Below are 115,343 nucleotides of genomic sequence, written 5' to 3'. Positions count from 1 at the left end.
ACTTAATAGAGAGTGAGTTGTTTGGTCACGTAAAAGGGGCATTTACAGGCGCTTCTGTCGATAGAAAAGGGGCAGCCGAACAAGCGGATGGTGGGACTCTATTCCTAGATGAATTGTGTGAAATGGACTTGGATTTACAAACTAAGCTATTACGTTTTATCCAAACAGGGACTTTTCAAAAAGTCGGTTCTTCCAAAATGAGCCGAGTTGATGTTAGGTTTGTTTGTGCGACAAATAGAGACCCTTGGCTTGAAGTTCAAGCCGGTCGCTTCCGTGAAGATTTATATTATCGATTGCATGTTATTCCACTTGTTCTTCCGCCATTGCGTGAGCGTGGTAATGATGTTATTGAAATTGCTCACTCAATATTAGGTCACTTTTCTCATGAAGAAGGTCGTGAGTTTATAACATTTAGCCCTGATGTAACCGAAAGATTTGCACATTATGATTGGCCTGGTAACGTTCGGCAATTACAAAATGTAATCAGAAATGTGGTGGTTTTAAACAGAGGGAAAGAAGTCACTCTTTCTATGCTACCACCGCCATTATCATTAGAATTAAATTCTGGTTCAGATATTGCATCTAAAAATGAAGTAAGTAGTTCTCTTATATCGAAAAATAATATAGTGAATGAAGTCGTTAATTTACCCAAAGAGACGATTATTCCACTCTGGAAGTCAGAAAAGAAGATTATTGAAACTGCAATTGCTCTATGTGATGGGAATATTCCACAGGCCGCTAAACGATTAGAGGTGAGCCCATCTACACTATATAGAAAATTACAATCATGGGATGATAAATAGCAGAGGGTATTACTGTGAGTCAGTATATAAACCAGAAAGCAGTGAATCAATTAGTTCAGGAAGTTGGAGATGAAAACGTCCCTTTTCTTTTTGGTATTTTTTGTGATGAGTTAGATGACTTTATTTGTACGCTCAGTACTCAGCCTGAAATTGAGAAGGTCAGAGAGATTAGTCATTGTCTTAAAAGCAGTGCCGGCAGTTTTGGTGCTGATAAATTGGCAAGCATGGCAATTAATATTGAAGAAAAAGCAAAGCAGCATCAACAAGAATGGGTTGAGCGCAATATCTCCGAATTTGTAAATATTGCGCGTGGTACTGAGCTTGCTTATCGTCAGCTTTTAGTTAAGTAAGCTAATTATCGCTTGTTTCAATTTATCTCTATCATGGCGCCAATCGTGATTCAATGAAGCAAGATCAGTGGTTTTACAATTATATTCTGATTGTAATTCCACTAACTCTTTATCTGTTAAAATAACGTCCACTTTTCTTCCTGAACATGCTCGTTCGCACCAATCCAGCATCATTTTATGGTCCATTTTTCCCGCGGGACCAAACTCTTTTGATAAGTTATCAATAAAAACTACTTTGGCCTTTTTGTTGGCTCCAATTGCTTTACCTAAACCAGGGAGAAGTAATGGGGGCATAATACTTGTTAAGAAACTTCCCGGACCAAGTAAAATTAAATCTGCATGTCTAACAGCTTGAATCGCTTCTAGAGTCGCTGGTACTTCTGGATCTAAAAATAAACGTAAAGGCAGCTCATCCATATCATCAACGTTAGTTTCCCCTGAAATTTTGCGTAAGTCTTTTGTTAAGGCTCCTAAATCAGAAGGATGTTCAGACATCGGAATGATCTGAGTTTCAACTTTTAGCATATTACGAATTAAATTGATGGCGTCTAATGGACGAACGCTGAGATTGTCTAATGCAGTGAGCATTAAGTTTCCAAGGTTATGTCCATGAAGTTCGCCTTGGCCTTTAAAGCGATACTCAAACATCATTGAACTGATTGATGGGTCAGTAATTAACTGATTTATGCAGTTACGAGTGTCACCCCAAGCAATGCCGCCTTGGCATTCTCTAATTCGGCCTGTAGAGCCTCCATTATCCGTGGTAGCGACTATCCCTGTAGCATTACTGCCAAAATCACTTAATGCAGCAAGAACGCGTCCTAAGCCGTGTCCGCCACCAATAGCGACAATTTGATGCTTATTCATAATTTTTATACTTACTTATCACACTATAATTAGTAGCAGTGTGGTTGATCTGGAAAGTGACGACAAGCAGTGATTAGCGAAATGTTGAATTAATCACAGTTTGTAGGCTGAATAACAGCATAAAAATAACATCTATCAAACAAAATGGAGAAATTTGGCTGAAATGGCAAAAAAATTGGAAAACCTTAGAAATATTGAGTATTTTAATAAGAGCGCCAATTAAACTAATAATGGTTTAGTGTGGTTGCCATAACTCCGAGCTCAAGCTGCTAAGTTGTTTTTAAGAAGCACTCAATATGTTGCGTGAGCCAGTGACAATTCGGTCACAAGGGTTTGTTTGGAAATGAACAAGCCTCCCGTGTTTGGAAAGGTGTTCCGTGGCGAAACAATTCGAAGATAATTTTAATCGTAAGTTTTATTACTTACGGTTGTCGATTACAGACGTCTGTAATTTTAAATGTACTTATTGCTTACCTGATGGTTATCGACCTGAAAATGGCAAGCGAGAGTCCTTCCTTGAGCTTGATGAAATCAAACGTACTGTGAGTGCGTTTGCCCGTTGTGGTACGTCAAAAGTGCGTATTACAGGCGGAGAACCAAGTCTGCGTAAAGATTTTACTGAGATCATTCGTACCGTAGCCTCTCAACCTGGTATTACTAAAGTAGCCACTACTACTAATGGTTATCGTATGGAGAAGCATGTTGCTGAATGGCGAGAAGCGGGCCTTACTGATATCAATGTGAGTGTTGATAGCTTAAATCCAAATATGTTTTATCAGATCACAGGTGAAAATAAATTCGCCGATGTTATGGCTGGTATTGATAAAGCGCTTGAAGTCGGATTTAAACAGGTAAAAGTAAATACCGTTTTACTTAAAGATCTCAATAGCACCGAATTACCTCTATTTTTAAAATGGATTCAAACTCGTCCTATTCAACTGCGTTTTATTGAATTGATGCAAACGGGTGAAATGAACGATCTGTTTAAAAATCATCATCAGTCTGGTGTGTCGATCCGTAATCATTTAATTGCTAATAATTGGATATTGAAACAACGCGGTGAAAGCGATGGTCCGGCTCAAGTCTTTACACATCCAGATTATATGGGTGAAATAGGGTTAATTATGCCTTATGAAAAAGACTTTTGTCAGAGTTGCAATCGACTTCGTGTATCAGCAAAAGGCAAATTACATATGTGCCTATTTGGTGATTATGGTGTTGATTTACGAGATTTGCTGCAAGAAGATGATCAACAAGATGAGCTGATTCAATGCATTCAAACTCAGTTAGATAATAAAGCAGAAGGTCATTTTTTACATGATGGCCACGCTGGAATGACCCCTCATTTAGCCTCAATTGGCGGATAATAAAGAAGAATTATGTCAAATTTTACTCATATTAATGCCTCTGGTGAGGCAAACATGGTTGATGTATCAGCTAAACAAGAAACGGTACGTGAAGCGCGTGCAGAAGCGTTTGTACATATGGCTCCAGAAACGTTAAAACTGATTGTCTCTGGTTCTCACCATAAAGGTGATGTATTTGCGACTGCTCGTATTGCTGGTATTCAGGCTGCGAAAAAAACATGGGATCTTATTCCATTATGTCATCCATTACTGCTAACTAAAGTTGAAGTTCAACTTGAAGCTATTGAAGCTGAAAATATGGTTCGTATTGAATCTGTATGTAAATTGGCAGGTAAAACTGGCGTTGAAATGGAAGCATTAACAGCGGCATCTGTTGCAGCATTGACCATCTATGATATGTGTAAAGCAGTTCAAAAAGACATGGTTATTGGTCAAGTTCGTTTGTTAGAAAAAACGGGCGGTAAATCTGGACACTTTAAGGCAGACGCATGATCACAGTATTATTTTTTGCTCAGACTAAAGAACTCGTTGGTATTGACAAGTTAGAGCTTACGGGCGATTACGCAACAGCAGAAGCGATTCGTGAAGAATTAAGTAAAAAAGAAGGTAAGTGGGATTTAGCTTTAGAGAAAGGAAAATTACTGGTTGCGATTAACCAAACTATCTCAAGTTTAGATTCAGCCGTTTCCGATGGTGATGAAGTCGCATTTTTCCCACCAGTAACAGGTGGTTGATATGATTTCTGTTCAAGAACATGATTTCAATGTCGGGGATGAGTATCAATTACTAGCAGAAGGCACTTCCGCTGGAGCTGTGGTTACTTTTATTGGTAAAGTTCGAGATATGAATCTTGGTGATGATGTAACTGGACTTTCTCTAGAGCATTATCCAGGAATGACTGAAAAGTCTCTGAATGACATTGTTGCACAAGCAAAAGCGCGCTGGCCACTGCTTAAAGTGAAAGTAATCCACAGAGTTGGTGACTTAGAGCTTGGCGACCAAATTGTATTTGTTGGTGTATCAAGTGCTCACCGTGGTGCAGCGTTTGATTCTTGTGAATTCATAATGGATTACTTAAAAACTAGTGCACCATTTTGGAAAAAAGAACGTACAACAAAAGAAGTGCGCTGGGTAGAATCAAGGGATACAGATAAATCAGCGGCACAGCGTTGGGAAAAGTAATTACCTAAATAGTGGCTATTAGAATCGGTATTCGATTCGGAAAGTAGCAATAGAAGATAAATAAAAAGGGAAGAGAGCATAGGCTTTCTTCCCTTTTTTTATTTGGATTGTGCTAGAGATAGTTTGTTATTTATTATAAATACCAAACTGTTCCATAGCATAAGCAACACGCGCTTCAGGAGTGGGGTACGGAACCGTCTCTTCCAAGCTTTCAATGTGCTTTAACCGAGGCAACAAACCCGTGCCGTTAGCAATTTGGATAGCTAAGCCGGGACGAGCATTAAGCTCAAGCACCATAGGTCCGTATTTTTTATCTAGAACCATATCTGTACCCATATAGCCTAGACCTGTCATCTCCCATGCACTTGATGCAAGCGTTAACAGTTTATGCCAATGAGGTACTTCTAAAGTACTTAATAATTTTCCTGTATCAGGGTGTTTTTCAACAGGTAAGTCAAACTGTACTGCACGTACTGCTTTGCCCGTACCAATATCAATACCTACTCCGACAGCACCTTGGTGTAAGTTCGCTTTGCCATCTGAATCTGTGGTTGATAAGCGCATCATTGCCATTACAGGGTAGCCCTTAAATACAATAATACGAACATCAGGCACACCCTCATAACTGAAGCCGTCAAACACATCGTCAAACTCGATCAAATTCTCAATCATTGCAACGTCGTTTTTTCCACCAAGGGAGAAAAGGCCTGCTAATGTATTGGTAATATGTCGTTCAACATCTTGTTTATTCGCTTCTGCACCAGACGGTTTGTAGTAAACTCCATCTTTATGAGATGTGACAACCAAAATCCCTTTACCGCCACTACCTTGAGCTGGTTTGATTACAAAACCAGGCCAATCTTTAACGATATCGTGAATGTTTTTTACTTCAGCCTGGCTATCTATCACACCGATAAGTTTAGGAACGGTAGCTCCGGCTTTTTCGGCGATGATTTTTGTTTTTAATTTGTCATCAACCAGTGGGTATTTGCTTCGGTCATTGTAACGGCCAATATAGCCACCGTTACGCTGATTCATGCCCATGATCCCTTTTGCTTTTAGTTTTGAAGGAGACGTAAATCTACTAAACATAGGCTAGTCCTCCGCTAAAGGCTTAAAGCGACGAAGCTCACTTAAACGGTAACCTGTGTAATTACCAAGCATTAGAATTACGGCTAAGATAATTAGCTGAACCCCAATAAAGTTAAAGGTTAAGTGCTGTACAAACGGGTTTGTCATTGCGATGTAAATAAGAACAGCGGTTAATAATGAACCACCACCTTGAGTCGCAACTTCTTTCCAACCTTCTTCTTCCCATAAGATAGACATACGTTCTACTGTCCAAGAAAGGATAATCATTGGGAAGAAAGTAATACTTAATCCGGCGGTTAGACCAATCTTAAAGGCAACAATCGTAAATATTGAAATAATCATGATAACGGTGATGATCACCGCGGAGATCCTGGCTACCAGAAGTAGGTTGAGTTTGGATAAATAACTACGGATAACTAGACCGGTACCTACAATAAGTAAGAAACCAACAATCCCCGTAACTAGCTGAGTCTGAACAAAGGCAACAGCAATAAGCACTGGCATGAAAGTACCAGAGGTTTTTAAACCGACGATGACTCGTAAAAACACAACCATCAGCGCACCAATAGGAATAAGCATGATGGTTTTAAACATCGATTGCTCTTCAAGCGGTAGGCTATGAATAGAGAAGTTTAACAGGTTATCTGCTTCTACTTTCTTTTCTGTTGCGGCTGTTGGCGAAATCTCTTGTGCAATCATTGAGAAGTTAATTTGGCTGTTCTTACCACCAACAACATCTAATAAAGAAACATTAGTTTCATCCCAAAGCAGCAAGTTAGCTGGCTGACCTTGCTCTCCAGTTTCTGGATTGAATAACTGCCACTTTTCACCGCTCCATACTTCAACCATGTGCTGAACAGATTGACGACGACGACCATCTTCTAACCAAAGTGTACCAACAACTTTGTTATGAATTGCTTCATAGCTTAGTAATTTAGAAACGGCTTGAACTTTAGTTAAGTCGTTTAAAAGTAAAGAGGCATTTTGATTATCAGGATCGTTGAATTGTTTAATTAATTCACGGGTTAAGGTGATGTCATCAGAAGAACGTGCTCTTGCTTGCTCTAATAATGAAATCGCTGCAGCTTCATGCGGACCTTCAAAGGTAACTACTTCTGGTTTATCAGATTTTGGTGGCTCCACTGTAGCATGAGCTTGTGGATCAACTAAGATCTGAGTTTTATAATATAAAGTTTGCGGACCATCTGCTTGGCGGATTGTCCATTCAGCGCGACGTCCATGCTCTGTCGCTAAATAAGCGATACCATAGCCAGGAGAAGACGCGCTCTCATCGACAATAGTAAAACCTGCTTGAGTTTGTGGTGCAGCCATAGATACCTTTACAGGTTTATTTACTGCATCAAATTGAATTCGGGCTTCTACATCCCAGACTTGGCTTCTTTCTCCTGGTGTCCAAGGAACTCCGTATGAGTCATGGCGTAACCAGCTCAATGTAAGTCCTGCGACAATTAATAGTGAGATAAGAAAATAAAAAGGCACTCTTGATGGCATAACGTCCTCATTGTAATGGCATAAGTGGAAGATAATTATAATTCAAGCGGTAATTTTTGCTACTAACATATTGAATAAATTACCGCTTATTTGAGGTAGGAGTTATTTTTTGCTTTGAACAAACTCTTTACTGACATCGATAACAGCAATATCTTGTATAAACTCTCTGCCTAATAAAACAGAATGGGTCATGTGAGAGCGATCTGCAAGGGTAAACTGTACTTTTTCATGGATTGCTCCAAGTTTGATCCACAGTTCAACCACTGGACGACGTTCTGCTTCTTCTGTCGTTGATTGACGAATTTTAACATTGCGGATTACAGGGGCGGTGATCCACTCCAGTTTACCATCTTTTGTTTTTGCGTCTTGATTAACTAGATGGAATCGAACCCACTGAGTTCCATTGCGCTCAAATTCTTGAAGATCGACAGCATTAAGAGAAGAGGTGGTTGCACCCGTATCGATACGAGCTGTGAATTGTTGTTGTATATCAGCAATTTCTACGTTTTCAATCGCACCTAAAATTAGCGTGTCTTTTAATGATTGGCTCTGCATAGAAATAGGAATTGGTGCTAGACGGGCTTTTTTAGATGTAGCTTGCTTTATACTTGTTTGAATTTTGGTTTGTTCAGTTCGAACCATTGATAGCTCTTCTGATACATTCGACAGCTCTTTTTCTAATGTCGAAATATAGTCGTTTTGCGTCTCAATTTTTGTTTCCATACCATCTAAACGAGTATTTAGGTTGGTTTCCATAGACTTAATGGCTGCAACTGTTTCTGTATTATCCGAAGCGACTGGTGTTGCTTGTTGAGTCAGTGCGCATCCAGAAAGGCTTAAAATAGCAACCAGTGGTAGAATTCGTTGGATCATTTTATGTTCCGTTGAGTTAAATTAACATGTGCATAATAACGATAATAAATAGGGGCGGATAGCCCCACAATGTTAGCGTTTAGTCAGGTTTTTTAGCAATTAAGATCGCACGCTTAGGAGCTGGGTGGCCTTCAATTGTTTTTGTTGGATCATTTGGGTCTAAATACTCAGGTAGAGAATTGTGTTTCATCCATTCCGTTGAACGCTGTTCTCCTGTCGTGGTAATGCATTCATCAACAATTTTCACATCTACGAAGCCAACACTTTCTAACCATACTTTTAATGCTCGCGCAGATGGGAAGAAGAAAACATTACGCATTTGAGCATAACGGTCAACAGGCATTAATACGGCGTTTTCATCACCATCAATGACGAGTGTTTCTAGCACTAATTCACCGCCAGCGACTAATTGGTTTTTCAATTGAATCAAATGGTCAAGTGGAGAGCGACGGTGATAAAGTACGCCCATGCTGAATACGGTATCAAACGCATTTAATTCTGGAAGCTGTTCAATACCTAACGGTAATAAATGAGCGCGTTGATCGTTGCCCATTAGTTTACGAATGGCTTCGAATTGAATTAAAAATAAATGTGATGGATCAATACCGACACATAAACGAGCCTCTTGGCCTAGCATACGCCACATGTGGTAACCATTACCGCAACCTACATCTAAAATTGAGCGGTTTTTAAGTGGAGTAATGTGAGGTAGTAAGCGGTCCCACTTCCAATCCGAGCGCCACTCTGTGTCAATGTGAATATCATGAACAGTAAATGGGCCTTTACGCCAAGGGTGAAAGGTTTGTAATAAGTTTTCTAACTTCTTACGTTCACCACCAATTAAAGGTGTGTCGTTTGATAGAGTTACTGATGATTTTAAATCAATATTATCAGCACAGCCTTCAGGGATTTTTTTAAGCGCTTTAGTCCAACGCTCAATGTCGCCATGTTCTGCATTTTGCCAATCAGTTAATTGTTGAGGTAAAGTATTTAACCAAGGCTGAAGAATGGTATCTTGAGAAACGAGCGTATAAAAATTAGCAAAATTTAACATGAGATATCTTTAGTTAATAAATTAGGTAAAAAATAGAAAGAAACAAGATTCATTATTTTATTGCAAACATAGATCCAAAGTTGAAGCATTGGAACCATACCTCTGCACTTTTAAAACCGATGTCTTTAAAACGTTCTTTATGGGTATCGATTGGATCTGGCAGCATTACGTGTTCAATCGCACTGCGCTTTTGGCTTATTTCTAACTCACTGTAGCCATTAGCACGTTTGAAGTCATGATGTAAATCGATAAGCAGTTCGTTCGTAGTGTCATCTTCAAAAATGTATTTTTCAGATAAAATAAGAATCCCACCCGGGCGTAGGCCCGCATAGATTTTTTCTAACAACGCTCGACGATCGATTGGAGCTAAAAATTGTAGTGTGAAATTTAATACTACAACAGAGGCATCCTTTATATCTACATCACGAATATCTGCTTCTATAATTGATACTGGTGTATCTGAACGATAAGCATTAATAAGAAGGCGACAGCGTTCAACCATTGCTGATGAATTATCGACTCCAATGATTTGACACTCTTCTTGATTAATATGGCGACGCATAGATAAAGTCGCAGCACCTAGAGAGCAACCTAAATCATAGACTGTTGAATGAGGCTTAGCATAACGCTCGGCTAGCATTCCGATTGCTGAGATTATATTGCTGTAACCTGGAATGGAGCGCTGGATCATATCTGGGAAAACTTCCGCGACTCGTTCATCAAAGGTAAAGTCGCCGATTTTATCAATAGGTGTCGAAAAAATAGTATCAGGGTTAACCATGGTATTCTCACAAAGGCACGTTGTTTATCCGTACTTATTTATATCCATTCTAGGTAAATATTGGTTTGTTCTACTTACCTAGAATTGCATACATCCGTGCTCTCCTGCACATGATGACACTATTGTAGTTAATTCTTATCTTAAAGTCTTTAGGCCAATGAGAATTGAAAGTGAACTTTTTTTGCTCCTTGCTATGTCGTTAGAATATTTTTCCTTTATAATGGCGCTATATTTTTGCGTTTTGTATATTAATACAGCAAAGTAGCTGTTTTATTAGTCATTTTAGCAAGCGTAAATCGGTTTATGAGAAATGCAATAGGCTTTTTATTGCATTTACTATTGATATGTATATTAGATTGGGAAAATCATCATGCGCACCCATTACTGTGGTAACCTGAACAAGTCCCTTGCAGGGCAAACTGTAGAACTTTGCGGCTGGGTAAACCGTCGCCGTGACTTAGGCGGTCTTATCTTTATTGATATGCGAGATCGTGAAGGTGTCGTTCAGGTAGTTGTTGATCCAGATATGAAAGATATCTTTTCAATCGCTAACCAACTGCGTAATGAGTTCTGTATTAAATTTACTGGTGAAGTACGTGTTCGTCCTGACAGCCAAGTAAATAAAGATATGTCTACAGGTGAAGTTGAACTTTACGCGACAGGCCTTGAGATCATCAACCGTTCAGAAGCGCTTCCACTGGATTTCAATCAAACGAACTCTGAAGAACAACGCCTGAAGTACCGTTACATTGATTTACGTCGTCCAGAAATGAGTGACCGTATCAAGTTACGTGCTCGTGCATCTAGCTTCGTTCGCCGTTTCTTAGATGAGAACCTATTCTTAGATATCGAAACACCAGTATTAACAAAAGCAACGCCAGAAGGCGCTCGTGACTACCTAGTACCAAGCCGTGTTCATAAAGGCAGTTTCTACGCACTTCCACAATCACCACAGCTGTTTAAGCAACTTCTGATGATGTCTGGTTTTGACCGTTACTACCAAATCGTTAAATGTTTCCGTGATGAAGATTTACGTGCTGACCGTCAACCTGAATTTACTCAAATCGATATTGAAACTTCTTTCCTTTCTTCTAACCAAGTTCGTGATATCACTGAACGTTTGGTTCATGATATGTGGAAAGAACTTCTTGATGTTGAACTTGGTCAATTCCCAGTAATGCCATTCTCTGAAGCGATCCGTCGTTTTGGTTCTGATAAGCCAGATCTACGTAACCCACTAGAATTAGTTGACGTTGCTGATCTTCTTAAAGATGTTGAATTCCAAGTATTCGCTGATCCTGCTAACGATGAAAAAGGCCGTGTAGCGGTTATTCGTGTTCCTGGTGGAGCATCACTTTCTCGTAAGCAAATTGATGAATATGGTAAGTTTGTAGGCATCTACGGCGCGAAAGGTCTAGCTTGGATGAAAGTGAACGATCGTGCCGCAGGTTTTGAAGGTGTTCAATCTCCAGTTGCTAAGTTCTTAAGTGAAGATATCGTAAATAGCATTTTAGAGCGCACAGAAGCTGAAACTGGCGATATCATTCTATTTGGTGCGGATAAAGCAGGCATCGTTGCAGAAGCAATGGGCGCTTTACGTATTAAGTTAGGTGATGATCTTGAGCTTACAGATAAGAAAGCTTGGGCTCCTCTTTGGGTTATCGATTTCCCAATGTTTGAAGAAGATGGCGAAGGTAACTTGCATGCAATGCACCACCCATTTACTTCTCCATTAGGCGTTAGTGCTGAAGAGCTTAAAGCAAATCCTGCTGTTGCTAATTCTGATGCATACGACATGGTTATCAATGGCTATGAAGTGGGTGGTGGTTCTGTTCGTATTCATAATGCTGAAATGCAAACAGCAGTATTTGGTATTTTAGGAATCGAAGAAAAAGAACAACAAGAGAAATTTGGTTTCTTACTTGAAGCACTTAAGTACGGAACGCCACCACACGCAGGTCTTGCATTCGGTCTTGACCGTTTAGCTATGCTTCTTTGTGGTACAGAGAACATCCGTGATGTTATCGCATTCCCGAAAACAACAGCAGCAGCGTGTCTACTAACAAACGCACCAAGTCTTGCTAATCCTGAGTCTCTTGCTGAGCTATCGATTGCAGTAAAACTTGCTGAGAAAAAAGACGCTTAATCTAAGTTATCTTTGTTCTTAAAAATGCCCGCATAATGCGGGCATTTTTGTATCTGCTATATCTAAGATGAGAAAGTAGCACATGACTAATACCTTGAGTTTAGAAGGATATCTAGCTAATATACATGTATAAACAATCAGTGGTTTTACTATGTCTATCATTTTAGGAATTGATCCCGGCTCTCGCATTACCGGTTACGGCGTTATTCGTCAAAATGGCCGACACCTGCAATATTTAGGTAGTGGTTGTATCCGTATGTCAGAAAAAGAACTTCCTGGTCGTTTAAAACAAATTTATGAAGGCGTATCTGAAATTATTACCCAGTTTCAACCAGATGTATTCGCTATCGAACAAGTTTTTATGTCTAAAAATGCAGATTCAGCGTTAAAGTTAGGACAAGCACGAGGCAGTGCAATAGTGGCTGCAGTCAATGCGGATCTCCCTGTTTATGAATATGCTGCACGTTTAATTAAGCAAGCAGTAACTGGAACGGGGGGGGCAGATAAAGCACAAGTTCAGCATATGGTGATGACGATGCTAAAACTTCCAGCAAAACCACAAGCCGATGCCGCCGATGGACTCGGGGTTGCCATTTGTCATGCGAATACCAATAAAACCTTAATCGCATTAGCAGGTAAAGCAACTAGTGCCCGACGTGGACGCTATCGTTAAGACACCACCAAATTCTCATTTCTTTTACTGGATATCTATCCAGTTCTTTATTACTATTCGATGTAGTTAATTTATTTTAAAGAGTATCTATTGTGATCGGACGCCTTCGTGGAAATCTATTAGAAAAACAACCACCAGAATTGTTGATTGAAGTTAGTGGTATTGGCTATGAAGTCCAAATGCCGATGAGTTGTTTTTATGAGTTACCAGAAATTGGCACTGAAGCGATCATTTATATTCATTATGTTGTACGTGAAGATGCTCAATTATTATATGGCTTCAATACTAAAAAAGAACGAGCTTTATTTAGAGAAGTCATTAAAGCAAATGGTGTGGGCCCTAAACTTGGTCTGGCTATTCTATCTGGAATGACGGCCTCTCAGTTTGTACAAAGTGTTGAGCGTGAAGATATTTCAACATTAGTAAAACTGCCTGGTGTAGGCAAGAAAACAGCAGAGCGTTTAGTGGTAGAAATGAAAGACCGTCTTAAAGGATGGGGAGCTGGTGATTTATTTACTCCTGCGACTGATGCTGCGCCAATGGACGATGGTTCTGATTTAATAACTTCACCTCAAAGTGCTCAAGATGAAGCGGTGAGTGCATTGATATCTTTGGGTTATAAACCAGTGCAAGCATCAAAAGTTGTTTCTCAAGTAGCAAAACCTGATATGACAAGCGAAGCATTAATTCGTGAGTCATTGAAATCGATGATCTAACTATTTTCATTATTCTTTATTACTATTTATTTATTGAATCGCTGAGTGCCTTTTTATGATTGAAGCTGATCGCCTTATTGCTGCTGATAACCCTGTTTTTCGTGAAGAAGAAGTGATTGATCGGGCAATACGTCCGAAAAAATTAGAAGACTATAGAGGCCAAGATCATGTTCGCAGCCAGATGGAAATTTTCATTAAAGCTGCCCAAATGCGTAATGAACCCCTCGATCATTTATTGATTTTTGGTCCTCCAGGCTTGGGTAAAACGACATTAGCGAATATCGTTGCCAACGAGATGGAAGTAAATATTCGTACGACTTCTGGCCCTGTTCTTGAAAAAGCAGGAGACTTGGCTGCGCTTCTGACTAACTTAGAAGAAAACGACATTTTATTTATTGATGAGATTCATCGATTAAGCCCTGTTGTTGAAGAAATACTGTATCCAGCAATGGAAGATTATCAATTAGATATTATGATTGGTGAAGGTCCAGCAGCACGTTCAATCAAAATTGATTTACCCCCTTTTACTTTAATTGGTGCAACCACTAGAGCGGGATCATTAACGTCTCCATTGCGTGATCGTTTTGGTATCGTACAGCGCTTAGAATATTATAATGTTGATGACCTTAAATATATTGTTCAACGTAGTGCTGATTGCTTGGACCTTTCCATGGAATCTGAGGGTGCACTTGAAGTTGCTCGTCGTGCTCGTGGAACACCACGAATTGCGAACAGATTATTACGTCGAGTACGAGATTATGCGGATGTAATGAGTGATAGCCATATTTCTTCAGATATTGCAGATAAAGCGTTGAATATGCTTGATGTTGATGTTCGAGGCTTTGATTATATGGATAGAAAATTATTATTAGCTATTATGGAAAAGTTTGATGGCGGTCCAGTAGGGCTTGATAACATTGCCGCCGCTATTGGTGAAGAAAGAGATACCATTGAGGATGTAATCGAACCTTATTTAATTCAACAAGGTTACTTGCAGAGAACACCAAGAGGGCGAATAGTTTCTGATCGAGCTTATTTGCATTTTGGTATTGATAGACCAGATAAATAGACAAAGACCATCTATTCATAATTTGTCATAGTGTATTAATAAAACAATAAGTTTAGTGAAAGCGGGTGATCAAAATCATCCGCTTTTTCGTATGAGAAATGTGTAAAGTGTGAAAAACATGTGTTTATGTAAAAAAAACTGTAATTAACTTTCAAAAAAGGGACAAATCTTTTGAAAGATATCGTATTTCCTATTAATATTAGCGAGTTCTATATTAGGTTATGCTTAACATTAAGCTAACGTTTTTTACACAATCATGTAACACTTTATGGCTACCAATACGGTTATAACGATTAGAGCCATAAAATAGTGTCACATTCACCCAAATAGAGTGAAAGCACTGTGTCATTCAGCCTGACACAAAGGAGTTCTCATGATCACTGATGTAGTGGAGTTATCGCGATTGCAGTTTGCAATGACAGCGATGTATCACTTCCTATTCGTTCCTCTGACTTTAGGTATGGCCTTTCTATTGGCTATCATGGAGTCGTTATATGTAATGACCGACAAACAAATCTACAAGGACATGACAAAGTTCTGGGGTAAATTGTTTGGTATTAACTTCGCATTAGGTGTTGCTACGGGCCTAACGATGGAGTTCCAGTTTGGTACTAACTGGGCTTATTATTCTCACTATGTTGGTGATATCTTCGGGGCACCTCTTGCCATCGAAGCACTAATGGCTTTCTTCCTAGAATCTACTTTTGTAGGTTTATTCTTCTTTGGTTGGGATCGTTTATCAAAACGTCAGCACCTTACAGTAACGTGGTTGGTTGCTTTAGGTTCTAACTTCTCAGCACTTTGGATTCTAGTTGCTAATGGTTGGATGCAGAACCCTGTGGGTGCTGAATTTAACTTTGAAACAATGCGTATGGAAATGGTTAGCTTTGCAGAGGTGGTATTAAACCCTGTTGCTCAAGTTAAGTTCGTTCATACCGTTGCTTCTGGTTATACTTGTGGTGCAATGTTTGTTCTTGGTGTGAGCTCTTACTATCTTCTGAAAGGTCGTGATATTGCGTTTGCTCGTCGTTCATTTGCAATTGCAGCCTCTTTTGGTATGGCATCAATTTTATCTGTAATGGTATTGGGTGATGAATCTGGCTATGAGCTAGGTGAAGTTCAACAAGTTAAGCTAGCAGCAATTGAAGCTGAATGGCATACAGAAGAAGCACCAGCAGCCTTTACTGTATTTGGTTTACCAAACCAAGAGTCAATGGAAACGGATTACGCAATTAAGATCCCATATGTAATGGGTATTATTGCAACGCGTTCATTTGATAAACAAGTAACAGGCTTACGTGATTTAAAAGAACAGCATGAAGTACGTATCCGTAACGGTATGGTTGCTTATGAATTGCTAGAAAAATTGCGTAATGGTGATAAAACACCTGAAAACATTGCAGCATTTGATGATGTTAAACATGACTTAGGTTATGGCTTATTACTTAAGCGTTATACTGACAAAGTTGTTGATGCAACAGAAGAGCAAATCAAAGCGGCAGCAGATGACTCAATCCCTACGGTATGGCCACTGTTTTTCTCGTTCCGTATCATGGTTGCTTGTGGTGTAGCAATGCTACTTATCTTTGGTTTTGCTTTTGTTCAGACATGTCGTCAGAAAATTGGTCAAAAATCATGGTTACTTAAAGCTGCCTTATTTGGTATGCCTCTACCATGGATTGCGATTGAAGCAGGTTGGTTTGTTGCCGAGTATGGTCGTCAACCATGGGCTGTTGGTGAAATTCTACCAGTTAACGTCGCAGCATCAGCATTGACAGCAACAGAGATTCTAATCTCAATGGCTGCAATCATTGGCTTATACACGATATTCTTGATTGCTGAAGTTTACCTAATGGTGAAGTTTGCGCGCAAAGGTCCAAGTAGTCTGAAAACAGGTCGCTACCACTTTGAGCAAGATGGTCAGGATTCAGAAGCGAAATTAACTCGTCAAGTAGAAGCATAAAAACGGAGATTTGAGCAATGTTTGATTATGAAGTATTGCGATTTGTTTGGTGGGCATTGATCGGTGTATTACTGATTGGGTTCGCTGTAACAGATGGTTTCGATATGGGTGTTGGTGCTCTAGTACCCGTTATCGGTAAAACAGATTCAGAACGTCGAGTTATGATTAACTCAATTGCACCTCACTGGGATGGTAACCAAGTATGGTTAATCACCGCAGGTGGTGCTCTATTTGCAGCATGGCCATTAGTTTACGCCGCATCATTCTCAGGTTTTTACCTAGCAATGATCGTAACATTAGCGTCATTGTGGTTCCGCCCTGTAGGGTTTGACTACCGCTCTAAAATTGAAGACAAACGCTGGCGTTCAGCGTGGGATGCAGCGATCTTTATCGGTAGCTTTGTTCCACCAGTAATTTTTGGTGTTGCATTTGGTAATCTACTTCAAGGTGTACCATTTGAGCTTAATAACTTAATGATGCTTAGCTATCATGGTGGTTTCTTTGAACTGCTTAACCCATTCGCATTATTGTGTGGTTTAGTTAGCTCAGCAATGTTCATCACACAAGGTGCAACATGGCTACAAATGAAAACGACGGATGAACTTCATTCACGTTCTCGTAATGTAGCAATGATCTGTAGCTTAGCGGTAATCGTGCTATTTGTTATTGCAGGCTTCTGGGCTCAAAGTATCGAAGGTTATGTAATTACAAGTGTACTTGATCATAACGCACCGTCAGATCCTCTAAATAAAGACGTGATTCGTGAAGTAGGTGCATTGTTTAATAATTACAATGAATACCCATTACTTTGGATTGCTCCAATCCTAGCGGTAGTGATGCCAATCGTTACGATTATTGCTTCTCGTGCCAACATCGGTGGTTTAGCATTCTTAAGCTCAAGTTTAACGAATGCTGGTGTTATTTTAACGTCTGGTTTTGCTTTATTCCCATTCGTAATGCCATCAAGCTTTAATCCTGATCATGGTTTAACTATGTGGGATGCAACTTCAAGTGAGTTAACATTGAAAATCATGACAGGCGTTGCTGTTGTAATGGTTCCAATTATTCTTACTTATACTATTTGGACGTACTACAAAATGTTTGGTCGTCTTGATGCTAAATTCATCGAAGAGAACAAAACGTCTCTATACTAAGGAATATTTATTATGTGGTATTTCGCATGGATTCTAGGCGTGCTATTAGCATGTTCGTTTGCAATCATTAATGCACTTTGGTTAGAGCATTCAGAAATGATGGACAAAGACAGTGAGTAATTTCGCTGACAAAATAGATAATGTTCAACGCCCAATTAATAATATTATCGTACGATTGTTATTAGTTGGAGCGGCTATCTTTCACATGGCAATGCTTATGTGGGAGCCAACGGTATATTCTGAACAAATTGGTGGCTTTGGTGGGTTATTAGCTCCTGGCTTAATTTATTCGGTATGTACGGCATTCATTTTTGCTGTTGGATTTGTTCCACAGAAATGGATTTGGAAATTATTATTTAGTCCGTATTTTTCAATATTAATTTTGGGATACTTTAGCTACCTTTATTTCATGTAGTTTTAGCATCCAATAAAATTTGTATATTGGAACATCATACTAAGCGGTTTGTTACTTTTTAAAGTAATGACCCGCTTTTTTTTTTGACGATTTAACTCCAAAATCCAGATTTGATATAGTGAAAATAGTCAATTATCAGTTATAGTTAGCATCTAATTTTTCAATAAAAAGAGAAATGTACAGTGGATAAAAGTGCATTTAAATGGCCTATTACCATTTATTATGAAGATACCGACGCCGGTGGTGTTGTTTACCATTCAAATTATCTTAAATTTTTTGAACGAGCACGAACGGAATTATTACGCCAACATGGTGTCTCCCAACAAGTGCTTTTAGAAAAATCAGTTGGATTTGTCGTTAAAAATGTAACGATGGACTTTATTCAAGGTGCTCGATTAGATGAGCATCTTATTGTTGAAACATTCATAACAGAAATTAAAAGGGTATCACTGACCTTTTGTCAGTTATTGGTTAATTTTGAAGGGAAAGTATTGTGCAAAGCTACAGTTAAGGTAGCCTGTATTGATAACGCTAAAATGAAACCAACAGCGATACCATTATTTATATTATCGGAGATATCTTGTGACAGGTGAATTATCAATTCTCGATCTATTTTTACAAGCTAGTTTATTAGTTAAGATCGTGATGCTTATTTTATTGAGCTTATCTGTAATGTCATGGGCGATGATTTTTAAGCGCTCGAAAGTGTTAGCTGTTGCTCGTACTGATGCCGAACGTTTTGAAGATAAATTTTGGTCAGGCATGGATCTCGCGCAATTATTTAATGAAGTTAAAGTTCGTAAAGAAAGAATTAGTGGCACAGAAAAAATCTTCTATTCTGGTTTTAATGAATTTGCACGTTTATCTAGAGTTAATGGTTCTTCATCGGATGCAGTAATGGATGGAACAATTCGAGCTATGCGCGTAACGGTATCTCGTGAAGTAGATGCTCTTGAGACTAACCTTCCATTTCTAGCAACTGTTGGTTCTATTACACCATACATTGGCTTATTTGGTACAGTATGGGGCATCATGCATGCATTCATCGCGTTAGGTGCGGTAAAGCAAGCGACGCTAGCGATGGTAGCCCCAGGTATTGCCGAAGCACTTGTAGCAACGGCTATGGGTCTATTCGCGGCAATTCCAGCAGTAATCGCATATAACCGTTTAAGTGTAAAAGTAGGCAAGTTAGAGCATAACTACGCGGCATTTATGGATGAATTCTCAAGCATCTTGCACCGTCAAGCAATGACAAGTCAGGAGAAGTAATGTCTGGCTATCAACCAAAGAAAAGAAAATTAACAGCAGAAATCAATGTTGTTCCATACATTGATGTCATGTTAGTACTATTAATTATCTTTATGGTAACCGCTCCATTTGTTACTCAGGGTGTTGATGTTGAACTTCCAGAGATGACGAATACTAAATCAGCACAAGCAATGGCAGGGGAAGACCCAAATGCCACGTTTATCATAGTTGAAGTTGATAAAGACGGTAATCTTGGTTTAAGTGTGGATAACCAAGAAGTTCGCCGACCAATGTCAATGCAAGAGATGATCACTAACGTTAAAGCTGAGCTGAGTATTAAACCTAATTCACCCGTTGCGGTTGGTGGTGATGCTAGCACGCCATATTCAGAGATAGTTTTAGTTCTTGATGAATTAAGCCGTGCAGGGGTAAGTAAAGTTGGATTACTTACCGATCTCAAGGAATAGAGTGAATAATCATTGATGAAATCGGATAATAATTACACCTTCGCCATCATTGTTTCTGTCGTGTTGCATTTGCTACTCGTTGCAGCGCTGCTTTTTGGAAGTGATTTTTCTTTGGATGAAAAGGCGAAGCCTAATACTATTCAAGCTGTTGTGATTGATCCTAACACTATTGCAAAACAAGCATCTCAAATTCGTCAAGAAAGAGAAAGAGCTGAACGTGCAGAAAAAGAGCGTTTAAAACGATTAAAACAACAAGCGGCCCAATTAGAAAAAAACCGTAAAGTAGAAGAAGACCGAATTCGTAAACTTAAAGAACAGCAAGTCAAAGAAAAAAAAGCAGCTCGTAAAGCAGAAGATGATAGAAAGAAAGCCATCGCTGCTGAAAATGATCGAAAGCGTAAAGCTGAAACAGCAGCAAAGACTGAAGCGGCCAGAGTTGCTAAAATAAAAGCAGATAAAGAGAAAGCGGCTAAAGCGTCAGCAGAGAAAGCTAGAGTAGATAAAGAACGAGCGGCTAAAGCAGAAAAAGAACGTTTAGCTAAAGAAAAAATAGCCAAAGAAAAAGCGGCTAAAGCAGAAGCTGATAAGAAAGCGAAGGCTGAAGCTGAACGAGTGGAAAAAGCGAAAGCTGCGGCAGAAAAAGCACGACAAGATAAAGCTCGAGCAGTAAAAGCAGAAGCAGAGCGTAAACAGAAAGAAGCCGCTTTAAATGATATTTTTGCTGGTTTAGAAGATGAGACCGTTCAAAATAGCTCTGCGAAACAACAGCATATTGATGATGAAGTTAATCGATACGGTGCTATTTATACTCAGATGATTCAACAGAATTTATTAACAGATGAAGCCTACAGAGGTAAAAGCTGTCGTGTGAAAATTAAATTAGCATCATCAGGGTTGTTGCTATCTGTGACAACATTAAGTGGTGACGCACAAGTATGCCGTGCAGCGAAAACGGCAGTAACAAAAGTAAATGTATTCCCAATGCCAACTGACGGTGATGTTGTTACTAAACTAACAAACATAAACCTTACGGTAGAGCCAGAATAAGGAAGAACAAGTGTTTAAACGATGGATATTAACTCTTTTTGTCATCTGTTTAAGTTTTAGTCAGATCGCAAGAGCAGAATTAGAACTGGTTATTACTGAAGGCGTAGATTCAGCAAGACCAATAGGCATTGTGCCTTTTAAATGGCATGGTGAAGGCAAGTTACCACAAGATATCTCTGCTATTATTTCATCTGATTTGCAGCGTAGTGGTAAATTTAGTCCGGTAGCGACGAATAAGATGCCTCAAACTCCTTATAAAGATTCGGATATTAATTACGAAGCTTGGACTAAAATGGGGGTTGATGCGATTGTTACGGGTGAAGTTAAGCTTAATGCTCAAGGTAAGTATGAAGTTACTTATAAACTCATTGACGTCGTTCGTGGTCAATTAACAAAAGGTAACTCAAAAGCACTTAACAACAGTGGTGAATTAGTTGCAACACAAGACCATATTCTAGTAAATAAAGTCGCGACATTATCGACAAAGCAGCTTCGTAAGTATGCGCATCGTATTTCGGATGTTGTTTATGAAAAGTTGACGGGTGAAAGAGGGGCTTTTCTTACTCGAGTTGTTTATGTTGTTGTGAATGAGAAAGTACAATACCCATATCAACTGCGTATTGCTGACTATGATGGCTACAATGAACGTTTAGTTTTAAAATCAAAACAACCAATTATGTCACCAGCATGGTCACCTGATGGTAAAAAGTTAGCGTATGTAAGTTTTGAAAATAGAAAATCACAAGTTTTTATTATGAATATTTATACGGGTAAGCGAGAATTAATCGCCTCTTACCCTCGTCATAATGGAGCGCCACGTTTTTCTCATGATGGTAAAGAACTTGCTATCGTATTGTCAAAAACAGGAAGCTTGCAGGTTTATATTGTAAACTTACAAACGAAAAAAATGCGCCAAATTACGCGCGGAAGATCGAATAATACGGAACCTTTTTGGGCTCCTGATAACAAGTCTTTAATATTTACTTCAGATCGGGGTGGTAAACCTCAGATTTATAGAGTAAATTTACAAGACGGTTCAACAAAACGTTTAACCTGGCAAGGCAGTCAAAATCTTGGTGGGCAGATTACTCCAGATGGTAAATTTATCGTTATGGTTAATCGCTCAGAGACTGGATTTAATCTAGCGAAACAAGATTTAGAAACCGGTGCCGTCCAGGTCTTAACCAAGACACTACTGGATGAGTCACCAAGTATTGCGCCAAATGGCGGCATGGTGATCTACAGTTCCATGTATAGAAAACAGAATGTACTTTCAATGGTTTCTATAGATGGCCGTTTTAAAGCTCGCTTACCAGCGACAAACGGACGTGTAAGGGCACCAGCGTGGTCGCCATTTTTATAGCTACTAAATATTTAGGAAATAAGGAAAATATAATGCAACTAAATAAACTTCTTAAGAGTCTTTTAATCGCGCTGCCTGTGGTTGCTCTTTCTGCTTGTAGTTCTAGCGACAGCGCAACTGACAGTACTGCTGGCCAAGAATCAACAAATGCTGCAGAAACTCAAACAACTGGCGCTGAAGGCCAAACTGATACAACAGTTGTTTCAGCTATCGATGCTGATGCTCAAATGACTGAAGAAGAAGTTCGTGCTCAAGCAGAGCAAGAGCTTCGTAAAGTTCAAACTGTTTACTTCGCATTTGATAACTCAACAATTTCTTCTGAATACGAAGATATGCTTGCAGCTCACGCGGCTTTCTTAAGCGCTAATGCAGACGTTAAAGTAACAGTAGAAGGTCATGCTGATGAGCGTGGTACTCCTGAGTACAACATCGCACTAGGCGAGCGTCGTGCTAAAGCTGTTTCTAAATACCTACAAGCTCTAGGTGTTTCAGCTGACCAAATCTCTATCGTAAGCTACGGTGAAGAGAAGCCACTAGTACTAGGTCAATCTGCTGAAGATTACGCTAAAAACCGTCGCGCAGTATTAGTATACTAATCGACAGTTTATAAGGCTGACTTATATGAAATACAGTAACCTTAAGCGAATTATTCCGCTTACGTTGCTGGCGAGTGCGGCGACCCTTGTGGTCGCCGCTCCTGCTCCAGTCACTGATTTAAATGCAACATCAACGTCTTCTGCTCCAGCATCCTTTTCAAGCATTGAGCGTTTAGAACGCTTAATTCAAAGCCGTAATCAAATTCAGCTTCAACTACAGCAGCAACTTGATGGTTTATCTGAAGAGTTATCAGAGATGCGTGGAACGGTTGAACGTAATAGCTATGAGCTTGAGCAAATGCTAGAGCGCCAACGTCAGCTATACATTGAAATCGATACACTGAGAACAGCGAAGCCAGTTCCTGTAACAACACCAACTGATACTGCCGATACTTCATCTTCAGGTGCTTATGCTACTGATACTAATGAAAATGAAGCATATCAAAATGCGGTTGATTTAATTTTAAAGAAAAAAGATTATGCAGGAGCAACTAAAGCATTCCAAGATTTTGTTGCTGCCTATCCTGATTCGGTTTACAACTCAAATGCACATTATTGGCTAGGTCAGCTTTATTTTGCGCAAAAGAATGACATTGAAGCCGCTAAGAGTTTTACAAAAGTAGTAAGTTATTCTGACTCCAATAAACGCGCAGATGCGTTATTGAAATTAGGTGAGCTTGCTAAACGAAATAATAACAAAGCAGCTGCAACTAAATATTATCAAAAAGTACTTAAAGAGTACCCAGATAGCACTACCGCAAAAACAGCGGATAAGCAGTTGAAGTCGTTATAAATCGAACGTAAAAAGGAGCTCATGAGCTCCTTTTTTTATTGTCACTGCCTTGCTGCCTATGCCATAAGGGGTATAATGCTCAGATTATTTTTAAAAATTAATGAGCTGAGCAATGGGCCATATTTTAGATCACGTCGACACAGTATATCCTTTTCCACCAAAACCTACGAAGCTAAGTGCTGATGAAAAAGCACAATACATAGCTAAAATTAAGCAGTTACTGAACGATAAAAATGCGGTACTAATTGCTCACTACTATACCGATCCTGAAATTCAAGCATTGGCTGAAGAAACGGGTGGTTTTGTTGGTGATTCATTAGAAATGGCTAAGTTTGGTAATCGTCATGAGGCACAAACATTAGTCATTGCTGGTGTTCGATTTATGGGTGAATCTGCGAAGATTTTAACGCCTGAAAAAACCATCTTAATGCCAACATTAGAAGCTGAATGCTCTTTGGATTTAGGCTGTCCTGCAGACAAATTTACAGATTTTTGTGATGCCCATCCTGATCATACTGTTGTTGTATATGCGAATACATCAGCAGCGGTTAAAGCTCGTGCTGATTGGGTTGTAACATCAAGTATTGCATTAGAGATAGTTGAACACTTGGATGATGAAGACAAAAAAATCATCTGGGGGCCAGACCGTCATTTAGGTTCATATATTGCGAACAAAACAGGCGCTGATATGCTGTTATGGCAGGGCGAATGTATTGTTCATGATGAGTTCTCAGCAAAAGCATTAAAAGATGCAAAAGCACTTAATCCTGATGCAGCTGTTCTTGTTCACCCAGAGTCACCGGCCAGTGTGGTTGAGTTGGCAGATGCGGTTGGTTCTACTAGTCAATTAATTAAAGCTGCCAAAGAATTACCGCAACAAAAAATGATAGTGGCAACTGACAAAGGTATCTTCTTCAAGATGCAACAAATGGTTCCAGAAAAAGAATTATTAGAAGCTCCAACTGCTGGAGCTGGTGCAACTTGCCGTAGCTGTGCGCATTGCCCTTGGATGGCGATGAATGGTCTTGTTGCGATTGAGAAAGCCTTAAACGAAGGTGGCGCAGAGCATGAGATTTTCGTTGATGAAGAGATCCGTGTGAAATCACTTATTCCATTAAATCGTATGTTAGATTTTGCTGAGCAATTAAACGCACGTAAATGATCTATAAAGTTAATTATTCTCTAATTACTTTCAATAAAAATGGCGACCGTATTGGTCGCCATTTTTTATAAATTAATTTATGTACAGTGGCAATTATACCAATTCCATTAATTATCTGATCATTATTACTGGTTAAATAACTCAATAGCTACGTTAAGAATTATTATTGTAGAATAACTACTTATAAGAATTGTTGCCTTACTCTTAAGTGATTTTCCTGCGTAATAAATAGATCATCTAATTAGTTACATTGGTATTACTTTTCTTTATCACTTAAAGCAAAGTAAATTTTAGATACTGTTATCTCTGCAATTAGGATGGTAAATACCACAGCAAAGAAAGCGACAACACCATTTAATGGTCCATTAAACGATACCTTATCACCAAATAGAATGTTGATCGCTTCTAACATAACAAACTTACTACCAACTAAAATCACATAGCTGCTTAATCCTCGGTATATCTTCGGGGCTGTTCCTGGTTTGTTTTTAAAGTAATCAGCAATTCTATGTTCTGCATTAATTGAGAGTTTTAACAATAGTTGCAGTAGGATTGCAGCAGCAAAGGAAATTGTGAATGATTCGATATTAACAAAATCCCAATATTCATCAAAAAAATTTAGAACCGTTAGATCGACTAGTACTGCCAGTGTGTAACCTACAAACAAACGTTGTGGAGTGTTAAAACCATATTCTTTTTCTACTGAGCTCATAATAATTCCTGACCGTTAATTAAATTGATGTAATGTTTTTATGTTTATTATATTGCCTAAGCATTATTCGTATTAAAAGTGAAAGAAAATTGATTGGCGTATAATGGTAAATTTATTCGGCAAGTCCCAAAATCGACTTTTTATATATTTTTGGTGTTAGCCCACTAATGCGTTTAAATGCTCGTGAAAAATGAGAAATATTATTATAACCAAGCTGACTTGATATATGGGTCAATGAGTGACCTTCTTCCATTAATTCACATGATATTGATAAGATAAGACTTTCTTTTAGCTGCCTAAATGACGTTCGTTCTTCTTTTAGTCGACGTTGGAAAGTCCTTGGTGTCATTTGCAATAACTTAGCGGCTTGCTTGATGTTTAAAGAGTGCTCTCGAACATAAGGGAGCAATGAGGTAAAAACACTATCACTGAAGCTAGAATGCCACTCAACCAATGGTTCTTTATGCTTTGTATCTGATGGAATAAATTTAACGGTAGAGTTAAGTGTTTTTTCATCAATCAATAATGCGCTTTTACTTTGTGATATAAAAAATTGTGTTTTTTGATTTAGTGCTGAACGAATTACTTCATCATCAACGTGTTGTATCTTTACTTGTTCGGGAAACCAATCTGATTTTGTTAATGCTTGAATGAGTTCAATAATATATAAGACTGCAAAAACTTCGCCCCAAATAAAATAAATCGTATCTTCATAAGAGGCAGAACGGCAGAGCCAGTATTTCTCATATTCATTTTCAAAAGTAATCTCGCTGCCTGGTGAATCATGGTTGAATATGATGTTCACTTTTTCAAGTGCTTCCTTTACGGTTACGGTGCTATCAAATTGTTTAAGTATCTGAGGTATTATTCTTTGACGAAATGCAGTGCGTAATAATTCACTAAAACTATTTACACCAACCTGTGAAGACAGTAGATATACAAGGCGTTTAACCGGTTCTACTGGTAAATAATCTTTATCTGTTTCAAATAAGTCTGGTGGTAAGCCTGAATCATTTAATAGTTCTTGTACGTTGATACCATGCTTTGAAAACACGTCTAAAAGAATCTTTGTATATCCAGTGCGGATCATTGGTAATGGTTTTGAGGCTATTTTCTGCATAGATAGCGATCCTTTTTATTGCACATTTACTTGTAAGATTAATTATTGGCGCAAAATGGTAAGTTTTCATCCTATCTAACCTGATATATTTGTTTTTATATTCTCTTTGCGACACAACCCCCAAATTTAATGCGTAAGGGTATTCCCGTCGTTATAAAGTTTTATATAAATAAACTATTAAATAATAAGTGAATTTTGACAAGCATCACTCGATTTATCTCAAAAAACAACTATACATATATATGAATGGAATCAATTAGTAGTAGGTTAAATTATGACGGAAAAAATAGACGTGACGAAAAAAGAAAATGAAGTAGAACAAGCAGTTGAAGCGCCTAAAAAAGTAAATAAAGTTCGAAAAATTACGAATTACTTATTAATTACGGTCTCTGTTTTATTATTGTTTAGCATTATTTCAGATCGAGTTATTCCATTAACAGATAATGCCAGAGTAAAAGGTTATGTTGTCCCAATTAAACCCCAAGTATCTGGACAGGTTCTTGATATTTTAGTTCAGCCTAATCAGTTAGTTAAGCAAGGGGATGTGCTTGCTAAATTAAATCCAGTTGATTATCAAATTGCGGTAAAACAAGCAGAACAAAGTTTAGAAATTGCAGGGCAAAATGTAGGGGCTCAAACTGCAGCTATTGCGTCTTCACAAGCAAGATTAACAAGTGCAAACGTTGAATTAGAAAATGTGAAGTTGCAATCTGCACGGATTCTTGAAATGGCTGAACGAGGTGTCGTTTCTCAATCAGATGCCGATCAGGCTCGTGCAACGATAGCAACAGCAAGAGCTAATGTGACTAACGCTCGAGCAGATCTTGAAAAATCGAAAAGCCAACTGGGTGCGGATGGTGAAGATAACAGTCAAATTAAAGCGGCATTGTTAGCTTTAGAACAAGCTCAAATTAATCTAGAGCGAACAGAAGTAAAAGCACCAACTGCAGGGGGAGTCTCTAATTTTAGTCTTTCTGAAGGTTTCTATGCCTCTGCTGGTCAACCGATCATGACCTTTGTATCAACAGAAAGTATATGGATTGAAGCTTATTTTCGTGAGAACAGTTTAGGCAATATTAAAGTTGGCGATGAAGTTGATATTGCACTTGATTTTGCACCAGGAAAGGTGATTAAAGGAACAGTTTCTAGCGTTGATTGGGGAGTTGATTGGGGACAAAATAATCAAGCTGGGAAATTAGCACAAGCCAATAATCAAACTGGCTGGTTGCGCCAAACTCAAATGCTACCGATAGCGATTGAATTTGAACATTCACAAACCACAGGATTATTACGTATTGGCGGGCAAGCTGATGTGATTGTTTATAGTGGTGATAATATTGTTTTCAATACGATTGGTAAGTTGTGGATCCGTTTCGTGAGCTTGATGTCTTATGTCCGATAGTCTTATTGAGAATACTCGAATTCAAACGAAGATAATTCGATATACCGTTGGCGTTGGCTTAGCTGTATTTTTAGCCGCTTGGATTGATTGGCCACTTGCTTTTGTTGCGCCTGTATTTGTCGCTAAATTTTTAGTAGATAAACCAGAATTAAACAAAGAAACCATTTATGAACTAATGGTCGCAATGGTAATGACTATCGCGCTCGGATTATTTTTAGCAAACGGTATTACTCAATATCCAATCCCAATGTTAATTATTATCGGGTTAATGATGTTATGGGGCTATTATTTATTTACCGATCCTAAGTGGAATTTGTTTGCAACAATATTGATTATTGCTGTATTAATGTTGCCTTTTATGGCGATATCGAATCCTGGAGTTTCTGTCTTTTTAGCTACAGGATTAAGCAGTTCTGGGGTTGTTGCAGTACTTATTTTTGCTTTTGTTCATATTTACTTCCCTGAGCCAGAATCAACGTTCTCAGGTTATCAACCTTCTCCATTATCAAAACAACAACGATGGCATGCGGCTTTTAGGGCCATGATTATTTCTTTTCCTGTTGTTTGTTTTTTCTTTATTTTTCAAATATCTGAAGCATTATTAACTATGATGTTTATTGCTTTATTGTCACTAATGATCACTGGTGAAAAGTCCGTTAAGTTAAGTGCATTTTTAATTATTAGTAATAGTATTGGTGGATTATTAGCGATAGGCGTTTTTTCTATTTTAAGTCTTGCGCCAAACATTGCGTTTTACACTTTGTTTATTTCATTTGTGGCTATCATTATGGCAACGCAAATTTACACTAAACCAGATAAAGCACCAATATATGCAACCGCATTTAGCACGGTACTTGTCTTGTTAGGCAGTACTTTAATGAGCTCTGGCGATATTGATAACAATATGTTGATACGCATATTTCAATTATTTTTAATTGGAATTTATATGATAGTTGTTTCTTTTTTCTTAGAAACTCGTCATTGGAAATTTTTAAATATGCAGACTTAAGTGTGCATGTAAATAACAAGGAATGCTTATGAGATTTGAAACTGACTTTTCGAAACAGGCAATCGATGCATTTATTAAAATTGCAGCAATTGCAGTTTTAGTTTATTGGTGTTTTTCCATATTACGACCTTTTATCTTGCTTGTTGTGTGGGGTGGGATTATTGCTACGGCTTTATATCCAGTCGTAGTGTGGGGAAATAATAAATTTGGGTTCAGTAAAGGTAAAATGAGTGGAGGATTGGCATTTGTTGGTGTTTTACTTTTACTTATCCCTCTGATTGCTATTTCTACAGGGTTGTATACTAGTGGATCGGAGTTAGTTACGGGTTATCAAGATGGAACCATTTCTATTCCTAAACCTGATGCAAGTATGGCTGATTGGCCTGTTATTGGTGAAAAAGCCTATGCATTTGGTATTCAAGCATCATCTAATTTAGAAAGTGTACTTTTAAAATATGGAGAAGAGGTTAAAGCCATTGTCGGTAAGTTAGCTTCACTCGTCGGGTCACTTGGCGGTGGGTTCATTCAATTTATTATCTCAACTATTATCGCCGGTGCTTTCATGGCCAATGCAGATAAATGCGAACGTGCATTTATCTTAATTGCTGATCGATTAACGGGTGAGCATGGAGAGGCATTAACGACATTATCGAAAACAACAGTAAGAAGTGTTGTGCAAGGTGTCATTGGTGTTGCTGTTATACAATCGGTTATGGCCGGTATAGGAATGGCTTTTGTTGGCGTTCCTGCGCTTGGTTTATGGATGCTGCTTGTTATGCTTGTGGCTATAATTCAACTTCCTCCTATCTTAGCTTTACTTCCGGTAATTTTTTACGTGTTCAGCGTAAATACAACGACAACTGCGGTTATTTTTCTTATTTGGTGCATTATTGTCAGTGGTAGTGATGCCGTATTAAAACCAATGTTATTAAGCCGTGGTTCTGATATTCCAATGTTGGTTATTTTGTTAGGAGCATTAGGAGGAATGGCAATGTCAGGCATTGTAGGTTTATTTGTTGGCGCAGTCGTTCTGAGTTTAACGTATCAACTATTTACGGTTTGGCTAGACAGTGAAGCAGAAGAGGATTAAAGATGAAGAAAGTGTCAAAAGATGACAATTTTTACTTCTTATTTTTTGCTTTATTAGGCTTGTTATTTACTAGCGCAATGATGCAACAATTATTTGAAGGGGGGCAAAAGATGATTTTGGCTCTGATCATTGTCTGCTTAGCACTTTCAATTGTCGGTGTAAATCATAAACAAACCTTTTATCGTAGCTGGTATGGGTTTCTATTAACTCTTGCTGGTATTTCAGGAGCCTTTTCATTTTTTGAAGGTTATGATTTGTCATTAGTGACGTTAATAGCACTGTTATTTTTTCTACTCTCTCATACTTACGCAGCATTAAAACAAGTTATGTTAACTGATTATGTTAGCCGGAATCAGATTGTAGGTTCGGTTTGTGTTTATCTTTTACTTGGGATGTCGTGGGCAATTATTTATCTTATTCAAATAGAACTTTTTCCGAAGTCATTCAATGGAATTGAAGATAAAGCTTGGATTGATAATCTATTTGAAGTTATTTATTTTAGTTTTATAACATTAACAACGGTGGGGTATGGTGATATTTCACCTGTGCTACCTATACCTAAGTTTTTTGTTTTTCTAGAGTCACTTACTGGAAGTTTTTATCTTGCAATAATGGTAGCAAGCCTAGTGAGTAGTAGATTAAATCAATCAGATAATCATCGTTAATTCAATTCTTATCTTATAAAATGCACCGCGTTATTTTTTATAAGATAACGTGATGCATACAATCTTTATATTACTAATTCATCACATAGCTATACGTTTTCTTACTTGCCCAAACTACTCCTTTAAAGATATTTAGGCATGATCTTATTACGAACTGTGAGATAGAAATACTTAGCTCTTTAGCCACTTTTAATATGTGATAGAAATCAGAGTGTTTGAAATCATTAATTGTCATTTTAGTATCCAACGTAAGTGGCATCCGAACCAAGGTAGAAGTCATTTAATGAAAGGAATAATACGTTGAAAATGGAAATAATAATTACCATTTAGCGCCAATGACGAAAGATCTAGTTAGTTGATATGAAAATACACGTAATAAAAATGGCGACCAAATAGGCCGCCATTTTTATTGTTATTCGTATTTCGATCTAAGTTTAAATATTACGCTTCTCTGTTTGCTTCCGCTTCTGCAAGCTCATAACCACGCATAGTTAAACCACAAAGCATCATAGGAACTGCATTGTAGATCTCTACAAATTCATCTAAGCCTTCAATGCCTTGTTCTTTTAGTGTATTTAATGCCGTTTCTGGGTCAAAAAGCATGCTGATTGATAATAATACGCCACCAAGCAGAGCATTATTTTCACTCTCTTCAGGCATTAATGTTTCCCAATCATCACGAGTTAATTGCCAACCCTGCAATAAACCTTCAGAGAACTGACGAGTTTGTGCAGTTACAATTTCTTCATCATCAAGTTGGCATGTGTCAGGCCATTGCCACTGACCAGCAAGGAAGCCTTCACGGTACTCATTCCATAAATTAACAATCGCATTTGCATACGCTTCTAATTCTTCAGCTGTGGTGAAAGGAGAGACTTCTTCACCACCCCATAAAAAAGCTAACCACTCATTAGGACTAATAAGGTTTGGAGCGGCGGCCATAGCAGCAACAAAACCTTGTGTTTGCGCTTCTGTAAGCAGTTTATTTTCCAATTCAGGGTTTGAAAGAATTACCGTAAGTGATAAAGACATAATGTTCTCATTCCATTCAAGTTTTTATCATTGTATCAAGAACTTTCAATATTGTCTGAATAGAAATTTACGCTTCAGGCGTTACATTTCGTAAGTTTTTTTTTGTGAAAATAACTTACGAAATGTAACGAATAGCGAATTAAACTGATTTTAAATCAAAAAGTAGTTGTAAACTTACTACATTGTTTTAACTTCGATATCTAATTCTAATAAAGTTATGGTTTAATAGCGATAATTACTGCTCTACCAACACGTTCCAGTTTGTATGACTGTAAGTAGTGCTTTAACTAGTGTTATTGACCTTATATTTGTTTGGAGATAGAAAGAAATGTCTAGAAAAGGACCATTTAGTATTCGCAATGCTGCGGCTGATACATTTGCAATGGTGATTTTTTGTTTTATTACGGGCATGTTTATTGAAATTTTAGTTTCAGGAATGACATTTGAGCAGTCATTGGCTTCTCGAACGTTATCTATTCCGGTTAATATTGCCATTGCATGGCCTTACGGGATTTTTCGTGATTTTATGTTGCGTCAAGGTTCGCGCTTGTCGTCAGCATCATTTACGAAAAACATCGCAGACTTAACCGCTTATGTATTATTTCAATCACCAGTCTATGCTGCAATTTTATTCGCAGTAGGGGCTAGTACAGAGCAAATCATTACCGCTGTTTCAAGTAATGCTGCAGTTTCATGTGTGATGGGTGTTTTTTATGGTTACTTTTTAGATGCGTGTCGTAAAGCATTTAAAGTTCCAGGATATACTCGACGAGCGCATTAATTAGCTATCAGTCGAATTTTTTAAGGCTGGTCATTCTGTACTGGCTTTTTTAATATTGAAGCTTTCAATTTTTGGATGAGAAAATGCTACCTTTGGCGTTATGAACTTATTAAGATTAATGGACTAATGAAAAAACATTTTTTAGCAATGCTGATACTCAGTTTAATTGGTTTGATCGGGATATCGACGGTGTCTGCGAATACAGTTAAATCTAACCAAGCATATAGTTCAATGAAAGTGACGAAGCTATAATGGTAAGTCTTAATGGTTTTGTTATTCCATAAAAGTAATCATTGCACTAGGTAAGGCCTATTTAAGGTTAGCCATTTTAATAATCGTGCTTATATCCTCACCAAGGCGCGTAAAAATAAAGCAAATAGTAAAGATTATGAAGAAAGACCTTGACCATACCCTGCTAAATCATTAAATTAGCGCTCGTTGTCTCGAAAAGAGCAATGATTTGGTGAGTTGTCCGAGTGGCTGAAGGAGCACGCCTGGAAAGTGTGTGTATGGCAACGTACCGAGAGTTCGAATCTCTCACTCACCACCACATTTTAAAGCCCTGATTATTCGGGGCTTTTTCGTATCTATAGCTTGTTCAGTGCCCACTGAGAGTACAAAAAGAAGTACAATAGCTATGATATGTTCCTCTAGAGAATCTAACTATCTCCTTAAATCAAGTACAGGAATTTATACCTTTCGTTGGAATGTAAGGGTTAATAATAAGTACTTACAGCCTAAACTTAGCCTCCGAACTAGAAATTATCTTCAAGCCTTACAAAATGCCTCCACACTTGCCTTACGTATATCTGCAATTTCAAACCCTTCAATTGATGAAGTTAAAGCTGTCTACTATGAGTTTTCAGGTAAACAGAAAAGAGAAACTAAAATTCTTATATCCATTGATATGGAAAACCTTCTATCTGAGTTATCAATTAAGAGTCGTAAAGAATACTTAAGTTGTTGGAACTCCTTTCTTGATTCCTTATCTACCAAAACTCTTTCAGTTACATCGCTTAATCAGGCGCATATTGATAAATGGAAAGAGACTCAAACTTGTAGTGATACAACGCTAAAGAAAAAGTTAAAATTACTATCCAGTTGTTTTAAAAAGGCTTCTGTAGACGTTGATAGTGAGTGGCTTAAGATGAAGGCTAATAAACAGCCTGTAAGACCTCGTAGAGCCTTTACTGATATAGAAGTTACATTGATTCTTAATAAAACGAAGCACTACTGTGATGGAGTTACAGAGTTACAGGATGAACAATGGAAGTATTATCTACCTAGAATAGCGTTGCTAACTGGATGTAGATTGAATGAACTTGCTCAGTTAAGGGTTGGGGATATTCATTTTACTAGTGAACCTTACTTATCTATCAATACTGATTCAGAAGATAAGAAGTTGAAGAACGCAGCAAGCCATAGAGAAATCCCGATAACCCACCACTTAAAAGAACTCTTATTTCCTTTACTTAAAAATAAAACAGTTAGTGAAAGGCTTTTTCTTGATTTACCATTCAACGAAAGTAACGGCTACACGAATACACCTAGTAAGTGGTTTAGTCAATTGTGTAGTCAAGAATTGAAGTTGAAAGATGTAAGCTTTCATTCATTTAGACACTATGTGATTACTAAGTTATTTAACCATGGGATTAAAGAGGAACTTATAGGATCGCTGATGGGGCATAGTGTTGGTAAGTTAACTACTGGTAAGGTTTATCTTGGTGGTTTTTCTTATATAAATAAGTTAAATGTTTTGAAAAAATTGGAATATAGAAAGTGTGATTAGGAAAAAGTAATAATCATATTTACTTGGTCACTAGTGTTTTTAGGCTTTTTTGTTGTGTTCTTTTACGAATGCGTCTACTTTTCTATAGTTATTTCCTACAAGTTTGCCATATGGTTTCAGTGCTTCTTCAGTTGATGAAAAAATGTGTTTGTATGAATTTGTTGCAATTTTAGTATTCAATTCATGAACAATTTCACTGTTTAAAATAGATGTACCATTTGGGAATCTATGGGAGCTAGAAGCCATGAAAGCAATGTTAGGAGTTATAGGGTAATACAAATCAAATTGGTCGTGTTGGGGTGGTCTTTTTATATCGTGAGTTAACTCTTGATGAACATTAATCACAGGGTTGTCTGAAGTGATAAACGGTTGATTAGTATTATTAATTAATAGGCAGTGATTTTGTTCTTTTCTAGATTCATATAGAGCGTATCCGATATTTGAACCCAACATGTGACTAATGAACCACCAACACTCACTAGTTGTTTCAGATATCCATCTTTCTTGTTCGCTATTACCTTTGCCTTTAGACATAATTAGCAATGTAGTATCTTTAAATGACTTCGTTCTGGTAAATTGTTGTCCTAGATAATGGAAGAAGCTTATCGATTCCTTTGTATCCTGTAAAAAAGACAAGTCTCTGTTTGTTAAGCTTTTAATTGAGAATTTGGCATTGTTCTCATAGCTAGTATGTAGATTTTCAAGGGTATTATGACGGTGAGCTTCCATTGCAATATCAAATTCTTGATTTTTGCCCCCATTGGTTTTAAAAATCCCCTCGAATTTTTGATAGTCTAGAAAATGCTTTAAGAACTGAAGATGATTTTCTCGTATTTCACTTTTCCTAGACATTAAATCTATGAGTAATTCATGCTCATTATTTAGATGGGATATTTGGTAAAAATATCTTTCTTTTGCAATCATTCGAACACTATCGTTAATCAATTTTCCTTTAGTGCTTTTAAACCATACATTTTTTCTATCGTTAGACCAATTAAGTAGGTAGTTAGCCCAGACATAATGATGTTCTTTTTTTAGTTGATATTCTTTCTTCATAATTTATAAACAATTAAACTTTACCTATTTGGTGTTAGTTTACCATAAGGCGAGATTATAATGAAAAATGCAAGATATTGTTTTTCCTTAATTAAGGGAAAAGTCTGTAAATATTAATGTTTAATGCTTTTGAGATAAGTACGATCTCAATATCTATAACCTGTCTAACTCCTGATTCAATCTTGGCCAATGTTCCTCTACTTATATCAAATCCTTCAAGATTGCATCTGGTAGTTAACTGCTCTTGAGTTAATTTTTTTTCTTTTCTTATTGCTCTAATTTGTTTTCCAACAACATTTGCCTTTGTCATTTTTATGTCAACTTTTCTTGCTCCGCTTGTGGAACAAAGACTAGTTGTTAAAATGCAAATAATTGCTCCGCATGCGGAACACTTTTGGTGTTTTAGTTATTCGTCGTAAGAATGCTAATCACTTTTTGCTTTTTAATTATTATTAGTTTTCTTTTTTGGAGTAAATTTTGAAAAATCAATTGAAGTTAGTTGCAGTGTTGTCAGCTTGTTTAGTGCCAACTATTTTTTCTTGTGCGGCTTATGCTAAGTCTAATGAAGACTTTTCTGGTCATAGAGTAGGGATAGGTTCATCGGCGACGATACTGTCTGATAGCAGTGTTGATTATGGTTCAGGTATCAAATTTGAATATGGTTATGACATTAACCGTATTGTCGGTATCAATGTTTCGTATGAAAAAAATAGTGATACTGTTAGTGGGTACTCTTACAGCGTAGATCTTGATGGCTCAATGTTTAAAGTGACAAGTGATATTGGTTATGCTTTTAATTTTAACAAATGGAGTTTGAAGCCATATGGTGTAGTAGGGATAGCTAAGTATAGTGAAGATGGTGTTATTCAATCAGGAGCAAATAGCGTGAATACAACTTTTGATGAAACTAACCCAGTCATAGGTGTTGGGGTTCGAGCTACATTTGATTTTGGTTTGTATGTAGATTTAAGAAGTGAGTATATCCCTGTAACAGACATGGAACTAAGCCAAGGTGCAGTAACGATAGGCTATAAATTTTAGGATATAAAATGAATAAAGTATTAGTAGCAATTGTCTTTGTTGTTTTGTTTCTTAGTGGCTGTAGTTCTCGGCCCTTAGTTTTAACTAATGAGCAAGATTTGACGTCTATCCAGTATCAAGAGCTACCTAGAGTGAAGGTGTCGGCAAGTTCATTTATTATTTTAGGTGTCATTCCTGTTAGGTTTAGTAGCCGCGAGGTTAGAGCTAGAAACAGGTTACTAGAAATCTCAGGGGGAACTGACTTAATTAATCCTTCAGTTTCTTCTCGGTACTTCTGGACGCCAATTGGACCTATTGTTAAGTTCACTTTAGAAGCTACGCCGATTAGGGAAAAGAATAGTCGTAGTTAGTTATGTGATGATTTAAAGGTGTTTTTTAAGGTTGCTAGTATGCAGCCTTTTTTATGCTTGATAGATGTATAGTTGTACATTTAAACCATTAAATTTTGATATATATATGGTGGTTTAGATGTAGTAGATACATTGTAGGTGTGGTGGTTTACTTTCATTTAGTAAAAAGAGGGAATGCTGTTTAAATCATGTTTAGTTTATCTATGATTAATGAGGTGTGCTACATGTATTAATTAGTATGACCTTATTGGAAGAAGAGTCGATAACTAATATGTAGCTAGATCGTAACAATAACCGACACACGCTTTCGATTTTTACAGTTTTAAACTAATGATTTGTAATATAAAGAACGTAATAAGATGTATCCTTCAGGGCCGAGGTTGCTAGCACTTATTATTAGTATTAATTATGATAGGTTATTCTCTGATGGCCCTACCCAAATGTAGCTTTAACACTGTCTATAGAGCTCTTTTTTAAGAGAAGGAAGATAAGAATAGTTACTAAGGGATAGCTGTGAAATAAAATTTTTTATCTATTATTTCAATTTTTAGGATAAATTAGAAAGATCTAAGGTTTAGTACTGCGGAGCAGAGGTACTTATCTATTGGTTTTATTTCTTATAATCAACTAAAGAGATAAGTATAGAAGGAGGCGTTGTTCCTCATGTTCATGAGAAGATACCTTAAAGAAAGATGTTACTTCTCAATGTAATGCATTTTTTGATAAATAGAGTTAAGTTTTTTTCAGTGTCAAAGTTCTTGAAAAAGAAAGACAATAAAGAGTACACTGAAGATTGAATGACTGAAGAAGCTATTTATAAGTGGTTGATTTTGTACGGCACGTTACCGTTAGGTAATGATAGAGCGAAGCTCTCACGTACCGAGAGTTCGAATCTCTCACTCACCACCACATTCGAAACCCTAGCAGAAATGCTGGGGTTTTTTCGTTTCTGCGTGTGTGGAAATTTAAACTATCATTCCATTATCCTATTAATTCAATATCTTCCCTCTGTAACTAATATCAAAGATAAGCACACTCGTTTTGAGTTTTGATCTAAAAAATAACCAGTAACGTATAACCTATGATAGTTAAAAGTAGAGGATTATATGCATAAGTTAACAATTTTTTATGATGGAACTTGCCCATTGTGCGCAAAAGAGATGAATGCACTTAGTAATCAAGACAAAAACAAAGCGATAAAAACCATTGATATTTATAGTGAGGAATTTTCTGAATATCCTCATATTGATGCTAAAGCGGCAAATACAGTTTTACATGCATTAAATCAAAATGGTGATCTTATTCTTGGATTAGATGTGACTTATCTGGCATGGAAATTAGTTGGTAAAGGTTGGCTTTACGCTCCGTTGCGTTGGCCGGGAGTTAAAGTACTTGCTGATTGGTGTTATCTCCGCTTTGCGAATAATCGTTACCGCGTTTCCTATTGGTTAACGGGTACCTCACGTTGTGATGAAAATAGTTGCTCAAAGTGATTTTTTAAGATGACTTAACTCATATTAAGGAGGTGTGATGAAGATACTTATTGTTGGAGGTAATGGGGGAATAGGCTTTGCGATGTTAAAAGAGAGTCTTACTCGATACCCAGATGCTCAACTTCATGCGACTTATCGGCGAGTAAAACCACACTGGTATCATGAGAGGGTTGCTTGGCATCAAGCTGACGCGAGCAATAATGAAGATGTAAAATCATTAAGTGAATTGTTTGATGACATTGATTGGGTCATTAATTGTATTGGCCTATTACATACTTCAAATAAAGGACCAGAGAAAAATTTAGCGGCATTAGATAGTGTGTTTTTTCAACAAATGATAACTACTAATACATTACCAACATTACTACTCGCTAAATATTTTACACCAAAACTCAAAAAGACAGATAAGCCTAAGTTTGCTGTCATTTCTGCCAAAGTTGGCAGTATTTCAGATAATCAATTGGGTGGGTGGTATAGCTATAGAGCATCAAAAGCCGCCTTAAACATGTTCATAAAAACGATGTCAATTGAATGGCAAAGAATGTTAAAAAATGGTGTAGTATTAGCTCTTCATCCGGGGACAACTGACACTCCTTTATCTGAACCATTTCAAGGTAATGTCCCTCAAGGTAAATTATTTACACCAGAAAAAGTTGCTTATGATCTTATTGGGTTGATAGCTTCAAGCACACCACAAGAAAGCGGTTCATTTTTGACTTATAGTGGAGAACGCCTACCTTGGTAGAGTAACTTATGCATAAGGATGCTGAACATAAGAATTATGTTAATAGGTGGTAATTACCATTGAAATATCGATGATTTATCACTAATTAAAATAATATATGTATTTAGTTTTCTATTTTCCTATAAAGCTAGCCTATAACAGCGTAGGATCAGGTTAACTTTAGATAAAAATTAGGTTTGGGTTTCGACTCACTAAGATAAAATCATGAAATTAACAGAGAAACCATCACTTAACCACGCGTTACTTATTTCTATTTGTACACCACAGTTTAAAGGTGACGAAGCCAAAGCATCTCTTGCAGAGCTTGGCCGCTTAGTGACAACTCTAGGTTTTAAAGTTGTTGGTACGCAATCTCAAAAGCAAACATCAACTCAAAAAGTGAATGTATTGGGAGTTGGTAAGCTAGCCGAAATCGCACATATCACGGGTAATCAAGGAGAGGTTGATGATGCAGATACTGAAGATTTCTTTGATGAGATGGATTTCGACGATATCCCTTCAGAAAATCTACCTTTTGGTTGTGCTGATGTGGTGGTTTTCGATTGTGATTTAAGCCCATCACAACTGCGTAATGTTGAGAACCAGCTTGGTGTTCAGGTGTATGATCGCACTGGTATTATCATTGAAATATTCAGCCGTCATGCACGTACCAGAACTGCGCGATTACAAGTTGAAATGGCTCGCCTTAATTATGTTGCCCCACGCCTTAGAGAGTCTATCGTTGGTGATAATGAACGCCAAATGGGTAAAGGTGCAGGTGAAACAAACCTAGAGTTAGATCGTCGTAAAGTTCGAGATCAACTGGCAGAATTAAGACGTGAGTTAGAAAGTGTTCAAGCTGAGTTGAAAGGTCGTCGTAAACAACGATCTGAATTATTCTGTGTGGCTTTAGTTGGTTATACCAATGCGGGTAAATCATCGATGATGCGTGCGCTTACAGGAAGTGAAGTATTAGTTGAAGATAAGCTGTTTGCTACATTGGATACTACCGTTCGTGCTTTATATCCCATAACTCAACCTCGTATCCTTGTGTCTGATACCGTTGGGTTTATTAAAAAATTACCACATGATTTAGTTGCTTCATTCCATTCAACTTTAGCTGAGGCTCATGATGCATCACTATTGTTGTATGTGGTTGATGCTTCAGACCCTACATTTAGAACACAACTTAAAGTGGTACATGAGGTTCTTGGCGAAGTCGGCGTTGACGGGATTGATAAGCTACTCGTTTTAAATAAATCAGATCAACTGACTCCTGAGCAACAAGATGCATTGATGGATGAATTCCCAGATGCTATGATGACTTCAACTCGAAATCCTCTTGATGTAGCAAAATTACATAAATATATTGTGAATGCATCAGAGCAAGGGATGATTGAAGAAGAGATCATCGTACCTTATACTGCCAAAGGTATTGTGGGAGAAATTCGTTCAAGCATGAGTGTGGTTAAAGAAGAGTATGAATATGATCATATTAAGCTAACTGTACGTTCAAGTGCGATTGATTTAGCAAGATTAAAAAAATTGATGTCGAACATATAGAAGAACCACTTAACTTTATATATGAGTGACGAACTAATAGGCCAAGATACACTAAGTTGTCTTGGCTTTTTTATTGCCTGAATATCGTTACCTTATCCGATAGACGGATAGGTTATTCATATAGTTCTTACCCAAAATATATTGAGCCCATGCCATTAAGTTCGCATCTAAAGTATATTGAGATCTTAACTTCATAGAAGAAGATAGCCCTGCAGATATTAGTATATTGATCGTATCGTTAAGTGTATTTGATGGATGTGTTTTTCTTATTTTAATTGGTTGAACTTTATCAAATTCGGCTTGAGTGTGGCTAGTGTCAATGGTGACGATCTGAATATTTGAATCTTCTATTTTTTGGATTGATTTTGTGATTTTGTTAGCGACAGAGGTGGTAAAAATAAGGCGTCCAAATTGTTGGTGTCGCATATGAGGCATTACTGAGCGAGCTAACTCTTCTGCACGATAAACATTAGTGTAAATTATATCAATGTGGCCGAGATTCATAATCATAGATTCAATGATATTTGTAATCTCTTGCTCTGAAAATACATCCACTTTATGAACATATGCTCCCATTTTTCTTAGTTTTTTAGGCTTTTCTGTTCGGTGAACACCACAATAAACATTATGTTTTTTTCTGAGTAGCAGGATCGCTAAGTCGTAACCGATATTAGAATAAATACCAATGATAAGTATATTTTTTTTCATTATTAGTGATGAACTTTAGTGACAAAGGAAGACAACTAAAGAGAATAATGAGAGAAGAGGTGACAAGATAGAGTAATTTTACTGATTTTATAAAATATTTAATTCACTTTAGTTCGTTATCCGATGACTAGCATTAAGATTGAATACCTAGGCCATTTCGAAGTGCAAATTGAACTAACTCAGTATGGTTATCTAAATCTAATAAATCAAGCATTCTGTATTTATGGGACTCAATGGTTCTAGAACTTAAAAATAATTTCTCTGCACATTGTTTCGCTGTATATCCTTGGGCTAGAAGGGTTAATACTGAACACTGCTTTTTAGTCAGTAGTAATAGCTTTTCTCCTTCGTCTTCCTTTAAATCAATACCTTGGCGTAAATTCCGAGTGATAGTTGAATGTTGCCAATAACATAACCACAGATCACTAAGTAATTTTATTCGGTTAATGTCGTCTTCCGTTAATTCGGGTAAATTGGAGTTAAAGCGGACAAAGGCTAATGCTCCCCATGTTTGACCAAAAAGCTCTAGTTTGATAATTCCATGCCACTTAACCCCTTCTTCATAAAGTACGTTGAGAGGGGTAATTCGATTGTTCTCTAATTCACCAGGGCCAAAGCTTTGCGATGAATGTGTTGAGCGCAATAATTTTAAATATTCTTTATAATTCCCTTTAACAAATCGAAGTTTATCAAGTTCAGGAATACCTTGAAGAGAAACCGAAATAGTTTTTCCATCATTGAGAAGTAGCATTGAATTGGGAAACATAGTCAGTCTGTCTAGCTGAAACCATTTAAGCGTTTCTGTGGCAAGTATTACAAATGTCTGGTCAAAGTTTTTAGGTTCACACTTAGTTAATCTCTCAACTTGACTCATCAGGAAATGTTCAAAATTATCTTTCGGTTGTAATTCCATAAATAAGCCTAATTAAAAAATGTTATATCATTTAATTTATAGCCCTCTGTTATGTATTGTCAATATACATCCCACACTTAACCTCAAATACGCATCTAACATGATAGTTTGGTAAATAATTTATTCTAATACTTAACGTATTATTTAAGTGATTAATCACTCTCTCAGTAAAATTACTGTATTTATCCTATTTTTATTGGTGAATAATGGAGATTACTTATGCAATTTTTGTTGATGATAATACGACCAAAAACAGCGGTATGCTTATCGATGTCGCTGATGTTTATCATCGCTTTTAAGATTTGAATGTGAGTGAAAAACCTAGTCATATGATAATCCACGGCATATTGGGTTCATGCCACACTTACTATTGAGTGTGGCATTTTTTTTGAATGTTACTTAATGCTTGTTTTGGTCTAAATCTTAGGTAAGGTAATACGCATTATTAAAATATACATAACGTGAGCAATAACATGTTTGAAGTGAAAAATGTGGAATACTCTGGTGAGAGTAAAGATTTTATTCGTGAGATCCGTGATACGGTTTTTATTAAGGAACAGCAGATTGACCCTGAGATAGAATTTGATGGCCTAGATGGCGTTGCTGTTCATGCTCTGGTTACTTTTGAAGGTAAAGCTGTAGGTACTGGGCGAATTTTAGATGATGGGCATATTGGTCGTATTGCGATTGTTAAGGAGTTTCGCTCAAAGGGTTTAGGCTCTAAAATTGTACTATCTCTGATTGATGAAGCGATAGATAAGGGGTATGAACGAGTTTATTTAGGCTCTCAAAAACACGCAATTGATTTTTATACTAAACTGGGTTTTCAGCCATACGGTGAAGAGTTTATTGAGGCGGATATTCCACATTTATCGATGGAAAAGCGATTAAATAATTAAAACGACGAGTAGATACAACGTGAAAGTTGCAGAGTATCTACTCTTAATATCAAAAAGTGAGTAAGATTTTCCCTTTCTTTATATCTTCATTAGTTTGAACATAATTGAGTGCGTTGTGGATGTCGTTTAAAGAAAAGCGAGCACTAATTTTTGTATCAGCAATTCCTTCATAAACCAACTGCATTACTTCATTGAGCTTGTTTTGAATATCTACTTTTTTAGCAGAGTGGATCCACTGTCTTAAATGGAAGTAAGAGAAATCGATGTCTGGACGTTCAAGCCAAAATTGAGATGGAATAGGTTGTGCGGATAATAAGCCATAATTAATAAACTGCCCATTTTCTTTAAGTAACGACGACAGCATTAAAGACTCTAACCCTCCAACAGAATCTAGAATTGCATTTATTTTAGTGTGATTTTTCATTTCAATTAGTGATCGATAATCATCATTATTATTTATATTGATTATACGTTGAAGTTTACAGCCTTCGAACTCCTGTAAGGTGTCATCTCGACGAACAACGGCGATAGGGAGTATTCCAAGATGGTTCAACATACGTATGAGCATTAGTCCTATTGCAGAATTTGCCGCGTTAATAAGTATTGTCATATTTTGATGTATCTGTAAACGTTCAGATAACATTAGCCAAGCAGTCATAGGGTTAATGTAGGATGTGGCTGCTTGCTCATCGCTGAGTTGATTAGGAACAGTAAAACACCATTGCTCATCGATGTTTCGATAGGTTTGCCAAGCCCCTGCGCTTCCAATAGGTAAAACCCTATCCCCAATTGAGAAAGCCGGATCTTGTTCATTGCATTGATGGACAATTCCAACCCCTTCAAATCCTGGAATAAAAGGCAAAGAAATTCGAGAGCGATAAGCACCAGAAATAGTAATGAGATCGGATGGATTGATGGTGCTGTAACGCATTCTTAATTGAATCTGTGAAGGGGGAGGAGACGGTGAACTATAAGATTCTATTGTTATTGATTCTAATGCTGGACCAAATTGTTGAATGATGGCTCTCATCGACTACTGCCATATAGTATAAAAACAGAGGCCTTATGTAACATATCAATATGAATAATTAAAGGTTACAAACAAAAGTTATTATGAAGAGGAAAGTTATCGTGATAAAAAAAGCGCATTATGTTGAATGCGCTTTTTATTAAATAGATGCTAACTTAGTAATCACTGTCGCTTGGCTCGATAAAGAATTCACCATCAACGGTTTCTGCAATTTCTAAGATCTTAACAATTTCACCATTAATCGTGATGTTTGCTAGGCGGACAGGATCTTCATCATAAGGATGGAAAGGCGCCATTTGTAATTCGATACGGTATTCTTCGTCATCAGGGCCTTGGAACCAGCCTTCGCCAAATTCAAGGTCAGTTTCATCACCTTCTTCTGGACAAGTATGGTAAGCCGAAACCAGTTGGGCACCTTCAAAATTAAGGGTGATTGTTTCGCCCCATTCAACAACGTATTGTGCATCTTCCATTGTAACTACTCATAAAGAATTCTTAGGGCGTATTGTATCGCCATGCACCCTAAGAACCTAGCGTTAATCAAAGAGAGATAAAATTACTCTCCAGCAACCATTGGACGATGTTGACGCAAACTTGCTAGTAGCATGTAAATTGCCGTTGCTAGTAAGATAGCAAATAAGTAACTCATTAAGCCTTCAGCAGTATGCATTAACGTATTTGCGAGTACTGGACCACATACAGAGCCAATACTGTAACTAAATAGCATCACTTGGGTAGCAGAAACAATGTACGACTCATCTAACGTATCGCAACCTAAAGAGATTGCAATAGGGTAAAGTGCAAATGCAGCCATACCAAGAAGTACTAATGACGTAGCAAGAATGGCAGTGCTGTCACTTAGTGTTGTTAAACCAATAGCAAAGACACCTAATACACAAAATAATGCCATTAATAATGTTTTGCCTAAGTGCTTAGATAAATAAGACACAATAGGTTGAACTGCCATACCACCAAGAACGATCAGGGCCATTAAGCTGCCAATTTGAGTAATGTTGATGTTTCTGTGTTTTAACTCTAGAGGCATTAATCCATAAACTGCGCCAAGTAATAGGCCAGAAACAACACAACCCATGATAGAGGCTTTGTTTAATTTTAAAATTTGCTTTAGGTTTAGCACATTATGATGCTGAACTTGTGGCTGTGCACCTTTCCCAAATATTAGACAAGCAATTGCCATCATGATCAAGCCAATGATCATATAGTAAGGAAGTAACCCTTCAATACCGATAAAGCCGATACCTAGTTGTCCTAGAGATGAGCCACCATAGAGTGCGCCCATGTATAAACCAAGACGTTTCGGACGGCTTTCTGCATCACCAATTAATAACCAAGATTCAACAACAACAAAAACACCAGCTACAGCAATACCTGCAATAAAACGTGCTGTCATCCATATCCACTCAATAGGAGCTGCAGGAAGTATTACAATCGTTGCTGCAAGTAAGCCTAGAAAAAGCACAAATGCATTTTTATGGCCAAGACGTGCTACGAAAGGTTCAATCAGTCCTGCGCCAACAAGTAGACCTGCATAGAAAGCACTGGCTAACCAACTGGCGTATTTCGCCTCCATCCCATATTGACTCAACATCAACGGGATAAGACTCATTAAGTATCCTGATGCTATAGCAAATAAAGAAAGAGCAACCACAGGGATCAGTAGACCAGCTTGTGATTGAGTTGATGTAGATGTGTTCACCGCAGTGCCTCAAAATAATGAATAGGAAGTAGATTTTCCGCGACTATGAGGCTAAAAAGAGAGCAAGTAAAACGAGCAATTTTTCTTGTAAGGATAAAATTTACTAATCAAGAATGTAATTTATTGAGTACAGGTTGCCCTGTCATTTTTAACAAAGAATTGTGTCATTCAAAACAGAAAATAAGTCATTTTATAGATAATTATATTGATATTATGAAGGTGTTTTTTACATTGTGTTCTTGCTAAACGTAAATATGAATTAAGAATCAGATTAATTAATATCATTACTTTTTATGCTGTCTTATAGATGAGTCGCTTTTTCGTTGCTATTCTCTTTATGGAAGTGGAAAATTGCACCCTTGTGAAGTTGGTCACGTTTATAGGTGTTATTTTGATTCAAATTATTCGACAAATATTTCAACCGCGAAAAATGGTAATTTACCTTTCGATTGTTTTTGTTCCTGCTATCGCATTTTATGCGCTTTCTTTAATAGGACTGAATAAAGCATTAGGTTTCACACCAATGGAAGTATTGAGAGATCTTGCACAACAAACGGAAGTACATAGCTTTCGTGGATTTTTATCGAATATAGGTGTTTGGTTTTGGGTATCGTCATTGGCAGTTGCCTACTTTAGTGCGATTTTCTTGCACCGTGGTAAGAAGCAACGATTACTTATTTTAATGGGTATATTAGCTTCAATTTTAGCAACAGATGATTTCTTTTTAATTCATGATCGTTATGTGAACCAATATATTTGCTATTTCTTTTATGTAGTGGTGGCTTTAGCTATATTAGTACTCCACTTTAAAGACATCATCGAAATTGATGGGTTTGCATTTTTATTAGCGGGTGGGCTACTTGCAGGTTCTATTGCAACGGATGTGATTCAAGGTTATTTACCGTTTGGTTATGAAGTAACTCAAATTTTTGAAGAGGGATGTAAGTTTGTTGGTGCAGCTTCTTGGTTGTACTTTACTTGTAATGTCGCTTCGTTCGGGTGTAAGCCAATTAAAAGTTAATTATAAAAAATAAATTAGAATGGGCCTTATTGATTTGTTAATAAGGCCCATTTTTTTAAGATGCGTTATTTATATGACGACGTTTTTCTAATTGTTGGTTTACGATTAAAGCAATTAGAATTAATCCGCCACCAAGACTTAAGCGCAAGACATCGGCATCTCGATTCCAAATTAGTAAATTAACTAAAATGCCAGCAGGAATAAGTAGGTTATTCATCACGGCTAATACGCCAACATTGACTTGTGTCGCCCCTTTATTCCACATGAAATATCCAATGCCGGAAGCGATAGTTCCTAAATAAACCAATACACCCCATTGTGTCATTGTTGTTGGTAATTTTTCACTGTTACCAAAGAGTGCATAGCAAACTGACGCGATGATAAGGGCACCAATAAAAAAGAAGCCAAAGACTGTTTTTTGTTCAATGTCCTGATCTTTCATTAAGCGTTTGTAACAGACTTGACCTGTAGCAAAGCAAAGATTTGCCCCTTGAACCGTCGCAAAGCCTAATAAGAATCCTGAATCAATCCCATTATAGCGAATAGCGATCGCTCCAAGTGTTGCGATAACAGCACTGATCATGAAATTAGGGTGAAACCTACCTTCAAAAGCATCATTTAATAGAGTGATATAAATAGGTGTCATCACGGTAAATAATAAAACCTCAGGTACAGTCAGATAAAGAAAAGATTGGTAGTAAAATACATACATTAAGCCAAGCTGTATTGCGCCAATTAGCATGAGTTTAAATGCAATAGGTAATGGTACTTTTTTGGGACGTAAAAAAGGAAGAAAAACAAGAGTAGCCAAACTAATACGCATTAAAACAGAGAACCAAGCATCTACTTGGCCAGCTAAATACACGCCGATCAAGCTAAAAGAAAAGGCCCAGAGTAAGGTAATAGAAAGTAAATATGACATGATTCATCCATATAATATAAGCAATGGATGCATTCTAAATGAGATTAGGTATCAGTAAAAGAAAAGGTATAAAAAAGGCTGAAAAAACAGCCTTAATATATATCGATAAAAATTATAGGGGATAAATCGATATTACTTTTGGTTGCTACGGTAAAAATCCCACGCATTAACCACTTCACCCGTTTTTAATGTACAGTCGCTGTTATCTAAATTGTAAGCGCCTTCTTGCTCAATACAATAAGCAGCTGCTGGGTTCGGCTTACCGACAGGTTTTGTCATGGTGTGCTTCTGGCTACGGTAATATTCCCAAGCGTTAATTACATCACCATTGTTTAATGTGCAATTACCTGAATCTAAATCATATGTTCCGCGCTCAGCACAAAATTCAGCGGCAGGGTTGGCCATATTCGCCTTTTCTGGTTCTTTAGGTACGGTAGAACTACAAGCAGCAAGAGAGATAAGTAAGCCAAATGTAATTGCTGTTTTCTTAAACATAAAAAATCCTCTTAAATATAAAATATAAAATATAAAATATTAATTACTGACAATCTTGAGTGAAACTGCCTTGTTGGGCTGGTTGAGTCATTTTGAATTTGCCATTTAAACTTCTGAACACTTTAGTATTCCAGACTTGTCCATCGTCTAATTCAAAATCGATTGCGTAATTAATGCCGCTAACGACTTGAGTTTTCACATCTAGAATTTGTTTTAATTTGGCTGATGTATTCATCATTCCTAATACATGATCCAGTGCGGCTTCCACTTCAGGTGTCACTGTTGATGTCACCCAACCTCCAGCCATTCCGTTATCGACGTTACATAGCGGATTGGTGTTATCAGAAGAGAGTGGTGGAGTTTGTTCTGTTTGCTGAGAGCATCCTGCTGTGAACAGTACAATTGAAGAAAGTGCTAATAATGTAGATCGTTTCATTTAATACCTCAGAATAATCACAATTAAACAGTGATAGTTTAAGTAACTAATTTAGTACGAAGAAAGGAAGGATACCAAATCAAAATCCTTTTTTTTATTTTTCTTCTCAGATTCAAAGCAGGTATCTCATACTAATTGTCTACTTTTCCTTCTTATTTTCAGTAATTAGACCATATACCTTTGGCATGGCTCACGCCTATTGTCGTTATTTACAATATTAATAGTAATAAAGATGTTATTTCACTGTGAATTTATTATTATTGGACGTTTATTTTATATTTATGAATGAGAGAGTATGCAACGCCGATCTGATAAAAAGCTATTAACGTTGATCTCACTTATGCCTGTCGTATTGATTGGTATTTTCACTTTTGTGTTGAATGCGATCATTATTCATGAGAATAGATCGAAAGTTGAAACATTAATCGCTTCTTTACACAGTGAGTCTGTAGAAAAAGAGAAGAACCGTATTAAGCATCAGGTTGATACTATTTATCAGCAGATTAGCTATCAACGTAACTTAACTGAAGCAACATTAAAGCGTTCAATTAAATTACGAGTGGATGATGCATTTAAAACAGTAAGTTTTATTTACCAGAAAAATAAAGATAAGCCAAAAAGTGAAATAATGGAGCTTATTACTAATGCATTAAGACAGTCTCGCTTTAATGATGGACGCGGTTATTTCTTTATTTATGGGATGGATGGACATAATTTAATGCATCCTATTTTTCCTGACTTAGAAGGAAAGAATTTATTACATGTCCAAGATGTACGTGGGTCTTATCCAGTAAAGAATTACATCGATCTAATGAAAGAAAAAGGAGAAGGTTTTAGCCGTTGGTGGTATCCCAAACCTGACATTAAAGATCAAGAATTTGAAAAGATTGGTTATGCAAAGTGGTTTGAGCCATTAAATTTTTATATCGGTACCGGTGAGTACATTGTCAATGTAGAAGAAGATATAAAAGAAAAATTACTTAGGTGGATCTCTGAAGTTCGATTTGGTGAAAGTGGGTATATCTTTTTGCTCGATCAATATGGGAATACGCTCGCTCATTATAATAAATCCAAGATTGATCCAAACAAATACAGTAAAGACTCACCAAATAAAGGCCCAATAACTCAAAAAATGCTTACCTTAGCGCATAATGGTGGAGGGTATATGCAATACATTAGTGCATTTAAACCCAGAACGGCAGAACAAGCAGAAAAATTGAGTTTTATTAAAGAATACAATGAATGGGGTTGGGTCATTGGTGCTGGGGTTTATACGGATGAAAATAAACGACTTTTAGAAGAGAAAGAGACACTATTACTGCAACAAAATAAAATAGCTTTAACTAAAATTTTGTTACTTACCTTAATTTTAGCGTTGGTATTAACTATCTTATCTTTAAGTGTTAGTAAGTATATTGGTATGCGCTTTAATCGATTTAAAAAACGTATTCATAGTGATTTTACGTTATTAGAAAAAACAAAAAATAAAATGCAGCATATGGCTTTGCATGATGCTTTAACACAGCTGCCCAATCGAGTGTTGTTAGAATCTAAAATAGAGAAGGGAATTCAACGGGCTAAGGAATTAGATCAATACTTGGCGGTAATGTTTGTCGACTTAGATGATTTTAAGAAGATAAATGACCATTTTGGCCATGAAGTGGGTGATATCTTATTAAAACAAATCAGTCAGAAATTCGATACCTTACTTAAGCATGATGACATGGTATCTCGCTTTGGTGGTGATGAATTTGTATTTTGCTTTCCGTTATTGAGTTCAAAAGAAGAGGCTGAAAAGAGAGTAGAGGCGATTCAATCTGTATTCAAAAACAGCTTTTCTATTAATGGTAAGGCGATCATTACAAGTTGTAGTATTGGTGTAACGATGTACCCAAGTGACGCGGATAACTCACTTGATTTGATTTCTAAAGCAGACATTGTTTTATATAAATCAAAAGCAAAGCAAAAGGGCTCTGCTTTATTTTTTGATCATACGATTGATGCTCAAGTGAATTATGAATTTAGTTTAGAAGAAGAACTTCGAACGGCACTGATTAATAATGAAATATCAGTAGTTTATCAACCGCAAATTGATATTAAAACGGGTCAACTGTATGGCGTAGAAGCATTGTCTCGTTGGTATAATAAAACGTTAGGTTTTGTTTCTCCTGTAGATTTTATTGCGGTTGCTGAAGAGATTGGGATTATTGATGAGATAGGCGATTTTGTATTACAACAAGCTTGTGAAGATATGCTGAAATTTATGCCTAATGGCATCGATGCAACGACAATCTCGGTCAACCTATCTCCTAGGCAGCTGATTAAAAGTGATTTTATGCAAAGGATAAAATCCATTGTTAGTGCTACAGGCATTGATATACCTAGAATTACATTGGAAATTACTGAAAATATCCTCATTAGTGATTTAGAGGATGTTTCACCTATTCTCAAGCAACTACAAGAATTAGGTTTTGGTATTTCTTTGGATGATTTTGGTACTGGCTATTCATCATTAAGCTACTTAAATATTTTACCGATCACAGAGATTAAGATAGATCGCAGCTTCATTAATAGTTTGTTTATAAATCAGCAAAGTGAAACTTTAGTTAAAGCGATTATTGCGATAGGTGCTTCATGTCAAATGAAAGTCGTTGCTGAGGGGATTGAAACAAAAGATCAGTTAGATAAATTAGTAGAATATAAATGTGATTTAGCACAAGGGTATTTCTTTGATAAGCCGCTGTCTATTGATGATCTTTGTGTTAAATATTTAAAAAACTAATGCTTAGTTGATTTATTCGTGAGCATAAAAAGAGCAGCGATTATGCTGCTCTTTTGATTTTAATGGTTAAATAGGATTAAATATTACACATTTTTGTCCAGCTTCCATCACTTCCTGGCGCAGCAGCTGTCCACCAATTTGCTTGGTAAATGACATTGTTGCTGATGATTTTGTCACCAGTATTTGCATGGCTTGGATTACCAGCCCAATCTTTTTGTGGAAGATCAGGGTAAGTAACTAGACCGGTAGCATCACAACCTGCATCAGGTGTTCCGCCATTATCACCACCGCCTGTATTTCCACCTGAAGATAAGTCAGCTAATGGTAGGTCTGGTTGCTCAAATTTAAAGGCATAATCAATGTTATTGATTGTAACGGTGTAGTTTGCAGGGCCCGAAATAGGTAGATAATAAACCATATCTAATTCATATACACCACCAGCAGGAAGTGCTTTCCATGCAGGAAGAGTAAAGGCTACTCGGTGCATTGCTCCATCTAAGCCGCCGATGTTATTAGCACGAGTATGACCAGAAGCAATTACTTGTAAACCACCACCTGATTGATCTTTTGCATTATCAGGTGCAGATACTGGGATATCGAATTGGAACTCTGTTCCTCCTGGAATATCTTGACCTGTGTTATTGGTAAAGTTGATTTTTGGATTAATTGGGTAGTTTTGATCACCCACTTTAAATCCACCTACACTTACCGCAATATCAACCGTTTCAGATGGAATTGCTCCTGTAGCGACTGTATTACCATATGGTGTTGCCGATTTAAATTTCTCGTAAATCGCTTTAGTCATGGTGTTACCCATGTGGTACTCACCATTACCAGTTTGACAAGCCGCTTCAGTAGCATCTACAGACGTTCGGTTACCATTAGCATCTAGAACATAACAGTTGTAATCGCCTGCAAGTTCCCAGAACATGATGCCACCGATTTCTTGGTCAATAACATAGTCAGCTTTTACGTTAATAGAGTCTTTATCTTCAGTAGATAGGAAAACTTTCTTCTCTGCATTCCATAACCATGGTGCTACAGCGACGCTATCGTAATGGCGAGTGTAAGTACCGACTAACTGATCGGCTGGATCATTAGCTGGGTCTAAACCATAGATATTTGAGTAAGAACCAAAGATCCCTTCTTGAAGGTTTTTAGCATGCCACATAGGGTTAGAGCCTGCGCCCATTTCTTGGCCGTATGAATTCTTATCATGCCACATGTTATCGATACCTAATGCACCGTAACCACAGTTGTTTTTCTCACCCTCACCAGTACCTGCATCACATTGAGCTTGATCTGGTAATGGAGCACGACCCCATAAACCATTCTCACCACCAGTAACACCTTGCCAACCACGAGTATAATAAGGAACCCCAATATTGATACGACCAGCAGGCATTGAACCACGGAAGTAATGATAAGCCCAGTCAGTATTTAGATAACCGATACCACCATAAGCTTCAGTACCATAAACGTTCCACTGAGCTAATTCTGAATCTTTACCTGTATCATACAATGCCGCATTATGGCCAACATGGTCATTCCAAGCACCGTGTAAGTCATAAGACATGATATTTACGTAATCTAAGTATTGAGTTACATCAAAGGTTTCCATTCCACGTAATAAATAACCAGAAGATGGCGCTGCGATAGTTAGCATATAATGCTGGCCATCTTGTGCAGATATAGCATCCAGTTTTTCACGAAGTGTTTTCATTAATACTTGGTATGATGCCCATAAATATTGACGACGTGGCTCCATGAAGCCTTTATCATCAGGGTTACCTGCGCCAGCCATTGACGTTGGGTATTCGTAATCAATATCCAAACCATCAAACTTGTATTTACGCATCATTTCAACAGCAGATGCAGCAAATTTCTCAATACCTGCATGGTTGATGCTGCCATCGGCGTTAGTTGTCATGGTATAGAACCCACCATCAGCAACACGATTACCATCAGACCCAAAGTGACCGCCAGTTTCAGCCCAGCCCCCAATAGAGATCAAGGTTTTAACGCCATGCTTTTCTTTTGCAGTTGCGAGTGCACCAAAATGACCTTTAAAGCCTAGTGTTGGGTCAATTTCAACTCCTGCCCATTCTTTACCCGTTGCCGCATTATTTGGATCGGTAACATCACCAACATTAACCTTGCCATCAGAACCAATACTCACAAATGCATAGTTTATGTGTGTTAATTGCTCCCAAGGAATATCTTTTACTAAATAGCTATTTTGTTCATCACCGCCATCTCGCCAGCTTGTGAAGTAACCAATAACACGACGAGGGTGGTCAGCTCCCATTAACTCACGACCTTCTTTGTCATAAGTCGTACAGTAAGGAACGGTAACACCTTCTGTTTGGTATAAACCATCAGGGCGGCAATTATCCGCAATAGGAAGAGAGCTAGTTACAGTTAACGTAGATGCGGCTGAATTAGTAGAAGCCCCTAAGTTATCCGTTGCCTTTGCATAAACAGACAGTGAACCTGCGGCAGTTGTTTTATATTGTAGGATGTAAGGTGCAGTAGCGGTTGTACCAACAAGAGTGTTGTTGATATAGAAATCAACTTTATCGATTGTACCGTCAGAATCTGTCGCATTAGCAGTTAGTGTAACTGCAGCGCCAAGCTCTACACTTGATGCAGATAAGCTTAAACTTGCTGTTGGTGCAATATTGTCAGTTGGAGTCCCTGTTACAGCTACAACAACAGAGCTTGTCGTGCTGACTGCACCTTTATCATCATAAGATTGAGCACTGAAGGTATGAGAACCTTCAATTGCAGTCCAAACAGCACTATAAGGGGAAGTCGTTGATGATGCTATTACAGATCCATCAACAGAAAAATCAACGCGAGATATTGAACCATCACTGTCAGATGCAGATGCGGTTAATGTAACAACATCCCCTGTTGTTATTTTATCTGTTGTGCTAGGAGACGTTAAATCAACGGTTGGAGCGACATTAGCTGCTTCACCAGAACAAACGCCTAAATCTTGCCATGCTCCCCATTCGCCAGCAGTCGCAGGGTCGTTATTTTGGGTCCAATACTTTGCTTTATAGGCATTAGTGCCTTGTTTTACTTCTTCTCCACCGTTATAAACTTTGCCAGCATCCCATGATTCAAGAGGAGTACAATCTACCGCTGCTTGAGCATTAAATGCCATTAAACAAGAAAGGGTGAGTGTAGAGAGGGTAAATTTATAATTATGTTTTCTTTTTAACTTTGAATGTTCCATTTCATATCCTTAAAGGTAATTCAAAAACATCAATCAACTTTTTAATTGATGTGAATTAAGATTAGAATAGAAATAAATATGTGCTAGGAAGTATTTATAAATTACAGGGCAGATCCCAATAAATATAATTTAAATATACGCAATTACATTTATTTTTGTATCAAGGTTGTCTGTTTATTAGGTAGCTATGCGATTAACAGCCTGTACTAACAAATTCAAAAATAGGGAGAGTATTTTCATTTATTGCTTCGCTATATTTAATATGGCAATTATCGTTACTGTATTTTTTACTTCTGTGCATAAAAGTAATGAATGCTTTACTGGTGTCATTATGGAAATACCATTCTGATGGTGTTGTATCATTGAATTGAGAATCTATAAACTCTTGATTCATCAATTTATTCCACGTTTGATTTGCTAATGCTTTTGGATATCCATAAGCAATTTCAATTACATTACCTTCAATAGTTATTGCACCACTGGCTTGAGTATCTATTCCGGCAAGAATTGTTTTAGGGTGGAGTTGATTCATAGCTCCAATCATTTCGCCTTTTAGGCTTTGAAGTGCTGATATACGAGCATCACGTTGAAGTGTGATAAATTTTGCACTGGCTGTCACTGATAAAATACCAAGAATGACAATAACAATGACTAGCTCAATAATAGTAAAACCGTCTTTTCCTTCAGCAATACGCCACATTTGATGTTCGTACCAAACTAGCCCAACCATCGCCATTTTATCAAGTGACGGTTTACCTGTTGTAGGTTCGATTAGAGGCATCCCATGATTTGGGTTTTTAATTAATTTGTTAGGAAAATCAGGATCGATAGCCATGGTCCTAGCTATACCAATAAAGTCAGTAGCGGAGGTATTTAATGCATCATTCATTGCTTGTGCAGTTCTAAAACCACCTGTAACTACTAATGGTGTGCTAACGAGATCCCTCACTTTTTCCATGTAATCCATAAAATACGCTTCACGCTTAATCGTACTTTCTTTTACGGGATTTTTTTTATCTTTAGAACCCATCATAGATGGACTTTCATAAGTACCACCTGATATTTCAATTAAGTCGATGCCGTTATCACTCAGAGTTTGTACAACCAGCATTGACTCCTCTTCAGTGAAGCCTCCTTTCATAAAGTCGGCGCTATTAAGCTTAATTCCAACAGGAAAGTCATCCCCAACTTCTTTACGGATTGCACGATATACTTCTAATACAAATCGAAGTCGATTTTTTAATGAACCACCCCACTTATCGTCACGTTGATTGTGCCTTGTTGATAAAAATTGACTAACAAGATAGCCATGAGCACCATGAATTTGTACCCCAGTAAAACCAACTTGTTTTGATAGCTTAGCACTGAGGGCAAACTTATTAATAATGTCATGAATTTCGCTATCGCTTAGTGCGCGAGGGGTATTAAAGGCTTTTTCTAATCCGCGTTCTAGTGATATGGCAGAGGGTGCAACAGGGTCGACACATAAAAATTTAGGAATTTGTTTACCGGGATGATTAAGCTGTACCCATATGTGTGAGCCATTTTGTTTTCCTGCATTAGCCCATTCAGTAAATAACGCCAAGTTACTGTGTTCATCTAACACAACATTAGACATGTTCAGACACACAAGAGACGAGTTTTCAGTACTTGCGCATGAAAATTTTGATGATCTAATAGGTGCTGCTGCTATTTTGACGGAAAAGTATGAGCAAATAGACAAAAAAAATATCATTGAAGTAACTGACTCGTTTTTTGACGAACTAGAACGAAACAACAAAAAGAACGCGATTAACTCCTTACAATCATCTCTAGTTAACCTCGCAGCAGTTGGCGCTAAGCATAAGGGGAATCGGAGAATAGAAGATTTTCTAGGTTTATATAGAAACCTCCCTAAGAACCAGGAACAGATGCGCGGGTGTATGATCACCCATATATCCCAAATGGTTACAGGGATCAGTAGTTTAAACTTGGTTTTATCTGACTGGTATGGGGCGCTAATGGATGAGAGTGTTTTGGTCAGGGCAAGTGCTATTAAGGCATGGGAAAATGTTCCGTTTGAAGTTGTAAAAAACTTTCCTGACTTATTCTTCGATGCTTTCTCTCTCGCTCTTAGCGATCCTTATAAGATGGTTCATAAGAGTGCAGTTAGTGTAGGAGAGTAATAAAGAATCATACTAAGTATTGAAGATTCATACTGAGAAATAAAGTATCACACTAAAAGGGCAGCATTCGCATCCATATGCTGCCTTTTCAAGTATGAACATACCCCAATTTAGATTGATTCATTCAACAACCGCAGTAAAAAATCCCTTTCAAAGAATATACCGCAATATGATTGACTTGTCGGATTATGATGTATAATCGAAATGCAATTTAAGTGCCTCATTTTCTCAACAAGGCACTCAGGTTATCTATTAGCAATTTTCGCGTACGATTTTATCAATATAGCGATAATACTCTTCTGCTACTCGAAAGCGGATGAGAACCCCGCGAGCCATCTCCTGACAGCAACGTTCACTTTGCTCCGCATATGGTAATAGAATATTGTTGAGCCATTCCTTACCATGAATTGCGTCAATATGAATATGCTCACGGTGATAAGCAATTGCTTCTTCTGGAAAGCCACATCTTTCCATGCCTTTAGTCACTGCTTTGAATCTAACGGGGGCTGAGCCTTCAATCAAACCAATCGCTCCAAATAACCGGGGAATGTATTTTCTTCTAAGCGCCCAAAACGTTACAAGGTTCCCGTTCATCAAGCACGGTGTCGGGATATTAGTTGGTAACGAAAGAGATACTTCGTCTAGTAGATTTCTACAATACCTAGATGACTCCGTGAACATTTCAGTATGAATTTTATCATAACTGCCATTTCCCATTTCATCCCAATAGTTCTCAGCAATTGTTAATTTTGAGCGATTATTGACACCTAATTGAGCCAAAGCCATCACATCATCAAAACTACCATCGACAAGCTCTTCCATACACACGTAAAACGCAATTGCTGAAGGAGACGCTTCGTTTCTTAGATACACCAAGAACTCTTTGATGTTTTCATTAAGTGTTAATAGCTTATCTGTATACCAACCTTTAAACTCTGTTGGATTAGATGGAAGAATTTCATTTACAATTGCATTTTCTTCAAACGACATCCATTCATCTTCTATTCGTCGTATTTCCCTAAGACTATCGATAGAGTCTGGAATTACGTTAAACCGCACAGGGTCGCCTAACGTTGACGAATAATAATCTTGTAAGACATACTGAGTAGAATTAAGTTTAAAATACGGTGTGTCCATTTTGTTATCTCTTCTTTACATAAGGAGCTAAATCGGGCTTAGATTTCCAATATGGCTCAGGGGGGGTATAGCCTTCAGTTGGGCTATATATTGAGTTTTCTTCAAATCGCATCGTGTGGATATGGCGTGGGCAGTTAGGGAAAATAAATTCAGCCTCAACAATGATCACGCTCTCCGCCTTAGGAAAGTGCTGTGTAATTTCTTTATCTGTAGAAATTCGTGCTCTTCCGTTAATGCGGATGCGACGCTTGTCTCCATTGAATTGGATAAAGAGCAACGCAACTTCGGGGTTCTCATCAATATTACCAAGTGTTTTGTACATTCCGTTTCCATCATAATTCGCAAACGCAAGCTCATTATCTGACATAACACGTACGAAACCCTCATTCCCACCTTTATAAGAGCACTCCAAGTTCCTGTCACCGCTCGAAGTTGCAATGAAAAAGAACAGCGATGAGTTCACTATTTGGGCTACATCATCGTTAAACTCAATCATTAACCTTGTGTCTTCAAGCTGCTTCGCTATACGCTCTGAACCATTCAGTTTTTGAATTCTTAATTGATTTTCTGAGTAAAAATTACGCATCATAAACCTTAGATAGACTCAAAGAAAAACTCCGAATATGAATGATTCGTATGCTGAATATCCTGATTTATTCTTCTATGGACAATTGATAATTTCTCAGGTCTAACAAGCGGATACATATGATGCTCTACATGGTAGTTATTCCCATTTGTGTACCAGACCATAAAGCTGCTAGCTCGGATTGAACGCGTATTTTCCAACACATTCTCACTTTCATTATTACAACCAAAGTGCTCTGGGAACTCAATTAGGGTATGTAGTGGTGAGGCTACTAAAAAGAGAGGTAACAACCAAGCTCCCAAATAAGTCAGCATTTCAAAATATGCAAGCCCTACAATTGCAACAATAATAATAACTAGCATCATGATGTACTCATTTCTAATCTGCTTGTTGGTTTTCTGGTCACAAAGATCGTTAATATCCTTACCAAGGAGTGCTTTAAATACACGTTTGAAGAATTCGATGTAATGAGTTATCAAGAAAAATGAAATTAGCTTTGTAAATATATTGCTACTTCCATCTAGAGTATTAAATTCGAAAAATTCAGTATCGTCTTTCGTCCCTACTTTTGCATGATGTATCAGATGACTCGCCTTGTAATTCGAATAGCTAACGAGCATTGGGGCACCTAATAGAAAACCAACTATACGATTTACGATGTTATTAGAAAAAGCTCCACCATGAAGAACTTGATGCTGAAGCTCGACTCCATGAGCAAATGCAACCCCCAATAAGATAAACCCTGCATAAAAGAAGTAGCCACCCATAAAATACATCCAGGCACCACCTAATATCATTGATGTATACAAAGTCATCTTAATTGTAAAAGAGGTATTACACGAGCCAGATATTGAAACTAAATAATCATTGTTGTTTTCGACTTTCATTTGCTTACTCCATTTTAAATATGCTTAATAATAGAGTGAAAATATAATGATATTAATCAAAAACACCTTGATGAGCATATAATATTTCTTGATGCAAAAATAACTAAACACTTCTTAATAATAATTAGATAGAAGAGTCTATACATCAGATTATTATTATAAATTGATATCGAGGTGTATATGGCAAATTTAGAGATAGACATGGAAAAAAATCAATTTCTTCATGAAATAGAAACAAAAGAGTCATCCAATATTCCTTATGGATGTCGAAAAGGAGTTTGTGGACAGTGTGTTGTAGAACTAAATGACCACCATAACGTTCTGAAACCAAAGACCGAAGACGAAAAAATAATTTTAAGTGTGATTGGAAGGAACAAAGAAAACCACAGGTTAGCTTGCACATGTGAGTCAATAAAGTCTGGGAAAATATTTATCGATTTAATCTGAATGTATTATTTGTAAGTAAATGATTGATTTTTATCACCGATAAGTAATATCAAATTCTAAACCATTAAAATAAAAGAGTGTATAGGTATGGAGAAAGCCAATAATGAAAATCAACTAATATTGTCCGAGGTAATAGATAATATTTGTATGGTTTCAAATATCAACGACTTCTTGGGTAAAGACGCTTTTAATTCAGAAGATTGGGATAATTTCAAGGATTCCTGGAATGAACTCGATCAAGATAATTATATGAATGATGATGGCAAATATCGCTTTAGAAATTTCTGTAAAGCTCGATACCTAAGGTCAGAAGATACTTTATGGATGAAGGAGTACGATCATTATTACCAACCAACAGCGGTGAATCCCCTAAATGGTGGTATAAAGCGATGGTTTTCTCCCATAAAAGGGGAGGTATTTCACAACTCTATATTGAATCAGCTTTTGAAAAAAATCGGATATGAGTTAAGCGAACTAACTAATCAGGATGTTTGGAATATAAATATCTACCAGAACAGAATCATTGCGGAACAGAACCAACAAGGAAAGCCTTCTCCGGAAGGTATTCACAATGATGGAGTTAAATATAGCACGCTTTTGATGATTAACCGTGAAAACGTATCGGGTGGTATAAATACCATTTTCGACCAGAATAAAACGCCCATTTTTGACCATACGCTGACAAAAGAGGGAGAGTGCATATTCTTCCAGGACACCTCTACTTATCATTTTGCTTCTCCAATAGTTCAAGTTGACCCAAATAAGTTGGGAATTAGAGATCTGCTTGTAGTCGAATTCTATTAGCGAGTGATTGATATGAACTCAAATGATCAGAAAACATCTTCGCGTGCGACCTTAAATTACAGAGGATTGAGAGTAAAAGACTCAGAAGCCATCGCAGATATAATGTCTAAACCGCAAGTATTTCATGGCCTATCATCTATGCCTTATACAAGTGAAATGGTGGTAAAGGACCTAATGGCCGATACTGAGCATAAACATTGGGTTATTGCAGAACTCAATGGCAAAGTTACGGGGTTCATCTATTTAACGTGGCCGAGCGGGCGGTGGCGAAGAGTTGCTTCTCTTGCAATGGGTGTTTCAGATGAAGCAACTGGACAAGGAATTGGCTTTAATCTTTTGAAAAAAGCGTTGCATACGGGATTTATGTACCTCGATTTTGAGCGTATAGAGTTAGTGGTTTACCAAGATAATGAGGCAGCAATAGCAATCTACAAAAAGATTGGCCTTGTAAACGAGGGAGCTAGAAAGGCTCAGGTCATTCGGGAAGGAATTTATTTTGATTCGTACTTAATGGGTATAACCAAGAGTGATTATTTATCCACACACAACAAAAATAAATAGCTACTGTCACGAAGAATACACTAATACATAATGGAATAATGATGAAAGACGAAAACAGAAAAGATGATTATGACCACTCACTACTATTTAGCCGTATGCTTGGGATCGTAAGTGAGGAGGAACTTAAAACACTAGAAGGTAAAAAAATTGCTGTACCTGGTGCTGGAGGAGTTGGATTTACCCATGCCGAAACGTTAGTCAGAATGGGGGTAGGTTCAGTTACCATAGCTGATTTTGACACATTTGGCCCAGAAAACATGAACCGTCAATTCGGTTGCACTATTAGTACATTAGGGCAAGAAAAAGCTGACGTTCTTAGTCGCCGATTACATGACATAAACCCAAACGTTGAGACAAAAATCTTGACTGCTATCTCTGAAGACACAATAGAAGAGTTCTTGGACGGTGTCGACTTAGTCTGTGACGCTCTTGACTACTTTGTTATAGAGCCAAGAATGCTCATGTATCGCAGAGCTAGAGAGCGAGGTATTCCAGTTATAATGTCCGGACCAGTTGGTTTTGGTGCATCGCTGCATTTATTCACTCCAGAAGCTATGCCATTCGAAACATTTTTTAATTTACAGAAAAACGATACCGAACAAGAGAAACTAGTTAAGTTTGGGAACGGTTTAACACCATCGTCACTTTATCTCAACTATCAAAAGTCTGCTAACCTCGATTTCGACGCACACAAAGTTGCATCTCTCAGTTGTTCTTGCTTACTTGCAAGTACGCTAACTGGATCATCGAGTGTCTTACAATTACTTGGAAAGCAAAGTTTTAAGTCTGCTCCTTATTGTTACCAGCTTGACTTGCGCGCGTTTAAGTTCGAAGAAGTTCACTTAGAACATGGCGTCAAATCACTACCTGCCGTTGCCGAGCACGAATAACCACAAAATACATAAACATGCATCACCTCCCTCTTGTGCGATAGAGCCGTGATTAGATCGATGTTACCACTTTCCTATTTTTGAAGGTAACTCAATTTAACACGGCTCCTTTTAAATCAAAAGCCTCCAAGGGAAAATAAACATAATATTAAAAAATCACTAAAAATATTCACAAAACGTATTACTTTTCTCATTTATTTGACATAATGCAACCAGTTTCTATTATAGAATAAGCTTTCACATTAAGGGAATATAAATTCACCAGTGCAGAGGGTGGGAGTAATGGACAACTAACACATTAATCCAACCTTCATATAGATTGTCGGTCTCTTGTAAACACAAATATCTCTTCAACGTCAGTGATATTGACCATGGTCCGGCTTTTAAAATGCATTAATACATAATAAATCAAACTGGGTGCTATATATGCACTCCAAGTTATAACGAGACTGGAACAATGCAAATCAATCAAATTAACGCTTTTCTGGCTATTGCGAAAACGGGAACTCTCGCAAGAGCGTCAGAACTAGTCCATGCAACACCTGCGGCTTTAAGTCAAAGAATAAAACAATTAGAAAGCAGACTAGGAACGGAAGTATTTGTTCGGACTAATCGAGGGATGCAATTATCACCCCAGGGGCTAAAGATATATGACCATGCTCATAGTATTTCTCAAGGAATGAAAGATTTAGTTGCTACCCTATCTGAAGTTGACGTCAATCAAGAAAGAGTCAACATAGCCGTTAGCAACGCATTTAACCCCATAAAACTGAGCAATCTAACCCTTTCAAATGAAATAGAGAATCATAAGGTCAACATCCGAAGAATGGGAGATGATTCTATGTTAGTAGCAATGAAGCATAGTCCAATAGATATTGGGATCGGCTTTTGCTCCCAACAAGACGATAGCATTAGGTCCGTCTATTTAGGTTGTATCAATTTTGTATTAGTAGAAAGTAAATCGGATCAGAACAACGGTAAGGTTACAAAAATTTTGCTACCGAATATTCCTCAGCTTATTGAGGGCTTACCGATCAAAACTCAATACAGCCTCTCTCATAACGATTGTTATCAGAGCTCGTTACTCTGCATAAAAAATAAAGGGTATTCAGCCATATTAGAAGAAAACTTCGCAAAAGATTGCATTGAGAATGACAGTAATCTTTGTGTAGTGGGTGAACATATAGAAGTTCCATTTCACCTCTATTTCACCGCAGAACGAAACAAACTAATTAATATCATCAAAGATGACTTAGTTGGCTATCTAATGTAACTAATTCTCAAAAATATAACAAAGGAAGACATAGTGAATAACATATTCATTGACGGACTAGCTGGTACTACTGGACTACAAATACATTCTCGTTTAAAAGATAGACGTGATGTCAATATTATCGAAATTGAAGCTAAGTACCGCAAAAACTTGTCAGCGCGTAAAGATATGATCAATAGCGCTGATGTAGTTATATTGTGCTTGCCTGATCAGGCGGCACGTGAATCGGTATCATTAATCTCTTCACCTAATGTTAGGGTACTTGATGCTAGTTCTGCTCACAGGGTTACTGACGGATGGACTTATGGTTTACCCGAACTATCTCAAAACCAAAGTACTCTCATTGAGAGTGCAAGCAGAGTATCAAACCCAGGCTGCTATCCAACTGGTGCCATACTTTTACTAAAGCCTCTCATAGAAGCAAAACTACTAGATGCTAACTACCCTTATGCTGTAAACGCGGTTTCAGGATATACCGGTGGGGGGCGGGAAGCTATTGCTAGGTTTGAGGACCCTAATCATAAGAGTCATATTTCAAGTCAGGTCAGACGTTATGCCTTGCACGATGAGCATAAGCATATCAAAGAAATACATAAATATTGCAATTTGGTTAATAAACCTGTTTTCACTCCTATGTACGGGAATTATCGCCAAGGCATTATCCTTCAAATACCAATCCAGTTAAATAGATGCTCTTCTCGTGCAAATGCTGAGCATTTGAGGCAAGAACTCAGAGAACACTATCATGATTCTCAGTTTATTAGTGTAGGGTCTTATTCTAGCATCATCGATGTTGATGGGCTTGAGCCAGATATTCATAACAATTCTAACAAAGTGACTCTTCATGTACTTGCCCCCAAAAATACAGATCATGTCGTCTTAACAGCGATATATGACAATTTGGGTAAAGGAGCCTCAGGAGCAGCGGTTCAAAACTTAGAAATAATGTTAGGACTCGATCCTAGTGATGGATCTGTAGCACCGTTAACTTAACAAGGCTCAATTAAGAGGTTTGATTTAATGTGTGTCTACTATTATATGCCTAACGTAAATCGCTGATGCGTTCGCAGGAAAGCCTCTTATGTGAAACTAACTAGGCTTAGTTTAGAGCAAAGAGGCTATCTTAACTTACTTTAACGTCCCACCTCGTTTGCTCACAATGCGTTCATCATTTTCGGTAACGTACACATCTTCATTTGGGTTATAAACTACGGCGTAATCGTGCAGGTATGGCGCGTGAACTATGATAGCTGGTTTAACGTATGCAACCATCTGTGTTTTCTCATTAACCCACTTCTGAGCTTGCTCAGGAGACGCTTTGATGTGAATTTTCGTGTTTCCAGTGTATTTAGGGTTTCTAGGTTCGTTCATACTAAATCTAAGCATTGAACTACTAGAAACATTCATTCTTGCTACGGAATCACGAATCGCTGTTGAACCCTTTTTATAGCGGCTTTGCTCTTCTGATAAAGCCAACCTAGGAAGTAGTTTTAGTGGCTTTGCATTATATGTGTAGAACTTTGGAATCGGGTACCCGTCTGTACGGTAAAGTTTAGTATATGGCTGCAGACTAAAGTGATCGGTGCCATCAAATTCAGTCAAGCTTGTAACACCCGGTCCATGAGACTATTGGATGCCACATATACTGAAAATACATTAGCATCGGAATTGTAGTTTTGTAGCTGTAAAGTGAACGGAATTCGAAAGTAATGCTTGTTGCTAAGGTTGGTGATGATGTGCTCCAACATGACCTTTTGCTAGCCCTTGGATTTGTTCATTCGGAGCTCTGATTTAGAGCCGCTGCCTTGAGGTTTGAAAAGCTTGCGGCTAGATAAGTTTGAAAGACCGTTCGATATCGGTGGGTATGATGGATCTCACCACTCTCCCGATTTGATGTGGTTGGCTGAACATGGTTACGTCATCAAAGAACGCACGCCAACATGGATCAGACCACAGTATAAATATAAGCGATCAGAAAAAGGCACTGACTACGTTCTGAACAGCGAATAAAAGTATGAATCTTTATTACCTAATGTTTGCTCATTGGCTGTTCAATTATGTCGTTTAGTATGAAACTCTATTTTATGATCCTAATAGGCAGCCACAGATAATAATGGCTTCTATCGTTTTTGAGTATGGGACTTTATTCCTCTCTCACAGTTAGCGTTTTAAGATATAGGTCTTTTCCTGAAGAAAAGCGCTTGCTTATAAAAAGTCCTCTTTGGAACTTAGTATTGGTTTATTCGAAAGAAAGTGATGATGGCGATTTTTTAGTTGATTGTATCAACCTGTTGGTTTCGTTGTGCTTAAGTGATTCCGAATGCAAAGGTGCACATGGTCAATTGCTATCCGCAATTCTACTCAAACAAGAAGGGAGTGCTTTATACCATGCAGTAAATCAATCTGGCTATAGATTTAAAACACTTCCGAGCTTTCTTAAAGTCGCCTTAAAAGCGATACGGGACAGCTATACTCGCGACATATCAATAAGTGATTGTAAAGACATAATACTGAGTAGTACAAAGCATGAGCTTATAAACAGTAAAAAAGAGATTGTCGGGGCTTTAGAGTTACTAAAACCTTTAAAGCAAGGTGATTTTTTGGAAGCTATTACTTATGCAACAGCTCTCTCGATATCAGGCGAGAGTGCTATTGGCACGAACTTGTTCAACGACTTTGTTAATTCGATACCTGAAGAAACGCGTCATTTGTTATGGCGAATCCAAACTGAATTGGTTGCAACTGCGTTACAAATTGAATCTGAAATCCAAGTTGGCAATCTGAGTAATGAAAGTACACAAAAATGGCAAGAGCTTATAAAAAAATTGGAGAAAGAGCATGAAGAACGAGCCGAGTTTCGAGATTTTCCACCAGGCTTTAACTTCTAGAATCGTAGTACTTAATTCCATCAAAACAGCTTTACAGCCAGTTTCTGGAAGTATAGAGATACTTCAAAATGCCTGCCTTGAACTCGGGGAAATTGTTGATGAGTTAGGAAATGGAGAGGTAGAGAATAGATACCGACGGTTTCAGTTTTCTGTATCAATATTCCTTTTGCTTGCGCAGTGGAAGCAATCCATTCGAAATGCAGATAGTGACTCTCAAAGGTTCCTGAGTTCAGCGAAACTGAAACTCTCAGAGCTAGACGAATCTTTAATGGCAGAGGAAGATGCTTTGTTCAAGGGGTTCATTGATAAAGTTAATGCAATTTGCAATATCAACGAACTTGAATCAATAGCTGATTTGTTTTTTCGTTGGGATCTTCCGCTGCTTTTGTATTCTAGGATGAAGAAGCCACCTATAGCATCATATTCTCCGAGGGATACAGGAATAGATCAAAGAGACAAAACTAGTGTTGCTTTTGTAAAGTTTGATATTGATGGGCAGCCAGCAAAAAACTTTAACTACCTTAAACCTGGTACTTCATACGATTTAACATTGGAAGTTAGAGTTTCCAATTGGCCGATAGATGCAACAAATTTGTTGCTGACGCCCGTTACTGTCGATGCAAGAGAAAGGGAATGGTTGCCTACGTTTAACTTTAAAAAACCTGACGGTGAAGAACCATTCATATTGAGAGATACTGGCAGAGCAGTGTTAGAAGTAGCTCACTCATTTGGTTCTAGACCTTATGAGTTTCTTTACGCCGCAGAGTTTACCGATTCTAAACATAACGGAAAAGTTGAAATTATAGGTCACAGAAGATTATTGCTTGAAGGAACAGATATAGACTCCAACCCTATATCTGGCTTCTCTCATGTAGATAAACGCCTGATTCAAATAAGAAACCAATTAAGAACACTACACGTCATTAATGAGGATGATGTGGCAACTGTTATGACAGTTCTAGGGGGGCTAGGTAATATATACGCCCAAGCACTCAAGGTAGGTATGTTCCAAGAAAAAACCTCAGAGAAAGACTTCCAAGATTTAACTTTTAAGTTATTGAGTAATAGATCAGACATTGGAGAAAAACTACATAGTCATGTTGAAGCTGCAGGTGGAATTACAGATTTAACCTTTTGTGACATTCCAATAGAGTTAAAGGTTGAGCATCGAAAGCCAATGCTCCCAGGAGACTTCACAAAGTATTTTGATCAAACTGCTAGTTATGCTATCGCTTTGGGAAAGAGAGTTGGAATATTAGCAGTTTTAGAGTCATCGCCCAAAACAGCACCGTTAGGGTGTGTCGAAGAAGATATTGCTGTTTTTTCTCATCCTAGTGGGACAAGCAGTACTTTGGTCATTGTAGTTGTAATTAGAGGAGGATTTCCCAAGCCTAGTTCATACTCAAGATAAGAAATTGAGTTAAGTGATGTTCAATACCGAAAGTAATAAATTGAATGTTAATTTAGAAAAGTGTTAACTCATTTTTATCCAAAATGAGTTAACACTAAGTATATGCTGCTCAAAAATCATCCTCAACTCTTACTCAACAGTGAAGATAAGGACATAGCATCAAGAAACTTAGTTGCAGTAAGGCGTTCATCATCAGTCATTGCGTTTAGACTATACTTTGAATAAGACTCTACCTCTTGAATTGGAACGTCAGCTACATTCATTTCAAATGGATTTTTCTTTGTTGGAAATTTGTACTTGAAAGTGGCACTTAATACATCATGAGTTAGTGTGTTTTTGTTTTGCTTAAAGCTTTCTAGCATCGCATCAGAGCAGAAGTTCTTAAGTTGCCTTAGCTCACCCCTACAAATTGAAAACAGTGGAATAGCAAGCTCCTTATTGTGCAATGATGGCACCTCATCATACCCCATTCGATTTGCTAGGCCTTTTAGGAATTGAACATATGTTTTCATGTCATTTTTTAATGAGAAATATTCTATTTGTGTTTTCCATGCTAAGCGAGATCCCCATTGAGGTTCTTCAGAAATAATATCTGCATAGGGCATACCAACTAACACAATTGATACTCTAGCTTCTTCACTAATGTATTTAAGCGTGTTAGCGACATTCTGACGTTCTTTAGCACTTGAAAATTCGATGAGTTCTTGAAATTCATTAATAATAATGAGTTCTGTTTTTTTACGCTTTAAAGCTCGAACGACTCCTTCGGCGAGAGCGATTTCTGAGCGTTTCGCTCTTCTCGTTCCTGAAGGTGATTGTCCTAAATCAGTTAACAGTTGATACATGGTTTGTTCGTTATTCACTCTATGTGGGATACGTGTATGTAACACGGGTAATGAACTGAGTGCAGAAGAATTTGATGACGGTTGTTGTAACAGATAGTTATTAACGAGTGCTGACTTTCCTGAACCAGTATCACCAAGTAAGAGCATACATTGTGGTTCTGCACCTAAACCTTGATTCATTCGTAAATCATTAAAAATAGAGTAGATATGAGTAATTATTGGATACTCAATAAAGCATTGATTAAAGTTGATGAGTTGTTCTTTTTGAGTCGAAGATAAAGTGTGCATCAAAATCCCTCTAAATCATCAAATTGTTCATCCCATCCATTTAAAACATCATGTTCATTTGTATTCAGTTTTTTGATTTCACTTTGCTCACTAGGTACTTGAATCGACTTTTGAGTATGACCACCAATATCTTGGTGCCGAGCTATCTTTGATGCATGGGTAGTTTTCGTAGTACGTTTTTTACTAGATTTGATTTTTTCTACTTCTTCCGCAATTCTATTTTCAACATACATACGTGAATCAGCGAGTTTTTCATGTTCTATTTGTAATCTTGTTTTAGTTCTTTGTAATTTTTGAGCTGTTTGATGCTGAAATAACGTAAGGCCTGATGTATAGCTAATATCTGTCATGCAAGGAACTTTAATATAACGAGATTCATTAGTTAAATAGACAAAAATATGTGATATATCAGAAGGGTCGGTTTTTGTTTTCAGCGTTAGGTTATTCTTATCAATAGAACCCCAAATTTTTCTGTATTCACTTAATTCTTCTGATTCATAACGTAATCCATAAAGAAAAATCCCTCCAATACGAACCGTTCGAGTATTTAATATTCCAAGCTCTATTCGTAATTGTTGGGCTTCTTCATCTGTATAGGTGAGAGGGGGTAAAGCCGTTACTCCTTCTTGCCATTTAAAATAAGGAACAGCAGTCTCTCTTGTATCGGAAGTCATATGATAGATATCGATAATCCACGTATGAAATAGTTCTAAAAATAAACTGAATGTAATCGCTGCATCTTTTTTAGGATTATAACCTTTCAGTTGCTCTATTCTTGAGCGAGTTGTTCCTGGGAGGGAATGGACTAAGCCTTTATTTAACAGGTCAAAAAACTTTTCAACAAGAGGTTTCATCCATGGTTTACCAACCTTGTTATATAAAATATTGGTAGCAAAAGGCAGTAAACTATCTTCTAAGCTATTACTCCAGAACTCAGCGCCATTATCAACAACAAGATTTTCAATTTTTCCAGAAATAGGCCAATCCTGTTGAAGGTGAGGGTATTGTTGTGTAATAGATGATTTATCAAGGCAGGCATTGCAAAAAGCGTGACGAATAGATTCAAAGCTAGGATGCCTAAAGCTAAGGTTATAGCCGACAATGCATTTGCTATAACTATCGATTAAAATTGTTAGGTATGGACGACCTAATGGTATCTCTAAGTTGTCATCAAGTAAGATTAAATCAAGAGGTGTGTGATCTATTTCTACTCGCTCTAAAGGTCTTGTTACATTTACCATTCTATCTACGGTTCGGTAATTAATATCAGCATATCGTTTACCATACCGCTTTAAAGCTACATCATATTTAGGTAGTGCATTGATTCGGTTGTAAAAAGTACGTTGACTGACAGATTTGATTTGATTTTCAGGCAAGGAACGGTTTTCTATTATTACTAGATCACAATAGTACTTAAAAGTTTGACTGATAGAACATCGGGTTAATGTTAAATATTTTTCGTTAATTGCTTTTTTTATCAAAAAATCGCTATCAGTATGCTGTTGAATATTACCTTTACTTGAGTGCTTTGGGATTAAAGAGGAGATATCATTCCCGCTTGAATGGTAATTTTTATGCCATTCAGCAAGAGTTCGCCATTTAGGGGCCGCCATTTTTAATTGTGTAGCAGCATCATCAATAAGAGGATTTAAGTTTTTTTGTGTCCAGCCACCCTTTAAGCGAGGTTTGATCCACTTAATAAAGGAAATACGGCGTAGTACTTCCATTTTTATGTCATGGCTATATGAATCAAGGGATAATAGGAGCGAGTTTGCTTCTTCATTATGAATGACTTTATTTTTCTCGCCAGAAATCTCTATTATTTCTTTAAATTCATCATTAAATGGAAAACTCATCGTTATAACCACACATATGAGTTGCCATTTATCGCTTCATTTGAGTAATCGGTTTGAAGTGCCCCTTTTGATAGCCAACTTAAAACACCTGTTAATGCCTCTCCGTCACTAATATTTAAGCTGTTTGCAATTTGATTAATTTGAATTTTATTTACTTTCTGAATGAGGTTGATAATTGCCTTTTGAGTAGCAGAAATACTATGTAGTCCAGAGTATCTATGTAAAAGCTTAAAATTATTGAGTAAATGACCTGTTCTAATTTGCTTTTCGGTAATAAGAATTAATGAAAGATTTAACTTCTGGGCTACTTGCTGTTTTTGGATGAATTTTGATTGAAAATCGGGACGTTGGGTTTTAGAAAGAGGTTTGACTTCAAGTAATTGTTGCAGCCCAGATGAATGTGTAATGAGAAAGTCTGGAGTGTAGGGGAGGCGTTTTCCTTGATGTTCATAGTGAAACCCTTGAGGTTGAGATTCAAAGCTAACAACATCAGGAGAATATTCAAGATGAAAGCACATATCAAATTCAAGCATAGACTCTGTACGAATGATTAAATCATTCTTCAGGCTCATAAATTTACTAATGTTTTTTACTTGAGATTGTTTTAGTGTACGAATGTACATGGTATTCACCTTCATGTTGTAAACTTACAACTAAAGGTAGGTTATGCGAGCTTATTTTGCAAATTTGTAGACTTCTTTGCAATTTATGCAGAGTAATTTTGCAAGCGTCAGTTGGGTGGAAGCCCCAGCCACATCCCGGCACACACGTCGCCCGCTGCGGCTGCTCCCTTCCAGGCCTGACCGAGTTCACGAGTTAGTGTTGCGGGAGGACCAGGGCCTCCATAGATTCTGTTGTTCCGTAGAACGAGAGCGATTATTGAACATGCTCATTTAGATTGCAAGAGAAAATAATAAAAAAGATGCTAAGTGATTAATAAACAAACGGCTGCGTTCAATTTCGGTAACATTACGTAATTCCATGTGTCTTAAATGTAATACGTTAGAGTGGGTTTATTATTCTGTTTATGAGAATTAGCTATAATGAGATTTATTTTATTTTTAGTTAAGGAAGCACATGTCTAAATTACCTGTCATTGTCTCTTTAATTATCTACGCTTACATTATTGAGTTTTTCAACGATGGCTAAAGATGAAGATAGTACTGCCTCTGGTGAGTTTAGTGGTGACGCGAAAGTGGGTTTTATCTATACAAAAACAGATGAAACATCAATGTCGGTTAATTCAGGAGTGACTTTAAAATACGAAGAGCAACTATGGCATCATACAGCAGCATTTTCTACGTATTATACAAGAGGGAATGACAGTGATGATGGAACGAATAAAAATAAAACCACGTATGATCTGAAATACGATATGTCAGAAACCTTTTTTATTTTTGGTAATGCAAAATATGAACATGACCAGTTTGCTACTTATCGAGAGCAAATTTTATTGGTAAGTGGTTTTGGTGCTAATCTTATTGACTCAGAGAAAGCATCACTAGATATTGGTGCTGGTCCTGGTTATCGTTATTCTAAACGTCAACGTTTTGATGATGATCTGCCAAATCATTCAGAAGATGAAATGATTGCGAATATCTTTATTGAAGGGGACAGTAAAATTACGGATGGGCTAGAAATTGGTGGTGGAGTCCGTATGGATTATGGTGATTCAAATACGACAACTACAACGCATGGATATTTAAAAAATAAATTAATGGAAAGTTTATCTCTAATGATTGATGCTGAATATATTTATAATAGCGTTGTTGCGAGCGGTAAAGCTCATGATGAGATTTACAGTACGATTAGTTTAAATTACGATTTTTAGTTTAATTAGATATCCGATCTTATTTATGAAATTAATGATATTCGCATCATGTTATATATTTAATCTTTGTTATTTTAACGTCATATAAATGACGTCAATAAAACTCTCTAATTATACAACATATTCACATGAACAATTAGAGCGAGATCACTAATTAATTATGTTAATTTGATAGAATGCCAGTGGTAAAAATTGGCATTTTGAATGGTTGTATGATTTATAAACAAATAAAATATTTTATTGTTACTATCTTATTGATTGGTATCACACCTGTGTTCTATTTTTGGGGATTGTACCATACAGAATTAAATGCCATTCAATATCAAAGACAAAATACAGCTAAGCATCAATTAAACTTTAGTCAAAAAGAAATTTATTCAATTGCTTCTGAATTAGGAACATCTTTAAAGTTATTATCCGATAACAGAATGCTGTTGCAATTTATACAAGATCCCTCTACAAAAAATAGAGCATTATTAGAATCTCTTTGGTCACTAACTGCGACAAACTATTCATATATTTCTCAGATCCGCTTTATTGGCATTGATGGAAAAGAAATTTCTCGTCTTGATGAGCAGAATTCTCAAATACGTATTACTTCAATACATCAACTTCAAGATAAATCACAGCGAGATTACTTTCTTTATGCACAAGCACTTGAAGCAGATGAATTAGGTTTTTTTGGTATTGATTTAGAAGTAGAGCATGGCGAGGTTGTTCTACCTCCTAGTCCTTCATTACGTATTTTTACTCCAGTTGAAGTCGGTGATGAACGAAAAGGATATTTGTTTTTCAATCTAAATATCTATGAGATTGTTTCGCAATTGGAAGATTCATTAGAAGGTGGAGATATTGTTGAGTTCGTTAATGAAGAAGGATATTACCTTGCTTCAAAAGATACGAATAAAACATTAGGACACCTTATTTCTGAACGGAAAAAATATAATTTATCCATTGAGAACCCTAAGCTATGGGAAAGTATAAAATCACAAAACTCCGGTGTATATTCAGATAAAGAAAGTGCTTATTCATTTATAAAAGTGGAATTTGATGGTGACTTTGCAAGCCGTTCATTCTATTTGATATTGAGCAGCCCTAATACCTTAACCGTGACAAATTTAGATCATAAATTAACGTTTATTATTTATGAATCAATAATGGCAATGATCGTTATTATCTTTATATCGGTATTGATAGCGCGTTATATTGCAAAGCACAGAACGACTAGTTTGGAAAGTCAATTAGCCTTGGCTGCATTAAATGGGATGTCAGCCATTGTTATTACCGATAAAAATAACCGTATCATTAAGGTAAATGAAGAGTTCACCCGTTTAAGTGGCTGGGAAGAACATGAAGTGCTAGGGTTATTGCCATCAATATTTAAGTCAGGAAAACACAAAAAAAGTTTTTACTCTTCAATGTGGGAAACGATTCAAGCTGATGGATTGTGGGAAGGTGAGATAACGAACAAAAGAAAAGATGGAACGTTATTGACCGAAATATTACGCATTCAAGCGATTTGTAATTACGATGGTAAAATGGAGTATTTCATTGCGTCATTTGTTGATATTACTGCCCGAAAAGAACTAGAAAATTGCTTAAGAGAATTGAGTGAGAAAGATATGCTGACTCAATGTTGGAACCGCCGTAAATTTGAAAGTGAATTTTTAGCTATTGTTGATGAAGAAAGAACTAAAAGTAACGTAGGTAAATCTTGTTTAGCGATTGTTGATATTGACCATTTTAAAAGAATAAATGATGAATATGGACATGATGTTGGCGATAAAGTAATTACTCAAGTCGGTAGAATTTTGAATTCTGAAAGCAGAGAGTCTGATTTTGTTTCTCGTATTGGTGGTGAAGAGTTTGCTATTATTTTTCCTAATACCACACTAAAAGAAGCGGATGTTATTTTAAACCGCTTACGAGTGGCTATAAATTTATATGATGGCGCGAAAATCACGATCAGTGGTGGCTTGACGGATATTTGTACCAATAGTGAATCAAGCTATAAACGTGCTGATCTTGCGCTTTATGAATCTAAAACATCAGGCCGTAATCAGATCTCTTGTTTTACCTCTGCGGAAATGGAACAAATTGCATAGTGGTAATCTATATCGCTATTATCCATTCTAATGTCGTGAAAATACGGAAGTCACTTTTTGTAATAGTGGTTTTTTCTTTTCTGTATTTTGCTTATTTTTAATTTCTTTAAAGACAGAAATTAAGACTTTAAAATTTAAATGCCTTTCAGCAGGTACTGGCCCCATTGCTTGAAGAAGTAATTTATGTATCTTTTGTTGCTCCTTTGTTCTTGTCTCTACAGTGTTTTCTTTTTGTTGATAAGGATGAGTTCGGAGTAAGAGCTTATAGAGTAAGATTGAAAGTGAATAAAGATCGCTCTTTATGGTTGGAGCATTACCTTGAAGTACTTCTGGTGCCGCATAATCGCCACTCCATGCATGAACTTGATTAAAGTTAATCGCAAAATTATTTTTATCAGGGTCTATATTTCGACTGATACTGAAATCAAAAAGATGTAGCTCATTATTGTTAGAAATAAGAATATTACTGGGTTTTAAATCACCATGGATAACGCCTCGTTTGTGGCAGTGAAGTAAACAATTTATTAATATAAAAGCATATTTTAAACGAGCCTCGTCAGGAATATCTTCAAAGGGAGAGTCGAGTAATAAAGACAGTAATTCACCTTTAATCATTGGCATTACCAGAAACCCTCGCTGTGATTCTTCACATAATGCTAAGTGCTGTATTGGGACAATGTTAGGGTGTTGTAATTGATTTGCTTGTAAGTACTCATTAACTAAAAGTAAATCTGCATCATTAAATTCAGCGGATTCACTATTTAATACTTTTATAGCGAATTCATATTGTTCCAATCCTATACTTTTTAATAATAAGTCATCTACTTGATAAACAATTCCCATCCCACCGACACCTAATACGCGTTTTATTTTATAACGGCCATTAATGATTTTTGGAATGGGTTTTAAAGGCGCTTTTTTAGAAGATGAATCTTCATTGTTAAATTCAGATTCATCAGAAAGGAAATGGTTAATATTCATTTCAGTCATCTATTCGCCTTAATCATAATTGCTGATAAATTGTCGTTTGCTTCAGTAAGTAAGACTTGTTCTTTTAAGTGATAACATCCTTTTAATGCGCTAGGCAGTGCCATACAGGCTTCTATCATGGTATTAGCAAGATATTTATGTACACCATCACTAGAGAGCAAAAAAGTATCTTGATGCTGTAAGGGGACAATACAGTGCTCAATCGAGAGGTCATGACCCATGCCGATTGCCTGGGTTAGTGCCTCTCTACCGTTTTGTTCACGAGTATGATCTTGTGAAATTTGATAAAGCTTATTATGACGAAAGAGATAACAGCGAGAATCCCCAGCCCAAAGACAAGCAATGTGCCCATTATGAGCAATAAGCATACACACAGTACTACCAATAACGGCACTGTGAGATAGAGTCTTTTCTTGACTTAAGTGATGGTTAACTTTACATAACATTCGTTTTGCTTTTTCAATTTTTTGTTCTATCGTTCCATATAATAATTCAGATTGAAAAGCATCAGTGATCATATTGCTGGCTATCTCTCCATACTCATATCCACCCATGCCATCAGCAACAATCCAGATCCCTTGTTCGGTAAAGGACAAAATAGCGTCTTCATTTTTGTCCCTTACCTTTCCCTCTTCTGAGAAGTGAGCCGTTTGAAATTGCTGGCTCATCCATTAATCCTTTTTGGAAGGTAAAAATTAGTTAATATTTTTCGATTAAATGGGTTAGGAGTGCGATCACTGTAAATTAAGTATTTTGCTTTCATCCCTTTATTTTCTAAATCGAGTTTAATGACATCATTGCCTCGGTATTTATTGACACTGAATTTATCTAATACTCTGAAAAAAGCCCAAGGCCCAGAATTTTGTTGATTAACTACTTTTGTGCCGCTCAAATCTTGAAGAACAAAACTTACGTATTGACGTTGATTCGTGATAGGCCACGTAAAGCGTTTTTTCTGAATTGGTCCGTGACGATAAGCAAATTTTTTCTTTCCATAATAGAACGTAGATTGAAGGGCGCTCGCATCTAATTCAAAAGGAGCAATACGGAAAGAGACATTGGCTTCTTTTCCTTTAGATCCATAAAACATTCTTTGAATGGTTAAACCGTAGTTATATTGATTTAAAAATGATTTAGATAGTCCAAGAGAATGACCATGTAATGCTTTCTGTGTAAATTTTCCTTTCTGTTTATTTACGAACGACGCTAAATAGGCATTAAAGAAAGAATCGAGAATTCCCCCATTTTGGAAAAATTCGTCAAAATCGGGAATGTTTACATCTTGGTTACTATTTGTAAAAGGATAGCGGCCAGATAATGCGACGTCGTAATGAGTGACAACCTTATCGTGGTAGACCATTTGTATGTAATCTCGTGAGTGATTTAGTGTTATGCCCCACGCGTTGTTTGAGATCTGTTTCCACCATTGCTGTAATGGTTGAGGAAGAGTCTCTGCCATCACTCGAATGTCGTTTAATTCGTTTGGGATCCCTTGCATACGATCTCTTGCAATTTTAAAGGCTGCTTGATCGGGGTTAGGGGAGAATTTAACCATTGATAAACGGCCACTTAGCTCATTGATTACAACCAAGGCATCCTCAAGAGGTATAGTCGCTTGTGCTTTATCTGTTAATAATAGATTTAATGGTTCAAATTGATTACTTACCGCTTTTCTAGCACTTTGTGAGCGCTCTTCAACACTATGAAGACCAAGAGAAGCAACCTTTTTAAGCTTGGTATTAATCGGTAGTTTCTTTGTCGTTTTTGTGGCATTAGATGCCAGTTGAGCTTGATCAATAAACGTGGTGTTTTCACGAACTAGATTCAGAAGCTTTAATACAGGTTGACTCGATCCTGTCATATTAGCGATTTGAAGGATTGCCTCGTCTATATTGTTAACTGGCTTTATTTGTAGTTGATCAACGGCTTCTTTCCAATAAAGAATATAATCATGAAAATAAAGATCTTCTACTTCGGCATACAGTGCCCGTATCTCATTTGTACTTAAATCGCTAGATAATCCGATGACCCAATTTTCATCAATTAATTGCTTAACTTGATCGAGTCCTTTATTTAAAAATACACGTTGATAGCCTTCTTGGGTATATAAACCGGGGATTAACGTACTGGTATGGTTAAATATATTTTGATTAGGCCCAAGGTGATCGCTTAGCTTAATATCTCGTAAGTTCATCTCCTTCGCATCTTGTTTCAATTGCTGGTAAACCAACGCCGATGTATCTGCCTCTCTAAGATACTTGCGTGATTTTGCCACTAAATTGTCGTTTAAAGAGACGGGTTCGAAACCAATGTCGAGTAAGTTTGAAAAGTGAGTCTGTAATGAACTTTGCTCTGTTGCCGAACCACTGTATATATACGACCAATGCAGCCCCATCCATTGTTTTAAATAACTAGTATCTAAATGTTCATGCAGATTTAACATTAAATAAGCACGCAAAGAGGGAGTTAGAAATTCACGGTTATCTTGATTGTTAGTTACCTGATACTCAAGCTCACTTGTGATTTTAGGAAGTAACAATTCAACTAATTGCTGATGATACGCGTTTTTGGTTGTTACTCTTAACGTTTTTCCTTGTTGTAAGCCTGCCATGTTTTCTGGAAAATTGTCCTCTTCTTCAGAGTATACTTGTGTCGCTTTTAATAAAGCATCAAGTGTCGGTAATAACTCTATGGAAGGAGCTAATGGAGATAGATGAACAATATTTTGATTATAGTCACCGGCTAGCTCAAGAAGTTGCTGCTGTTTATTATGGTTATTTAAAAAGCTAGTTGCCCATAATGAACCAAGACCAATAACTAGGGCGAATGAACTTGCGTAGATTGCAATATTTTTAAGTTTAACCCTTTTCTCATAGTTCTCGTTGAGTGTCGATAACTCACTATTTGGGAAGATAACATCATCTAATAACTTACGAATGAAGAATCCGCGTTGATGTTGATAAGTAGGTAATACTCGTGAGCTTATACCTAGGTTTTGCCCTATATTTGAAGTGCTAGGGTCTGTATGTGTATTTATTGGGGTAGGGACTGATGTTAAATATAATCCACGTAAATGGGAAGCTTGATGATAACGTGTTTTGGTAAAGGCAAGTTCCGAGAATAGGGCTAAACGTTCTGCAAGAAAGCTGAGTTGTCTTGGGAATTGTAATAATTCTGCACGTTTCATTACGTCGCGTTCATCATGTAATTTAGCCATGACTTGCGAATCAATACGTAGAATTAACTTCTCAAATTCTTGTTTTATTTTATCTGCTTTTTGTCCTTCGCCTTCATTGAATGTTACTCCAAATACTTGGTCCATTTCTTCACGAGAAAGAGAGGAGAAAAAGGGCTCGAATCCTTCGACTTTATCCATTTTTGTCAGTAAGAAATAAATTGGCATATCAGAGTTAAGTTCATGCCTTATTTCTTGTAATCGCTCTCTTACATAGCGAGCTTGTACTTCAATACTGCTTTCGTCAGGGGATTGTAGGGTAGTTATATCAATTGTTAAAATTACACCATTAAGTGGACGGCGACGACGTTTGCTGTGTAATGCTTTTAAAAAACGATTCCAAATAGGTTTATTTAATTCATTTTCATGTAGGTCAAAAAAACGACCAGCGGCATCAAGTAATACCGCATGATTAGCAAAATACCATTCACAATGCTGGCTGTTTTGAATATCTCTTGTGTAATGACCATCCGTTTGATTAAGAGGAAAGTCTAGTCCTGAGCACTCTAATAATGTTGTCTTGCCACTGTTTTGAGGGCCAATAATCATGTACCAAGGAAGTTGGTATTTTACGTTATTGCTGAGCTTGCCATACAATCCGGCTCTTTTTATAGTGGCAATCGCGGCATCCAGTTTTTCTTTTAATGTGGATGTATGTTCTTGTATATAAGCAAGCTCTGATTGGGCTGCTTCATACGCTTCTTTATTTTCATCTTTTTGTGCTTCGCGTTTAGCTAGCCATAAAAGGGTAAGATTGAATGAACCCCATAATAGTAAGCAGATAAAAACAGTAAGCACCTTGCCTGTTGTGGTTTCAATTAATGGGGTATTGGCAATAGCAATATGTTTACCAAATAGGCAAAGAAGTAAAGCGATGAATAAAGTACAAAGTAGACTCCAACACCATGTCTTTTTTAAAATAGTCATTAATGAGTTAAAAAATGATTTCATCCGTGAAAATCCTATAATTCAATCTGTTGAAAAGCATGAATAACGAGTTCTGATTGCTGGTTTAAAACGTAGTAAAAACCGCCATAAATAGCGCATAATGAAATAGTAACGACACAGATAATACCAACCCATGAGGTCTGTCTTGTTAGTTTATGACGCTGAACTTGTTTTGGTTCCCAATTTGGAGATAAGCTTGATTTTTCATCTCCTCGGAGTGAACGGATCTGTCGATATAAAGAATCCCTAATCGCATCAAGTTCAACCAATCCTCTTGATAATACGCGGTATTTCCCCTCAAATCCTAGGCTTAAACATAGGTACATTAACTCTAAGAGATCTAAGTATTTTGCTGGGTTTCGGCTAAGTTTCTCTAGTAAAAGAAAGAATTTTTCACCGCCATAAGTTTCGTTATGAAAGCTGCTTAACATACTTTGTGATGCCCAATGACTTTCTGAACCCCAAGGAGTAGTAACAATTACTTCATCAACAAATGAGCATAATAAATAACGAGATAGTGCAACGTAGTTGTTCTCTACCCCAGAATTTAACGCTTGAAATTCAAACGATTTAAGCTCTTCAACTAGTTTTGGTTTCAGAAGTTCAATGTCTTGATAGCTTTCCTTCTTTAAATCACAAGTGATGCACAAAAGGGACGATGCTGCGCTGATTAAAGGATTATTTCCTGCAAAATTATATTCTTCTGGTTTTATACGAGCAGCATAAACCATGCGATCTTGTAGCTGATCAAATTTGGGTGCATTCATATTTTGAGTTAATACTGGATTGATTTGATGCGGTTCTTGTGTGATAAGAACAGTGCGGTCATCCATGTTACTGCTGTTCATATTAACGGTTCCTTATTGCCCAGAAAAAGAGAGAAAGTTCAGGGAAATCACCTGCAATATGAAAGGCAAACCCGCCGGATTGGGTGAGTTGTGAGCGATCATTTGCATTGAGATCTAAAGTGAAATAACAATAGTCACCATGAAATGGAACTTGTCTCGGAGCAACAGATAGAGAGCGACACGTTATCCCTGGGAGTTGTAAGTTTACTAAGTTGCGAATTTTTTCAACAGGTCCTACTTTTAGCAGTGGTGGTAATTGTTTACGCAGTGTTTCTGCATCGGTATGAGAGCGAGCAGCTAAAATAAAGGTCGCTTCTTGTAATAAAGAATCATCTGATATTGGCGCAATTAATACGCCGTGATTACGTTTTTGAAGTGGAATTTCAAACGCGTTTTGTTTTAATGATTGATTTAATTGCTTACGAAGCTGGAATAATATGGTCTCAAAAGCATTACCTTGTTCTTTGTGGTTATAAGCGATTTCAAGATTCGCTCGACGGTGCGTTGAATCATAAGTTGAAAGCTCACCCTGTAATGAAGCAAGAAGTAAAAAGAGTTCTTCTGGGTGGTAATAAGCGCTTTTATTTAAATAATGGAGGTGAGGCTCATACTTGTTCAGCAATTGTAATAATAAAAAATCACCGATCTCTGATGTCGCGTGTCCTGATTGGGTTATACGCTCTGCTAATATATCGGCTTTATGTGTTACTAGGGTGAGTACTTCTCGTAATGCTCTATGTACTAATGAAGAATGTAACCCATTGATAAAGCTTGCTTCAAAATTTGGGTTAAGTTGAATAGCCCCTTCAGGAGTGACTTGTTTTATTTCACATAGTTTTAATTTTACCCAATGATTATCAATTTCGTCTTCAGTAATAATATGGAAATCTAATTCACCACAGCTGATCGTTTGTAGGTTTTGAACTTGCGCATTATTATCAGAAACAGTCAGATCGTAAGATACGTAACGTGTGTTTATTTCGGTTTCTTTTTCATTACGAGCTTCAGGACTGTTTATTGTAGAAAGCGAAATAGCTAAATACAGATTTAGGTTAGTTGCTGGAGCGTCAGACTCCCACACAATAGGGTTTGTTTGATGCTGAATATCAAATAAAGATCCGTCAGGGAGGATCCCCGCAGCCTGATTGATAACAATTTTACCAACGGATAAATGATGGTTATCAAAACTTAGTGAATGAAACCCCCAATTGAACCTGTGTTGTTGCTGTGTTCTGACTTGCAGTTGATGCTGATAATAACGATCATTTTGTTGAAAGTGTTGAGGGCGCAATAGCATGCCTTCTTTCCAGATTACTTTTTGCATTTATCGGCCCTCTAGATACGTGTGCTATTGTTGGATTGAGTTGATTTTTTCTTTACGCGCTCTAGTTTTACTATCGCGGTGTCCGTTGCAATTAACTCTATTTTCTGAGCTTCTTCAGGTTCGACGGTATAAATATAATACCAATCTGCACCTTCTATATTTTGGTATGCACCAATAACAGCAAGGTATTGACCTTTAATATCCAATTTTAGTTTGATGGTTTTTTTATCGCCCGGTCTTAAAATAAGTTCTTCTTGGGCAATAAAATCAGAGCCAAGTGTTGATTTAGCATTGTTATATAAATCAAAGAATTCAGCATTTTCAAAACTGGTGATTGATGAAATTTCAATGACTTTAACGACCAATGGTGAAGGGCGCTCAACATGGTCAGGGTTTAGATTTGCAGACGCATTAAGTGTTAACGCGACATAGGTTGGATCTGGTGTACTGCTGCATGCACTTATAAAAAACAAGATGATGAGAGAAAACAGTTTTTTCATGATAGTTACGTCCTTTTTATCACTTATAGTTGCCGTTAAACGCGAAGTGCTGCGGATAAGATCTGTAGTTGAGACTCATATTGTTTAGCAAAATCTTGCTCCAATAAGGCATTTCGCCAGTCTTTATCTTTGCTTATTTTTTCATGTAATTTTGTATAGGCTTGCCAATATTGGGCATCAGCCTTCCCAAATCGATTTTGTACGCCATCTTGAACAAAGCGATAGGTCAAAGTTTGAGGTGATAATTTATCGATCAAAGCATCTAAGGTATGCTGACAAGCGTCATGAATCGCGAGCTGGTTGGCTTGAATGTCTTTACAGCTTTGGTTAATGGCTTCGATACCTTGTAAATAGCCAGGCTTATGATTAATGATGACATTCAAGGCATCGTTGACGTCATGGCTAAATTTAATTGGATTATTTCCTTGAGCTTGGATAGTGGTGGCGTTCGCTGTCAGTTTGTTTTTAATTTCAGTTCGAGTGCGAAGTAACTGCTGGATGCCATTAATAGAGCTTCGTAATGCAGATCCTATATCAAACAGAGTTTGCTCTGGGTTTTCTAAATTGGTTAGTTCAATACCTAACCCTTTTGATAATGCAGTTAAATAAGCGTCATTATTGTTCGCTATTGGCGCTACTTTCGCAGCTTCAGTTTGTTGTTGTGACTTATTCACTTCTACCTCTGCTGAGGCATATGATTCAATTGGCTGGGCTTCAAGTTCAATGTCTTCATTAATGATGTCGTCTTTTAATACTGGTGAAATAAACTGTTCTTTGAGTAACGAGTCATCAACGGTTGCTTGAGAGGGAACCGTATCTTCAACCTGTTTGAGAAGGATTTCTTCATCGCTATTTAGTAGTTCCTCGATTGGAGTATTACTTAAAAAACTGTCATCAGGGATCATGTCAAAAACCGATGGATTTTGATCAGTTCCGTGATTAGCTAATGGATCTAAACTCTTGTTGCTGTTTGTTTCTGGAGATGAATAATTAGTAGGGTCTTGAAGGATGCGGGCTCTAATTTTAATAAAACCTAGTTCATACACATCACCGTGAGACACTGGGTGTAATTCTCCGCTGTTTAAAGACGCTTCTTGTCCATTAAAGTAAGTCCCATTAGTACTGTTATCTGTAATGAAGTATTGTTCGTCGTCATAACTTATAGAGGCGTGAACATTTGAGAGCTGACGTTTTGAATCAGCAATATACCAATCGGCATTAGGACTACGACCTATGGTGCCTCCCGCTTTTTTGAAGGTGAATGTTGGCAGGGTGTCGATAGGAAGATCGTGTGATTGAATTATATCAAAGGCCAGTTCCATGTTATTCCTCCTCTGAAACTAGGGTTGTTTGTTCTTGTGGTTCGGGATCGCCAACGGGACGATAATCATCGTAATTACTGCATGCAGAAAGCAGCGAGATAGTTATGAGTAGTGAAAAGCGTAACAACATGCTTAATATCTCCATTCCTTGGCGGATAAGTTAAATTTTCTTAATCGATAATCAAGTGAGCCCTTTGAAAGCTCCAATCTATTTGCAACCGTTTGAAGGTGTCCTTGGTGTTTTTCTAAATATGCCATTAGAACTGTTTTTTCAAATTGTTCGATTTGAGAAGAAAGACTGCCAGTTTGTTGGTTTTCATTCTGTCTCTGAGGGGTCATCATCATGAGTTCGTTCAAGACTTGAATAATAACGATTTTGTCTAGTTTCTTACTTTCAGGAGCCTCCATACAACAACGTTCAATGATATTTTTGAGTTCACGGACGTTACCGGGAAAAGAATAGGTTGTTAGATATTCAATAAACTCTTTGGTTAATTCGGGAGTTGCTTGATGTTGTTCTTGCGCGTAATTGTTGGCAAAGAAATGGCTGAGTAATGCCACGTCACCTTCTCTTTCTCTTAGAGCAGGAAGGGCAATAGGGAATTGAGCTAATCGAAAATAGAGATCTTGGCGAAATTCCCCTTGTTCTATTTTCTTTATTAAAGCTTGATGTGTTGCTGAAATGACTTTTACATCAACATCATAAAGGGTGGTTGAACCAAGAGGCCTCACTTTTTTTTCTTCTAATACACGAAGTAATTTAGCTTGTAATGAACTCGGCATATCACCAATTTCATCCAAGAAAAGAATGCCTTTATCTGCCGAGCGTATTAGTCCTATGTAATCTCTGTCTGCTCCTGTAAATGCGCCTTTTTGATATCCAAATAGTTCACTTTCTAATAAATGTTCTGGAATCGAGGCGCAATTTTGAACGACATAAGGTTCGTTTCTACGATTACCAAATTGATGAATGGCTTTTGCTATCAGCTCTTTACCACTGCCGGTTTCTCCTGTAACTAAGACATTACGATTAATATGCAGGGCTTTAGAAATGGTTAAGCGGACTGTTTTTATTGCTTGGCTATTACCAATGATATTGAGATCAGAAGGAATATCTGTATTGTTAGCATACGATGTTAGTTTCGCTTCTAGTGACTTTTGTTGTTTTTTTAGCGCAGAAGCTAAACGATCGACCGCTAAAGAATTCAGAGTATGGATAGTTTGTCGGTCGCTTTGTTTATAAGAAGAAAAACTTGGGTAATAGAACATCAGAACTCCAGATACTCTTTGTTGGGAATTCTTTAATGGCATGAATTCGACTTCACCATCAGTTAATGAGTAATGTTCTGATTGTTCAAAAAGCAAATCCTTAATTTCTTCGCTGCATTGGCTAAAATGAAGATTAAAATTACGTCCTTCTGCCATGCAAAGAGTTAAGGTATTGAATTCTCGATAATCAGTATTAAGACGTTTATTTTTAACGTGATTATGCTCTAAATAGGTTAATTTAATTGTACGTTGATCATTACGTTGAGTATCACCTTCAGCCATTTTAAAAAGTTGTGTTCCTGATACTTGAGATAAGAAACAAATGACTTTTTGAGCGCCACTATGTTTAAGAACACCAGATAACCAACATTGGGTAAACTCACCCAGCTCGTCGTGTTGGTTATTGACGATACTTTGTCCTTGCTTTTGCATGATTATTCCCCAAACTCACAAAAGACGTGCCCGTCGCTGTCAATATCGATAGATATTTGGCTTAGAGGTTCTTGTCGAGCGAGCGCTAGTAATATTTGGGAAGAAAATGCAGGCTTTAATTGAGTGTTGATAATGGCATCTATATTTCTTGCTCCTGTTTCAGTTAATGTGCAACTTTTAGCAATGTGTTGAATGATGTTTTCATTATAAGTAAGTTCTATGTTCTGTTTGGTCAGTTGTGTTTTTAGCTGTTCTAAACGAATTGAGACTAAGGCTTCCATGCTTTCTAAATCAAGCGAGAAGAAAGGAACGACATTCATTCGGCCGACTAATGCAGGTTTAAAATATTGATTTAAGGTTGGACGAATGGCTTTTGTAAGTGCTTCTGTTGTTGGTTTATCGTCTTGATTACAAAGAGCTTCAATCTGATCTGAAGCGAGATTAGATGTCATGATAATTAATGTTTGTTTAAAGTTTATTTCACGACCTTCACCATCATTAGCGGTGCCTTTATCAAAGATTTGGTAGAAGATATTCATTACTTCAGGATCTGCTTTTTCTACTTCATCTAATAGAATCACTGAGTATGGTCTTTGACGTACCGCTTCAGTTAATACGCCGCCTTCACCATAGCCAACGTAGCCCGGAGGAGATCCAATTAAACGAGAGACGGTATGTTTTTCTTGAAATTCTGACATATTGATCGTGGTAAGGAATTGTTCTCCGCCATACATTAAATCAGCAATGGCTTGTGCCGTTTGTGTTTTTCCTACACCACTTGGACCAACAAACAGGAATACACCAGTGGGCGCATTGGGATTATTAAGTCCGGCAGCGGTTGCTTGGATCGCTTTTTCTAAAGCGATGACGGCTTGGTCTTGACCCTTAATTTGCTCTTTAAGTTGTGCTTTTATATTCAATACTTGGGTTGCTTGACCTCGTTGTAAGGTACTCATTGGAATCCCTGTCCAGTGAGACACCACTTCAGCAATCAGTGATGGGCAAGTTTCATAATTAACTAAAGAACCCGATGATTGAGCTTCAAGGAGTTGTTGATAAATCTCTTGTTGATTACAGATTAAACGTTCACGATCTTCATCATTAGCGCATTGTGATATATCAATTCTTGATGTTAAAAGTGCTTCCGCTAATTCTTTTTGTATTGACCATTTCAGTTCTAATTCATTGGCTTGTTCTTGGGTGTGTATAAGTGTGGATTTAAGATTCAGAATAATATTTGTGTCAATAGAAAGTCCAGCTTGCTGGTCTCTTACTACATAATTGAGTTCACGTTGAGTAATGGTAATCGTGTGTAAAAGTGCTTCTAATGGTTCAGGCTTGGCTTTTAGATTGATCTTGACACGAGCACAGGCTGTATCAAGAAGATCGATGGCTTTGTCTGGTAGTTGTCGGCCACTAATGTATCGAGCTGATAGTTCAGCAGCGGCAATAATGGCATCGTCTCGTACATAGGCACCATGGCTTTCTTCATAGCATCCAGCTAAACCGCGTAATATAGTCACGGCTTGTTCTACCGTTGGCTCGTTCACTTTGACGGGTTGGAAGCGTCGCGCTAATGCGGGATCCTTTTCAATGTATTTTTTATATTCTGACCATGTAGTTGCACCAATAGTCCGAAGCTCTCCACGAGCAAGAGCTGGTTTTAATAGGTTTGCTGCGTCGTTACTGCCAGCTTGACCACCAGCACCAATAAGCGTATGTGCTTCATCAATAAAAAGAATGATAGGCATTGGGCTTTCTTGAACTGCGGTAATGACAGAGTTAAGACGACGTTCAAATTCCCCCTTAATGCTTGCTCCTGCTTGTAATAATCCTAGATCGAGCGAAAGAAGAGAGACATTTTCTAATAATTCAGGAACTTCACCTTGTACTATTTTTATTGCTAAGCCTTCAACCAGTGCGGTTTTCCCTACACCAGCCTCACCAACAATCATCGGATTGTTTTTACGACGACGAGCTAAAATGTCGATCATTTGTCTGATCTCACTGTCTCGACATAGAACAGGGTCTATCTTTTTTTCTTTTGCTAATTGAGTGTAATTGGTTGTATAGGATTCAAGCGCATTTTGATGCTCATGATTTGTTGATTTTTTTTGTTCTGTGGAATTAATTAAACCTTCGACTTGCTGTTTTAATGATGTAGCTGGAATAACACTTAGTTCTCGATAATAGGGTGTGTGTCCATATTTATTAGGGTGAGTAAGCAAGGTTAATAATAAATTAGCTGCAAGTATTTCTGAGAGTTGCATTTCAAGCATGGAATACAAGTAGCTCTCTTGTAGCCATTCAATTAAAGCAGTCGAAAGTACAGGGTGGTTGCTTTCAGAAGATGTATTTTTTCTACCGTGTTGTAATGCTTCAATTAAATGTTCGGTAGAAACATGATATTGCTGACAGGCTTTATTCCAAAAACTCTGGGGGTCATTAAGTGCCGCGAGAATAAAGTCTTCACAAAGCACTTCATTCCCTCCACGAGTAACGCAGAGTTGAGCCGCTTGTTCTAATGCTAAGTGAGATTCTTTATCTAATGTTTTAATTAGTTGAGGTAGTTCTACGTTAATCATAATGTCTTTCCTGAAAGTGTAATACGGCCTTCATTAGCACTTGAACCTAGCCAGCTCGTCCAACCTAAGCAGCATTCGTTGCTGTCTGATAGCGTTAATGGACGGGGTTCTCCGTTTTTTAAATGAAGTTGAATATCAAAATCGAGTGGATCTTTGACAGTAAATTGAACCAGTCTGTTTAAAGTGAACCAGTTTGGTTTATTTATTAAAAATGAGTGGAAATGTTCCCATGTTAACTGGGTAATATGGATACGAAATTTATTAGCACGATCGGGAGCACTGTCTCCCAATACTGAGCTATTTGATAGTGATGCGTTACTTTGGCCTAAAGCACAAAGTTGTGTGGTAGGGATTTGGCAGTGACGTAAAATACATTCTTCAATGTAAATATCGGGATGCTGAAAGTAATAACGGAGCAGCGCTTCAATCGTATTTGCAGAACGAACTCGTTGACTAAGTAAGCCCAAATAAGGGAAAAGTCGTGGCCAGTTAATCGATTTATCTTCTCTGAGTTCCTCACTTTTTAGTCCTAATAACGCAAAAATATGTTGAGAAAAAGGGTCATTAGCTCCTTCTCTAAATGCCGCGTTATATCGGTATTTTTGCCATACGGTTCGAATGAGGCGATGGAGGCGGTGATGGAAAATATCTAAGAATGGCTTAAGAACATTATTCTCATCTTGTGATAAATAATCATTATAGTAATGGGGTAATGGAGATGATGCCCCGATCAGAGAAAGCATGTTTAGCGTTAGAGTCACTTTTGGTAATTTATCGCTATGTATTGCGATAGACACCGATTGGATTTCTCGTGGTGCAAAACCCTGTGAAGCATTCGCAATAAATTGAATGCGCTCATACGCTAGATCATGAGGTAAATCATAATGCAGACTCAACTGGTGGCAAATATGATCCAACGCTTTCATTAGTGATAAATGGCCGATGTGTTTGATCGAAAGATCAAGGTCTTCCACAAGAGTTGTTATTTGTTTAAGCATTAGATTAGAGGTTGCTGTCCCATTCGTGGTTGCCATGAATAGTCTCCTCCATCAGTACTTGTTACGTTAAGTTGGTTAAATGAATTCATACTGGTGTAAAGAGAAAGGAATTCATTGATAACACTGGCAAACAAATACAGCTCACCCTCACATAGAAAGTGTTTACTATTGAGCTGTAAATGCGTATTCATTGCTCGAACAGGGGCACCTTCATAAAGCATATCGCTTGGTTTTGTGGTTATGTTTTCTATGCCATTAATCAATCGTTGGTGTTTTTTCCCTTTAGCATCATCTTGCTGCCCTGCAAAATCATAAGCCAATAAGATACGCTTGAATGCTTCTGGCTTTGTTAGTGATAAATAGTTGAGAGACATATTTGAGATCAAAGACCAGAGCCCATCTTTTTCAATGGGGGGAGTATAACAAGGAGTAACGGCACGAATGTTGGTAAACTCGACAGAGCCTGTCGTTTGCGATGTGGTTTGGGTTATCGAATCAATCGCTAAACGCTGTGCTAAAGGGCCATTACATGCAGTAACACCAAGGGAAACGGTTATATTATTGGTAAAGGTATACTGAGAACGGAATGATAAATAGGTATCAAAATGCCCAGTTACAATGTTCTTTTCTTGTCGAATACTGTAATAGTTTGAATATTTATCAGAATCGTTATGTTCAAAAGATTCGAAATGATAAAAATCTATACGTCCTTTTTGACCAGGGTTCCAGCCATGGACTTCTTCAATCGATAAAATAGTGCTTTGGTTGTCATTTAATGATGAGGGCTTGATCTTATATTGATCTTTACGATGTGTTAATAAAAGTGGCTGCGTATCTGTTTTAAATGAATTCACAATCGGAGTACAAAACAGTTCTGGTTGTACGCGATTAGCATAAAAAGGTTGGTGAGTAATATTGGCTAAAGTGAATTTGATATCGACGTATTTACAGCCTTCACTAAACGAAGCTGGCCAAACTGGCAACTCGGTTAAGTCAATGTAGTAATATTTTTCAGGATAACAAAAAAACTCTTGGATGTGGCGATAACCTTCAAATGTGTTTAGTGGGTAATCAAAGAGATTTTGATCAGTAGAAAAACCAACAGATTGAATGCTTTCTGTTGGGAAGGTACTTCGATTAATCAGTTCTTGGTTATCATTTAATGCACAGAATTCAGCTTGGGTTGTGGCAGAACGTAAGGCCATGATTAAAGAAAGACAGCTTGCTTTATCACCATTAAAATGAATTTTAAGTTTTGACATTCCTAATGAATGAAGGTTGATACCAGAATCTAGTTTTAGACGAAGTTGATATATTCCTCCATTCCCATTTGCCATAAATGATGAAGAATGGATAGAGATAGGGTAAATATCAATGTCGTAACACGTTTTGAATTGGCACTGAATACCATCAATAGGTTGACTTAATACTTCTGTACCGCGAGGTATTCGTGTTTTTTGTGTTAATTCACTAACAGGAGTGAATCTTAATGTACTCATTGCTGGTATAGCTTGAACGTAGTTTGGCCACAATAATCGCATTAGTGAATGAGTTAATTCTGGTAGTTGATTATCTAAACGTTGGTGTAAACGGCCAACTAAAAAAGCAAAGCCCTCAAACAAGCGTTCAATATCAGGATCGAGTCCTTCTTGACCAAGAAAGGGTGCCAAAGCTGGATTTTCTTCAGAGAATGATTTCCCAAGTTCTCGTAAGGCAACCAGTTCAGATTGATAATAGTTATTAAAACTCATGCTGCACCTTGCATATTAAGGTGGTTAGTTTTTTGACCGCTTGTTTGAGCATGAGTTGTAAATGAAATAGGGGTGCATTTACCATTGAATATAATGTCACCCTGAACATCAAAATACAGGTGAAGTGGGCTATAAATATCGCCTAGATAATGTACTTTAATGTTAGTTATGCGTTTTTCATAATGGTGGATTACCCTTTCAACCTCTCTTTTTACATGAATTATGGCGTCATGAGGTGTCATATGAGACATATTAAGGTCGGGTAAACCTAAGTCTGGACATATAAGAGCATCGCCTTGTCGGGTTGATAATAGTTGAGCGACATGCAAGCGAATAGACTCTGTAATCTCTAACGATGTAGAGACAAGATTATGTTGTGTTGTCCCTGTTAATAATCGCTCAAATAGTCGTTGTGATGCCATGTGTAATTAATCCTTAAAGTGGTAAAGTATCCGACAATTTATGTGCTTGTAATCCCTCAGTGTTTATTAAGCACTGAGGGGACTTATTATTCTTGGTCTAACTTACCAACCAATGAGAGTGTGAAATCAGATCCCATGTATTTAAAATGAGGGCGAACAGATAGATTTACGCGATACCAGCCTGGGCTTCCTTCAACATCGCAGACTTCAATATTTGCAGCTCGTAGAGGGCGGCGACTGCGAACCTCTGCTGGTGGGTTTTCTTGATCTGCTATGTATTGACGGATCCAAGAGTTTAGCTCTTGTTCTAAATCGGTTCTCTCTTTCCAGCTGCCAATTTGTTCGCGCTGTAATACTTTAATGTAATGAGCTAGACGACTAATAATGAACAGATATGGAAGTTGAGTTCCTAGGCGATAGTTAAGCTCTTTATTTTTACCTTCTTCACTATTACCAAAAAATTTAGCTTTTTGAACTGAGTTTGCAGAGAAGAAAGCTGCATTATCAGATCCTTTGCGCATAGTTAACGCAATAAAGCCTTCTTCAGCCAGCTCATATTCTCGGCGATCTGAGACTAATACTTCGGTTGGGATCTTTGTTTCAATATCGCCCATACTTTCAAAGTGATGAAGGGGAAGATCTTCAACTGCGCCACCAGATTGTGGCCCGATAATGTTTGGGCACCAACGGAAGTTAGCAAAACTTTCAGTTATACGAGTCGCCATTGTAAAAGCAGTATTGCCCCACAAATAATCTTCATGAGTAGCAGAGACATTTTCATGGTAATTAAATGTTTTAACTGGATTGTCTTCAGGGTCATAAGGCTGACGTAGCAAGAATCGAGGCAGGGTTAATCCGACAAATCGGGAATCTTCTTGTTCACGGAATTTTTGCCACTTTGAGTATTGTGGGCTTTCAAAATGATCACTTAGATCTTTTAAATCAGGTAACCCTTCAAAAGATTCCAAACCAAAGAATTTAGGCCCTGCAGCTGAAATGAATGGGGCATGAGCCATCGCAGCTACAGAAGCCAAGTTTTGTAGATTTTTAATATCGGGCGCAGAAGGACCAAAGTGATAGTTACCAATAATAGCGCCGACAGGTTGGCCACCAAACGTGCCAAACTCGTTAGTGTAGACATGCTTATAGAGACCTGATTGGGTAATATCTGAGGCATCTTCGAAATCCTCTAATAAATCATTTTTTGATATACTAATGACTTCAATTTTAATGTTTTCACGGAAGTCGGTACGATCAACAAGTAATTTTAATCCACGCCATGAAGATTCTAATTGTTGAAATGATTCATGATGTAGGATTTCATCGACTTGCTGACTTAACTTTTGATCGATTTCTGTAATCATTTTGTCTATAAGTGCTTTTTTGACTGGTTCTTCTTGGTTTTGTGGTTTTAGTAGCTCTTCAATGAAAGCACTAACACCGCGTTTAGCAATACCATAGGTTTCATCTTCTGGTGTTAAATTGGTTTGAGCTACGATTTGATCAAGAAGGCCGACGGTAATGTCATTTTGTGCTTCTTGAACTGTACTTACGTCTGTCATGGATTATTCCTTTTCCTTTGCTAAACCTAACTCGTTTAGTAATTTTTCACGTGCACTTTCATCAACTAGAGCATCTTCGATCGCTTTTCTAAATGAAGGTGCATTTCCTAATGGACCTTTTAGAGAAACAAGAGCTTCACGTAGATCCATCAAGCCTTTTAGCTCGGGAACTTGCTCTACAATGCTGGCAGGATCAAAGTCATTAATTCTTTTAAATGAAAGATCGACCGCTATTTTCTCAGGCCCCTCGCCACCTTGAAGTTGGTTTTTTACGCCAAATGAAATATTTAGATTCTGCTTTTCAATCACATCGTTAAAATTGCTTTTATCGACACTGAATGGTTTTCTATCTTCGAGTTGTCGCTCGTCATCTTGAAGAGTGAAATCACCAAGAACCATCATTTTAAGCGGTAATTCAAGCTCTTCTGCTGAATCAGAGGTTGCTGGTTTGAATGTCACATTTACACGCTCTTTTGGTGCAACAGATCCATCTTTTGACATGGGGTCTCCTAGAATTGTAATTTAAGAACAGCTCAAATATATAAACTGCTTAGTCATTAAGTACTCGTATTGGATTTAGGCAACAGAGTCGTTCACGTAAGGTTGTTATTAATTGGGGATCTTGTTTTTTCACTGGAAGTTTTTTTTGGCAGGTAAGCCAGAGATCCAATAAACGTTCTTCAAGCAGGGGATCCCATTGTGTTAATACTGAATGTGAATATTGTTTGTCTAGCCACCGAAGAAGAGGGACTGCTAGATCATATTTGTTTGCATGCAATAGCAATGTGGCTTGTGAGAATTGCCAGAAGAAAGCCTCTCGTGCAGAGCGAGATTGATGATGTCCACGAATAAGAGGCTGTAGGACATCCGTTAAAGGTTCTTGTTGTAATAAAGATAAGGCTTCTTTGAGTTCTAAGTCCCAATCACTGGCTGTGTTGTTTTCAATATGCTGTGGAGTTGATTGGTTTTGTTTTGTGTTTTGAGAGCAATATTGTTCAATCCATGCTTGTGTTTCTGGTTTTGCAAATTCAGAAGCATCATCAAATTTAAGGTCTGTAATATTAGGTGTTTTCTTTATGAGTAAAGAGAGTTGATCTATCACAGATTGAGCTGCATCGTGATGATTTAATTCAGACAAGGTTTCCCACACCATGAAGTGGCCATCAAGCCAGAAGGGGGATTTAGATAAACTTTCTTCAAGTTCAATGAGTAAATTAGTATGGTTTCCTTCACTCCTTAATTGAGAAAAGTGCTGTTGTCGTGCTTGTGGAACAGGTTTGAGCATTGTGATGTGATCGTCGTTACTTGATGGTGTTTGGTTGATAGTCAGCCAGGTTAATGTACGACTCAATTGGTATGCTTTTTCGTCTCCGATTTTCTGATTTAGCCAATATTTTGAAAGACAACGAGAGACATCTTGTAGATGGCGCAATGCTTTATTTGCATCACGATCATTCGCTATTTCATCTTGTGAGAATGAACTATCTTTTGAAGTAGTGATAGGACTAGTTGATTGATTAACAATAGTGTTTTGTTTATCAGCCACGGATGGTTTTTTTTCTGACTTTAATCGTTTTTTATGTTTATTAAGGTGGTCAATTAACAAAGAAACATTATCTGTTTTAGAATCAAAAGTTGAATTTATTGAGTCATCTAATTTTAATAAAATATCTATTAATTTATCAGTAATATCGACATCTACTATATTATCAATTATTAATTTAGTTTCTTTATTAATAATAAAAACTATTTTGTTAATAGATGAATATTGCAGTTTTTTTCTTTTAGGATAGATATCGCTCTTGTATTTAATGATGAATTCATTAACTAATGTTAAAAGAGATGTATATTCAATAGATGATGTAATGTGCTGAAATGAGAGTAAGATCCAATAAAGCAAGCGGTAATCTTTACTTTTTTTTGATATTAAATTCAATGAATTAGAGTGCACGAGTTGCCAGTCCGTTTTGCTTGTTGCAAACAGATCTGTCGCTTTGTTTATTTCATTTTCAATAGACTCAAACTCAGGTTCATAAGTAAAATCTATGCCTAAGCGATCCTCTTCTGATATATCAGTGAGGATTTCATTATAAGAAAACATATTTACCCTAGCTAATATCAGTCGATGTAAGCATTAAATTGCTTTTTATCAATACTGACACGATGACGTTATAATAAGTTATTATTGATTTGATTGTTATTATCAATCTATTTATAGATAAATATTAAATGGGTAAAATAAAATAATAAAGAGGAATAATTCGTGATGAAAATTAATTGAGAAATAGATCTAAGTTTTATGTAAATAAATCAAATAGAGCTATTTCTGTAGTGTTTAAATATTTTGCAGTTGTCTCATTTTTGAATCTGCTGTCTTACTTATTTTCGTAATCATTGAGTACCATTTTTAATGCACTAATTGCTGTTTGTTTTTCAACATGATTATTTTCTAATAAATAAATTAAATCTACGGCGAGTTTTACGTCATCAGGAGCATTATCAAGAAGACTATTTGTTTTTTCTGTTTCCACAATAGCCTCTGTGTTTGCTGTTGGTTTAGATTGATTAGTCATGCTGTTCTCGATAAGTTATTTGTTGTTCTAGACGCTTCATTGCTTCTTTACAGCGTTGTAATCGTTTCTCTGTGGTTAAGAGTGTTTTTTGTAATCCTTGCTGTTGAGCGAATGAGTTACATTGATTTACAGTATGCTCTTGCTCTCGTACCATTTGAGTTAGTCGACGTTCCCATTCTTGATGTTGGGCTAAGTCTTGGTACATATCGCTAATTGGTTTTTTATAACTGCCTTTTGGACGAGGCTCATTAGATCGAATACGCTGAGTTGCTACTTCCCGTTGAACGGCCTGGATCTGTGAGACAAGCATTTGAGTTAAATATTCAGCCCGTTGTGTTGTAAGAATGTTTGCCTGTTCTTCACGCTGTATTGATTTTAGTGTTTCTTTTGTTTCATTAATGCATGGAACAAGGTAACGACTTCGGCAGCCAAATAATCGTTCATCAAATAGAGGTAAACGCTGCTCACCTCGACGACGATCTATCTCTGCAGCAGTTTTACCCAGCTGCTCAAGCATGATCTCAATAGAACTAAAATTTGTCATATGAACCTCAGTATAAACAGAGTGGCTTTAGAACCAAGCATCTAAAGCTAATTTGACGGCTAGAATACAAACAACCGTTACAAACACGGGACGAATAAATTTAGAACCAAAGCGAATAGCGGAGTGAGCGCCAATAAATGCTCCAACCATTAAACATACACCCATAGTTAGTCCTAAGGCCCAGTTTATATGGCCAAGGATAGCAAACGTAATTAATGAGGTAATATTACTAGTGAAATTCATCGCTTTCGCTAAACCCGAAGCGAGTAAAATATTCAGGCGATACATCGCCATACTACTTACTGTCCAAAATGCACCTGTACCAGGTCCTGCAACTCCATCATAAAATCCTAATATGGAGCCTTGTATGATTTGTTGTTTTTTTAATTTGGGTGTTTTCTCTGGAAGTACATTTTGGTCTGATGTCACACGAGTTGGCCAAATGGTATAAAGAGCGGCAGCTAGAATAACTAAAGGAAGCCCTTTTTCTAGCCATTCAGTTGAAATGTAGTTAACAAGTAGAGTACCAAAGGTTGCGCCAAAAAGGGTTGCAATAAAAGAGGTTTTCCAAAAATTAGGGTCAAACAACTTCTTTTTGAAATAAGTCAATGCGGCTGTTGATGAAGCGAAAGTAGCAGCCAGTTTATTCGTACCTAAAGCAATATGTGGTGGTAAACCAATTGAAAGCAAAGCGGGTACGGTTAGCATTCCACCTCCACCAGCAACAGCATCAATAAATCCAGCAATAAAGGCAACTAATCCCAAAACAATCAGGGTACTAGGCTCAAGAAATTCCATATAGGCTCTTATATAATTATGTGTATCATGATATTGGTGCCAATAATTGAGAACTATAAAAATAGTCTAATTATTGACATTAGTATTAGAATCGCAATATGCGATTGTTCATAACAAAGCTTACTCTATCACTCTCTTAAAAGGAGGTAATGCATCTAAAAGCGCTTTGCCATAACGTTTAGTTATAACTCGGCGATCAAAGAGGACAACTCTACCAGAATCTTCTTCTTTACGCAGTAATCGTCCAACTGATTGGATTAACTTTTTACTGGCTTCTGGAACACTGATCTGCATAAATGGATTCCCACCTCGGCTTTCTATATATTCTGAATGCGCTTCCTCTACAGGAGAGGTTGGAACACCAAATGGTATTTTCGTAATAATTAAATTTGTTAGTAAATTTCCCGGTAGATCTAACCCTTCAGAGAAGCTCCCAGTTCCAAATAAAATACTAACTTTTTTCGCTTCACACAGCTTTTTATGTTTCTTTAATATTTCTTGACGAGATTCTTGACCTTGAATCAATAAACTCCAACCCTGCTTCTTAACTATTTTTTCAATACCTTCAGCTACTTTATTCATTTGCCAATAAGAAGAAAACAAAACTAGGCTTGATGTTTGGTCTGCTAAGTACAATGGTAATTCTTCGATTAACAGATCTGTGAAACCAGGAGCAGAAGGTTCCATTGGTAATTTAGGGATCACTAGTTGTGCATTTTCTTGGTAATTAAATGGTGAAGCTAAAGAGAGAAAACGAACGCCATCTTCTTGTTTTTCTGAAATACCAGCTTGTCGGCAAAAGAAAGAGTAGCTATTTAAAGCTCTCATGGTTGCTGAGACAATGACGGCACCTGCAGCTCGGCTCCATAAGTTTTGCTCTAACTGCCAACCGACTTCAAGAGGAGAGACATTAATTACAACGTCACTTTCTCTATCTTTGCTTTTTTCTAACCAACGAGCGAGTGGTGCACCTTTATCGCTGTTTGGTTTTGCCATTAAGAACCAGACTTGCGCTAAGTTCTCTAATCGTTGCAGATAGAAACCAGTTTCAGCTAAAGCAGGCTCAGCCATTCTTGGGGCTAGCTCCCCATCTTTCATTCGCTCAGAGATTAAATCACTAATTTTTGCTAGCGCTTGATTGGCTTTGGTTGAAAGGTCTTTTAAGTCTTTAGCTTGATCTGCAAGCCAAGTGGGAATTTCACCATGTTCAAAGCGATAAATACCATCATCATTAAATAATGTTGGATCAAATTGTTTACTCAGTTGATTTAAAGAGGGGATAAGTTCTTGTAGATTTTCATGCAACGTATTCTGAAAGCGATTCACACGTTTCTGATCGGCAAGATTGCAAAATTTACTAACTGATTTATTTAATGACTCTAACCAAGAAGCTGTACCCTTTAAATTTGCTGCTGCTGATGAGTGTTCTCGAGCAACATGAGGTAAGTGATGTGCTTCATCAAAAATATAAATAGTTTGCTCTGGCTCAGAAAGAACAACACCGCCACCTAAATCAATATCAGCCATGACTAAGCTATGGTTGGCTATTACTACATCTGCTTTATCTAGATGTTCCCGTGCTTTTTGAAATGGGCACTCACGATGCATTGGCAAGCCGTTATGACAACTATATTTATCTGAAACAATAGATTGCCATATAGGAGGTGGAATAGTGCTAGGCCAACTATCGATATCTCCATCCCACTTACCTTCGCTTAATGCTTTATACATTCTTCTCAAAAGTTCTAAATCTTTCTTTTTAGGTTTTTCTGTAAATAAGGCCGCTTGTTTATCTTCTTCGTGGTTTGTTTCTACTAATAAGGCCAGTTTATGGCTACAACAATAGCGTTGGCGGCCTTTAGCGATAATAAAAGAGAATGGGAGTGGTGAGATCCTACGATAAAAGGGTAAGTCTTTATGCGCTAATTGTTCTTGCAAGGCGACAGTTGCCGTTGAAATAACCACTTTTTTATTATTTAACTTTGCGAAGGGGATAGCACTTAGCAGATAAGCCAAGGATTTACCAATCCCTGTCCCTGCCTCTGCCACAATCATGCGATGCGTCTCACTGTATTCACCTGCAAGTGATTTAGCGATTTCTGCTACTAAATAGTTCTGTGCACGGCGAGGTATAAAGCCGGGAAGTTGGTCTTGTAGCGTTTTATAGCTTTCGCGAATGCAATCAGTAACAGCTTTGTTCAACATGAATCGACTCAATTGAATAAAAAAAAGCATTGTAACATGCCTGCTTAAATGTGATCTCCTGCAAAAAATAGATTCTTATGTAATAAATTAGAGACTTTCGTCACGAAAGTAAGATGTAAGCGGTAAAAAGGTCTAAATGTTAAATTTTAGAACGAGTTAAATGCCTTTAAATTTCATTTTTGTGAGATTTTATTCTTTCCTAATGTTTTTTATGTTTCTTCTTTGAAGTTATATTCTTTTGAAGGTGGAAATAAATATTTATGTTTTATGGGTTACTTATATGACTTCTAGTTAATTAAAGGTGTTATATTTTAATAAGTCTTTGTTATTTAAGGTTTTATGTTTTTTTGTAACTTTTTACTAGTGCCGTTGACATGAGGGGAAAGATTTTGCAAAGTAGCTCTCGAATTCAGAAGTACTGATTAATCACACGGTTAGATGTGTTGGTCGATGCAGAATAAAATTACATAAAAACAGGGAACCGGAAAACGGATTTCCAATCTTTCTAAGAAAAGGCAGTGGATTATTATGAAAAAGACTCTAGTAGCATTATCAGTTTTAGCAGCATCAGCTGGTTCAGCGCAAGCATTTGAAGTTTACAATCAAGACGGTGTAACTGTTGGTCTACACGGTGACATCGAAGTAGTTTACAAAAACGCTTTAGACAGTAGTTCTTACCAACAAGAAATCCAAGATGCTGATTTTGGCTTTGATGTTCGTTACGCTATCAACGACGAAGTTTCATTCGGTGGCTACTGGGAATTTGACGGCGCGAGCGGTGATGTAACTAAGGGGAAGTCTACATCAGCAGAGGTTGGTGATACTTATGTTGCTCTTTATTCTCAATCTTACGGTTCTGTTAAGGTAGGTCGTACTTGTTCTGCACTTGATGATGCAGGTATTGGTTCAGATTACCAGTTTGGTATCAAAACATTTTTCTCTGGTGATGAAGCGTACTGTGGCGATGAAATGTTACGTTATGACCTAGATACTGAAAGCTTTTACATGACTGCTGCGTTTGTTCAAGATAAAAACGGCTCAGAAAGTATTGCTGATGATGGACAGCATGCAGATCTTAAATTAGGTTACCGTGTAGCTGATTTTGATTTTACTGCTTTTGTTGGTAATTCTGATTTAGATAGTGGTTCTACTGAAATGCTTACAGCATTGGAAGCTCGTTTTGCAGGTATTGAAGATATTAATCTATCTGCTGGTTTTTATTCTCTTGATAAAGAGCGTAAAGTTCTTGAAGATATGAAAACAAATACAATTGCTCTAGCTGCTGATTATACTATGGCTGATTGGTTGTTTGCTGCTGGTTATAGCTTTTCATCTGATGATACTAAGGGCTCTGATGATGTTCAAACTTGGTATGTAAACGGTGGTTATGCTTTAGCTCCAAATACAACTGCTTATGCTGAAGTTGGTGGCAATGATGTTAAAGATAGCGAGATTGGTTTAGCTGTTGGTGTGAAAGCTTCTTTCTAATTTGAATTCGCTTATGTTTTTATAAAAAAAGCCACCCATTGGGTGGCTTTTTTTTAGATTAAATAGTTAAAATCGAAAGTAATTATTTAAAATTAATTGAAGGTGATATCAAAATGAAAAGATTGATTGTATTAATAGGATTGTTTTTTACTTCAATACTGAGTGCTGAAGAATTAATTCCTCAAAAGGGAATTGAAATTTTGGTCGTCAATGGGGTTGAAGTTGTAGAAGATAGAGAGCCAGTAGATCTTCAAAGTGGATTGAATCAGGTTGTAGTGAGGTACAGCAATTCGGTAGGTAAAGGAGGCGGTAAAAAAGTCTTTGAATCAAAACCGTTTATCCTATCTTTTGAAGCACCAGAAAAGCAAGCTACACTTATTGCACCAAAAATCTATAGCTATGAACACGCTAATAATACTTTTAAACAATCACCGATGTGGGTAATTAAATCAGACGAGAAAGAGGTTACTTATTCACAAGAAATATTAAAATCTCGAGGTGGCTTTCTTCCCTATCGAGATATTGAGGAGTTAGTGGCGAAGCATAATCAAGAAAATGGAGTGATTTTGGGCTCTACATCAACACTAATAGCAAGTGCGCAAATTGTAGAAAGCAATAAAAAATCAGTAGATAATAGGGTTTCAAACCTTGAACAGCTTCAAGCTTGGTATACCAAATCCTCTAAGGAAGAACGTAAAGCCTTCCAAAAATGGATCATAGATCACAATTAATTTTTAGCCTTTCTTATGAAAACTGTATTGTCATTCTGAAATCTGGAAAATATTCACACAGAATGACAATTATTTTTAGGTCATATTTTATCTCAATTTCTATTTATAAATATTAATCAAACCCACTGCTCAATATGTGCTCATTTAGAACTATTCACATATTTACTTCATTATTATTCGATACTTAACGCGTGTCTCTTGATTTTCTCCGTTGTGTGTATTTATCTAAATTTATATTTTTAGGTTTGATCTGTGTCACAACTATAAATGTTCACCTCTAAGCCGCTGTATTTGATATCTTTATTAATTTTTACTTTCCTTGACTTTGCGCGTTGACACGATGAGAAATATTTAGCAAAGTAGCGTCCAGAAACAGAGACGCTAACAAGCCGCACATTAGATGCGTCTGTAGCGCTCTAAAATAAAGGGAACCGGAAAACGGATTTCCAAATCTTTCTAAGAAAAGGCAGTGGACTTATTATGAAAAAGACTCTTTTAGCGCTTGCAATCGCAAGTATCTCGGCATCAGCGTTTGCTGTTGATACAAGCAGCCAAAACAGCAAAAACGAAGATATGTTTGCATTTGATTCAATGCATAAAGACCAATTCTCAGTATCTGGTTCTGTTGGTGTTGGTGGTTACTACGACACTGGTTCTAAAGCATTTTATGATGATTGGGCTACTGGCCTAACTCTAGCAGTTAACTACCGTAACAATCGTATCGTTGGTTACTTTGAAACTGACTTTATGTTGAACTACACAACAGACAGTGAAACTAAACATGCATCTTCTACAGAGAAAAACTCAAGCCCTGCTACTGATGTAGATAAAGCTTGGTTAGGTTTTGATACTGGCTACGGTATCGCTTCTTACGGTTGGGAAAACGACACTGCTTTAGATGCTATTGACGGTGCTGGCGACTTTACATACGAGTTTGGTGCTTCTGCTGGTGATGCATCTGATGCATTTAACGTAGTTAAATTCCAAGGTGCAACAAATGGTTTCGCTTACGGTGTTTCTTACTTCGAAACTGATGATGTTCATGTAGCTGCTGAAAAAGGCGTGAATGGTTACGTTGGTATCGAACAAGAAGCGTTCAATGTATACGCTGGATATGAAACTCGTGATTCTGATTACGATGTATACACAGTAACTGGTAATGTTAAGCTAGGTGCTGTTAAATTAGGTGCTAACTTCTGGATCGAAGAAACAGATACTAAAGTACTAGATAAGACAAATACTGGATACTACGTATCTGCAGGTTACACAGTCTCTGAAGACCTAACTCTTGCTGCTGGTTACGCTGGTAATACAGAAGAGATCGGTAAAACTGATACAGATTACTCTTTCATGAACGTCGCAGCTATGTACACACTAGCTAAAAACATGGATATGGGTATCGATATTAAGCAACAACTTGACGCTGGCGATAAAGATGAAGAAACCTTCGTATTCGCAGCTGGTTACTACTACTTCTAATCTCTTGATTTAAAGTAAACCAAATTATTAAGCCAGTCATTATGACTGGCTTTTTTTCGTTTGAATAAAGATAGTTATTAGAATTAGTTCTTAGCCCTTTAATGATCCAAAAATTTTCTTTTAAAAAAATGATCTTTTTTGTTGAAATAAAACCACAGTTTGATAATGTGTTTACAAGGTTAAAAACAAAATCAATTTGTTACTAAAGGTTTATAATTATGCGTATTCAAGGTCTGAACATTCATCATCACCATCATCCTGAGTAGTCTTTCGGGAGGATATGCATATCCGGAAGGCAATTAGAATTTCCTTCCGATGAATACAATTTCAAACCCTCGGAAGGTAAAATTTCTGAGGGTTTTTTCGTTTTATGACCAAAATTAAGTAACAGATAACTACCACAAATTTAGAATTACATTTTTACAAGGAAGAAATTATGTCAGCACAACGTCTACGCATCGCGATTCAAAAGAAAGGCCGTTTATCTAAAGAGTGCCAAGAGCTATTCAAACGCTGTGGCATGAAATTTAATATCTCAGGCGAGCGCTTAGTGGTTCATTCTGAAAATATGCCCATTGATTTATTGTTAGTTCGTGATGATGATATTCCAAGCCTAATCATGGATGGTGTTGTTGATTTAGGTGTGATTGGTGAAAACGAATTAGAAGAAGTGCGTTTAGAGCGTAAAGCGTTGGGTGAGCCTTCATCATTCACTACGCTGCGCCGTTTAGATTTTGGTGGTTGCCGTTTATCTATTGCTATCGATAAAGATGAAACTTACAACGGTCCACAAGATCTTGCTGGTAAACGTATCGCAACGACTTACCCACAACTACTTAAAAGCTTTATGGATGAACAAGGTATTCCGTTCTCAACTTGTATTTTAAATGGTTCTGTTGAAGTTGCTCCGCGTGCAGGCCTTTCTGATGCCATTGCTGATTTAGTTTCAACAGGCGCAACGCTTGAAGCAAATGGCTTAAAAGAAGCTGAAGTGATTTTCCGCTCAAAAGCGACACTAATTCAACGTGAAGGCGAGTTCGATGCAGATAAAGCTGCATTAATCGAAAAACTACTGACTCGCATGCAAGGGTGTATTCAGGCCAAAGAATCTAAATACATTATGCTACACGCACCTACAGATAAATTAGAAGCAATTAAATCACTACTACCAGGTGCAGAAGATCCAACAGTACTTCCTTTATCAAGTGATGGTGCAAAAGTGGCGGTTCACCTAGTCAGTACTGAAAATCTATTCTGGGAAACAATGGAGCAACTAAAAGCATTGGGTGCGAGCTCTATTCTTGTATTGCCAATTGAGAAGATGATGGAGTAACCATTATGAAAACCCTAGTTTGGCAATCACTTAGCGATTCACAACAAGATACTGTCTTACAACGTCCTGCTATTACCGAAGGCGCAAATATTACTGCTGCGGTAACTAGCGTGATTAATACCGTTAAACAAGACGGTGACGCTGGCGTATTAGCGTTAACAGAAAAGTTTGATGGTGTGAAACCAGAGTCGATTCGAGTATCTAAATCAGAAATTGATGCGGCAAGTGAACGTTTATCTGAAGAGATGAAAGCGGCGCTACAACAAGCGTACAGTAATATCTCTAAATTTCACAAAGCTCAAAAACCGCAACCAATTAAAGTAGAAACACAGCCAGGTGTGGTGTGTGAACAAATCACAATGCCGATTAATAAAGTGGGTCTGTATATTCCAGGGGGCAGTGCGCCATTACCATCAACGGTATTAATGTTAGGTATTCCAGCTCAAATCGCCGGTTGTCAAAAAGTGGTGTTGTGTTCTCCTCCACCAATCGCCGATGAAATTTTATACGTTGCAAAACTATGTAAAATTGATGAGGTATATAATATTGGTGGTGCTCAAGCCGTTGCCGCTATGGCTTACGGTACTAAATCGGTTTCTAAAGTTGATAAGATCTTTGGCCCAGGTAACGCATATGTAACTGAAGCTAAGCGTCAGGTATCTAATGATTTCCGTGGCGCAGCCATTGATATGCCAGCAGGTCCATCTGAGGTTTTGGTTATTGCGGATGAAACGGCAGATCCTGATTTTATTGCTGCGGATCTTTTAAGCCAAGCAGAGCACGGTCCAGATTCACAAGTGGTTCTTGTTACGCCATCTCCAATCATTGCAGATCAAGTGGCTGATGCGATCGAAAAGCAATTAAAAGAGTTATCTCGCTCTGATATTGCACGTAAAGCATTAGGATCTAGTTTATTGATTATTGCTGAATCACTTACTCAGTGTGTATCAATTTCAAATTTTTATGGTCCTGAGCACTTAATTGTTCAAACTAAAAACCCACGAGAATTGCTGCCACTGCTGGATAATGCAGGTTCTATTTTCTTAGGCAATTACTCGCCTGAATCTGCAGGGGATTATGCTTCTGGAACTAATCACGTATTACCAACCTATGGTTATACAAAAACCTACTCAAGTTTAGGTTTGGCTGATTTTTCTAAACGCATGACAGTGCAAGAATTAACAGCAGATGGCTTAAAAGGCCTAGCCCCGACAGTGGTAACAATGGCGGACGCAGAAGGACTTGATGCTCACAAACGAGCGGTTACAATCAGAATTGAAAAATTAGCTAAATTAGAAGCGAATCAATAGGAATTCATGATGGAAAAGTTAGCCAGAAAACAAGTGCAAGCATTAACTCCTTATCTCTCTGCTCGTCGTATTGGTGGCACAGGGGATGTGTGGTTAAACGCCAATGAATCCCCATTTGATAATGAATACAAATTCAATTTTGCACGCCTTAACCGTTACAGTGAATGTCAACCACCAGAGTTGATCAATGCTTATGCGGCTTATGCAAATGTAAAACCAGAGCAAGTGCTAACGTCACGTGGTGCTGATGAAGGTATTGAACTATTAGTTCGTGCGTTCTGTGAGCCAAATGAAGATGCGATTTTATATTGCCCGCCAACCTATGGGATGTACTCAATCAGTGCAGAAACCATTGGTGTAGAGACTAAAACCGTACCACTAACTTCTGATTGGCAGTTAGATCTTCCTACAATAGAAGCAAGCTTAGAAAATGTAAAAGTCGTGTTTGTGTGTAGTCCAAATAATCCAACAGGCAACATTGTTAATCGTAAAGATATTATTTCATTGCTTGAGATGACAAAAGATCGCGCAATTGTCGTAATGGATGAAGCTTACATCGATTTTTGTATGGAGAAGTCTACGGTCGATTTACTGGCTGATTATCCACACCTTGCGATTCTTCGTACACTATCAAAAGCCTTTGCACTGGCTGGCTTACGTTGTGGTTTTACATTAGCCAATGAAGAACTGATTAATGTATTACTTAAAGTGATTGCGCCATACCCAGTGCCAGTTCCAGTGGCTGAAATTGCGGCTCAAGCCTTATCTGAAGCAGGTTTAGCTCGAATGAAATACCAGATGCTTGATTTAAGTGCTAACCGTGCTTATTTACATGCAGGGTTAATGGTATTGAATGGTGTCACCGTCCATGAAGGTTGGGGTAACTATTTATTAGTGCAATTCTCTGATGGCGATGCAGTGTTTAAAGCAGCGTGGGATCACGGTATTATTTTACGTAATTCACCAATTAAAGATTGTGTGCGTATCAGCGTAGGTAATCGCGAAGAGTGTGAAAAAACTCTTGGATTTATTCGTAATCAATTAATGTAATCTTATCCCCAAGCTTAGGAATAAGGCTTGGGGCTTATCAAGAATAAAATTAGAAAAATTAAAAGGACGTTCCTGTGAGCAAACAACAAAAGATTTTATTTATCGACCGCGATGGCACCTTAATTGTTGAGCCACCTGTCGATTTTCAAGTAGACCGTTTAGACAAGTTAAAGTTTGAACCTCTGGTTATTCCATCTTTGCTGTCTCTTCAAGATGCTGGTTATCGTTTAGTGATGGTAACCAATCAAGATGGTTTAGGAACAGATAGCTACCCGCAAGATGAGTTTGATGCGCCACATAATATGATGATGGAGTTCTTTGAATCTCAAGGCGTTAAGTTTGATGATGTCCTGATCTGCCCACACTTTGAAGAAGATAACTGTTCTTGCCGTAAACCAAAACTGGGTATGGTAAAAGAGTACCTTCAAGGCGGAAAAGTCGATTTTCAACACTCGGTTGTGATTGGTGATCGCCAAACGGATCTTCAATTAGCTGAGAACATGGCAATCCGTGGCATTCAATATCACCCTGAGACAATGAACTGGCCGGCGATCTTAAAAGATCTGACTGTAAACGCACGTACTGCAGAAGTTATCCGCACAACTAAAGAAACGGACATCAAAGTGTTTGTTAATTTGGATGAGCAGGGTGGTAATACAATCTCAACCGGCCTTGGTTTCTTTGATCACATGCTTGATCAAATCGCTACGCACGGCGGTTTCCAAATGAAGATCAATGTAGAGGGCGACTTACACATTGATGATCACCACACCATTGAAGATACGGCTCTAGCACTTGGTGAAGCGTTAAAAGAAGCATTGGGTGATAAACGTGGTATTGGTCGTTTTGGTTTTAGCTTACCAATGGATGAGTGTTTAGCACAGTGTGCGCTGGATTTATCTGGCCGTCCATATTTGAAATTTGATGCGGAATTTAGTCGTGATCAAGTTGGGGATTTATCAACAGAAATGGTAGTTCACTTCTTCCGCTCGCTTACAGATACGCTTGCTTGTACGTTACACCTTTCTTCTGCTGGTCATAATGATCACCACATTATTGAAAGCTTATTTAAAGCGTTTGGTCGTACATTACGCCAAGCGATTAAAGTGGAAGGTAATGAACTGCCAAGCTCAAAAGGCGTATTGTAGGAGTGACTATGACAAAGCAAAATGTCGTTATTATTGATACAGGCTGCTCTAACGTATCATCAGTGAGATTTGCGATTGAGCGTTTGGGTTATGACGTTACGATAAGCAGAGATCCACAAGTCGTTTTAGCTGCGGATAAGTTGTTTTTACCGGGAGTAGGAACAGCAAGCGAAGCGATGAAAAACTTAGCTGAACGTGATCTCATTGAGTTGGTTAAACAAGTTGAAAAGCCGCTATTGGGTATCTGTTTAGGTATGCAACTGCTTGGTAAACTCTCTGAAGAGAAAGGTCAAAAGGCAGATCAAATTGTGGATTGCTTAGGCTTATGTGATGGTGAAGTTCGTAAGCTTCAAACAGGTGACTTACCACTACCTCACATGGGGTGGAATACAATTAAACCCGTTGAAGGTAACCCACTGTTTAAAGATATTCCTGAGAACAGTTACTTTTACTTTGTACATAGCTTTGGCATGCAAGTGGGTGATTACACCATTGCTTCTTGTGACTATGGACAACCGTTTACCGCCGCATTACAAGTCGGTAATTATTACGGTGTTCAGTTTCACCCAGAGCGTTCAAGTAAAGTGGGTTCAAAGCTTATTCAGAACTTTTTGGAGTTGTAAAAGGCAGGGTTCAGATCGGTCGCAAGCTCCCTTAAAGGGTTCAGGGGTGGGTAGGGGGTAACCCTAATATCACAGCAACCGCCCTGAAACCTGAATTTTCTAGCAGCGATAGAGTTAAAAAAGAAATAGGACTCTCCACGAGTGAGAGCTAAAAGGAATTAGAATGATCATTCCAGCATTAGATTTAATTGAAGGCCAAGTGGTTCGTCTGTTTCAAGGCGACTACGGGCAAGTAACAGAATATAAAGTTGATCCGGCTGAGCAGTTTAATCTGTATCACCAAGCAGGCGCAAATTGGCTACACCTTGTTGATTTAACGGGTGCAAAAGACACAACAGCACGTCAGTTAGATTTGATTGCTCGTTTGTTAGCAAGCACCCCTGCCAATATTCAAATTGGTGGTGGCGTACGTAACGAAGCGGATGTACAAGATTTATTAAACGCTGGTGCACAACGTGTGGTTGTTGGTTCTACAGCGGTAAAACAGCCAGAGCTTGTCAAAGGTTGGATGGAAAAATACGGTGCAGAAAAAATCGTATTAGCGCTAGATATCAACATTGATGAAAACGGCACTCGTAACGTTGCTATTTCAGGTTGGCAAGAAGATTCAGGCGTAACGATTGAAGCATTGCTTGAAGATTACCTAACAGTTGGTTTGAAACATGTATTGTGTACTGATATCTCACGCGATGGCACGCTGCAAGGATCGAATGTAGAACTTTACGTAGACCTATGTAAACAGTACCCACAAGTGCAATTCCAATCTTCTGGCGGCATAGGCTCTCTGGATGATATCGCTGCGCTTAAAGGCTCTGGTGTTGCAGGAGTGATTGTTGGTCGAGCATTGCTTGATGGAAAGTTCACCGCAGAGGAGGCATTTCAATGTTGGCAAAGCGAATAGTTCCTTGTCTTGATGTTAAAGATGGGCAAGTGGTAAAAGGCGTTCAATTTCGTAATCATGAAATCATTGGTGATATTGTTCCTCTAGCACAACGTTATGCTGAAGAGGGTGCAGATGAATTGGTATTTTATGACATTACCGCATCAAGTGATGGCCGCGTAGTTGATAAAAGCTGGGTAGCACGCGTAGCTGAAGTGATTGATATTCCATTCTGTGTGGCAGGTGGTATTAAAACCGCCGAAGATGCAGCGAAGATTTTAGAATTTGGTGCTGACAAAGTATCAATTAACTCACCAGCACTGGCGAACCCAGAGCTGATCACAGAACTTGCCGATAAATTTGGCGTTCAGTGTATCGTTGTAGGAATTGATTCTTACTTTGATAAAGAAACGGGTAAATACCAAGTTTACCAATTTACCGGCGATGAAGAGCGTACCAAAGCAACCAAATGGGAAACTAAAGATTGGGTGCAAGAAGTTCAAAAACGCGGTGCGGGTGAAATTGTATTGAACATGATGAATCAAGATGGTGTGCGTAACGGTTACGATCTTGAGCAATTAAAAATGGTACGAGAAGTGTGTCATGTGCCATTAATTGCATCAGGCGGTGCAGGTGAAATGGTTCACTTTGCCGATGCCTATAAAAAAACAAACGTGGACGGTGCATTAGCAGCATCGGTATTCCACAAACAAATCATCAATATTGGTGAATTAAAAGAATATTTAGCCCAACAGGATGTAGAGGTGCGCCGATGAGCCAACAAGAATTAGCAACACGAATTGATTGGGAAAAAGTGGATGGGTTAGTGCCTGCTATTATTCAAGATTTTGGTTCAAGCCAAGTATTGATGATGGGTTACATGAACCAAGAAGCACTGTCGAAAACATTAGAAACAAAGAAGGTTACGTTTTTCTCTCGAACTAAAAATCGTTTATGGACCAAAGGCGAAGAGTCTGGCAATAGCTTGAATCTAGTTAATATTTCTCTAGATTGCGATAACGATACTTTGCTTATTAAAGTTAATCCAGTAGGCCCAACGTGCCACACAGGAACAACCACCTGTTGGGATGGCGATAAAACCGAAGAAACGCAATTGGTGTGGCTTCATCAGTTGGAACAGCTACTTGCCGATCGTAAGAATGCTGATCCTGACTCATCTTACACAGCAAGTCTCTATGCCCGTGGCACCAAACGTATTTCGCAGAAAGTTGGTGAAGAAGGCGTTGAAGTCGCGCTTGCAGCGACGTCGGGTGACAAGGCAGAGTTAGTGTGTGAATCAGCAGATTTGATGTATCACTTATTTGTTCTGCTTCAAGATCAAGGCTTGTCGTTTGATGATGTGATTAACAAACTAAAAGAACGTCATAAATAATTTTCTTCAATTGCAAAAATAATAAATCAACGCTGATCATCTGATCGGCGTTTTTATTGGAATTGAGATACCATCCTCGCTATACTCTGCGCTCAATTTTAGGAGCGCCAATGTTCGATATCCTTTATCAAAATTCAGATTTTCTTGTTATAAATAAGCACCCAAATATAAGCGTTCATAAAGACGATGGTGATACATCACTATTGATTGAGTTAGCTAAAGTCACTGGTGATAAACAGCTTTATCTTATTCATCGTTTAGACAAGATGACATCAGGGCTGTTGCTTATTGGACGCAACCAATCAGCAGCCAGTGAATTATCACAATTGTTCGCGAAGCGTTTAGTTGAGAAATACTATCTAGCCATTGGGGATAAAAAGCCTAAGAAAAAACAAGGTCTGGTTATTGGCGATATGGAACGTTCACGTCGAGCGTCATGGAAGCTGATCAACAGTAAAGAAAACCCTGCGATTACTCAGTTTTTTTCAACGGCTGCACATAACGGTAATCGCCTATTTTTATGTAAACCTCATACTGGTAAAACTCATCAAATTCGAGTGGCTTTAAAAAGTGTAGGTTCTGGTATTTTAGGTGATTCAATTTATAGCTCGTCTAAGGCTGATCGTGGTTATCTTCATGCCTATGCTTTACGTTTTACTTATCAAGAGCAAGCGTTTGAATTTGTTGAAACACCAAAGCAAGGTGATGAGTGGCAAGATGACACCATTCAAGCAGGATTAGCGCAGTGGCAAACACCGTGGACATTAACTTGGCCAGAGATTAAGAAGAAATCATGAAGATAGAAGCATTAGATACGTTATTTACCCATTTAGAAGCACAGTTAGCAACATCACAGAATGAGCTTCGTCGTTTATTCCATGGTCGTGGACAATGTTTTGAAGGTTTAGAACAGCTCACCGTTGATTGGCTTCAAGGTCTAGCTCCCCAAACTCAAGGCTCTCAAGGTCAATTAGTGGTGGCGCTATTTAAAGAGCAAGATCCTGCTTTTGTTGAAGATCTAGAATCAAAGCTGAACGCATTTGCTGGATCTGACACATGGAAAAATGCCAAAGGTCAAGCCATTTTATTACAACACCGTTATCAAGAACTAGCACCAACGCAAGTGGTGTGGGGTAGTGAAGAGATTTTCCCTGTTGCTGTAGAAAATGGTTTGAAATATCAGCTAGAACTTAAAAAGAATCAGAACATGGGGCTATTTTTAGATATGCGCTATGGTCGAAAATGGGTTCAAGCACACAGTGAAGGTAAATCAGTATTAAACTTGTTTGCATACACGTGTGGCTTTTCAGTTGCTGCGATTGCAGGTGGAGCGATTCAAGTGGTTAATTTAGATATGGCGAAAGGACCGCTGAGCCGTGGTCGTGATAACCACCGTTTAAACGAACATGATTTATCAAAAGTAAAATTCTTAGGTCATGATATCTTTAAGTCTTGGGGTAAGATTAAGAAACTGGGTTTGTATGATTTGATCATTATTGATCCGCCAAGTTTTCAAAAAGGCAGTTTTGCATTGACGAAAGATTATCAAAAGATCTTACGTCGTTTACCAAGTTTATTGAGTGAAACGGGTGAAGTGCTAGCTTGTGTGAATTCACCAGCAGTATCTACTGATTTCTTAATTGATGGTATGGCTGAAGAGGCACCTGAATTGAAGTTTGTAGAGCGTTTAGATAACCCGCCAGAGTTTGCTGATATTAATTCAGAAAGCGGCTTAAAAGTGATGCGTTTTACTCGCTAAGTTTGAGTTTGATATAAAAAAGCCCCCTTGCGATAAGGGGGTTTTTATTAATCATCGAACAATAAATTAATGGCAATTCCCATAAGAATAAGCCCCAAAATTGGCCCTAAAACACCCAAAGGAGCTCTCTCTATGTAAGGGAGGTTCTCTGCTATCATTAATCCCCATTCTGATTCTGGTGGCTTTGCTCCTAACCCAATAAAACTCAAAGAGGTTAGGCTCAATGTAATTACGGGCAACTTTAATAGAGTATGCCTTAATAACGGAGGCAAGACATAAGGTAATAAGTAGAAGCGGAAAATCTTGAACTTATTTGTGCCCCAAGTAGGCGCTAAATGAGTATATGGTTGGGCTTTAGCTTCAGAAATTAAGCTTGAGCAATGTGCAGCCAGTGGTGCCCATGACACTAAAACAATAGCGATGAGTGCACTGTTCGCATTCATACCTGAAATGCCTGCGACTAATAAACCAGCCACGATATACGGCACCCCTTTAGTGACTTCAATAAGTCCTTGAGTCCATCGCGTATTAAACCCCATGACAATGCCAGTTAATAAGCTTAGAAATGTAGCTAAAATTCCAGCTTGAAACGTTGATATCATGCCCGCGCCAATTCGAGCCAATAAATCTCGACCTATGCCATCAGCTCCTAATGGAATGTGTATGTTAGGAGAGGCTAAACGAGAAAATTGACTTGAGTAAGGATCTCTAAATAGTGCCCAAACAGCAATTAGTAATAGAAATGATAAAATACTAAATGCGATCATTCGCTTAGGTGCACTTTTAGTCAATTGGAATGATGAATGACTACTAATTAATTTCCCACTTTTAAGACTATGACCTAATATTAACTGTTGTAATAGAAGCCCAAAACTACTGATCATAATAGATAAAAACAATAGTACTAATAAGCCGCCCTGAAGAATGGGTAGATCTTGTGCTTTTGTTGCACTAAGAATGAGCCGTCCAATTCCCGGAATTGAAAAAATTTGTTCTACTGCAACCGCTCCGCCAGTGATCCCTATGATAATCATTGAAATTTGAGGGATTAGGCTACTGAGTGCTTTTTTAAGAGCAAAACGGATTATTTGGTTTGTGTGTACATTTGCACTTAACCAAGTCGTTATCCACGGTTCATTAAACACACGGAGTAGGCTGTCGTGTAATAAGCGACTGAATAATCCACTTGCAGGTAAAGCAAGAGCTAAGCTTGGTAACCAAATGTTTTGCCAACTTTGCCAGCCATAAGGCGGGAACCAACCAAGCCAAATAGAAAAAAATAGAATCAGTAAAGAAGCAATAACATATTCAGGCAATGATATAAAAACAATGCTTAAAGAGTGGTGATTGCTTTTTAATGTTCCTTTTTTCCAGTGCCTTAACATTCTCATTAAAGCCATACTGCAAAGTATAAACGTCAATACTAATGCAGTAGACATTAAAAATAGAGAGGTAGATAGCGCCTGATGAATAGTAGAAGTTACGGAAGAACCGTCTATCCAAGAGACTCCTAAATCCCCTTTTATTAATCCGGAAAACCAATCAATTAAACGTTCAAATGCACTCCGATGAAGTTGGAGATCCGTTCGTACAGCTTGTAAAGATTCAGCCGTTAACAGCTGCTGTTGTCCAGAGCGTGCTCTCAAGATTGATTGACTTGGATCTATCCCCGCAATTTCAGGTATTAACCCGACTAAAATCACCACAGCAGTAAGTGAGATTAGTCGGGATAACCAAGGTACTAATATAGATAATACAGATCGTATCGTTGAAACAGAAAACATGTATTTTAGTTAACCTGCGTTTGTTGGTTAATTAAACGACGTTCACTAGGATCACGAATTACATTATTTACCCTTTTACTTTCGCCTTGAATTACGCGTTCATGGAGTAGAGGGATAGCGGCGTAGTCATTTAATATTTTTTGTTCAGCATCAATAATAGCTTGTTGTCGTTTTGCCCCTAAAGATTGTAAATCAGCATGATAAAGCGCGCTATCAATGTCTTTAGAGCAATACTGTCCAAGGTTATATGAACCTTTACATCCAAAATCACTCATCATGTAAGCCACTGGATCTCCCGAATCAAGTACTGTTGCACGAGAAAGAATAAAGGCATCAAATTTACCGGCTAATGCATCATTTTCAATTTGAGCATACTCACGGATATCAAGCTTAACGTTAAAACCGACCGCCTCAAATTGCTGCTTTAAAAGTGCTGCTACTTCGGGAAGCTCTGCACGGTCAGTGAAAGTACCAATGACAATGGTTTCTCCGTTTGCTTTTAGGCTTTTATCTAAAAGCGGTGCTTCTGGTCGAAGTGGTGCGGCCCAAGTCAGTGCTGGTCCAAATAAGCCTTGAGCGATATCAGCATGGTTTTCATAAACCATTTCGACTATTTGTTGTTTATTGATAGCTGCTGCTGCGGTTTTACGTAGTGCGATTTGGCTAAAAACTTTTGATTTGTTATTTAAGTAGAGCGTATTCGTTCTTGGCATCGCTACTTCATAAAGTAATTCAGAATCAATTGTGGCTATTTGTGATACAGGAACGGCTTCAACAATATCTGCAGTACCTGTTCGCAGAGCGGCAGCACGAGAGAAGCCGTTTGGAACATATTCAACATTAACAGTATCTATTTGCGCTTTCTCACCCCAATAACCATCAAATCGGTGGAGTTTAGCACTTGTGCTGCCATTAATTTTGATTAGCTCAAATGGGCCAGTTCCCATCCCAGTAGGTACTACTTGGCCATTTTTTTTATAAGCATCTGAAGCTAGAATTGCCAATTGAGGACTAGATAGACGGTTTGGTAAAAGAGGGTCGTTAAAAGTAGTACCAATCTCGACAGTAGAATCGTTTAGTGCTTTTATTTTTAAATCGATACCATCAAGAATACGAGGTTTAGGTGCAGCTTCTAATGCTTTCTGTAAAGAGTTAGTGACTGCAAATGCATCTAATGTTGAACCATCATGAAAAGTAACACCCTGTCGGACAGTAAAATGCCAAGTAAGAGGATCAACTTGTTCCCATGCTGTTGCTAGCATTGGTTCTGCGTTAGATTGCGCATTTAAGTTTACTAGAGTTTCTGCTGTACTCCATCTAGATAACTTGAAAGCATCATCAGATAAAGGGGATAGACCAGTCCTTGGCGGTTGCATCATGGCAATGTTAATTTCTGAT

109 protein-coding genes, 1 tRNA gene, 1 other RNA gene, 1 pseudogene, 1 riboswitch and 1 other annotated feature (2 of these 114 cut by a window edge) are annotated in these 115,343 nt (G+C 37.6%); of the genes and pseudogenes, 61 read left to right on the top strand and 51 right to left on the bottom strand.

Annotated elements, in window-relative coordinates; translation table 11 throughout:
* Window positions 1-803, top strand: partial view of a quorum-sensing sigma-54 dependent transcriptional regulator LuxO gene (gene luxO / locus BTO23_RS07270; protein WP_245922089.1) — the 3' portion only. Its footprint begins 616 nt before the window's first position; the window shows 803 of its 1,419 coding nt (coding positions 617-1,419); its start codon lies off the left edge, out of view; the stop codon is at window positions 801-803.
* 14 nt (window positions 804-817) lie between these two features.
* Window positions 818-1,153 (top strand): Hpt domain-containing protein, encoded by a 336-nt coding sequence (locus BTO23_RS07265; protein WP_060990561.1) that lies wholly within the window; start codon window positions 818-820, stop codon window positions 1,151-1,153.
* Here the strand turns inward: BTO23_RS07265 and yvcK are convergent.
* Entirely contained in the window at window positions 1,142-2,020 is an 879-nt protein-coding gene (gene yvcK, locus BTO23_RS07260; RefSeq protein WP_061013394.1) for a uridine diphosphate-N-acetylglucosamine-binding protein YvcK, read from the bottom strand. The two genes, BTO23_RS07265 and yvcK, sit on opposite strands and share 12 nt — an antisense overlap.
* Before the next feature lie 241 nt (window positions 2,021-2,261).
* A riboswitch (molybdenum cofactor riboswitch) is annotated at window positions 2,262-2,409 on the top strand.
* On the opposite strand from yvcK, the gene moaA reads away from it, so the two are divergent.
* The 4 genes from moaA (at window position 2,398) to moaE (ending at window position 4,569) form a co-directional block, all read left to right on the top strand.
* Window positions 2,398-3,387 carry a GTP 3',8-cyclase MoaA gene (gene moaA / locus BTO23_RS07255; RefSeq protein WP_060990563.1) on the top strand — a complete coding sequence of 330 codons (990 nt, stop codon included), beginning with the start codon at window positions 2,398-2,400 and terminating at the stop codon, window positions 3,385-3,387. (Overlaps the previous riboswitch by 12 nt.)
* 12 nt (window positions 3,388-3,399) lie before the next feature.
* Window positions 3,400-3,879, top strand: a complete 480-nt coding sequence (gene moaC, locus BTO23_RS07250; RefSeq protein ID WP_060990564.1) for a cyclic pyranopterin monophosphate synthase MoaC — start codon at window positions 3,400-3,402, stop codon at window positions 3,877-3,879.
* Window positions 3,876-4,121 carry a molybdopterin synthase sulfur carrier subunit gene (gene moaD / locus BTO23_RS07245; protein ID WP_060990565.1) on the top strand — a complete coding sequence of 82 codons (246 nt, stop codon included), beginning with the start codon at window positions 3,876-3,878 and terminating at the stop codon, window positions 4,119-4,121. The genes moaC and moaD overlap by 4 nt, the downstream gene beginning before the upstream one ends.
* A gap of 1 nt (window position 4,122) precedes the next feature.
* The gene (gene moaE, locus BTO23_RS07240) at window positions 4,123-4,569 is read left to right on the top strand and encodes a molybdopterin synthase catalytic subunit MoaE (protein ID WP_060990566.1); all 447 of its coding nucleotides are present in this window, start codon (window positions 4,123-4,125) and stop codon (window positions 4,567-4,569) included.
* A gap of 126 nt (window positions 4,570-4,695) precedes the next feature.
* Here the strand turns inward: moaE and BTO23_RS07235 are convergent, their stop codons facing one another.
* The 5 genes from BTO23_RS07235 to cmoA form a co-directional block, all read right to left on the bottom strand.
* On the bottom strand, window positions 4,696-5,661 hold the full coding sequence (locus tag BTO23_RS07235; RefSeq protein WP_060990567.1) for an alpha-L-glutamate ligase-like protein: 966 nt from the start codon (window positions 5,659-5,661) through the stop codon (window positions 4,696-4,698).
* Between the two features lie 3 nt (window positions 5,662-5,664).
* Window positions 5,665-7,173 (bottom strand): inactive transglutaminase family protein, encoded by a 1,509-nt coding sequence (locus BTO23_RS07230; protein ID WP_105063276.1) that lies wholly within the window; start codon window positions 7,171-7,173, stop codon window positions 5,665-5,667.
* 102 nt (window positions 7,174-7,275) lie between these two features.
* Window positions 7,276-8,046 (bottom strand): ATP-dependent zinc protease family protein, encoded by a 771-nt coding sequence (locus BTO23_RS07225; RefSeq protein ID WP_060990569.1) that lies wholly within the window; start codon window positions 8,044-8,046, stop codon window positions 7,276-7,278.
* 79 nt (window positions 8,047-8,125) lie between these two features.
* The gene (gene cmoB, locus BTO23_RS07220) at window positions 8,126-9,100 is read right to left on the bottom strand and encodes a tRNA 5-methoxyuridine(34)/uridine 5-oxyacetic acid(34) synthase CmoB (protein ID WP_105063275.1); all 975 of its coding nucleotides are present in this window, start codon (window positions 9,098-9,100) and stop codon (window positions 8,126-8,128) included.
* Window positions 9,101-9,152: 52 nt separating this feature from the next.
* Window positions 9,153-9,881, bottom strand: coding sequence for a carboxy-S-adenosyl-L-methionine synthase CmoA (cmoA, locus tag BTO23_RS07215; RefSeq protein ID WP_105063274.1), 729 nt, complete (start codon window positions 9,879-9,881; stop codon window positions 9,153-9,155).
* A gap of 370 nt (window positions 9,882-10,251) precedes the next feature.
* On the opposite strand from cmoA, the gene aspS reads away from it, so the two are divergent.
* The 16 genes from aspS to nadA all read left to right on the top strand — a co-directional run bounded on the left by aspS (window position 10,252) and on the right by nadA (window position 24,693).
* Window positions 10,252-12,027: an aspartate--tRNA ligase gene (gene aspS / locus BTO23_RS07210; RefSeq protein WP_105063273.1), complete on the top strand. Its 1,776-nt coding sequence runs from the start codon at window positions 10,252-10,254 to the stop codon at window positions 12,025-12,027.
* Window positions 12,028-12,178: 151 nt separating this feature from the next.
* Window positions 12,179-12,700 carry a crossover junction endodeoxyribonuclease RuvC gene (gene ruvC, locus BTO23_RS07205; protein ID WP_105063272.1) on the top strand — a complete coding sequence of 174 codons (522 nt, stop codon included), beginning with the start codon at window positions 12,179-12,181 and terminating at the stop codon, window positions 12,698-12,700.
* A gap of 92 nt (window positions 12,701-12,792) precedes the next feature.
* Window positions 12,793-13,416: a Holliday junction branch migration protein RuvA gene (gene ruvA / locus BTO23_RS07200; RefSeq protein WP_061001948.1), complete on the top strand. Its 624-nt coding sequence runs from the start codon at window positions 12,793-12,795 to the stop codon at window positions 13,414-13,416.
* 55 nt (window positions 13,417-13,471) lie between these two features.
* The gene (gene ruvB / locus BTO23_RS07195; RefSeq protein ID WP_105063271.1) at window positions 13,472-14,485 is read left to right on the top strand and encodes a Holliday junction branch migration DNA helicase RuvB; all 1,014 of its coding nucleotides are present in this window, start codon (window positions 13,472-13,474) and stop codon (window positions 14,483-14,485) included.
* 376 nt (window positions 14,486-14,861) lie between these two features.
* Entirely contained in the window at window positions 14,862-16,448 is a 1,587-nt protein-coding gene (cydA, locus tag BTO23_RS07190; protein ID WP_170066723.1) for a cytochrome ubiquinol oxidase subunit I, read from the top strand.
* A 17-nt stretch (window positions 16,449-16,465) separates the two neighbouring features.
* Window positions 16,466-17,602 carry a cytochrome d ubiquinol oxidase subunit II gene (cydB, locus tag BTO23_RS07185; RefSeq protein WP_061001950.1) on the top strand — a complete coding sequence of 379 codons (1,137 nt, stop codon included), beginning with the start codon at window positions 16,466-16,468 and terminating at the stop codon, window positions 17,600-17,602.
* 12 nt (window positions 17,603-17,614) lie between these two features.
* Entirely contained in the window at window positions 17,615-17,722 is a 108-nt protein-coding gene (gene cydX, locus BTO23_RS07180) for a cytochrome bd-I oxidase subunit CydX (RefSeq protein ID WP_012550467.1), read from the top strand.
* The gene (locus BTO23_RS07175; RefSeq protein ID WP_105063269.1) at window positions 17,715-18,017 is read left to right on the top strand and encodes a cyd operon YbgE family protein; all 303 of its coding nucleotides are present in this window, start codon (window positions 17,715-17,717) and stop codon (window positions 18,015-18,017) included. Before cydX ends, BTO23_RS07175 begins: the two co-directional genes overlap by 8 nt.
* A gap of 182 nt (window positions 18,018-18,199) precedes the next feature.
* Complete coding sequence (gene ybgC / locus BTO23_RS07170; protein WP_061001951.1) at window positions 18,200-18,610, top strand: tol-pal system-associated acyl-CoA thioesterase; 411 nt, start codon at window positions 18,200-18,202, stop codon at window positions 18,608-18,610.
* The gene (tolQ, locus tag BTO23_RS07165) at window positions 18,600-19,286 is read left to right on the top strand and encodes a protein TolQ (protein WP_060990579.1); all 687 of its coding nucleotides are present in this window, start codon (window positions 18,600-18,602) and stop codon (window positions 19,284-19,286) included. The genes ybgC and tolQ overlap by 11 nt, the downstream gene beginning before the upstream one ends.
* The gene (tolR, locus tag BTO23_RS07160) at window positions 19,286-19,732 is read left to right on the top strand and encodes a protein TolR (protein WP_060990580.1); all 447 of its coding nucleotides are present in this window, start codon (window positions 19,286-19,288) and stop codon (window positions 19,730-19,732) included. The genes tolQ and tolR overlap by 1 nt, the downstream gene beginning before the upstream one ends.
* Before the next feature lie 15 nt (window positions 19,733-19,747).
* On the top strand, window positions 19,748-20,779 hold the full coding sequence (tolA, locus tag BTO23_RS07155) for a cell envelope integrity protein TolA (protein WP_105063268.1): 1,032 nt from the start codon (window positions 19,748-19,750) through the stop codon (window positions 20,777-20,779).
* A gap of 10 nt (window positions 20,780-20,789) precedes the next feature.
* On the top strand, window positions 20,790-22,142 hold the full coding sequence (gene tolB / locus BTO23_RS07150; protein ID WP_105063267.1) for a Tol-Pal system beta propeller repeat protein TolB: 1,353 nt from the start codon (window positions 20,790-20,792) through the stop codon (window positions 22,140-22,142).
* A 32-nt stretch (window positions 22,143-22,174) separates the two neighbouring features.
* A complete protein-coding gene (pal, locus tag BTO23_RS07145; protein ID WP_060990583.1) occupies window positions 22,175-22,738 on the top strand; it encodes a peptidoglycan-associated lipoprotein Pal in 564 nt (187 codons plus the stop codon).
* Window positions 22,739-22,763: 25 nt separating this feature from the next.
* Complete coding sequence (gene ybgF / locus BTO23_RS07140) at window positions 22,764-23,531, top strand: tol-pal system protein YbgF (RefSeq protein WP_105063266.1); 768 nt, start codon at window positions 22,764-22,766, stop codon at window positions 23,529-23,531.
* 112 nt (window positions 23,532-23,643) lie between these two features.
* On the top strand, window positions 23,644-24,693 hold the full coding sequence (nadA, locus tag BTO23_RS07135; RefSeq protein WP_060990585.1) for a quinolinate synthase NadA: 1,050 nt from the start codon (window positions 23,644-23,646) through the stop codon (window positions 24,691-24,693).
* Window positions 24,694-24,949: 256 nt separating this feature from the next.
* Here nadA and BTO23_RS07130 read toward each other — a convergent pair whose 3' ends face one another.
* Together BTO23_RS07130 and BTO23_RS07125 are read right to left on the bottom strand one after the other, a co-directional pair.
* Window positions 24,950-25,405, bottom strand: coding sequence for a hypothetical protein (locus tag BTO23_RS07130; RefSeq protein WP_061001958.1), 456 nt, complete (start codon window positions 25,403-25,405; stop codon window positions 24,950-24,952).
* 112 nt (window positions 25,406-25,517) lie between these two features.
* A complete protein-coding gene (locus tag BTO23_RS07125) occupies window positions 25,518-26,525 on the bottom strand; it encodes a helix-turn-helix domain-containing protein (RefSeq protein ID WP_060990587.1) in 1,008 nt (335 codons plus the stop codon).
* Between the two features lie 274 nt (window positions 26,526-26,799).
* Here BTO23_RS07125 and BTO23_RS07120 point away from each other — a divergent pair, with 274 nt between their 5' ends.
* From BTO23_RS07120 to BTO23_RS07105, 4 genes are read left to right on the top strand one after another with little or no spacing between them, the layout of a single operon-like run.
* The gene (locus tag BTO23_RS07120; RefSeq protein WP_061001960.1) at window positions 26,800-27,927 is read left to right on the top strand and encodes an HlyD family secretion protein; all 1,128 of its coding nucleotides are present in this window, start codon (window positions 26,800-26,802) and stop codon (window positions 27,925-27,927) included.
* Entirely contained in the window at window positions 27,917-28,936 is a 1,020-nt protein-coding gene (locus tag BTO23_RS07115) for a DUF2955 domain-containing protein (RefSeq protein ID WP_060990589.1), read from the top strand. Before BTO23_RS07120 ends, BTO23_RS07115 begins: the two co-directional genes overlap by 11 nt.
* A gap of 28 nt (window positions 28,937-28,964) precedes the next feature.
* Window positions 28,965-30,026, top strand: a complete 1,062-nt coding sequence (locus tag BTO23_RS07110; RefSeq protein WP_105063265.1) for an AI-2E family transporter — start codon at window positions 28,965-28,967, stop codon at window positions 30,024-30,026.
* Window positions 30,027-30,028: 2 nt separating this feature from the next.
* A complete protein-coding gene (locus tag BTO23_RS07105; protein WP_060990591.1) occupies window positions 30,029-30,691 on the top strand; it encodes a potassium channel family protein in 663 nt (220 codons plus the stop codon).
* Between the two features lie 441 nt (window positions 30,692-31,132).
* Here the strand turns inward: BTO23_RS07105 and BTO23_RS07100 are convergent, their stop codons facing one another.
* Window positions 31,133-31,723 (bottom strand): UPF0149 family protein, encoded by a 591-nt coding sequence (locus BTO23_RS07100; protein ID WP_061037021.1) that lies wholly within the window; start codon window positions 31,721-31,723, stop codon window positions 31,133-31,135.
* Window positions 31,724-32,051: 328 nt separating this feature from the next.
* Here BTO23_RS07100 and BTO23_RS07095 point away from each other — a divergent pair, with 328 nt between their 5' ends.
* The 3 genes from BTO23_RS07095 to BTO23_RS07085 all read left to right on the top strand — a co-directional run bounded on the left by BTO23_RS07095 (window position 32,052) and on the right by BTO23_RS07085 (window position 34,293).
* Entirely contained in the window at window positions 32,052-32,504 is a 453-nt protein-coding gene (locus BTO23_RS07095; RefSeq protein WP_060990593.1) for an L-alanine exporter AlaE, read from the top strand.
* A gap of 462 nt (window positions 32,505-32,966) precedes the next feature.
* Window positions 32,967-33,054: transfer RNA gene (locus BTO23_RS07090), tRNA-Ser, on the top strand.
* An 87-nt stretch (window positions 33,055-33,141) separates the two neighbouring features.
* On the top strand, window positions 33,142-34,293 hold the full coding sequence (locus tag BTO23_RS07085) for a tyrosine-type recombinase/integrase (RefSeq protein WP_105063264.1): 1,152 nt from the start codon (window positions 33,142-33,144) through the stop codon (window positions 34,291-34,293).
* 39 nt (window positions 34,294-34,332) lie between these two features.
* On the opposite strand, the gene BTO23_RS07080 is transcribed toward BTO23_RS07085, so the two are convergent.
* Both BTO23_RS07080 and BTO23_RS07075 read right to left on the bottom strand, forming a co-directional pair.
* Entirely contained in the window at window positions 34,333-35,349 is a 1,017-nt protein-coding gene (locus BTO23_RS07080) for a DUF4238 domain-containing protein (protein WP_105063263.1), read from the bottom strand.
* 91 nt (window positions 35,350-35,440) lie between these two features.
* Window positions 35,441-35,659: a helix-turn-helix domain-containing protein gene (locus tag BTO23_RS07075; RefSeq protein ID WP_105063262.1), complete on the bottom strand. Its 219-nt coding sequence runs from the start codon at window positions 35,657-35,659 to the stop codon at window positions 35,441-35,443.
* 167 nt (window positions 35,660-35,826) lie between these two features.
* Here BTO23_RS07075 and BTO23_RS07070 point away from each other — a divergent pair, with 167 nt between their 5' ends.
* From BTO23_RS07070 to hflX, 5 genes are all read left to right on the top strand, one after another.
* Complete coding sequence (locus tag BTO23_RS07070; RefSeq protein ID WP_170066704.1) at window positions 35,827-36,390, top strand: porin family protein; 564 nt, start codon at window positions 35,827-35,829, stop codon at window positions 36,388-36,390.
* Window positions 36,391-36,398: 8 nt separating this feature from the next.
* Window positions 36,399-36,740: a hypothetical protein gene (locus BTO23_RS07065; protein ID WP_105063260.1), complete on the top strand. Its 342-nt coding sequence runs from the start codon at window positions 36,399-36,401 to the stop codon at window positions 36,738-36,740.
* 1,106 nt (window positions 36,741-37,846) lie between these two features.
* Window positions 37,847-38,233, top strand: coding sequence for a thiol-disulfide oxidoreductase DCC family protein (locus BTO23_RS07060; protein WP_105063259.1), 387 nt, complete (start codon window positions 37,847-37,849; stop codon window positions 38,231-38,233).
* A gap of 37 nt (window positions 38,234-38,270) precedes the next feature.
* The gene (locus tag BTO23_RS07055) at window positions 38,271-38,978 is read left to right on the top strand and encodes an SDR family oxidoreductase (RefSeq protein WP_170066703.1); all 708 of its coding nucleotides are present in this window, start codon (window positions 38,271-38,273) and stop codon (window positions 38,976-38,978) included.
* 204 nt (window positions 38,979-39,182) lie between these two features.
* Window positions 39,183-40,520, top strand: coding sequence for a GTPase HflX (gene hflX, locus BTO23_RS07050; protein ID WP_105063257.1), 1,338 nt, complete (start codon window positions 39,183-39,185; stop codon window positions 40,518-40,520).
* A gap of 87 nt (window positions 40,521-40,607) precedes the next feature.
* Here the strand turns inward: hflX and BTO23_RS07045 are convergent, their stop codons facing one another.
* Entirely contained in the window at window positions 40,608-41,228 is a 621-nt protein-coding gene (locus tag BTO23_RS07045) for an SDR family NAD(P)-dependent oxidoreductase (protein ID WP_061001968.1), read from the bottom strand.
* A 133-nt stretch (window positions 41,229-41,361) separates the two neighbouring features.
* Complete coding sequence (locus tag BTO23_RS07040; RefSeq protein ID WP_245922088.1) at window positions 41,362-42,141, bottom strand: response regulator transcription factor; 780 nt, start codon at window positions 42,139-42,141, stop codon at window positions 41,362-41,364.
* 473 nt (window positions 42,142-42,614) lie between these two features.
* On the opposite strand from BTO23_RS07040, the gene BTO23_RS07035 reads away from it, so the two are divergent.
* Window positions 42,615-43,040 (top strand): GNAT family N-acetyltransferase, encoded by a 426-nt coding sequence (locus tag BTO23_RS07035; protein ID WP_060990606.1) that lies wholly within the window; start codon window positions 42,615-42,617, stop codon window positions 43,038-43,040.
* A 49-nt stretch (window positions 43,041-43,089) separates the two neighbouring features.
* On the opposite strand, the gene BTO23_RS07030 is transcribed toward BTO23_RS07035, so the two are convergent.
* The 3 genes from BTO23_RS07030 to BTO23_RS07020 form a co-directional block, all read right to left on the bottom strand.
* The gene (locus BTO23_RS07030; RefSeq protein ID WP_105063256.1) at window positions 43,090-44,070 is read right to left on the bottom strand and encodes a zinc-dependent alcohol dehydrogenase family protein; all 981 of its coding nucleotides are present in this window, start codon (window positions 44,068-44,070) and stop codon (window positions 43,090-43,092) included.
* A 155-nt stretch (window positions 44,071-44,225) separates the two neighbouring features.
* A complete protein-coding gene (locus BTO23_RS07025) occupies window positions 44,226-44,543 on the bottom strand; it encodes a hypothetical protein (RefSeq protein ID WP_060990608.1) in 318 nt (105 codons plus the stop codon).
* Between the two features lie 83 nt (window positions 44,544-44,626).
* Window positions 44,627-45,787, bottom strand: coding sequence for an MFS transporter (locus BTO23_RS07020; protein WP_060990609.1), 1,161 nt, complete (start codon window positions 45,785-45,787; stop codon window positions 44,627-44,629).
* 391 nt (window positions 45,788-46,178) lie between these two features.
* On the opposite strand from BTO23_RS07020, the gene BTO23_RS07015 reads away from it, so the two are divergent.
* Window positions 46,179-46,808, top strand: coding sequence for an oxidase (locus BTO23_RS07015; protein WP_170066702.1), 630 nt, complete (start codon window positions 46,179-46,181; stop codon window positions 46,806-46,808).
* Between the two features lie 55 nt (window positions 46,809-46,863).
* On the opposite strand, the gene BTO23_RS07010 is transcribed toward BTO23_RS07015, so the two are convergent.
* From BTO23_RS07010 to BTO23_RS07000, 3 genes are all read right to left on the bottom strand, one after another.
* On the bottom strand, window positions 46,864-47,730 hold the full coding sequence (locus BTO23_RS07010; RefSeq protein ID WP_061001974.1) for a carboxylate/amino acid/amine transporter: 867 nt from the start codon (window positions 47,728-47,730) through the stop codon (window positions 46,864-46,866).
* A 132-nt stretch (window positions 47,731-47,862) separates the two neighbouring features.
* Window positions 47,863-48,225 (bottom strand): DUF333 domain-containing protein, encoded by a 363-nt coding sequence (locus tag BTO23_RS07005; RefSeq protein ID WP_061037032.1) that lies wholly within the window; start codon window positions 48,223-48,225, stop codon window positions 47,863-47,865.
* A 43-nt stretch (window positions 48,226-48,268) separates the two neighbouring features.
* Window positions 48,269-48,661, bottom strand: a complete 393-nt coding sequence (locus BTO23_RS07000) for a cystatin domain-containing protein (RefSeq protein WP_061002048.1) — start codon at window positions 48,659-48,661, stop codon at window positions 48,269-48,271.
* 295 nt (window positions 48,662-48,956) lie between these two features.
* On the opposite strand from BTO23_RS07000, the gene BTO23_RS06995 reads away from it, so the two are divergent.
* Entirely contained in the window at window positions 48,957-51,443 is a 2,487-nt protein-coding gene (locus BTO23_RS06995; protein ID WP_105063255.1) for a bifunctional diguanylate cyclase/phosphodiesterase, read from the top strand.
* Window positions 51,444-51,519: 76 nt separating this feature from the next.
* Here BTO23_RS06995 and BTO23_RS06990 read toward each other — a convergent pair whose 3' ends face one another.
* Together BTO23_RS06990 and BTO23_RS06985 are read right to left on the bottom strand one after the other, a co-directional pair.
* Complete coding sequence (locus BTO23_RS06990; protein WP_105063254.1) at window positions 51,520-54,687, bottom strand: chitinase C-terminal domain-containing protein; 3,168 nt, start codon at window positions 54,685-54,687, stop codon at window positions 51,520-51,522.
* Between the two features lie 193 nt (window positions 54,688-54,880).
* Window positions 54,881-56,299 (bottom strand): annotated as a pseudogene (locus BTO23_RS06985) (NADH:flavin oxidoreductase/NADH oxidase family protein); the annotation flags it as partial.
* Between the two features lie 4 nt (window positions 56,300-56,303).
* On the opposite strand from BTO23_RS06985, the gene BTO23_RS06980 reads away from it, so the two are divergent.
* On the top strand, window positions 56,304-56,852 hold the full coding sequence (locus tag BTO23_RS06980; protein ID WP_105063253.1) for a hypothetical protein: 549 nt from the start codon (window positions 56,304-56,306) through the stop codon (window positions 56,850-56,852).
* Between the two features lie 252 nt (window positions 56,853-57,104).
* Here the strand turns inward: BTO23_RS06980 and BTO23_RS06975 are convergent, their stop codons facing one another.
* From BTO23_RS06975 to BTO23_RS06965, 3 genes are all read right to left on the bottom strand, one after another.
* Complete coding sequence (locus BTO23_RS06975) at window positions 57,105-57,842, bottom strand: iron-containing redox enzyme family protein (RefSeq protein ID WP_165367212.1); 738 nt, start codon at window positions 57,840-57,842, stop codon at window positions 57,105-57,107.
* Between the two features lie 151 nt (window positions 57,843-57,993).
* Window positions 57,994-58,578, bottom strand: coding sequence for a pyridoxamine 5'-phosphate oxidase family protein (locus BTO23_RS06970; RefSeq protein WP_105063251.1), 585 nt, complete (start codon window positions 58,576-58,578; stop codon window positions 57,994-57,996).
* A gap of 5 nt (window positions 58,579-58,583) precedes the next feature.
* Window positions 58,584-59,462 (bottom strand): fatty acid desaturase family protein, encoded by an 879-nt coding sequence (locus tag BTO23_RS06965; RefSeq protein WP_105063250.1) that lies wholly within the window; start codon window positions 59,460-59,462, stop codon window positions 58,584-58,586.
* A 180-nt stretch (window positions 59,463-59,642) separates the two neighbouring features.
* Here BTO23_RS06965 and BTO23_RS06960 point away from each other — a divergent pair, with 180 nt between their 5' ends.
* The 6 genes from BTO23_RS06960 (at window position 59,643) to argC (ending at window position 64,430) form a co-directional block, all read left to right on the top strand.
* Entirely contained in the window at window positions 59,643-59,909 is a 267-nt protein-coding gene (locus BTO23_RS06960; RefSeq protein WP_105063249.1) for a 2Fe-2S iron-sulfur cluster-binding protein, read from the top strand.
* An 87-nt stretch (window positions 59,910-59,996) separates the two neighbouring features.
* On the top strand, window positions 59,997-60,713 hold the full coding sequence (locus BTO23_RS06955; protein WP_105063248.1) for a 2OG-Fe dioxygenase family protein: 717 nt from the start codon (window positions 59,997-59,999) through the stop codon (window positions 60,711-60,713).
* Window positions 60,714-60,725: 12 nt separating this feature from the next.
* Window positions 60,726-61,274: a GNAT family N-acetyltransferase gene (locus BTO23_RS06950; RefSeq protein ID WP_105063247.1), complete on the top strand. Its 549-nt coding sequence runs from the start codon at window positions 60,726-60,728 to the stop codon at window positions 61,272-61,274.
* A 38-nt stretch (window positions 61,275-61,312) separates the two neighbouring features.
* Window positions 61,313-62,164: a ThiF family adenylyltransferase gene (locus tag BTO23_RS06945; protein WP_211295918.1), complete on the top strand. Its 852-nt coding sequence runs from the start codon at window positions 61,313-61,315 to the stop codon at window positions 62,162-62,164.
* A gap of 457 nt (window positions 62,165-62,621) precedes the next feature.
* A complete protein-coding gene (locus tag BTO23_RS06940) occupies window positions 62,622-63,437 on the top strand; it encodes a LysR family transcriptional regulator (RefSeq protein WP_105063246.1) in 816 nt (271 codons plus the stop codon).
* Between the two features lie 33 nt (window positions 63,438-63,470).
* Entirely contained in the window at window positions 63,471-64,430 is a 960-nt protein-coding gene (gene argC / locus BTO23_RS06935) for an N-acetyl-gamma-glutamyl-phosphate reductase (RefSeq protein ID WP_105063245.1), read from the top strand.
* Between the two features lie 135 nt (window positions 64,431-64,565).
* On the opposite strand, the gene BTO23_RS21235 is transcribed toward argC, so the two are convergent.
* The gene (locus tag BTO23_RS21235) at window positions 64,566-64,808 is read right to left on the bottom strand and encodes a hypothetical protein (protein ID WP_146107786.1); all 243 of its coding nucleotides are present in this window, start codon (window positions 64,806-64,808) and stop codon (window positions 64,566-64,568) included.
* A gap of 758 nt (window positions 64,809-65,566) precedes the next feature.
* Between BTO23_RS21235 and BTO23_RS06925 the strand changes: the two genes are divergently transcribed.
* Window positions 65,567-66,325: a hypothetical protein gene (locus BTO23_RS06925; protein ID WP_146107785.1), complete on the top strand. Its 759-nt coding sequence runs from the start codon at window positions 65,567-65,569 to the stop codon at window positions 66,323-66,325.
* Entirely contained in the window at window positions 66,276-67,736 is a 1,461-nt protein-coding gene (locus tag BTO23_RS06920; RefSeq protein ID WP_105063242.1) for a hypothetical protein, read from the top strand. Before BTO23_RS06925 ends, BTO23_RS06920 begins: the two co-directional genes overlap by 50 nt.
* Window positions 67,737-67,858: 122 nt before the next feature.
* On the opposite strand, the gene BTO23_RS06915 is transcribed toward BTO23_RS06920, so the two are convergent.
* The 4 genes from BTO23_RS06915 to ffs all read right to left on the bottom strand — a co-directional run bounded on the left by BTO23_RS06915 (window position 67,859) and on the right by ffs (window position 71,564).
* Window positions 67,859-68,869 (bottom strand): TniB family NTP-binding protein, encoded by a 1,011-nt coding sequence (locus BTO23_RS06915; RefSeq protein ID WP_105063241.1) that lies wholly within the window; start codon window positions 68,867-68,869, stop codon window positions 67,859-67,861.
* On the bottom strand, window positions 68,869-70,725 hold the full coding sequence (locus BTO23_RS06910) for a Mu transposase C-terminal domain-containing protein (RefSeq protein ID WP_105063240.1): 1,857 nt from the start codon (window positions 70,723-70,725) through the stop codon (window positions 68,869-68,871). Before BTO23_RS06910 ends, BTO23_RS06915 begins: the two co-directional genes overlap by 1 nt.
* A gap of 2 nt (window positions 70,726-70,727) precedes the next feature.
* The gene (locus tag BTO23_RS06905) at window positions 70,728-71,348 is read right to left on the bottom strand and encodes a TnsA endonuclease N-terminal domain-containing protein (RefSeq protein WP_170066700.1); all 621 of its coding nucleotides are present in this window, start codon (window positions 71,346-71,348) and stop codon (window positions 70,728-70,730) included.
* A gap of 119 nt (window positions 71,349-71,467) precedes the next feature.
* An RNA gene (gene ffs / locus BTO23_RS06900) (signal recognition particle sRNA small type) lies at window positions 71,468-71,564 on the bottom strand.
* A 302-nt stretch (window positions 71,565-71,866) separates the two neighbouring features.
* On the opposite strand from ffs, the gene BTO23_RS06895 reads away from it, so the two are divergent.
* Complete coding sequence (locus tag BTO23_RS06895) at window positions 71,867-72,556, top strand: DUF481 domain-containing protein (protein ID WP_105063238.1); 690 nt, start codon at window positions 71,867-71,869, stop codon at window positions 72,554-72,556.
* A gap of 212 nt (window positions 72,557-72,768) precedes the next feature.
* On the top strand, window positions 72,769-74,661 hold the full coding sequence (locus tag BTO23_RS06890) for a sensor domain-containing diguanylate cyclase (RefSeq protein ID WP_061003214.1): 1,893 nt from the start codon (window positions 72,769-72,771) through the stop codon (window positions 74,659-74,661).
* A 27-nt stretch (window positions 74,662-74,688) separates the two neighbouring features.
* Here BTO23_RS06890 and BTO23_RS06885 read toward each other — a convergent pair whose 3' ends face one another.
* The 20 genes from BTO23_RS06885 to dinG form a co-directional block, all read right to left on the bottom strand.
* A complete protein-coding gene (locus BTO23_RS06885) occupies window positions 74,689-75,651 on the bottom strand; it encodes a serine/threonine-protein kinase (protein WP_105063237.1) in 963 nt (320 codons plus the stop codon).
* On the bottom strand, window positions 75,648-76,319 hold the full coding sequence (locus tag BTO23_RS06880; protein ID WP_061002062.1) for a PP2C family protein-serine/threonine phosphatase: 672 nt from the start codon (window positions 76,317-76,319) through the stop codon (window positions 75,648-75,650). Before BTO23_RS06880 ends, BTO23_RS06885 begins: the two co-directional genes overlap by 4 nt.
* Window positions 76,316-79,837 (bottom strand): type VI secretion system membrane subunit TssM, encoded by a 3,522-nt coding sequence (gene tssM / locus BTO23_RS06875; protein ID WP_105063236.1) that lies wholly within the window; start codon window positions 79,835-79,837, stop codon window positions 76,316-76,318. The genes BTO23_RS06880 and tssM overlap by 4 nt, the downstream gene beginning before the upstream one ends.
* Before the next feature lie 11 nt (window positions 79,838-79,848).
* A complete protein-coding gene (gene icmH / locus BTO23_RS06870) occupies window positions 79,849-80,682 on the bottom strand; it encodes a type IVB secretion system protein IcmH/DotU (RefSeq protein ID WP_061028412.1) in 834 nt (277 codons plus the stop codon).
* A 1-nt stretch (window position 80,683) separates the two neighbouring features.
* Window positions 80,684-82,006 carry a type VI secretion system baseplate subunit TssK gene (tssK, locus tag BTO23_RS06865; RefSeq protein ID WP_105063235.1) on the bottom strand — a complete coding sequence of 441 codons (1,323 nt, stop codon included), beginning with the start codon at window positions 82,004-82,006 and terminating at the stop codon, window positions 80,684-80,686.
* Between the two features lie 11 nt (window positions 82,007-82,017).
* A complete protein-coding gene (gene tssJ / locus BTO23_RS06860; RefSeq protein ID WP_060990624.1) occupies window positions 82,018-82,506 on the bottom strand; it encodes a type VI secretion system lipoprotein TssJ in 489 nt (162 codons plus the stop codon).
* A 35-nt stretch (window positions 82,507-82,541) separates the two neighbouring features.
* A complete protein-coding gene (tagH, locus tag BTO23_RS06855) occupies window positions 82,542-83,828 on the bottom strand; it encodes a type VI secretion system-associated FHA domain protein TagH (RefSeq protein WP_061037035.1) in 1,287 nt (428 codons plus the stop codon).
* 1 nt (window position 83,829) lies between these two features.
* Window positions 83,830-83,958, bottom strand: coding sequence for a hypothetical protein (locus BTO23_RS21580; RefSeq protein ID WP_105054449.1), 129 nt, complete (start codon window positions 83,956-83,958; stop codon window positions 83,830-83,832).
* A 2-nt stretch (window positions 83,959-83,960) separates the two neighbouring features.
* Window positions 83,961-85,529: a sigma-54 interaction domain-containing protein gene (locus tag BTO23_RS06845; protein ID WP_061002071.1), complete on the bottom strand. Its 1,569-nt coding sequence runs from the start codon at window positions 85,527-85,529 to the stop codon at window positions 83,961-83,963.
* A 2-nt stretch (window positions 85,530-85,531) separates the two neighbouring features.
* Window positions 85,532-88,114 carry a type VI secretion system ATPase TssH gene (gene tssH, locus BTO23_RS06840; protein ID WP_105063234.1) on the bottom strand — a complete coding sequence of 861 codons (2,583 nt, stop codon included), beginning with the start codon at window positions 88,112-88,114 and terminating at the stop codon, window positions 85,532-85,534.
* Window positions 88,111-89,148 (bottom strand): type VI secretion system baseplate subunit TssG, encoded by a 1,038-nt coding sequence (gene tssG, locus BTO23_RS06835; RefSeq protein ID WP_060990628.1) that lies wholly within the window; start codon window positions 89,146-89,148, stop codon window positions 88,111-88,113. The genes tssH and tssG overlap by 4 nt, the downstream gene beginning before the upstream one ends.
* Window positions 89,112-90,863 (bottom strand): type VI secretion system baseplate subunit TssF, encoded by a 1,752-nt coding sequence (tssF, locus tag BTO23_RS06830; protein WP_105063233.1) that lies wholly within the window; start codon window positions 90,861-90,863, stop codon window positions 89,112-89,114. Before tssF ends, tssG begins: the two co-directional genes overlap by 37 nt.
* Window positions 90,860-91,285: a type VI secretion system baseplate subunit TssE gene (tssE, locus tag BTO23_RS06825; protein ID WP_060990630.1), complete on the bottom strand. Its 426-nt coding sequence runs from the start codon at window positions 91,283-91,285 to the stop codon at window positions 90,860-90,862. The genes tssF and tssE overlap by 4 nt, the downstream gene beginning before the upstream one ends.
* A gap of 86 nt (window positions 91,286-91,371) precedes the next feature.
* Window positions 91,372-92,847 carry a type VI secretion system contractile sheath large subunit gene (gene tssC, locus BTO23_RS06820; RefSeq protein ID WP_061002079.1) on the bottom strand — a complete coding sequence of 492 codons (1,476 nt, stop codon included), beginning with the start codon at window positions 92,845-92,847 and terminating at the stop codon, window positions 91,372-91,374.
* A gap of 3 nt (window positions 92,848-92,850) precedes the next feature.
* On the bottom strand, window positions 92,851-93,348 hold the full coding sequence (tssB, locus tag BTO23_RS06815; RefSeq protein ID WP_060990632.1) for a type VI secretion system contractile sheath small subunit: 498 nt from the start codon (window positions 93,346-93,348) through the stop codon (window positions 92,851-92,853).
* Between the two features lie 49 nt (window positions 93,349-93,397).
* Window positions 93,398-94,948: a type VI secretion system protein TssA gene (gene tssA / locus BTO23_RS06810; protein WP_105063232.1), complete on the bottom strand. Its 1,551-nt coding sequence runs from the start codon at window positions 94,946-94,948 to the stop codon at window positions 93,398-93,400.
* Window positions 94,949-95,222: 274 nt separating this feature from the next.
* Entirely contained in the window at window positions 95,223-95,420 is a 198-nt protein-coding gene (gene rsmS, locus BTO23_RS06805; protein WP_105063231.1) for a pleiotropic regulatory protein RsmS, read from the bottom strand.
* Window positions 95,413-95,964: a primosomal replication protein gene (locus BTO23_RS06800; protein WP_060990635.1), complete on the bottom strand. Its 552-nt coding sequence runs from the start codon at window positions 95,962-95,964 to the stop codon at window positions 95,413-95,415. Before BTO23_RS06800 ends, rsmS begins: the two co-directional genes overlap by 8 nt.
* Before the next feature lie 27 nt (window positions 95,965-95,991).
* Window positions 95,992-96,762: a TSUP family transporter gene (locus tag BTO23_RS06795; RefSeq protein WP_060990636.1), complete on the bottom strand. Its 771-nt coding sequence runs from the start codon at window positions 96,760-96,762 to the stop codon at window positions 95,992-95,994.
* A 120-nt stretch (window positions 96,763-96,882) separates the two neighbouring features.
* Window positions 96,883-98,967, bottom strand: a complete 2,085-nt coding sequence (gene dinG / locus BTO23_RS06790) for an ATP-dependent DNA helicase DinG (RefSeq protein ID WP_105063230.1) — start codon at window positions 98,965-98,967, stop codon at window positions 96,883-96,885.
* 528 nt (window positions 98,968-99,495) lie between these two features.
* Here dinG and BTO23_RS06785 point away from each other — a divergent pair.
* The 13 genes from BTO23_RS06785 (at window position 99,496) to BTO23_RS06725 (ending at window position 112,161) form a co-directional block, all read left to right on the top strand.
* Window positions 99,496-100,455, top strand: a complete 960-nt coding sequence (locus BTO23_RS06785; RefSeq protein ID WP_105063229.1) for a porin — start codon at window positions 99,496-99,498, stop codon at window positions 100,453-100,455.
* A gap of 113 nt (window positions 100,456-100,568) precedes the next feature.
* A complete protein-coding gene (locus tag BTO23_RS06780; RefSeq protein WP_105063228.1) occupies window positions 100,569-101,186 on the top strand; it encodes a YccT family protein in 618 nt (205 codons plus the stop codon).
* Window positions 101,187-101,666: 480 nt separating this feature from the next.
* Window positions 101,667-102,665, top strand: a complete 999-nt coding sequence (locus tag BTO23_RS06775; protein WP_061002082.1) for a porin — start codon at window positions 101,667-101,669, stop codon at window positions 102,663-102,665.
* 241 nt (window positions 102,666-102,906) lie between these two features.
* Window positions 102,907-103,032 (top strand) — a sequence feature (His leader region).
* Between the two features lie 69 nt (window positions 103,033-103,101).
* Window positions 103,102-103,998, top strand: a complete 897-nt coding sequence (gene hisG / locus BTO23_RS06770) for an ATP phosphoribosyltransferase (protein WP_060990641.1) — start codon at window positions 103,102-103,104, stop codon at window positions 103,996-103,998.
* A 5-nt stretch (window positions 103,999-104,003) separates the two neighbouring features.
* Window positions 104,004-105,308 carry a histidinol dehydrogenase gene (hisD, locus tag BTO23_RS06765; protein ID WP_105063227.1) on the top strand — a complete coding sequence of 435 codons (1,305 nt, stop codon included), beginning with the start codon at window positions 104,004-104,006 and terminating at the stop codon, window positions 105,306-105,308.
* 9 nt (window positions 105,309-105,317) lie between these two features.
* Window positions 105,318-106,358: a histidinol-phosphate transaminase gene (gene hisC, locus BTO23_RS06760; protein ID WP_105063226.1), complete on the top strand. Its 1,041-nt coding sequence runs from the start codon at window positions 105,318-105,320 to the stop codon at window positions 106,356-106,358.
* Between the two features lie 74 nt (window positions 106,359-106,432).
* Window positions 106,433-107,506, top strand: coding sequence for a bifunctional histidinol-phosphatase/imidazoleglycerol-phosphate dehydratase HisB (hisB, locus tag BTO23_RS06755; RefSeq protein WP_105063225.1), 1,074 nt, complete (start codon window positions 106,433-106,435; stop codon window positions 107,504-107,506).
* Between the two features lie 8 nt (window positions 107,507-107,514).
* The gene (gene hisH / locus BTO23_RS06750) at window positions 107,515-108,129 is read left to right on the top strand and encodes an imidazole glycerol phosphate synthase subunit HisH (RefSeq protein ID WP_105063224.1); all 615 of its coding nucleotides are present in this window, start codon (window positions 107,515-107,517) and stop codon (window positions 108,127-108,129) included.
* A gap of 163 nt (window positions 108,130-108,292) precedes the next feature.
* Window positions 108,293-109,030, top strand: a complete 738-nt coding sequence (gene hisA, locus BTO23_RS06745; protein ID WP_005418747.1) for a 1-(5-phosphoribosyl)-5-[(5-phosphoribosylamino)methylideneamino]imidazole-4-carboxamide isomerase — start codon at window positions 108,293-108,295, stop codon at window positions 109,028-109,030.
* The gene (hisF, locus tag BTO23_RS06740; protein ID WP_061002089.1) at window positions 109,012-109,785 is read left to right on the top strand and encodes an imidazole glycerol phosphate synthase subunit HisF; all 774 of its coding nucleotides are present in this window, start codon (window positions 109,012-109,014) and stop codon (window positions 109,783-109,785) included. The genes hisA and hisF overlap by 19 nt, the downstream gene beginning before the upstream one ends.
* Window positions 109,782-110,402, top strand: a complete 621-nt coding sequence (gene hisIE, locus BTO23_RS06735; protein ID WP_105063223.1) for a bifunctional phosphoribosyl-AMP cyclohydrolase/phosphoribosyl-ATP diphosphatase HisIE — start codon at window positions 109,782-109,784, stop codon at window positions 110,400-110,402. Before hisF ends, hisIE begins: the two co-directional genes overlap by 4 nt.
* 110 nt (window positions 110,403-110,512) lie before the next feature.
* Window positions 110,513-111,199: a TIGR01621 family pseudouridine synthase gene (locus BTO23_RS06730; RefSeq protein WP_061002094.1), complete on the top strand. Its 687-nt coding sequence runs from the start codon at window positions 110,513-110,515 to the stop codon at window positions 111,197-111,199.
* Window positions 111,196-112,161: a class I SAM-dependent methyltransferase gene (locus BTO23_RS06725; protein WP_061028428.1), complete on the top strand. Its 966-nt coding sequence runs from the start codon at window positions 111,196-111,198 to the stop codon at window positions 112,159-112,161. Before BTO23_RS06730 ends, BTO23_RS06725 begins: the two co-directional genes overlap by 4 nt.
* Window positions 112,162-112,208: 47 nt before the next feature.
* Here BTO23_RS06725 and BTO23_RS06720 read toward each other — a convergent pair whose 3' ends face one another.
* Both BTO23_RS06720 and BTO23_RS06715 read right to left on the bottom strand, forming a co-directional pair.
* Window positions 112,209-113,945, bottom strand: coding sequence for an ABC transporter permease subunit (locus BTO23_RS06720; RefSeq protein ID WP_105063222.1), 1,737 nt, complete (start codon window positions 113,943-113,945; stop codon window positions 112,209-112,211).
* A gap of 5 nt (window positions 113,946-113,950) precedes the next feature.
* A protein-coding gene (locus BTO23_RS06715; RefSeq protein WP_105063221.1) for an ABC transporter substrate-binding protein crosses the window boundary here: on the bottom strand, window positions 113,951-115,343 show its 3' portion. Its footprint extends 101 nt past the window's final position; 1,393 of the gene's 1,494 nt are visible here — the last part of the coding sequence; its start codon lies off the right edge, out of view; it ends in the stop codon at window positions 113,951-113,953.

Origin of the sequence: Aliivibrio sifiae (genome assembly GCF_002954715.1) — a bacterium.
Classification (GTDB): domain Bacteria; phylum Pseudomonadota; class Gammaproteobacteria; order Enterobacterales; family Vibrionaceae; genus Aliivibrio; species Aliivibrio sifiae.
This window is presented reverse-complemented; position numbering and strand designations above follow the sequence as displayed.

Coding starts and splice junctions, on each gene's coding strand:
- moaE (WP_060990566.1), top strand. CDS start 4,123: ATGATTTCTGTTCAAGAACATGATTTCAATGTCGGGGATGAGTATCAA.
- BTO23_RS06780 (WP_105063228.1), top strand. CDS start 100,569: ATGAAAAGATTGATTGTATTAATAGGATTGTTTTTTACTTCAATACTG.
- BTO23_RS06980 (WP_105063253.1), top strand. CDS start 56,304: ATGTTCAGACACACAAGAGACGAGTTTTCAGTACTTGCGCATGAAAAT.
- ruvC (WP_105063272.1), top strand. CDS start 12,179: ATGTCTATCATTTTAGGAATTGATCCCGGCTCTCGCATTACCGGTTAC.
- hisD (WP_105063227.1), top strand. CDS start 104,004: ATGAAAACCCTAGTTTGGCAATCACTTAGCGATTCACAACAAGATACT.
- tolA (WP_105063268.1), top strand. CDS start 19,748: ATGAAATCGGATAATAATTACACCTTCGCCATCATTGTTTCTGTCGTG.
- BTO23_RS07075 (WP_105063262.1), bottom strand. CDS start 35,659: ATGACAAAGGCAAATGTTGTTGGAAAACAAATTAGAGCAATAAGAAAA.
- BTO23_RS07115 (WP_060990589.1), top strand. CDS start 27,917: ATGTCCGATAGTCTTATTGAGAATACTCGAATTCAAACGAAGATAATT.
- BTO23_RS07125 (WP_060990587.1), bottom strand. CDS start 26,525: ATGCAGAAAATAGCCTCAAAACCATTACCAATGATCCGCACTGGATAT.
- ybgF (WP_105063266.1), top strand. CDS start 22,764: ATGAAATACAGTAACCTTAAGCGAATTATTCCGCTTACGTTGCTGGCG.
- icmH (WP_061028412.1), bottom strand. CDS start 80,682: ATGAACAGCAGTAACATGGATGACCGCACTGTTCTTATCACACAAGAA.
- BTO23_RS06880 (WP_061002062.1), bottom strand. CDS start 76,319: ATGAGCCAGCAATTTCAAACGGCTCACTTCTCAGAAGAGGGAAAGGTA.
- nadA (WP_060990585.1), top strand. CDS start 23,644: ATGGGCCATATTTTAGATCACGTCGACACAGTATATCCTTTTCCACCA.
- BTO23_RS07130 (WP_061001958.1), bottom strand. CDS start 25,405: ATGAGCTCAGTAGAAAAAGAATATGGTTTTAACACTCCACAACGTTTG.
- BTO23_RS06920 (WP_105063242.1), top strand. CDS start 66,276: ATGAAGAACGAGCCGAGTTTCGAGATTTTCCACCAGGCTTTAACTTCT.
- hisIE (WP_105063223.1), top strand. CDS start 109,782: ATGAGCCAACAAGAATTAGCAACACGAATTGATTGGGAAAAAGTGGAT.
- moaC (WP_060990564.1), top strand. CDS start 3,400: ATGTCAAATTTTACTCATATTAATGCCTCTGGTGAGGCAAACATGGTT.
- tssG (WP_060990628.1), bottom strand. CDS start 89,148: ATGGCAACCACGAATGGGACAGCAACCTCTAATCTAATGCTTAAACAA.
- tssM (WP_105063236.1), bottom strand. CDS start 79,837: ATGAAATCATTTTTTAACTCATTAATGACTATTTTAAAAAAGACATGG.
- BTO23_RS21580 (WP_105054449.1), bottom strand. CDS start 83,958: ATGTTGTTACGCTTTTCACTACTCATAACTATCTCGCTGCTTTCTGCA.
- BTO23_RS07120 (WP_061001960.1), top strand. CDS start 26,800: ATGACGGAAAAAATAGACGTGACGAAAAAAGAAAATGAAGTAGAACAA.
- BTO23_RS07030 (WP_105063256.1), bottom strand. CDS start 44,070: ATGAGAGCCATCATTCAACAATTTGGTCCAGCATTAGAATCAATAACA.
- BTO23_RS06905 (WP_170066700.1), bottom strand. CDS start 71,348: ATGTACATTCGTACACTAAAACAATCTCAAGTAAAAAACATTAGTAAA.
- tssA (WP_105063232.1), bottom strand. CDS start 94,948: ATGTTTTCTTATAATGAAATCCTCACTGATATATCAGAAGAGGATCGC.
- aspS (WP_105063273.1), top strand. CDS start 10,252: ATGCGCACCCATTACTGTGGTAACCTGAACAAGTCCCTTGCAGGGCAA.
- cmoB (WP_105063275.1), bottom strand. CDS start 9,100: ATGTTAAATTTTGCTAATTTTTATACGCTCGTTTCTCAAGATACCATT.
- BTO23_RS06945 (WP_211295918.1), top strand. CDS start 61,313: ATGATGAAAGACGAAAACAGAAAAGATGATTATGACCACTCACTACTA.
- hflX (WP_105063257.1), top strand. CDS start 39,183: ATGAAATTAACAGAGAAACCATCACTTAACCACGCGTTACTTATTTCT.
- BTO23_RS06965 (WP_105063250.1), bottom strand. CDS start 59,462: ATGAAAGTCGAAAACAACAATGATTATTTAGTTTCAATATCTGGCTCG.
- BTO23_RS06845 (WP_061002071.1), bottom strand. CDS start 85,529: ATGCAAAAGCAAGGACAAAGTATCGTCAATAACCAACACGACGAGCTG.
- BTO23_RS07065 (WP_105063260.1), top strand. CDS start 36,399: ATGAATAAAGTATTAGTAGCAATTGTCTTTGTTGTTTTGTTTCTTAGT.
- hisG (WP_060990641.1), top strand. CDS start 103,102: ATGTCAGCACAACGTCTACGCATCGCGATTCAAAAGAAAGGCCGTTTA.
- hisC (WP_105063226.1), top strand. CDS start 105,318: ATGGAAAAGTTAGCCAGAAAACAAGTGCAAGCATTAACTCCTTATCTC.
- BTO23_RS06955 (WP_105063248.1), top strand. CDS start 59,997: ATGGAGAAAGCCAATAATGAAAATCAACTAATATTGTCCGAGGTAATA.
- tssH (WP_105063234.1), bottom strand. CDS start 88,114: ATGATTAACGTAGAACTACCTCAACTAATTAAAACATTAGATAAAGAA.
- BTO23_RS06775 (WP_061002082.1), top strand. CDS start 101,667: ATGAAAAAGACTCTTTTAGCGCTTGCAATCGCAAGTATCTCGGCATCA.
- BTO23_RS06785 (WP_105063229.1), top strand. CDS start 99,496: ATGAAAAAGACTCTAGTAGCATTATCAGTTTTAGCAGCATCAGCTGGT.
- BTO23_RS07235 (WP_060990567.1), bottom strand. CDS start 5,661: ATGTTTAGTAGATTTACGTCTCCTTCAAAACTAAAAGCAAAAGGGATC.
- yvcK (WP_061013394.1), bottom strand. CDS start 2,020: ATGAATAAGCATCAAATTGTCGCTATTGGTGGCGGACACGGCTTAGGA.
- BTO23_RS07095 (WP_060990593.1), top strand. CDS start 32,052: ATGTCTAGAAAAGGACCATTTAGTATTCGCAATGCTGCGGCTGATACA.
- BTO23_RS07105 (WP_060990591.1), top strand. CDS start 30,029: ATGAAGAAAGTGTCAAAAGATGACAATTTTTACTTCTTATTTTTTGCT.
- pal (WP_060990583.1), top strand. CDS start 22,175: ATGCAACTAAATAAACTTCTTAAGAGTCTTTTAATCGCGCTGCCTGTG.
- BTO23_RS07010 (WP_061001974.1), bottom strand. CDS start 47,730: ATGTCATATTTACTTTCTATTACCTTACTCTGGGCCTTTTCTTTTAGC.
- BTO23_RS07110 (WP_105063265.1), top strand. CDS start 28,965: ATGAGATTTGAAACTGACTTTTCGAAACAGGCAATCGATGCATTTATT.
- BTO23_RS06910 (WP_105063240.1), bottom strand. CDS start 70,725: ATGAGTTTTCCATTTAATGATGAATTTAAAGAAATAATAGAGATTTCT.
- BTO23_RS07085 (WP_105063264.1), top strand. CDS start 33,142: ATGATATGTTCCTCTAGAGAATCTAACTATCTCCTTAAATCAAGTACA.
- BTO23_RS06890 (WP_061003214.1), top strand. CDS start 72,769: ATGATTTATAAACAAATAAAATATTTTATTGTTACTATCTTATTGATT.
- BTO23_RS07025 (WP_060990608.1), bottom strand. CDS start 44,543: ATGGAAGATGCACAATACGTTGTTGAATGGGGCGAAACAATCACCCTT.
- BTO23_RS07225 (WP_060990569.1), bottom strand. CDS start 8,046: ATGATCCAACGAATTCTACCACTGGTTGCTATTTTAAGCCTTTCTGGA.
- tolR (WP_060990580.1), top strand. CDS start 19,286: ATGTCTGGCTATCAACCAAAGAAAAGAAAATTAACAGCAGAAATCAAT.
- BTO23_RS21235 (WP_146107786.1), bottom strand. CDS start 64,808: ATGAACGAACCTAGAAACCCTAAATACACTGGAAACACGAAAATTCAC.
- BTO23_RS07080 (WP_105063263.1), bottom strand. CDS start 35,349: ATGAAGAAAGAATATCAACTAAAAAAAGAACATCATTATGTCTGGGCT.
- BTO23_RS07000 (WP_061002048.1), bottom strand. CDS start 48,661: ATGAAACGATCTACATTATTAGCACTTTCTTCAATTGTACTGTTCACA.
- BTO23_RS06800 (WP_060990635.1), bottom strand. CDS start 95,964: ATGACAAATTTTAGTTCTATTGAGATCATGCTTGAGCAGCTGGGTAAA.
- BTO23_RS06795 (WP_060990636.1), bottom strand. CDS start 96,762: ATGGAATTTCTTGAGCCTAGTACCCTGATTGTTTTGGGATTAGTTGCC.
- BTO23_RS06725 (WP_061028428.1), top strand. CDS start 111,196: ATGAAGATAGAAGCATTAGATACGTTATTTACCCATTTAGAAGCACAG.
- tssE (WP_060990630.1), bottom strand. CDS start 91,285: ATGGCATCACAACGACTATTTGAGCGATTATTAACAGGGACAACACAA.
- tssK (WP_105063235.1), bottom strand. CDS start 82,006: ATGCAAAAAGTAATCTGGAAAGAAGGCATGCTATTGCGCCCTCAACAC.
- hisH (WP_105063224.1), top strand. CDS start 107,515: ATGACAAAGCAAAATGTCGTTATTATTGATACAGGCTGCTCTAACGTA.
- BTO23_RS07100 (WP_061037021.1), bottom strand. CDS start 31,723: ATGTCTTTATCACTTACGGTAATTCTTTCAAACCCTGAATTGGAAAAT.
- BTO23_RS07040 (WP_245922088.1), bottom strand. CDS start 42,141: ATGGAATTACAACCGAAAGATAATTTTGAACATTTCCTGATGAGTCAA.
- tssF (WP_105063233.1), bottom strand. CDS start 90,863: ATGAGTTTTAATAACTATTATCAATCTGAACTGGTTGCCTTACGAGAA.
- BTO23_RS07055 (WP_170066703.1), top strand. CDS start 38,271: ATGAAGATACTTATTGTTGGAGGTAATGGGGGAATAGGCTTTGCGATG.
- tagH (WP_061037035.1), bottom strand. CDS start 83,828: ATGGAACTGGCCTTTGATATAATTCAATCACACGATCTTCCTATCGAC.
- BTO23_RS06720 (WP_105063222.1), bottom strand. CDS start 113,945: ATGTTTTCTGTTTCAACGATACGATCTGTATTATCTATATTAGTACCT.
- BTO23_RS06990 (WP_105063254.1), bottom strand. CDS start 54,687: ATGGAACATTCAAAGTTAAAAAGAAAACATAATTATAAATTTACCCTC.
- BTO23_RS06915 (WP_105063241.1), bottom strand. CDS start 68,869: ATGCACACTTTATCTTCGACTCAAAAAGAACAACTCATCAACTTTAAT.
- tssJ (WP_060990624.1), bottom strand. CDS start 82,506: ATGAAAAAACTGTTTTCTCTCATCATCTTGTTTTTTATAAGTGCATGC.
- hisA (WP_005418747.1), top strand. CDS start 108,293: ATGATCATTCCAGCATTAGATTTAATTGAAGGCCAAGTGGTTCGTCTG.
- moaD (WP_060990565.1), top strand. CDS start 3,876: ATGATCACAGTATTATTTTTTGCTCAGACTAAAGAACTCGTTGGTATT.
- BTO23_RS06895 (WP_105063238.1), top strand. CDS start 71,867: ATGGCTAAAGATGAAGATAGTACTGCCTCTGGTGAGTTTAGTGGTGAC.
- ruvB (WP_105063271.1), top strand. CDS start 13,472: ATGATTGAAGCTGATCGCCTTATTGCTGCTGATAACCCTGTTTTTCGT.
- BTO23_RS06940 (WP_105063246.1), top strand. CDS start 62,622: ATGCAAATCAATCAAATTAACGCTTTTCTGGCTATTGCGAAAACGGGA.
- BTO23_RS07060 (WP_105063259.1), top strand. CDS start 37,847: ATGCATAAGTTAACAATTTTTTATGATGGAACTTGCCCATTGTGCGCA.
- BTO23_RS06960 (WP_105063249.1), top strand. CDS start 59,643: ATGGCAAATTTAGAGATAGACATGGAAAAAAATCAATTTCTTCATGAA.
- BTO23_RS06950 (WP_105063247.1), top strand. CDS start 60,726: ATGAACTCAAATGATCAGAAAACATCTTCGCGTGCGACCTTAAATTAC.
- BTO23_RS07005 (WP_061037032.1), bottom strand. CDS start 48,225: ATGTTTAAGAAAACAGCAATTACATTTGGCTTACTTATCTCTCTTGCT.
- BTO23_RS06970 (WP_105063251.1), bottom strand. CDS start 58,578: ATGATGCGTAATTTTTACTCAGAAAATCAATTAAGAATTCAAAAACTG.
- rsmS (WP_105063231.1), bottom strand. CDS start 95,420: ATGACTAATCAATCTAAACCAACAGCAAACACAGAGGCTATTGTGGAA.
- cydB (WP_061001950.1), top strand. CDS start 16,466: ATGTTTGATTATGAAGTATTGCGATTTGTTTGGTGGGCATTGATCGGT.
- tssB (WP_060990632.1), bottom strand. CDS start 93,348: ATGTCAAAAGATGGATCTGTTGCACCAAAAGAGCGTGTAAATGTGACA.
- BTO23_RS06975 (WP_165367212.1), bottom strand. CDS start 57,842: ATGTCGTTTGAAGAAAATGCAATTGTAAATGAAATTCTTCCATCTAAT.
- BTO23_RS06995 (WP_105063255.1), top strand. CDS start 48,957: ATGCAACGCCGATCTGATAAAAAGCTATTAACGTTGATCTCACTTATG.
- cmoA (WP_105063274.1), bottom strand. CDS start 9,881: ATGGTTAACCCTGATACTATTTTTTCGACACCTATTGATAAAATCGGC.
- BTO23_RS07045 (WP_061001968.1), bottom strand. CDS start 41,228: ATGAAAAAAAATATACTTATCATTGGTATTTATTCTAATATCGGTTAC.
- BTO23_RS07035 (WP_060990606.1), top strand. CDS start 42,615: ATGTTTGAAGTGAAAAATGTGGAATACTCTGGTGAGAGTAAAGATTTT.
- BTO23_RS07230 (WP_105063276.1), bottom strand. CDS start 7,173: ATGCCATCAAGAGTGCCTTTTTATTTTCTTATCTCACTATTAATTGTC.
- dinG (WP_105063230.1), bottom strand. CDS start 98,967: ATGTTGAACAAAGCTGTTACTGATTGCATTCGCGAAAGCTATAAAACG.
- cydX (WP_012550467.1), top strand. CDS start 17,615: ATGTGGTATTTCGCATGGATTCTAGGCGTGCTATTAGCATGTTCGTTT.
- BTO23_RS06885 (WP_105063237.1), bottom strand. CDS start 75,651: ATGACTGAAATGAATATTAACCATTTCCTTTCTGATGAATCTGAATTT.
- tssC (WP_061002079.1), bottom strand. CDS start 92,847: ATGACAGACGTAAGTACAGTTCAAGAAGCACAAAATGACATTACCGTC.
- hisF (WP_061002089.1), top strand. CDS start 109,012: ATGTTGGCAAAGCGAATAGTTCCTTGTCTTGATGTTAAAGATGGGCAA.
- BTO23_RS06730 (WP_061002094.1), top strand. CDS start 110,513: ATGTTCGATATCCTTTATCAAAATTCAGATTTTCTTGTTATAAATAAG.